This is a genomic window from Xanthobacter sp. YC-JY1, from assembly GCF_021730305.1.
Taxonomy (GTDB): domain Bacteria; phylum Pseudomonadota; class Alphaproteobacteria; order Rhizobiales; family Xanthobacteraceae; genus Xanthobacter; species Xanthobacter flavus.
In genome coordinates, this window is sequence record NZ_CP032674.1 from 3,717,761 (window position 1) to 3,833,103 (window position 115,343).

General features: G+C 64.6%; 103 protein-coding genes, 1 tRNA gene and 3 pseudogenes (2 of these 107 running past the window's edge). 32 read left to right on the forward strand and 75 right to left on the reverse strand.

Annotation, left to right across the window (positions count from 1 at the left end; translation table 11 throughout):
- Positions 1–752, reverse strand: partial view of an NAD/NADP octopine/nopaline dehydrogenase family protein gene (locus D7006_RS17435; RefSeq protein WP_237353936.1) — the 5' portion only. It extends 334 nt beyond the left edge of the window; only the first 752 of its 1,086 coding nucleotides appear in the window; the start codon lies at positions 750–752; the stop codon falls past the left edge of the window.
- Positions 753–1,437: 685 nt separating this feature from the next.
- Between D7006_RS17435 and D7006_RS17440 the strand changes: the two genes are divergently transcribed.
- Positions 1,438–2,103 (forward strand): AAA family ATPase, encoded by a 666-nt coding sequence (locus D7006_RS17440; protein WP_237353937.1) that lies wholly within the window; start codon positions 1,438–1,440, stop codon positions 2,101–2,103.
- A 209-nt stretch (positions 2,104–2,312) separates the two neighbouring features.
- On the opposite strand, the gene D7006_RS17445 is transcribed toward D7006_RS17440, so the two are convergent.
- A complete protein-coding gene (locus D7006_RS17445) occupies positions 2,313–3,488 on the reverse strand; it encodes a Fic family protein (RefSeq protein WP_371744959.1) in 1,176 nt (391 codons plus the stop codon).
- On the opposite strand from D7006_RS17445, the gene D7006_RS17450 reads away from it, so the two are divergent.
- A protein-coding gene (locus D7006_RS17450; RefSeq protein ID WP_237353938.1) for an IS3 family transposase occupies positions 3,396–4,585 on the forward strand; the annotation gives its coding sequence in 2 pieces (ribosomal slippage) (positions 3,396–3,645 and positions 3,645–4,585; 1,191 coding nt in all). The genes D7006_RS17445 and D7006_RS17450 overlap by 93 nt on opposite strands.
- Here D7006_RS17450 and D7006_RS17455 read toward each other — a convergent pair.
- Positions 4,486–5,133, reverse strand: a complete 648-nt coding sequence (locus tag D7006_RS17455) for a hypothetical protein (RefSeq protein ID WP_237353939.1) — start codon at positions 5,131–5,133, stop codon at positions 4,486–4,488. The two genes, D7006_RS17450 and D7006_RS17455, sit on opposite strands and share 100 nt — an antisense overlap.
- Before the next feature lie 905 nt (positions 5,134–6,038).
- Here D7006_RS17455 and D7006_RS17460 point away from each other — a divergent pair.
- Positions 6,039–7,397 (forward strand): site-specific integrase, encoded by a 1,359-nt coding sequence (locus D7006_RS17460; RefSeq protein WP_237353940.1) that lies wholly within the window; start codon positions 6,039–6,041, stop codon positions 7,395–7,397.
- 290 nt (positions 7,398–7,687) lie between these two features.
- On the opposite strand, the gene D7006_RS17465 is transcribed toward D7006_RS17460, so the two are convergent.
- Positions 7,688–8,830, reverse strand: coding sequence for a hypothetical protein (locus D7006_RS17465; protein WP_237353941.1), 1,143 nt, complete (start codon positions 8,828–8,830; stop codon positions 7,688–7,690).
- A gap of 598 nt (positions 8,831–9,428) precedes the next feature.
- Here D7006_RS17465 and D7006_RS17470 point away from each other — a divergent pair.
- Both D7006_RS17470 and D7006_RS17475 read left to right on the forward strand, forming a co-directional pair.
- A complete protein-coding gene (locus D7006_RS17470; RefSeq protein WP_237353942.1) occupies positions 9,429–10,637 on the forward strand; it encodes a hypothetical protein in 1,209 nt (402 codons plus the stop codon).
- On the forward strand, positions 10,634–11,872 hold the full coding sequence (locus D7006_RS17475; RefSeq protein ID WP_237353943.1) for a DNA cytosine methyltransferase: 1,239 nt from the start codon (positions 10,634–10,636) through the stop codon (positions 11,870–11,872). Before D7006_RS17470 ends, D7006_RS17475 begins: the two co-directional genes overlap by 4 nt.
- On the opposite strand, the gene D7006_RS17480 is transcribed toward D7006_RS17475, so the two are convergent.
- Together D7006_RS17480 and D7006_RS17485 are read right to left on the reverse strand one after the other, a co-directional pair.
- Positions 11,849–12,259, reverse strand: a complete 411-nt coding sequence (locus D7006_RS17480; RefSeq protein WP_237353944.1) for a very short patch repair endonuclease — start codon at positions 12,257–12,259, stop codon at positions 11,849–11,851. The two genes, D7006_RS17475 and D7006_RS17480, sit on opposite strands and share 24 nt — an antisense overlap.
- Before the next feature lie 174 nt (positions 12,260–12,433).
- Complete coding sequence (locus D7006_RS17485; protein ID WP_237353945.1) at positions 12,434–13,342, reverse strand: AraC family transcriptional regulator; 909 nt, start codon at positions 13,340–13,342, stop codon at positions 12,434–12,436.
- A 138-nt stretch (positions 13,343–13,480) separates the two neighbouring features.
- Here D7006_RS17485 and D7006_RS17490 point away from each other — a divergent pair, with 138 nt between their 5' ends.
- A complete protein-coding gene (locus D7006_RS17490; RefSeq protein ID WP_237353946.1) occupies positions 13,481–14,434 on the forward strand; it encodes an SDR family NAD(P)-dependent oxidoreductase in 954 nt (317 codons plus the stop codon).
- 66 nt (positions 14,435–14,500) lie between these two features.
- Here D7006_RS17490 and D7006_RS25435 read toward each other — a convergent pair.
- The 8 genes and pseudogenes from D7006_RS25435 to D7006_RS17530 all read right to left on the reverse strand — a co-directional run.
- Positions 14,501–14,845: pseudogene (locus D7006_RS25435) on the reverse strand (transposase); the annotation flags it as partial.
- 85 nt (positions 14,846–14,930) lie between these two features.
- On the reverse strand, positions 14,931–15,923 hold the full coding sequence (locus D7006_RS17500) for a Gfo/Idh/MocA family protein (RefSeq protein ID WP_237353947.1): 993 nt from the start codon (positions 15,921–15,923) through the stop codon (positions 14,931–14,933).
- Between the two features lie 14 nt (positions 15,924–15,937).
- On the reverse strand, positions 15,938–16,699 hold the full coding sequence (locus D7006_RS17505) for an SDR family NAD(P)-dependent oxidoreductase (RefSeq protein ID WP_237353948.1): 762 nt from the start codon (positions 16,697–16,699) through the stop codon (positions 15,938–15,940).
- 12 nt (positions 16,700–16,711) lie between these two features.
- Positions 16,712–17,539, reverse strand: coding sequence for a phosphoenolpyruvate hydrolase family protein (locus D7006_RS17510; RefSeq protein ID WP_237353949.1), 828 nt, complete (start codon positions 17,537–17,539; stop codon positions 16,712–16,714).
- A gap of 30 nt (positions 17,540–17,569) precedes the next feature.
- Positions 17,570–18,856: a TRAP transporter large permease gene (locus D7006_RS17515; protein WP_237353950.1), complete on the reverse strand. Its 1,287-nt coding sequence runs from the start codon at positions 18,854–18,856 to the stop codon at positions 17,570–17,572.
- Positions 18,857–18,882: 26 nt separating this feature from the next.
- Positions 18,883–19,386, reverse strand: coding sequence for a TRAP transporter small permease (locus D7006_RS17520; protein ID WP_237353951.1), 504 nt, complete (start codon positions 19,384–19,386; stop codon positions 18,883–18,885).
- Positions 19,387–19,390: 4 nt separating this feature from the next.
- Positions 19,391–20,419, reverse strand: coding sequence for a TRAP transporter substrate-binding protein (locus tag D7006_RS17525; protein WP_237353952.1), 1,029 nt, complete (start codon positions 20,417–20,419; stop codon positions 19,391–19,393).
- 151 nt (positions 20,420–20,570) lie between these two features.
- The gene (locus D7006_RS17530; RefSeq protein WP_237353953.1) at positions 20,571–21,572 is read right to left on the reverse strand and encodes a LacI family DNA-binding transcriptional regulator; all 1,002 of its coding nucleotides are present in this window, start codon (positions 21,570–21,572) and stop codon (positions 20,571–20,573) included.
- A 128-nt stretch (positions 21,573–21,700) separates the two neighbouring features.
- Between D7006_RS17530 and D7006_RS17535 the strand changes: the two genes are divergently transcribed.
- Together D7006_RS17535 and D7006_RS17540 are read left to right on the forward strand one after the other, a co-directional pair.
- Positions 21,701–22,900, forward strand: coding sequence for a Tm-1-like ATP-binding domain-containing protein (locus D7006_RS17535; RefSeq protein ID WP_237353954.1), 1,200 nt, complete (start codon positions 21,701–21,703; stop codon positions 22,898–22,900).
- 156 nt (positions 22,901–23,056) lie between these two features.
- Positions 23,057–24,031, forward strand: coding sequence for a LysR family transcriptional regulator (locus D7006_RS17540; protein ID WP_237353955.1), 975 nt, complete (start codon positions 23,057–23,059; stop codon positions 24,029–24,031).
- Here the strand turns inward: D7006_RS17540 and D7006_RS17545 are convergent.
- The 11 genes from D7006_RS17545 to trbB are packed head-to-tail and all read right to left on the reverse strand — an operon-like array spanning position 23,979 to position 33,489.
- Positions 23,979–24,203, reverse strand: a complete 225-nt coding sequence (locus tag D7006_RS17545) for a DUF2274 domain-containing protein (RefSeq protein WP_237353956.1) — start codon at positions 24,201–24,203, stop codon at positions 23,979–23,981. The two genes, D7006_RS17540 and D7006_RS17545, sit on opposite strands and share 53 nt — an antisense overlap.
- Positions 24,204–24,211: 8 nt before the next feature.
- On the reverse strand, positions 24,212–25,450 hold the full coding sequence (locus tag D7006_RS17550) for a TrbI/VirB10 family protein (protein ID WP_237353957.1): 1,239 nt from the start codon (positions 25,448–25,450) through the stop codon (positions 24,212–24,214).
- Positions 25,447–26,499 (reverse strand): P-type conjugative transfer protein TrbG, encoded by a 1,053-nt coding sequence (trbG, locus tag D7006_RS17555; protein ID WP_237353958.1) that lies wholly within the window; start codon positions 26,497–26,499, stop codon positions 25,447–25,449. Before trbG ends, D7006_RS17550 begins: the two co-directional genes overlap by 4 nt.
- Entirely contained in the window at positions 26,496–27,185 is a 690-nt protein-coding gene (trbF, locus tag D7006_RS17560) for a conjugal transfer protein TrbF (protein ID WP_237353959.1), read from the reverse strand. The genes trbG and trbF overlap by 4 nt, the downstream gene beginning before the upstream one ends.
- Positions 27,182–28,462, reverse strand: a complete 1,281-nt coding sequence (trbL, locus tag D7006_RS17565) for a P-type conjugative transfer protein TrbL (protein ID WP_237353960.1) — start codon at positions 28,460–28,462, stop codon at positions 27,182–27,184. Before trbL ends, trbF begins: the two co-directional genes overlap by 4 nt.
- Positions 28,459–28,719 (reverse strand): putative entry exclusion protein TrbK-alt, encoded by a 261-nt coding sequence (gene trbK-alt, locus D7006_RS17570; RefSeq protein WP_237353961.1) that lies wholly within the window; start codon positions 28,717–28,719, stop codon positions 28,459–28,461. The genes trbL and trbK-alt overlap by 4 nt, the downstream gene beginning before the upstream one ends.
- A gap of 9 nt (positions 28,720–28,728) precedes the next feature.
- Entirely contained in the window at positions 28,729–29,463 is a 735-nt protein-coding gene (gene trbJ, locus D7006_RS17575) for a P-type conjugative transfer protein TrbJ (protein ID WP_237353962.1), read from the reverse strand.
- Positions 29,460–31,889, reverse strand: a complete 2,430-nt coding sequence (trbE, locus tag D7006_RS17580) for a conjugal transfer protein TrbE (RefSeq protein ID WP_237353963.1) — start codon at positions 31,887–31,889, stop codon at positions 29,460–29,462. The genes trbJ and trbE overlap by 4 nt, the downstream gene beginning before the upstream one ends.
- Before the next feature lie 12 nt (positions 31,890–31,901).
- Complete coding sequence (locus D7006_RS17585) at positions 31,902–32,174, reverse strand: VirB3 family type IV secretion system protein (RefSeq protein ID WP_237353964.1); 273 nt, start codon at positions 32,172–32,174, stop codon at positions 31,902–31,904.
- Positions 32,174–32,497, reverse strand: a complete 324-nt coding sequence (locus tag D7006_RS17590) for a TrbC/VirB2 family protein (protein WP_237356859.1) — start codon at positions 32,495–32,497, stop codon at positions 32,174–32,176. The genes D7006_RS17585 and D7006_RS17590 overlap by 1 nt, the downstream gene beginning before the upstream one ends.
- A 5-nt stretch (positions 32,498–32,502) precedes the next feature.
- Positions 32,503–33,489, reverse strand: coding sequence for a P-type conjugative transfer ATPase TrbB (gene trbB, locus D7006_RS17595; RefSeq protein ID WP_237353965.1), 987 nt, complete (start codon positions 33,487–33,489; stop codon positions 32,503–32,505).
- A gap of 353 nt (positions 33,490–33,842) precedes the next feature.
- Here trbB and D7006_RS17600 point away from each other — a divergent pair, with 353 nt between their 5' ends.
- From D7006_RS17600 to D7006_RS17635, 8 genes are all read left to right on the forward strand, one after another.
- Positions 33,843–34,469, forward strand: coding sequence for a hypothetical protein (locus D7006_RS17600; protein ID WP_237353966.1), 627 nt, complete (start codon positions 33,843–33,845; stop codon positions 34,467–34,469).
- A 141-nt stretch (positions 34,470–34,610) separates the two neighbouring features.
- On the forward strand, positions 34,611–35,009 hold the full coding sequence (locus D7006_RS17605) for a hypothetical protein (protein ID WP_237353967.1): 399 nt from the start codon (positions 34,611–34,613) through the stop codon (positions 35,007–35,009).
- Positions 35,010–35,237: 228 nt separating this feature from the next.
- On the forward strand, positions 35,238–36,866 hold the full coding sequence (locus D7006_RS17610) for a Hachiman antiphage defense system protein HamA (RefSeq protein WP_237353968.1): 1,629 nt from the start codon (positions 35,238–35,240) through the stop codon (positions 36,864–36,866).
- A complete protein-coding gene (locus D7006_RS17615; RefSeq protein WP_237353969.1) occupies positions 36,856–39,021 on the forward strand; it encodes a DEAD/DEAH box helicase in 2,166 nt (721 codons plus the stop codon). Before D7006_RS17610 ends, D7006_RS17615 begins: the two co-directional genes overlap by 11 nt.
- A 123-nt stretch (positions 39,022–39,144) precedes the next feature.
- Positions 39,145–39,480: a hypothetical protein gene (locus D7006_RS25440; protein WP_371744960.1), complete on the forward strand. Its 336-nt coding sequence runs from the start codon at positions 39,145–39,147 to the stop codon at positions 39,478–39,480.
- Entirely contained in the window at positions 39,443–39,598 is a 156-nt protein-coding gene (locus D7006_RS17625; protein WP_371744961.1) for a VOC family protein, read from the forward strand. The genes D7006_RS25440 and D7006_RS17625 overlap by 38 nt, the downstream gene beginning before the upstream one ends.
- Before the next feature lie 120 nt (positions 39,599–39,718).
- Positions 39,719–41,449, forward strand: a complete 1,731-nt coding sequence (locus D7006_RS17630) for an ATP-dependent endonuclease (protein WP_237353970.1) — start codon at positions 39,719–39,721, stop codon at positions 41,447–41,449.
- Entirely contained in the window at positions 41,439–42,902 is a 1,464-nt protein-coding gene (locus tag D7006_RS17635) for a UvrD-helicase domain-containing protein (RefSeq protein ID WP_237353971.1), read from the forward strand. Before D7006_RS17630 ends, D7006_RS17635 begins: the two co-directional genes overlap by 11 nt.
- 240 nt (positions 42,903–43,142) lie before the next feature.
- Here the strand turns inward: D7006_RS17635 and D7006_RS17640 are convergent, their stop codons facing one another.
- The 5 genes and pseudogenes from D7006_RS17640 to D7006_RS17660 all read right to left on the reverse strand — a co-directional run bounded on the left by D7006_RS17640 (position 43,143) and on the right by D7006_RS17660 (position 49,481).
- The gene (locus tag D7006_RS17640) at positions 43,143–43,796 is read right to left on the reverse strand and encodes a hypothetical protein (protein WP_237353972.1); all 654 of its coding nucleotides are present in this window, start codon (positions 43,794–43,796) and stop codon (positions 43,143–43,145) included.
- A 266-nt stretch (positions 43,797–44,062) separates the two neighbouring features.
- Entirely contained in the window at positions 44,063–45,970 is a 1,908-nt protein-coding gene (locus D7006_RS17645; RefSeq protein WP_237353973.1) for an antitoxin Xre/MbcA/ParS toxin-binding domain-containing protein, read from the reverse strand.
- A 303-nt stretch (positions 45,971–46,273) separates the two neighbouring features.
- Positions 46,274–46,972: a hypothetical protein gene (locus D7006_RS17650; protein WP_237353974.1), complete on the reverse strand. Its 699-nt coding sequence runs from the start codon at positions 46,970–46,972 to the stop codon at positions 46,274–46,276.
- Between the two features lie 43 nt (positions 46,973–47,015).
- Positions 47,016–47,240: pseudogene (locus D7006_RS17655) on the reverse strand (transposase); the annotation flags it as partial.
- Positions 47,241–47,903: 663 nt separating this feature from the next.
- Positions 47,904–49,481 (reverse strand): LA2681 family HEPN domain-containing protein, encoded by a 1,578-nt coding sequence (locus D7006_RS17660; protein ID WP_237353975.1) that lies wholly within the window; start codon positions 49,479–49,481, stop codon positions 47,904–47,906.
- 54 nt (positions 49,482–49,535) lie between these two features.
- Here D7006_RS17660 and D7006_RS17665 point away from each other — a divergent pair, with 54 nt between their 5' ends.
- Positions 49,536–50,423, forward strand: coding sequence for a hypothetical protein (locus tag D7006_RS17665; protein ID WP_237353976.1), 888 nt, complete (start codon positions 49,536–49,538; stop codon positions 50,421–50,423).
- A 159-nt stretch (positions 50,424–50,582) separates the two neighbouring features.
- Here D7006_RS17665 and fghA read toward each other — a convergent pair whose 3' ends face one another.
- Genes fghA through D7006_RS17680 form a run of 3 tightly spaced genes read right to left on the reverse strand, consistent with a single transcriptional unit; the run spans position 50,583 to position 52,878 of the window.
- Positions 50,583–51,422 (reverse strand): S-formylglutathione hydrolase, encoded by an 840-nt coding sequence (gene fghA / locus D7006_RS17670; protein ID WP_237356944.1) that lies wholly within the window; start codon positions 51,420–51,422, stop codon positions 50,583–50,585.
- 14 nt (positions 51,423–51,436) lie between these two features.
- Positions 51,437–52,564, reverse strand: coding sequence for an S-(hydroxymethyl)glutathione dehydrogenase/class III alcohol dehydrogenase (locus D7006_RS17675; protein WP_237353977.1), 1,128 nt, complete (start codon positions 52,562–52,564; stop codon positions 51,437–51,439).
- A 32-nt stretch (positions 52,565–52,596) separates the two neighbouring features.
- On the reverse strand, positions 52,597–52,878 hold the full coding sequence (locus D7006_RS17680) for a metal-sensing transcriptional repressor (RefSeq protein ID WP_237353978.1): 282 nt from the start codon (positions 52,876–52,878) through the stop codon (positions 52,597–52,599).
- Between the two features lie 171 nt (positions 52,879–53,049).
- Between D7006_RS17680 and D7006_RS17685 the strand changes: the two genes are divergently transcribed.
- Positions 53,050–53,316, forward strand: a complete 267-nt coding sequence (locus D7006_RS17685) for a hypothetical protein (protein WP_237353979.1) — start codon at positions 53,050–53,052, stop codon at positions 53,314–53,316.
- A 181-nt stretch (positions 53,317–53,497) separates the two neighbouring features.
- Here the strand turns inward: D7006_RS17685 and D7006_RS17690 are convergent, their stop codons facing one another.
- The 13 genes from D7006_RS17690 to D7006_RS17750 all read right to left on the reverse strand — a co-directional run bounded on the left by D7006_RS17690 (position 53,498) and on the right by D7006_RS17750 (position 63,455).
- Complete coding sequence (locus D7006_RS17690) at positions 53,498–53,926, reverse strand: CopG family transcriptional regulator (RefSeq protein ID WP_237356945.1); 429 nt, start codon at positions 53,924–53,926, stop codon at positions 53,498–53,500.
- A gap of 5 nt (positions 53,927–53,931) precedes the next feature.
- Positions 53,932–55,911 carry a conjugal transfer protein TraG gene (locus D7006_RS17695; RefSeq protein ID WP_237353980.1) on the reverse strand — a complete coding sequence of 660 codons (1,980 nt, stop codon included), beginning with the start codon at positions 55,909–55,911 and terminating at the stop codon, positions 53,932–53,934.
- Between the two features lie 24 nt (positions 55,912–55,935).
- The gene (locus D7006_RS17700) at positions 55,936–57,675 is read right to left on the reverse strand and encodes a VirD2 family relaxase/mobilization nuclease (RefSeq protein WP_237353981.1); all 1,740 of its coding nucleotides are present in this window, start codon (positions 57,673–57,675) and stop codon (positions 55,936–55,938) included.
- Between the two features lie 243 nt (positions 57,676–57,918).
- Positions 57,919–58,602 carry a lytic transglycosylase domain-containing protein gene (locus D7006_RS17705; protein WP_237356946.1) on the reverse strand — a complete coding sequence of 228 codons (684 nt, stop codon included), beginning with the start codon at positions 58,600–58,602 and terminating at the stop codon, positions 57,919–57,921.
- A gap of 136 nt (positions 58,603–58,738) precedes the next feature.
- Positions 58,739–59,284, reverse strand: coding sequence for a conjugative transfer signal peptidase TraF (traF, locus tag D7006_RS17710; protein ID WP_237353982.1), 546 nt, complete (start codon positions 59,282–59,284; stop codon positions 58,739–58,741).
- Complete coding sequence (locus tag D7006_RS17715; RefSeq protein ID WP_237353983.1) at positions 59,281–59,811, reverse strand: DUF2840 domain-containing protein; 531 nt, start codon at positions 59,809–59,811, stop codon at positions 59,281–59,283. The genes traF and D7006_RS17715 overlap by 4 nt, the downstream gene beginning before the upstream one ends.
- Positions 59,808–60,062 (reverse strand): hypothetical protein, encoded by a 255-nt coding sequence (locus D7006_RS17720; RefSeq protein WP_237353984.1) that lies wholly within the window; start codon positions 60,060–60,062, stop codon positions 59,808–59,810. The genes D7006_RS17715 and D7006_RS17720 overlap by 4 nt, the downstream gene beginning before the upstream one ends.
- A complete protein-coding gene (gene parA, locus D7006_RS17725) occupies positions 60,059–60,712 on the reverse strand; it encodes a ParA family partition ATPase (RefSeq protein ID WP_237353985.1) in 654 nt (217 codons plus the stop codon). The genes D7006_RS17720 and parA overlap by 4 nt, the downstream gene beginning before the upstream one ends.
- Positions 60,709–61,863, reverse strand: a complete 1,155-nt coding sequence (locus tag D7006_RS17730; protein WP_237353986.1) for a replication initiator protein A — start codon at positions 61,861–61,863, stop codon at positions 60,709–60,711. Before D7006_RS17730 ends, parA begins: the two co-directional genes overlap by 4 nt.
- Positions 61,864–61,879: 16 nt before the next feature.
- The gene (locus D7006_RS17735; RefSeq protein WP_237353987.1) at positions 61,880–62,161 is read right to left on the reverse strand and encodes an AlpA family transcriptional regulator; all 282 of its coding nucleotides are present in this window, start codon (positions 62,159–62,161) and stop codon (positions 61,880–61,882) included.
- Between the two features lie 140 nt (positions 62,162–62,301).
- Positions 62,302–62,808 carry a DUF2285 domain-containing protein gene (locus tag D7006_RS17740; RefSeq protein WP_237356947.1) on the reverse strand — a complete coding sequence of 169 codons (507 nt, stop codon included), beginning with the start codon at positions 62,806–62,808 and terminating at the stop codon, positions 62,302–62,304.
- Entirely contained in the window at positions 62,726–63,085 is a 360-nt protein-coding gene (locus tag D7006_RS17745) for a transcriptional regulator domain-containing protein (RefSeq protein WP_371745124.1), read from the reverse strand. Before D7006_RS17745 ends, D7006_RS17740 begins: the two co-directional genes overlap by 83 nt.
- A gap of 112 nt (positions 63,086–63,197) precedes the next feature.
- On the reverse strand, positions 63,198–63,455 hold the full coding sequence (locus tag D7006_RS17750) for a DNA -binding domain-containing protein (RefSeq protein ID WP_237353989.1): 258 nt from the start codon (positions 63,453–63,455) through the stop codon (positions 63,198–63,200).
- A 205-nt stretch (positions 63,456–63,660) separates the two neighbouring features.
- On the opposite strand from D7006_RS17750, the gene D7006_RS17755 reads away from it, so the two are divergent.
- Positions 63,661–63,879: a helix-turn-helix domain-containing protein gene (locus D7006_RS17755; RefSeq protein WP_237353990.1), complete on the forward strand. Its 219-nt coding sequence runs from the start codon at positions 63,661–63,663 to the stop codon at positions 63,877–63,879.
- A gap of 56 nt (positions 63,880–63,935) precedes the next feature.
- Here the strand turns inward: D7006_RS17755 and D7006_RS17760 are convergent, their stop codons facing one another.
- The 8 genes from D7006_RS17760 to D7006_RS17795 form a co-directional block, all read right to left on the reverse strand.
- The gene (locus D7006_RS17760) at positions 63,936–64,262 is read right to left on the reverse strand and encodes a DUF736 domain-containing protein (protein WP_237353991.1); all 327 of its coding nucleotides are present in this window, start codon (positions 64,260–64,262) and stop codon (positions 63,936–63,938) included.
- 641 nt (positions 64,263–64,903) lie between these two features.
- Positions 64,904–65,344 (reverse strand): hypothetical protein, encoded by a 441-nt coding sequence (locus tag D7006_RS17765; protein ID WP_237353992.1) that lies wholly within the window; start codon positions 65,342–65,344, stop codon positions 64,904–64,906.
- Positions 65,345–65,481: 137 nt separating this feature from the next.
- A complete protein-coding gene (locus D7006_RS17770) occupies positions 65,482–65,649 on the reverse strand; it encodes a hypothetical protein (protein ID WP_229644176.1) in 168 nt (55 codons plus the stop codon).
- A gap of 386 nt (positions 65,650–66,035) precedes the next feature.
- A complete protein-coding gene (locus D7006_RS17775; protein WP_237353993.1) occupies positions 66,036–66,959 on the reverse strand; it encodes a DUF2493 domain-containing protein in 924 nt (307 codons plus the stop codon).
- A 304-nt stretch (positions 66,960–67,263) separates the two neighbouring features.
- Positions 67,264–68,301: a toprim domain-containing protein gene (locus tag D7006_RS17780; protein ID WP_237353994.1), complete on the reverse strand. Its 1,038-nt coding sequence runs from the start codon at positions 68,299–68,301 to the stop codon at positions 67,264–67,266.
- Between the two features lie 90 nt (positions 68,302–68,391).
- Positions 68,392–70,455, reverse strand: a complete 2,064-nt coding sequence (locus tag D7006_RS17785; protein WP_237353995.1) for a ParB/RepB/Spo0J family partition protein — start codon at positions 70,453–70,455, stop codon at positions 68,392–68,394.
- A 174-nt stretch (positions 70,456–70,629) separates the two neighbouring features.
- Positions 70,630–71,826, reverse strand: a complete 1,197-nt coding sequence (locus tag D7006_RS17790; RefSeq protein WP_237353996.1) for a DUF932 domain-containing protein — start codon at positions 71,824–71,826, stop codon at positions 70,630–70,632.
- Between the two features lie 430 nt (positions 71,827–72,256).
- The gene (locus D7006_RS17795) at positions 72,257–72,820 is read right to left on the reverse strand and encodes a TetR/AcrR family transcriptional regulator (protein WP_237353997.1); all 564 of its coding nucleotides are present in this window, start codon (positions 72,818–72,820) and stop codon (positions 72,257–72,259) included.
- 109 nt (positions 72,821–72,929) lie between these two features.
- On the opposite strand from D7006_RS17795, the gene D7006_RS17800 reads away from it, so the two are divergent.
- From D7006_RS17800 to D7006_RS17810, 3 genes are all read left to right on the forward strand, one after another.
- A complete protein-coding gene (locus D7006_RS17800) occupies positions 72,930–73,718 on the forward strand; it encodes an SDR family oxidoreductase (protein WP_237353998.1) in 789 nt (262 codons plus the stop codon).
- A 92-nt stretch (positions 73,719–73,810) separates the two neighbouring features.
- The gene (locus D7006_RS17805) at positions 73,811–74,812 is read left to right on the forward strand and encodes an NADP-dependent oxidoreductase (RefSeq protein WP_237353999.1); all 1,002 of its coding nucleotides are present in this window, start codon (positions 73,811–73,813) and stop codon (positions 74,810–74,812) included.
- Positions 74,813–74,925: 113 nt separating this feature from the next.
- Complete coding sequence (locus D7006_RS17810; RefSeq protein WP_237354000.1) at positions 74,926–75,741, forward strand: oxidoreductase; 816 nt, start codon at positions 74,926–74,928, stop codon at positions 75,739–75,741.
- A 519-nt stretch (positions 75,742–76,260) separates the two neighbouring features.
- On the opposite strand, the gene D7006_RS17815 is transcribed toward D7006_RS17810, so the two are convergent.
- A complete protein-coding gene (locus tag D7006_RS17815; RefSeq protein WP_237354001.1) occupies positions 76,261–76,512 on the reverse strand; it encodes an ester cyclase in 252 nt (83 codons plus the stop codon).
- A gap of 27 nt (positions 76,513–76,539) precedes the next feature.
- Entirely contained in the window at positions 76,540–77,499 is a 960-nt protein-coding gene (locus D7006_RS17820; RefSeq protein WP_237354002.1) for an amidohydrolase family protein, read from the reverse strand.
- A gap of 350 nt (positions 77,500–77,849) precedes the next feature.
- Here D7006_RS17820 and D7006_RS17825 point away from each other — a divergent pair, with 350 nt between their 5' ends.
- Positions 77,850–79,571, forward strand: coding sequence for a sulfatase-like hydrolase/transferase (locus D7006_RS17825; RefSeq protein WP_237354003.1), 1,722 nt, complete (start codon positions 77,850–77,852; stop codon positions 79,569–79,571).
- Between the two features lie 35 nt (positions 79,572–79,606).
- On the opposite strand, the pseudogene D7006_RS17830 reads toward D7006_RS17825, so the two are convergent.
- From D7006_RS17830 to D7006_RS17845, 4 genes and pseudogenes are all read right to left on the reverse strand, one after another.
- A pseudogene (locus tag D7006_RS17830) lies at positions 79,607–80,050 on the reverse strand (UbiX family flavin prenyltransferase); the annotation flags it as partial.
- Between the two features lie 250 nt (positions 80,051–80,300).
- On the reverse strand, positions 80,301–82,319 hold the full coding sequence (locus D7006_RS17835) for an ATP-binding protein (RefSeq protein ID WP_237354004.1): 2,019 nt from the start codon (positions 82,317–82,319) through the stop codon (positions 80,301–80,303).
- A 787-nt stretch (positions 82,320–83,106) separates the two neighbouring features.
- Positions 83,107–83,183 (reverse strand) — tRNA-Arg (locus D7006_RS17840).
- A 353-nt stretch (positions 83,184–83,536) separates the two neighbouring features.
- A complete protein-coding gene (locus tag D7006_RS17845; RefSeq protein WP_237354005.1) occupies positions 83,537–84,211 on the reverse strand; it encodes a GntR family transcriptional regulator in 675 nt (224 codons plus the stop codon).
- A 304-nt stretch (positions 84,212–84,515) separates the two neighbouring features.
- Between D7006_RS17845 and D7006_RS17850 the strand changes: the two genes are divergently transcribed.
- The 5 genes from D7006_RS17850 (at position 84,516) to D7006_RS17870 (ending at position 90,578) form a co-directional block, all read left to right on the forward strand.
- Positions 84,516–85,886 carry a malonyl-CoA decarboxylase gene (locus tag D7006_RS17850; RefSeq protein WP_237354006.1) on the forward strand — a complete coding sequence of 457 codons (1,371 nt, stop codon included), beginning with the start codon at positions 84,516–84,518 and terminating at the stop codon, positions 85,884–85,886.
- Positions 85,887–85,947: 61 nt separating this feature from the next.
- Entirely contained in the window at positions 85,948–87,477 is a 1,530-nt protein-coding gene (locus tag D7006_RS17855) for a malonyl-CoA synthase (RefSeq protein WP_237354007.1), read from the forward strand.
- Between the two features lie 168 nt (positions 87,478–87,645).
- Entirely contained in the window at positions 87,646–88,650 is a 1,005-nt protein-coding gene (dctP, locus tag D7006_RS17860) for a TRAP transporter substrate-binding protein DctP (protein WP_229645335.1), read from the forward strand.
- 99 nt (positions 88,651–88,749) lie between these two features.
- Complete coding sequence (locus D7006_RS17865; protein ID WP_237354008.1) at positions 88,750–89,256, forward strand: TRAP transporter small permease subunit; 507 nt, start codon at positions 88,750–88,752, stop codon at positions 89,254–89,256.
- Positions 89,256–90,578, forward strand: coding sequence for a TRAP transporter large permease (locus tag D7006_RS17870; RefSeq protein ID WP_229646803.1), 1,323 nt, complete (start codon positions 89,256–89,258; stop codon positions 90,576–90,578). Before D7006_RS17865 ends, D7006_RS17870 begins: the two co-directional genes overlap by 1 nt.
- A gap of 4 nt (positions 90,579–90,582) precedes the next feature.
- Here D7006_RS17870 and D7006_RS17875 read toward each other — a convergent pair whose 3' ends face one another.
- The 5 genes from D7006_RS17875 to D7006_RS17895 form a co-directional block, all read right to left on the reverse strand.
- Positions 90,583–91,467 carry a transglutaminase family protein gene (locus tag D7006_RS17875; RefSeq protein ID WP_229645333.1) on the reverse strand — a complete coding sequence of 295 codons (885 nt, stop codon included), beginning with the start codon at positions 91,465–91,467 and terminating at the stop codon, positions 90,583–90,585.
- Between the two features lie 156 nt (positions 91,468–91,623).
- Positions 91,624–94,131, reverse strand: a complete 2,508-nt coding sequence (locus D7006_RS17880; protein WP_371744962.1) for a circularly permuted type 2 ATP-grasp protein — start codon at positions 94,129–94,131, stop codon at positions 91,624–91,626.
- Positions 94,132–94,301: 170 nt separating this feature from the next.
- On the reverse strand, positions 94,302–97,727 hold the full coding sequence (locus tag D7006_RS17885; RefSeq protein WP_237354009.1) for a DUF2126 domain-containing protein: 3,426 nt from the start codon (positions 97,725–97,727) through the stop codon (positions 94,302–94,304).
- A gap of 218 nt (positions 97,728–97,945) precedes the next feature.
- A complete protein-coding gene (locus D7006_RS17890; RefSeq protein ID WP_237354010.1) occupies positions 97,946–101,155 on the reverse strand; it encodes an efflux RND transporter permease subunit in 3,210 nt (1,069 codons plus the stop codon).
- 27 nt (positions 101,156–101,182) lie between these two features.
- Positions 101,183–102,454 (reverse strand): efflux RND transporter periplasmic adaptor subunit, encoded by a 1,272-nt coding sequence (locus D7006_RS17895; RefSeq protein ID WP_237354011.1) that lies wholly within the window; start codon positions 102,452–102,454, stop codon positions 101,183–101,185.
- A gap of 430 nt (positions 102,455–102,884) precedes the next feature.
- On the opposite strand from D7006_RS17895, the gene secA reads away from it, so the two are divergent.
- The gene (gene secA, locus D7006_RS17900; RefSeq protein ID WP_237354012.1) at positions 102,885–105,665 is read left to right on the forward strand and encodes a preprotein translocase subunit SecA; all 2,781 of its coding nucleotides are present in this window, start codon (positions 102,885–102,887) and stop codon (positions 105,663–105,665) included.
- Positions 105,666–105,716: 51 nt separating this feature from the next.
- Here the strand turns inward: secA and D7006_RS17905 are convergent, their stop codons facing one another.
- From D7006_RS17905 to D7006_RS17920, 4 genes are all read right to left on the reverse strand, one after another.
- Entirely contained in the window at positions 105,717–106,346 is a 630-nt protein-coding gene (locus tag D7006_RS17905; RefSeq protein WP_237354013.1) for a Pr6Pr family membrane protein, read from the reverse strand.
- Between the two features lie 103 nt (positions 106,347–106,449).
- Complete coding sequence (locus D7006_RS17910) at positions 106,450–107,307, reverse strand: FkbM family methyltransferase (RefSeq protein WP_237354014.1); 858 nt, start codon at positions 107,305–107,307, stop codon at positions 106,450–106,452.
- Between the two features lie 16 nt (positions 107,308–107,323).
- The gene (locus tag D7006_RS17915; RefSeq protein ID WP_237354015.1) at positions 107,324–108,550 is read right to left on the reverse strand and encodes a murein L,D-transpeptidase family protein; all 1,227 of its coding nucleotides are present in this window, start codon (positions 108,548–108,550) and stop codon (positions 107,324–107,326) included.
- Positions 108,551–108,780: 230 nt separating this feature from the next.
- Positions 108,781–109,734: an acetyl-CoA carboxylase carboxyltransferase subunit alpha gene (locus tag D7006_RS17920; RefSeq protein ID WP_169123906.1), complete on the reverse strand. Its 954-nt coding sequence runs from the start codon at positions 109,732–109,734 to the stop codon at positions 108,781–108,783.
- Positions 109,735–109,947: 213 nt separating this feature from the next.
- Here D7006_RS17920 and D7006_RS17925 point away from each other — a divergent pair, with 213 nt between their 5' ends.
- From D7006_RS17925 to D7006_RS17935, 3 genes are all read left to right on the forward strand, one after another.
- Positions 109,948–110,154 (forward strand): hypothetical protein, encoded by a 207-nt coding sequence (locus D7006_RS17925; RefSeq protein ID WP_229645325.1) that lies wholly within the window; start codon positions 109,948–109,950, stop codon positions 110,152–110,154.
- A 97-nt stretch (positions 110,155–110,251) separates the two neighbouring features.
- Positions 110,252–110,542 (forward strand): YggT family protein, encoded by a 291-nt coding sequence (locus D7006_RS17930; protein ID WP_169123907.1) that lies wholly within the window; start codon positions 110,252–110,254, stop codon positions 110,540–110,542.
- 10 nt (positions 110,543–110,552) lie between these two features.
- Entirely contained in the window at positions 110,553–110,876 is a 324-nt protein-coding gene (locus tag D7006_RS17935; RefSeq protein ID WP_237354016.1) for a DUF167 family protein, read from the forward strand.
- A gap of 3 nt (positions 110,877–110,879) precedes the next feature.
- On the opposite strand, the gene D7006_RS17940 is transcribed toward D7006_RS17935, so the two are convergent.
- The 6 genes in view from D7006_RS17940 to D7006_RS17965 are tightly spaced (at most 59 nt apart) and all read right to left on the reverse strand, a layout consistent with a single transcriptional unit that may run on beyond the window.
- The gene (locus D7006_RS17940) at positions 110,880–111,230 is read right to left on the reverse strand and encodes a cupin domain-containing protein (protein ID WP_237354017.1); all 351 of its coding nucleotides are present in this window, start codon (positions 111,228–111,230) and stop codon (positions 110,880–110,882) included.
- 13 nt (positions 111,231–111,243) lie between these two features.
- Positions 111,244–112,005, reverse strand: coding sequence for a 2-dehydro-3-deoxy-D-gluconate 5-dehydrogenase KduD (kduD, locus tag D7006_RS17945; protein WP_237354018.1), 762 nt, complete (start codon positions 112,003–112,005; stop codon positions 111,244–111,246).
- Positions 112,002–112,841 (reverse strand): 5-dehydro-4-deoxy-D-glucuronate isomerase, encoded by an 840-nt coding sequence (kduI, locus tag D7006_RS17950; protein WP_237354019.1) that lies wholly within the window; start codon positions 112,839–112,841, stop codon positions 112,002–112,004. The genes kduD and kduI overlap by 4 nt, the downstream gene beginning before the upstream one ends.
- 44 nt (positions 112,842–112,885) lie before the next feature.
- On the reverse strand, positions 112,886–114,166 hold the full coding sequence (locus D7006_RS17955; protein WP_229645321.1) for a TRAP transporter large permease: 1,281 nt from the start codon (positions 114,164–114,166) through the stop codon (positions 112,886–112,888).
- A 15-nt stretch (positions 114,167–114,181) separates the two neighbouring features.
- Complete coding sequence (locus D7006_RS17960; RefSeq protein ID WP_229645320.1) at positions 114,182–114,757, reverse strand: TRAP transporter small permease; 576 nt, start codon at positions 114,755–114,757, stop codon at positions 114,182–114,184.
- A gap of 59 nt (positions 114,758–114,816) precedes the next feature.
- A protein-coding gene (locus D7006_RS17965; RefSeq protein WP_237354020.1) for a TRAP transporter substrate-binding protein crosses the window boundary here: on the reverse strand, positions 114,817–115,343 show its 3' portion. Its footprint extends 478 nt past the window's final position; only the last 527 of its 1,005 coding nucleotides appear in the window; the start codon falls outside the window, past its right edge; its stop codon occupies positions 114,817–114,819.

A 115,343-nucleotide genomic window follows, 5' to 3' on the forward strand; every position in this document is an offset into this window, starting at 1 on the left:
AGGTTGGGCAGGTCGTGACCGAAGGCACGGGCAACCGCGAGGCGTTCACCGTCGAGCGCGCGGACGACGCGGGCCACCCCCTCCGTCATGCCCTCCACATAGAAGGTGAAGTTGCCACCGGTCGCCTCAACCCAGGCGGCGGCCAGCACGGCACCGGGGGCGTGCAGCACCATGTTGACGTTGCAGAGCCCAGAGGCGAGGACATCGCGAACCGGCGTCGCGCCGGGAAACAGCCCGATGGCCAGATTCAGCACCTCCCGGGAGCCCCCGAGCGGCGCCGCGCGCACCGCGCCCGCGCGCCCGCTGACCGTGACCGAATCCGGGCCGTATTTGCGCGCCACGTAGGTCAGCGTGGAGAACTCGACCAGCGGCGGCGGCCGGCGGCCCGCCTGAACGAACACCTGCGCGAATTCCAGCGCGCCGCCCGTATGGCCGGGATTGAGGATAACCGGCATGTCCACGCGCATGTCCGCATCGATCATGGCGCGGGCGACACCCGCATGCAGGAAGGTGGGGAGCACCACAACCGCCGCGTCCGCCCCCGCGAGCGCCTCCGCCAGGTCCGTGGTCATGCGCTGCGGCACGGCGAGCCCTTCGCCGAGAACGCCGTCATAGACAATTCCGCCGCGCTCCAGATGGGGCGCGATGGTCGCCCGCGAGCGGGACCAAACGCGCACCCGGTGCCCGGCCGCGAGCAACTCGACCGCCGCCGCGCATGCTCCGGCCCCGCAGCCCACCACAGTCACGTCCATGCCCTGCTCCCTAAGCCTCCGTGCCCCGCCCCGCGACTGCGGGACCGCCCACGCGGACAGCGGCACCTGAGCCCCACCTCAAACTTGATCACATTCAATGATCACAAATGACCATGTCAAGGGAAACCAGCGGCTGCACCGGCCGGTTGGGCGGCCCTACTCAGCATTTCCGAGCCTCAGCTTCGGGACATTCACACGGCAGGGCGCCCTTTCCAGGCCGAAGGCTTTGCCTTGCCGGGTTCCGGGGCGCGTCCGGCGGGGCCGATCTGATGCAAGCCCTGCAGGAAATGATTCCTCAAGGCGCACCCGGACATCCCGCCCCGAGCGGACAAGCGATCCACCATCCACGCCTTCCGGTTCCCCGCGCAGGACTTCAAGCTCAAGGTCGGGGACACGCCGAAGCGCGCGGGAACGCGCGAGCCGGCCGGAGAGGTCGTCGCCATCGACGAGGACGCCCTCACTATCGAACTCAAGCTCGGGTCCACCCGCAGCCGTATCGAGGACGGAACCTGCCTCATCCCCTCGGGTCCGGTAGGCGACAAGGAGCTGCGAGCTGCGGTCTACCGCTTCGCCGAGGCGGTCAGGGGCGGCGACGCGGCGCGCTGCTCGGCGATCGTATCGATCCTGCGTCGCGACCTTCCCGACATCGCAGGCCACGAGCCCGGTGCTCCGGTGATGCCGGACGGTGCGGAGCCCCTCCCCGCGACCATCGGTACGCTGCTCGCTCTCAACGGCAGCCACCTCCTTCATCCAGGGCCCTCCCGGCGCCGGCAAGACCTACACCTCATCCCAGGCCATCGTCGCCCTGCTCGCCGAGGGCAAGCGTGTCGCTGTAGCCTCTAACGGCCACAAGGCCATCGACCAGCTCCTGCGCGAAGTGGAGGCGCTGGCACGAGACACGTCGCACCGCGAAGCCCCCGAACTGGCGCGCGATACCGACATGATCCTCATCGACGGACCGCCGCGCGTCGCCGGCTTGATGCGCTCGGCGCTCCTCGCCGCTGACCTCGTGCTGCTCCCGGTGCAGCCATCGCCGCTCGATGGTTGGGCCTCCGCCGAGATGCTCGCGCTCCTGAATGAGGCGCGCATCTACCGGCCGGAGCTTGCAGCGCGCTTCGTGCTGAACCGCTGCGGCGCCCGCACAGTGCTCGCTCGCGAGACAGCTGAGATGCTGGCGGATCATGACCCGCCAGTGATCGTGAGCACCATCGGTCAGCGCGTGTCCTTCGCCACGTCCGCCCAGTCCGGGCGGCTGGTCGGTGAACTCGATGAAGGTGGTCGGGCGGCGCGTGAGATCGCGGCCCTGGCTGCGGAGATCGTTGGTCTCGGTGTTCCGGGAACCGCTCGATGAGCACACCGCCGACCCGCAAGGACTTCGCCGCACGGCCTGCCAATCCTGAGCAGTGGATCAAGGCAGCGGAAGCAAAGACGTCGAATGACGTCGCCGGCGCCTTTACCGCGCGGCTCACCATCGACGTCACGCCCGACCTGCCCCGCAAGTGCTGGCGCGAGAGCGCCGCAGCCTGCAATATTATCACCGTTGCTGGACTTTCATTTCAGCTAAATGCCGCGCTGGATGGCCTGCGCGACCGCGCCAACCAAGCGCTCGTCCGGGAAAACCCCCAGATCGTGCAGCGCGCGCAGCCTTGTTTCAAAGTCGGCATTGCTTGGCGTCGCTTCGAACTCGCGAGCGAGCGTCTGAAGCTCACCACCGATCGCCTGAATGCGCTCCATCCGAGTCCGGTCCTCCTCCGGACTGGGCGATCCCGGCCCATCCCGCGTCGCCTTGTCGGCGCGTGCCAGGACCCAGCGTGCCACCGCCTCTAGAGCATCGGCGGCGCTGGCGATGAGGCTGTAGCTGGTGCTCCGCCCGCCGGCCGGATCCCGGGCCAGAATACCCTTGCCGCACAGGTCTTCGATGTCGCGGGCGGCGGTGTCCTGCGAGCACTTGGCGAGGGTGGCGTATTTGGACGAGGTCAGCTTGCCTTCGAAGCCGTCAAGCAGGCGGTTGACCACGAGGTGCTGCCTCGGGCTGAGGGCGCTCCTGGCATGAGCCTCCCAGAACCGCGCCTTGCGCAGAACCGTGGCCAGGGCCGCCCCTGCCCCATGGAAGGCGCGGTCGAGGCATTCCAGGAACCAGGACAGCCACGCCGTGATGTCGAGGGCGCCCTTCTGAGTTCGCTCCAACGTCTCGTAATAGGTCTTCCGCTCGATCCGGATCTGCGCGGACATGCTGTAGAACCGCTGCGGCGAACCCTCCGAGCGTGCCAGCGCCATGTCGGCGATGGCACGGGCGATGCGCCCGTTGCCGTCCTCGAACGGATGGATGGTGACGAACCACAGATGGGCCACGGCCGCGAACAGGACGGGATCGATGCTGCAGGGTGCGTTGAACCACGCGAGGAAGGCCTGCATCTCGGCCGGAAGGCGTTCCGCCCTCGGCGCTTCAAAATGGACATGCTCGCGCCCGATCGGCCCGGACACGACCTGCATGGGACCGGCCTCCCCGGTGCGCCACGCGCCCACGATGATCTTGGCCGTGCCGCTGCGACCGGTGGGAAACAGCGCGGCATGCCAGCTGACGTTGCCCCTCCTGGCTAATCCAGCTTTGAGTTCGTTCTGGCCCAATGAGAGGACCAGAACATGAGGCGCAGCCGGTTCACCGAGGAGCAGATCATCGGGATCCTGAAGGAGCACGAGGCCGGGGTGCCGGTCTCGGACCTGTGTCGGAAGCACGGGGTCAGCGACGCCAGCATCTACAAGTGGAAGGCCCGTTTCGGCGGGATGGACATATCAGAGGCCAAGCGGCTGCGGGCGCTGGAGGACGAGAACGCCAAGCTGAAGCGAATGCTCGCCGACGCCATGCTGGACAACGTCGCGCTGAAGGATCTCCTGGGAAAGAAGTGGTGACGCCCGCTGCCGAGCGCAAAGCTGTCGCCCATCTCGTGGAGCATCACGGGATGAGCGAACGGCGGGCGTGTAAAGCCACCGGCTTCTGCCGCATGACCATGAGATACAGAGCCAAGCGCGGGAATGACGCTTTGCTGCGTGAGCGGATGAAGGCCATCGCCCAGGAACGGCGGCGGTTCGGGTATCGCCGTCTCCACGTCCTGCTCAGGCGGGAGGGTTTCACGGTCAACCACAAGCGGCTGTTCCGGCTCTATCGTGAGGAACGGCTGATGGTGCGCCAGCGCGGTGGTCGCAAGCGGGCCATCGGAACGCGGGCGCCGATGATGATCCCGATGCGGCCGAACGAGCGTGGGTCGCTCGACTTCGTTGCCGACCAGATGACCGATGGCCGGCGCTTCCGGATGCTGGCCATCGTGGACGATTGCACTCGCGAGTGCCTGGCGCTGGTAGCGGACACGTCGCTGTCCGGCAGGAGGGTCGCTCGCGAACTCGATCGGCTGCTGGCAGAGCGCGGCCGGCCGAAGATGATCGTCAGCGACAATGGCAGCGAGTTCACCTCCAATGCCATTCTGGCCTGGACCGACGCGGCCCGGGTCGAGTGGCACTACATCGCGCCCGGCAAACCGATGCAGAATGGCTTCATCGAGAGCTTCAACGGCCGCCTGCGGGACGAGCTGTTGAACGAGACGCTGTTCTCCAGCCTGTCCCAGGCCAGGGCCGCCCTCGCCCGATGGCAGGTCGATTACAACACCGACCGGCCGCACTCGAAGCTCGGATGGCAGACGCCAAGCGCTTTCGCCTCAACGTTCCACCCGCGGCGGGATCAGACGCTCCGCAACATGAGTGGTTCCGCGTCTGCCCCCGCCGCCCAGCACGCCCGAAAGGGCAAATCCAACCGCCAGAACGAACTCAAAGCTGGATAGAAGTTGGGGGCAACGTCATTCAGGGTGAAGAAATACACAGGGCGCAGGGGCCGGCCCACTTTGTCACGAGCCGCGAAAAGGGTCCGCAGAAAGTCGCGATGGTGATCGACCTTCACGACATGCTTGCCCTCTTCGGCGACCTTCGGGGCGCCGCCATTCTCTCCGGGCAGATAGCCACGCCGGATCACGTCGCGGATCGCGTCACGAATTCCGCCGTGCAGCGCGCGCAGTGTTTCCACCGCATAGTCCGCTTCACCAATGGCGATTTTCTGGTCTTTCGACCTTTCGGCCAGCGCGACGAAGTCGCCGAGCTGGCTGAGTACGTGTTCGATATGGGCTGTGTCAGGCAGGCCGGACCGCAGCGACGCGAAAAGCGCGTGATGAGCGGCCGATGTATCCGCGTAGTTCGCCGCCACAAGTTCGGTGAGCGGATACATTAGCGGTAGCCCCGAGCGACAGCTGATGCCAGCGCCGAAGAGCCAAGCCTGACGCTCCGAGGTAAGGTGCGCAGTTACATCCTCGACCGCAGCATCGAAGTCCGTCGTCATCTTGTCCCCTTCCGCCCAGGCCGAACGTCGCACGCTCAACGAACGAGGCTACCGAAGCAAGAGACACCCTAAACTCAGGCGTGTGCTTTTCCCATCCCGCCTCAGAGGCGGCCAACAGTTTCGAGCTGATTAGCTACGACGGTCTTTCTTCGATCGAACAGCCGAGCCGCCGACAACCGGACGTTCCTGATGTCCGCCCTGGGTCATCTTTTGCCTCTGCGGTGAGGACAGCCCCGGGCTTCCCGTTCATTCGGGGCTTGGCAAATCCGGAAACACAGTTCCCGACGGAAGCGTGGTAGGGGCCCCCAGTTCTTGGTGCTCCCGTCTTCAGGACAGTGATATTGCGCCTGCTTCCCACAAGGAGAGAGAGGTGGTCGCGAGTTGAAGGGACAGGAGCTCGATGTGACGGGAGGCGGAAGCGGACCAGGTGCTTGAGATTGACGATCCGTGAGCGGCGGGGAGGCATCGGGCGTCTGCCGACTTCCGCGCTCTTCAGAGACCGCCGTGGAAGCAGGCTCGGCGAGCCGAGCGTCTCATAGACCGTCGAATTTTGGAGAAGGCGAGATTCAGATCCAGGCGGGAGCCGCGCCCCGGTCTTGCCAAGGCGGTCAATGAGCGTCCAGCATTACGATGGAAAAACGCGACTTCCGCGCAAATACCAAAGCAATTTCTGGTTGTAGTGGCGCACCCGACACGATTCGAACGTGTGGCCTCCGCCTTCGGAGGGAGTACTGGTAGTTCCGTCGAATTTACGATGGAGCGCGAAGAAATGCGACATCATACTGTTATTGAAAAAGAATTTGTAACGCGCTCTACCCGAGACTATCCTTCTCTCCGCCACCACTTTCTTCCTGCTGCTTACGTGGCGCTTACGCGAGACGAAGCGATCTGGGCGGAGAAACCCCATGTCTAAGCTCACCAAAAGGGCCGTCGATGCCGCGGAAGCCGGCGCCAAGGATTACGTGATCTGGGACGACGAGCTCCCTGGCTTTGGCCTGCGGGTTTTCACGTCCGGCAAGCGAAGCTACGTCCTTCAGTATCGGTCGGCGGGCCGATCGCGTCGGTTCACGATCGGACTGCACGGAGTCTGGACACCTGAACGCGCGCGCCAGGAAGCCAAGGCTCAGTTGGGACGGATCGCGCAAGGCGATGACCCGGCCGAAGAGCGGCTGCTCGATCGCAAGGCGCTCACGGTCAAGGAGCTCTGCAACCTCTACCTTGCCGACCTGCAAACGGGTCTCATCCTCGGAAAGGGCGGGCGCCCCAAGAAACACGGCACGATCGTCTCCGATCTTGGCCGCATCCACCGTCATATCGTTCCCCTCCTCGGCTCACGTCGCGTCAGGGACCTGACGAAAGCCGACATCACGAAGGCCATGAAGGACATCATGGCAGGGAAGACGCGTGTCACCGTCATGACGAAGAACCTGCGCGGCAAGTCCATCGTGAGAGGCGGCGCCGGCACAGCCACGCGGACAATCGGCCTGCTGGGCGGCATCCTCACCTATGCGGTCGAAGCCGGGATCATCGAAACGAACCCCGCACGTGGTGTGCGGCGGCCGAAGGACAACGTACGCGCCCGGCGGCTGAGCGAAGCCGAATATCGCGTTCTTGGCGACCTGCTCAAGGCGGCGGCCGGCAACGAGAGCTACCGGATGTCGGTCGAGATCATCCGCCAAATCGCGCTCACCGGATGCCGCCGCATGGAGATGGTCACGCTACGATGGACAGAAGCTGATACGGATTCGAGCTGTCTTCGCCTGATCGACAGCAAGGAGGGAAGCTCCATCCGGCCCATCGGGCTGCCCGTGGTGGAATATCTGGAGAGGCGCCGGAAAGAGGCGGTCGGCGATTACGTCTTCCCCGGCCGGGACGGCCAGAACGCATTCGGCAGCTTCCCCAATCACTGGAGGAAGATCTTCGCGGACTCGCCCCTGGCCGATGTCACGCCTCACATCCTGCGCCATAGCTTCGCCAGCATCGCGAACGATCTCGGCTTCACGGAGGTCACCATCGCCGCCCTCGTCGGCCATGCGAAGGGATCGGTCACGAGCAACTACATCCACACGCTCGACACCGCCCTGATCATGGCAGCCGATACGATCTCAGGCTACATTCAGGGGCTGCTCGACGGAGTTGAGTTCAAGCAGACTGCCTATGCACTCGATCGCGGCTCCCGAAGGGCGGCATTGACCCGGTTTCTCCGAAGGGTCGCCGGCGATGAGGATCCGGAACCGGACCAAAGCGAGCATCTCGCCGCATGAGTCGGTCCTCTTCCCCAGAGCATCCTGCGCCCCCTGCCGGTGAGGGCCCCTCCTACCATGGGGCTCCTCGCCCTGGTGGCCATCTCCAATTATGCCGACGGGCTGCCTCTTTTTTCGCAGGAAAGCTTCTGCACCCGGGATGGCATCGTCCCCCGACGCTCGAACATGGCGGACGGAATGGGACAGGTCGGCTTCCACCCGAGCCGCTCACCGACCGTGTCCTTCAGAAATCCGCGACGGAGAGGCGAGAGATCAGTTCCGCGAGATCGGCTGCCTAGCGGCGAGCCTCCTCACGACCATTGCGAAACTCTTGCAATCTCATTGAACATCCCCGCCGCGCCCAGGCGGAGCGGATCCAGCGCCTCGGCCCGTTCTTTCGCCCAGGCGATCCAATCGCTCAAATTGCGATCCCCGACGCTGACGTCGCCTTCATCGAAGGCGCGCTTCTCCACTTCAGCCAGAAACACAAGCAACCTATCGCGCTGCTCCAAATCCGCTGCAAGCTCGCCGAGCTTGTTCCAGCGCTTGTCATCGATTTCCCTGAGACGCCTGGCCTCGTAGCGCCGGGCCTCTTCTTCCCGATGCCGCTTCTCACGCTCCTCGCGCTCGCGCTTCTGCTGATCTAGGATCGGTCCCGCAGCCATGATGGTACCGACGATCTCCGGCAGCAGGTCGCCAATCTTTGTCTTCTGGCTTTCGATCCATTGAGGCTGCCGGCCATCCAGGTAGGTGGTGATCGACACGCGCAGGAAGCCTGACGAGCCGAGGCCCGATTGATGGTGGTCGGGATAGGCTGTCCACGTCCGCGTCTCATCGCGCGGCTTAAGCGACTTCACCAGCTTCTCCACGATCGAGCATTCAACGAGGTGGCTCGCAATTTTGAAGGTCACCTTTCCTGTCATCGGGGACTGCTCAATCCTGCCTCCGGCTTTCTCGACGCCCGTGAAAATCGCGCTCGTGACCCGGAAACGGTATAAGTCACGTATGGTTAGGTCGGGAAGCAATCGAGGTGTCCACCAACTTTCGTGCCTTCGCCGTCTGCTCTCTTGCTCGCGTTCCTTCTGCTGCTTCTTGTGCTCCGCAAGCCACGCCTTCACGCGTGGATGAAGGTCATCCAGGCCATCCGGCACTCCAATGGCTTCTACCTTCGCAGCGGCAGCCGTCGCCGACCTCTCAGCTTCCTGTAACGGCGCTGGCTTGGCGGGCGTGGGGTAGATATCCGTCATCTGCGGAATTCCGTCCCTGCGTGGCGGCAGCTTGAATGCAACCACCGGCTTGCCTGCCTCCCTTTTGGCCCAATAGCCGCGCGGTGGATAAGGCACGTCCATTCTGTCGCAGATCTTGGCAAGCCCATTTCCGCTGATCCCGAACTCCTCCGCTAAACGGCTCATCGGCTTTTGCCAGACCAGCGCGAAGAGTTCCTCGCGGCTCACATGCCGCGGCTCTTTGTGTACCGGTATATCCGCCATATCCATCCCGCTTCACACTTGGTTGAACGCAAAGGCGACAGGAAGCTCACGTGCCGGATCGCACGCTGCGTGATCGATGCTCAATTCCGGTTCGCGAGGCTCTGGCTGCCCATCTTGCAACACGGCTCGTGCGCGAGAAGCCCACCACTTACGATTTTGGAGGCGGTCGATCGAATTTTGAAGAATACGAATTCAAAATCAAACACTTGATCGATTTTTGCGGATTTCCGCTGCCGCGCGCGATTGGATCGCATCTCCCGCGGGTTTCCCGCGCCGCAACTTCTCCGCCGCGATGGCGGACCTGGACGCCCGCCCGGCAGCGGCTGTCGTACCCGCCTTCTCTCGGCATCACAATCGCCTGTCCCCGAAGAAGGCTGAAGCGCCCCGCCCGTTCCTCGTCGAGATCGGCGGGGGCTCCTGGAGGCGGAAAGCGGCGCGCGTCACTTGTTGCAGGCTCGATGGCCGTTCGATGCATGGGTTTTTGCTGGGACGGTCGGCGCGCCGTGCCTCGAACCTTGCCATCCTCTCCAGCGGAATCCACCCTTGAGACGAAGAGGGAACAATGATTCTAGGGCTACGGCACTACGCCACCAAGGCTTCCGCGCGAGAGCCGCTGCTGCGCTTCATGGTGGACGGCCTTCGAGCGGCCGGCTGCCGGGTGCTCTTCGCATCGCCCCCGGATCGCGCGCCCTTCGTGATCACCTTCGAGACTCGCGACGGCGAGCGGATGGGCATTGTCGCATACGCGTTCCTCGCGACCCGGACGCCCACGCGAAACAGGCCGGCTGACGAGCGCTCCTTTCAGATCAAGTACGGTAGCAAGGAGGACTACGCCGACGACAACGCGCATGTCCTGTGGCAGGATCCGCTTGGCTTGTTCACGACGCTGCTGATCGGCATCGACCCAAAGGAAGGCTTCTTCGTCGCCGCCGACCCTGAGGCGCACAATCCCACCAAGTTCTTCATCCGCGTTGAGTTCAAGGATGAGCATGCGGAGGAGGTTCTGCGACAGGGATGGCATGCCTGGGAGCGGACACGGCGGGCTGGTCCGATGGCGGAGCCGGTGGAGGTGCTCGTCGGGGGCACCCGGGACGCCTTCCTTGACCTCGTGCGGTTCGAGCGGGCCGCGTATGGGCTGGCGCCCGGCGATCGCCAGCTGCTCGCCGACAAGCGCGAGCTGATCCGCGGCGCGCGTCCCATCGAGGATGTCCCAGCTGAGGCGACAGGGGTTGAGGTGGTCCACCCGCTTCTGCGCGAGCTCAGCCTCGGAGCCGAGGATGTGCTCGAGCTGATCGCCGGCGCCCGTCGGCTGAAGATGGCGGTGCGGGGCTGGGTGGCCGAGGAGCATCTGCGGGCGACGCTTGCCAAGCTTGACGGGATCACCCATTGCGAGCGCCTTGACGTCGAAGGTGCGCCCGACCTCCTCATTCGCTACAAGGACGGCCCCCAGCTGACGGTGGAATGCAAGAACGTGCTCCGCGTGCTCAACAAGACGTTCAGCCTGCCGCGCATCGACTTCCAGCGGACGCGCGCGGCCAAGGGCGACCCCTGCTCGCGCTACTATGCCCCAAGCGACTTCGATGTCGTCGCAGGCTGCCTGCATGCGGTGACCGAGCGGTGGGAGTTTCGCTATGCCATCCCGGCGAGCCTTGACCCGCATCAGAAATGCCCGGGCAAGCTTGCGAGCAATGTGCTGGTCGACAAAAGATGGGTGAGCGAGCCCGCGCTCGCTTTCGAGGCCGCTGCGGCTCAGGTAGAATCGCGCGCATGAGCAAGCTTCGCGCGATCAGCCTTTTCACAGGAGCGGGCGGCCTCGACCTCGGCTTTGAGGCCGCGGGGTTCGAGACCGCTGTCGCGCTGGAGCTTGATGCGCGCTGCGTGACCACGCTGCGCGCGAACCGCCCTTGGCCCGTGATCGACCGCGACATCCTTGGCGTGGCGACGGCGGATCTGCTTTCTGTCGGCGGCCTTCGCGCCGGAGCTGCCGATGTTCTGATCGGCGGCCCCCCCTGCCAACCATTCTCCAAGTCGGGCTTCTGGGCGAGCGGCGAGGCGAAGCGCCTGGACGATCCGCGTGCCGGCACCCTTGGCGCCTACATGCGCGTGCTCGAGGAGGCGAGGCCGCGCGCCTTCCTGATCGAGAATGTCGAGGGGCTCGGCTTCCGCGGCAAGGATGAGGGGCTGAGGCTCATCACGTCTGAGCTGGCGCGGATAAATGCGGCGCATGGCACCCGCTATTCAGCCTCCATCGCAGTGCTGAACGCGGCGGATTATGGCGTGCCGCAGCTGCGCCGCCGACTGTTCGTGATTGGCGCGCGGGACGGAAGGCCCTTTGAATTTCCGGCTGCTAGCCACGTCGATCCAAATCTCGGCGATCCGGTGGACAACCGTCCACCCTATCGGACCGCCTGGGACGCGTTGCACGATGTTGTCGTCGATGAGCCATCCTTAGCACTGACAGGCAAATGGGCGCGCTTGCTGCCCTCCATCCCCGAGGGCCAGAATTATCTGTGGCACACAGATCGGGGAGGCGGCTTGCCGCTCTTCGGCTGGCGCCGCCGCTACTGGTCATTCCTGCTGAAGCTCGCCAAGGCGCAGCCCGCCTGGACCCTCCAGGCGCAGCCAGGGCCTGCAACCGGCCCATTCCATTGGAGCAGCCGGCGGCTGAGCATGCGCGAGATGGCGCGGCTTCAGACCCTCCCCGACGATTTCGTTGTGACTGGAACGGTGGCCGACGCGCAGCGGCAGCTTGGCAACGCCGTGCCCTCGCTCCTGGGGGAGGTTCTCGCGCGCGCCATCGCATCCCAGCTGCTTGGCGTGCGGGTTGATCCGGACCGGCTCGCGCTGGCTCTTCGTGCCGCCCCGCCCGCGCCTCCGCCGGAGCGGGTGGCCAAGGTGCCTTCCGCCTACCTCGGCTTGCGCGGCGAGCACGACGCTCACCCAGGCACCGGCAAGGGATATCGAGCGTCCGGGCGCCCGGCGTCATCCCGGCTCGCTGCCGAATAGGAAGCCGCGCAGGATCAACCGCAGCTTCTCAGGGTCCTTCGTCTCGCATTCCCAGACCACAAGGCAGCTCCAGCCGGCTCGCTCGAGCGCTGCGCGCGCCTCTCGATCCCGCGCCACGTTGCGAGCGAGCTTAGGGAGCCAATAGTCCAAGCGGCTTTTCGGCTGTCGGGCCAGCTTGCAGCCTTCGTGCTGGTGCCAGAAGCCGCCGTGGACAAGGATCGCCTTCCGATGGCGGGGCAGGATGATGTCCGGCGTGCCCGGCAGGTTCCGCCGATGCAGCCGAAACCTGAAGCCGAGAGCATGGACCATGCGGCGAACCACCAGCTCGGGACTTGTGTCCCGCTTGCGGATGAGCCGTCGCTCGGCGGGGGTGAGACGGTCTGCCACGGAAATCACCTCGTGTAGGTCCGGCCCCAAAGAGGGAAGCATGTCAGCTCCATCAGACCAAACTCCCCGTGGAGGCCGCTCACCGACCGCCAGCTTGTCCGTGAGGTGTCCAGCATCGTGTAGGATGAATCAGTGTGTTAGTTGGGACGGCAGCGGGGATTGAGACCGTGAGATCTACGAAAACCCCGCACGTCGATATTGCGTCGGCGTGCGCCCCATCACACGGCGAAATGCCGTGCTGAAGGCAGCTTCAGATTCATAGCCAACGGAAAAGCCGATGGTCGCAACGCTTTCACAGCTGCGCTGAAGACGATCGGCCGCCAGCCTCATCCGCCAAACAGCCAAGTAGTCGAGTGGCGTCTGTCCGACGACATTACGGAAACGCTCGGCAAAGGTCGTCCGCGACATGCCGGCAACGCCGGCGAGATCGGCAAGCGTCCAGCGGCGTTCCGGTTCGGCATGCAAAGCACTCAATGCGCGGGAAAGCCTGTGATCAGCCAGCGCGCCTAGCCAACCGGAATGATTGCCGGAAGCGAGCCAGAGCCGCAGCACCTGAAGCAGCATGATCTGCGCAAGATAGTCGGCCATGAGTGCGCCGCCTGGTGATCCCTGTTTAAGCTCCATCGCCAATTGCTCAAGCGACCAGCGAAGCACCGCTGCCTGGTTGGAGGCATCACGCACATGGACGATGGGGGGCAGCGCATTGAACAGCAGCCCTGCATGATCTCCCTCGAACGAGAAGCGTCCGCCGATCAGAAAGAAATCACCACCACCGTTGCAGGTTGCGATCCCATCCGCTGCCTTGTCGTAGATCGTTGCGGAGTCGATGGTTGCCGCTGCTCCATCAGAAGCGAACACGAACGGCCGGCCGCGGGTCAGCAGGAAGCAGTCTCCGGCCTCGATCCGTAGCGGTGCGTCGACTTCACCTTCTACAGACACCCAGCAGGTTCCCTGGACCACGGTGTTGAACTTGATCCCCTGATGGGCGGAGAATTGGATTCCCCATTCGCCGCCGGCATCGAGACCCGCACTGATCGCGGTTTTGGGTCTCAACAGGGAAAGAACGTCGGACAAGGGATCCAAAGCGGCAAATCCGTATCATCGCAAAAGAAAGTCGGATCCTATAGCGTGGATCGTTCGACTGCTATTGCTCATCTTCGCCTTAGTGAATTCAGCTGGCCCGCCCTTAAACGGCACTGTCCCGAACTGCGGAGAAGCATCATGGCAGATCATCAGAAACCGTTGGGGTCAGGGTTCGGAGCGCACACGACCGCGTCGGATGTGCTGTCTGGCATCGACTTGACCGGCAAGCGCGCGATCGTCACTGGCGGCCATTCGGGTCTTGGCCTAGAAACTACCAGAGCGCTGGCGGAGGCCGGCGCGGAAGTGATCATCGGCGTACGCGATCCCAAAGCAGCGAGGTCGGCGACGCGCGACCTTCCCAATGTGACAGTGGACGCTCTCGATCTTGGAGACCTCGCTAGCGTCGATTTGTTTGCGAAGCAGGTTCTAGCGTCCGGCCATCACATCGACATGCTAATCAACAATGCCGGCATTATGGCCTGCCCGGAAACACGTGTGGGCCCGGGATGGGAAGCGCAGTTTGCCACCAACCATCTCGGCCATTTCGCGCTGACGAACCTGATCTGGCCATTGCTAGAAGGTGGCGCGCGCGTGGTTTCCGTCTCCTCTGCCGGCCATCACAATTCGCCGATCCGCTGGGACGATGTACAGTTTGCGGACGGCTACAATAAATGGCTCGCCTATGGTCAGTCGAAGACGGCGAACGCTCTGTTCGCGGTCCACCTCGACCGAGTAGGGCGGAAGCATGGCATCCGCGCTTTCTCGCTCCACCCCGGCAAAATATTCACGCCGCTCCAACGCCACCTGACGCAGGCCGAGATGACCGCCGAAGGTTGGCTGGACGAAAATGGCAATCCCGCCGATCTAACTTTCAAGACTCCGGCACAAGGCGCGGCAACACAGCTGTGGGCCGCGACATCACCTCAACTAGACAGCCTTGGCGGCCTCTATTGTGAGGATTGTGACATTGCCGTCCGGGCCGAAGCCGCTGGCGAACCTTTCGTCGGTGTCAAAGCCTATGCGACCGATGCGACCGAGGCCGAGCGAACGTGGAGCATGTCCGTGGAGTTGACAAAGATCGGGTCACGCTGACGGTCGGAATAAGCGAAAATGCGGTGGCATCGGAAGTGTGGAAAGGAGCCGCCGTTGCCCCAAGTTTTATCCAGCGGTGAGTTCTTCCTGGCGGTTGGATTTGACCTTGTCGGTCGGGTGAACGGGGCGATCTGGCGCGGGTTTTTTGACTTGGCGCAGCGGCAGATCCCATCGCGGATGGAAGTGGCGGCGAATGCGGAGGGGGCTGCCAGCCGAGGGCGGAGTGCGGCCGGGACTCAGTATAGTCGGATCGCCCCCTGCCCTGGGCCTTTCTGGCCTGGCTCAGCGCCGAGAACAGCGTCTCGTTGAGCAGCTCGTCGCGCACCCGGTCGTTGAAACTCTCGAAGGCGCGTTCTGCAGGGGCTTGCCCGGCGCGATTTAATGCCATTCCACTTGTGCCGCGTCTGCCCATCGGCGTTAGCCCAAGCTCGCCGATGGGCAGACGCTAAGCGACGTCATCGCTCAATCCCTCAGAACTCGCAAAGAGAGGACCTTCTCAAACGAGATCGACTGGTGCGTTCTGTCTCGCCGAGGCAAGCGCTGCGCTGATGATCTCGACCACCGGTCGGATCTCGACGGCTGAGGCTTGAGGCACCCTGCCCTCCCTGATTGCCAACGCGAATTCCCGGAACTGGTTGTCAAAGGCTTCATCGCCTTCAATGTAGGGGGTCAACGTACTGTCGATGACTTCCTGTCCATCCAGTTTCAGAATGCGGTCGTGGGTCAGCTGCATACTGCCATTCGGTCCGATAATCCAGCGTTCATTGGTGTGAGGACGCATGTTGAAGGACAGGTGACCTGTCGCCGTACTGCCGTCGGCGAAACCGAGAACCACGGTCGCCTGATCCTCACCCTGCCAGTTCTGCGGCTTGAGCTGCCCGGTCCGTGCGTAAACTGTGATCGGCTTCTCCCCCAGCAGCCACAATATTGTATCAATGACGTGCGGTCCGTTGAGACCGAGCGCCAGCCCGCCTGTGGCATCGGCCGACTTCCACCAATCGGCTTGCGCCTGAGGCACATCGACACCAAGGACATGAATGATGTCGAGCGGCCGGCCGAGTTCCGCGACGCGCTTCTTGGCCTCCTGAGCACCAGGAAAAAAGCGGCGACACTGCGCGACCATCAGAACGCGACCAGTTGCGTCGGCAGCGGCGATCATACGGTCGGCTTCGTCAACCGTGTTCGACAGTGGCTTCTCGACCAGCACGTGCTTACCAGCTTCGAGCGCCTTGATGCTGACCGAGCAATGTAGGTGGTTGGGGACCGTCAGGACGATGGCATCGATCGATGCATCGCTGAGGATCTCGTCGAGATCGTGAGAGACGCGCTGGGCGCGAAAGCGCGTCGCCAATTCGCGCGTCTTCTCCGCCTCATGTGGCAGGCCGACGATGGCGACAAGTTCGGCGAGGTCGGGGTTGTTCTGGATTGCCGTGAGATGCGCCACAGCGATCCGGCCCGGACCGACCAGTGCGGTACGAAGTTTCGTCATGATGTCGATCCCGGCTAGTGGGTCACGAGGCCGCCATTCACATCGAGCGTTACGCCGGTGATGAAGCGGGCCTCGTCAGATGCGAGAAACACGATAGCGGGGGCAATATCCTCCGCGTCAGGGATGCGCCGAAGCGGCGTCTTGCTGATCAGGTCGCGTTCCTGCTCGGGCGACATGATCTCGGAGAGACGTTCGCCGCGGAAGGCGGTCGGCGCGATGGCGTTTGCGGTGACGCCTTTGGGGCCATACTCATGGGCGATGTGCCGCGTGAGGCCGAGCGTGCCGGCCTTGGCTGCCGAATAATGAGAGCCGAGGAAATAGCTGTAGGTGCGCGCCGCCAGCGACGACACATTGACGATGCGGCCATAGTTCTGCTTGACCATGGTCGGCAAAACCGCCTGACAGCACAGGAAAATGCTCTTCAGGTTGGTATCGACGATGCTGTTCCACTCCTGCTCGGAGGTGCCGATCAGCCCGTTATAGTGGTGATACCCGCCGGCGCAGTTTACGATGGCGTCGATACGCCCGTTCCTGTCCAAAGCCCTCTTGACCAAGGCATCGATCATCAGAGGCGATGTGACGTCGACCTTGACCGCGACGGACTGCTGATCCTCCGGCAAGGAGGCATTGATGTCCGCGGCGACTTTCTTCAGCCGGTCGATGTCTAGATCCGCGAGCACCAGCGAAGCGCCTTCCTGCGCCAGCATCCTTGAGGCTGCGGCCGCGAGCCCACGGGCGGCTCCGGTAACGATGACGGTCTTGTTCTCGAAACGCATGGTCGCTCTCTTTCAGACTGACTGTTGCAGACGCTTGAACCGGCGCGCCTGATCGGTGATGGCGATCTCGGTCGGCAGGCGCTCCATACTGGAGGCCCCGAAGAATCCGGCGATGCCGCTAGTGTTGTTGAGGATGAAATCCACGTCTTCCGGCTCGGCGATGGGGCCGCCGTGACAGAGTACAAGAACGTCGGAACGGACTTTCCTGGCCGCGTCGTGCATGGACTGGACGCGCCGTGCGGCTTCCTCCAGCGACATGGCTGTCTGCGCGCCGATCGCGCCCTTGGTGGTCAGCCCCATATGCGGAACGATGATGTCGGCGCCGGCCTTCGTCATCGCCACCGCTTCGTCCTCATTGAACACGTAGGGGCTGGTGAGCAGATCGAGCTCATGGGCGTGGCGGATCATGTCGACCTCGAGCCCATAGCCCATACCAGTCTCTTCGAAATTCGCGCGGATGATGCCGTCGAAGAGACCCACTGTCGGGAAGTTCTGAACGCCGGTGAAACCCATTTCCTTAAGCTGGCGAAGGAATTGCGGCATGAGGCGAAATGGGTCGGTTCCGCAGACGCCGGCGAGCACGGGCGTGTGCCGGACCACGGGCAGGACCTCGCCGGCCATCTCGACGACGATGGCGTTAGCGTCGCCATAGGGCATCAGGCCGGCCATGGAGCCCCGGCCCGCCATGCGGTAGCGGCCGGAATTGTAGATGATAATGAGATCGACGCCGCCCGCTTCCGCGCATTTAGCCGACAGCCCGGTGCCCGCGCCCGCTCCGACAATTGCCGCGCCTGATGCGACCGTCGCCGCCAGTTTTTCGAGTGCTTGCTTACGGTTCATGAGACGTCCTTTCAGGAAATGTGCGGGCGCTTACAGGCCGAGCGCATGGACCAGCCCAAGCGACAGCCAGGGCACATAAGTGATGAGCAGGAGATTGAAGATCAGGGCGGCCAGGAACGGCAGGCACGCCATCGCGACGTCCCACAGCGGGACTTTTGTGACGCTGGAGACCACGTAGAGCACGACGCCGACGGGCGGGTGGATGAAGGCCACGGCGAGATTGGCGATCATGATGACGCCGAAATGGATGGGATCGACGCCCACGCTCTTGATCGCCGGTAGAAGGATCGGCGTGAGGATCAGGACCGCCGCCAGCCCCTCCATGAAGATGCCGACGATCAGCAGAAGGATGTTCACCAGAAAAAGCAGCAGATATTTGTTGCCGCCCGACACGTCGACGAGGAACTCGGCGATCATCGCCGGCACCTGCTCGACCGTGAGGATGTATGAACTCAGCGACGCGCAGGCGATGAGGAACAGGGTCGAGGCCGAGATACGCGCCGACTTCAGCAGCAGCGCCGGCAATACCGAGACCTTGGTATCGCCATAGATAATGATGGCGACGACGGCGGAATAGATCACCGCGATCACGGAGGCTTCGGTGGGCGTGAAGTAACCCAGAGCAAATCCGCCAATGATGAAGGCCGGGGCAAAGACCGCGAAGAAGCTGGTCTTGCCCTCATGAACCAGTTTGCGGAACTCGAAGGGCTGGCGATCGCCCCAGCCGGCGCGCCTGACGATCAGATAATTAGTCGTCATCAGGAAGATTCCGCCGAGAATGCCAGGGACGGCGCCGGCGACCAGCGCCGCCGATACCGGTACGTTGGCGGTCACGGCATAGACCACCGCGATGATGCTCGGCGGGATCAAGACATCGAGAGAAGCGGCGGCGGCAATCAGACCGGCGGCGTAGGAGCGCGGATAGCCATGCTTTTCCAGTGAGTTGACCGATATCGGGGCAAGCGCCGCCGCGTCGGCAACCGACGAGCCAGATATGCCGCCGAAGATCATCGCGGCATTGATGACGACATTGCCGAGGCCGCCGCGAAACCCACCGACCAATGCCTGCGAGAAGCTGAAGATGCGCCGCGCAATGCCGCCGGAGTCCATCAGGAATCCCGTCAGCGCGAAGAACGGCACTGCGAGAAGCAGGAAGGAATCCATCGAATTGTACATCATGATGGGAATGATGCCGAAGGGGACGGCCCCCGAGATCCCGATCGCCAGTACCGCCGCAAGACCCATGCTCACCGCGATAGGCGTCCCCAGACAGGCCAGGGCGACAAAGCCGATCACCCAAATGAGTGCCATGCTCATAATGATAGTTCCGGATTTTCGTTGGACTACTCGGCGGCCGGCGGCAGTTGTGATGCCTCGTTCGACCGATCCACTACGTTTCCAGCTGCGTAGAGCGCGCCCAGCGCGCTCGCCACAGGCAGCGCGAGGCCGACCCAATAGATCGACATGGGGAAGGTGATGGCCGTCTGCTCCGACGCGACTAGGCCGGCGACCCACTCCGCGCTCAGCCAGAAAATGACCAGCATGAACACCAATGTGCCGACGCGGGCCACCAGCCGAAGCAGGGTTCTGACCGGAGCGGGCGTGGATTCGGCCAGCAGCACGAAGCCGATGTGCTCATTGTGCCTGACGCAGACCGCCGCGCCAAAGAACATCAGCCAGACCATGAGATAGCGGCTGATTTCCTCGGTCCAGGGCAGCGGATCGCCCATGAAGCGCGAGCCGATCTGCAGCACCACGAGGCTAAACAGCGCGATCATAATAATGATCAGGATCGCGCTTTCGAGCTGATCGAGCCCTCGGTCGATCGCTCGCCACGTTCCGCGCATCGCCTTAACTACCTACCGCCAACTGGGCGCGCTCGATCATGCCTACCGGCAGCTTCGCGCTCCACTGCTCCCACACCGGCGCGACCGCGCGCTTGAAAGCCTCACGGTTCTCGCTGGTGAGAACGTTCACCTCCATCCCCGCCTTGCGCATCGTGTCGATGACGTAAGCGCGCATCGACTTCTCCCGCTCGAACTTCGCTTCACCCGCCGTGCGGAAGGCATCGGTCAGAATGCGCCGAACGTCAGGCGGCAGGCTGTTCCACCGCGCCTTGTTGAAGGTCGGCATCAACGCATCGCCGGTATAGGCGGAGATGGTGAGGTATTCGGCGATGCTTTGCCACTTCTCGCCCACGATGAATTCCGTCGGCCGCTCGGCGCCATCGAGCGTCCCGAGTTGAATGGCGGTGAACACTTCACCGAACGACATCGGCGTCGGCGTCGCACCCAATGCCCGGAAGGCCGCGACCCACAACGAGGTCTCCGGCACCCGGAAGCGAAGACCCTTGATGTCTTCGGGAGTTACAATGGGCCGTTTGACATTGACCCAGTGCCGCAGGTCGCGCGCCCAAATATCGACGGCGTAAAGGCCAAGCGGTTCGACGACCTTTTTGACGTCATCGCCGACACTGCTCGACACTAGCTTCTTCATGTCCTCGACGCCGGACAGCAGGAACGGCAGCGAGATGATGTCGGCGCGCGGCGTCCAGTTGTTGAGAATGCCGGTCGCCGTGATGGCGATGTCGATGGCGCCGGCCTGGTTCTGCTGAAATTGCGTCTTGAGATTGCCGCCGGCGAGCTGCGCGCCGGGAAAAATGGCGATGGTGACTTCGCCGTTGGTCTGTTTCTCGACGGCTGCCGCCATTTCAGACAGCACGCCGTGGGTGATCATCGTCGCCGGCTCGTCGTGCGACAGGCGCAGCTTGATCGGGGTCTGCGCAGTCGACACGGACGGGGCCAGGCCGACCGCTGAAAGAGGCACCGTCGCCGCAGCTGCCTTCAGCAGCCAACGGCGCGAGAATGTCTCGCGACGCATCGTATCCTCCCAGGTCTATTTTATAGCGTTCACTTTCCGTGAACGTTCACGATTCACTGGTAGCGATCGATCGATCATTTCCGTGAACGTTCACGGAGAAATGTCACCGAATGTCAGGCCTGTCAAGCACGATGCTGCGGCAGCCGTAAGGTTACGAGGGAACAACCAGACGCGTAGGCAATCGGATCATCTCAGCTTCACCGGTACCGTTGATCATGCCGAGCAGCATGGCGACAGCCTTTCGCCCGATATTGTGGGTATCCTGCGCGATCACCGCGACGGGCGGATCGAGCAGCGCCGCCCAGGGAAAATCGTCGAAACCCACCAGTTCCACGTCGACACCATGTCTCAGCCCCAGATGCCGCAGCGCCATCAACACGCCCTGCGTGATGCGCTGACTTGAGGTGATAATGGCGGTCGGCCGATCGGAACGCTGCAGAATCTCGATGGCCGCCTCGCATGCACCCTTCGGGTAAATTGTACCCGCTGCGGTCCAATGACGCTGGATCGGAAGGCCAAGCCGCTCCATGGCGCTTCGAAAACCTTCAAGACGCTCCTGCGACGTCATCAGATTGGGGCTGCCGACGACGGCGCCGATCTTGGTGTGGCCTCGCGCGACGAGATACTCGACCGCCGCGCCGGCGCCTTTCCGATTCTCGCTCAGCACCGCGCCGTAGAGCGGCGACGACAGGCTGCGATTGATCGCGACGACCGGAAACGTTTCCGGCAGATCGGTCTTAAGAAAATCGTGGTCGCCCTCTGCCGGGGCGACGATCAGCCCGTCGACGCGGCTTTCGAACAGATTGAGGATTGCCGTCCGCTCGCGATGAATGTCTTCGCTGGTGTTGGCGAGCAGCACGGAATAGCCGCGCTCGGTGGCCTCAGCCTCGACGCCGGCCGCCACCTCGGCGAAGAACAGGTTCTCGATATCGGAAACCACCAGCCCCAGCGCCTTGGACTGCGCGCTCCGCAGGCTGTTGGCGAGGCGGTTCGGACGGTAGCCCAGCTCGGCGGCGATCTTCAGCACGCGCTGCGACGTTTCGGCGTTGATCTCCCCAAATCCGTTAATGGCGCGCGAGACGGTCTGGTAGGAAACGCCGGCCGCGGCCGCGACATCTTTGAGCGTGACCGGGCGTCGGAGAGATTTCTGCATCGGAAGTCCATGCGCTGCGTCGGCGCGATAATAGGCTTTACAGGACGGCATTTCACCTTTTATGACCTTTAATCGTGAACGTTCACGGAGCGCGACACGAACGCTCCAGCGTCTCGAGGGAGGAGATCATGGGCGTGGTCTACGTGGTTGGCACTTGCGACACCAAGCAGAATGAACTGGCTTTCGTGAAGTCCGTCATCGTCGAGGCGGGGGTGGAAGCGGTCCTCGTCGACGTCGGGACGCGCGGCGGCGGCCATGCCGATATCGCCGCTGAGGATGTGGCGGCGCATCATCCATCGGGTAAAAATGCCGTTCTCGGCTTCGATGATCGGGCGACCGCCGTCGAGGGCATGGGTCTGGCGCTGAGTGCTTTTCTCGCAGCCCAAGGCGATGTCGACGGCGTCATCGGGCTGGGCGGCTCCGGCAATACCGGCATCGTCACCCGGGCGATGCGGGCGCTGCCCGTGGGCGTGCCCAAGATCATGGTGTCGACCATAGCGTCGGGCAATGTCGCTCCCTATGTCGGCAGCACCGACATCACCATGATGTACTCGATCACCGACATTGCCGGGCTGAACCAGATCAACCGGACAGTGCTCGGCAATGCGGCTCATGCCATAGCCGGCATGGCGAAATGGCATCTTCCAACGGCCGATGGCCTTCACCCGCAGATCGGCATGACCCAGTTCGGCGTCACGACCCCGTGCGTCGATCAAGTGCGGAGCGAACTGCAGGACGAATTCGACTGCATGTCTTTCCATGCCACAGGGATCGGCGGTCAGACCATGGAAAAGCTGGTCGATTCTGGTTTCCTCGCGGGCGTGATCGACATAACCACGACCGAAGTGGCGGATTTTCTCGTTGGGGGAGTTCTGCCCTGCACTGAAGACCGCTTCGGCTCCATTATCCGCACCAAGATTCCCTATGTGATGTCACTCGGGGCCCTGGACATGGTTAATTTCTGGTCTCGCGGCTCGGTACCCAAGGAATTTCAGGACCGGACCTTCCATATGCACAATCCCGAAGTGACGCTGATGCGGACATCGGTCGACGAATGCAGACGTATTGGCGAATGGATCGCCGCCAAGCTTAATCGTTGCGAAGGCCCCGTGCGCGTCTTAATCCCGGAAGGGGGGATGTCCTCGCTCGACATGCCCGGCAAATCTTTCCACTATCCGGAAGCTAATGCCGCATTATTTGATACACTTGAGCGCGATACAATGACAACGAAAGATCGCCGGATTAGCCGGCTTCCTTACAACATCAATGATGCGGCGTTCTCGACTGCGCTGGTAAATGATTTTATAGAAATAGCCAAGCAACAATGACGCATTATCGACGTTGATCGCCGCCGCTGGAGCGCAATCATAGCAAAACTAAGTTGATTTTACATATTATATCAGCGCGCCTCAATACCTAAAATTGTACACCACATCTCGAATACGATAACAATCGATATCAGCTTACTCAATTTGAGGGATACCGTGAGGTCGTTAGCACTCGAGATTGATTTTCGCCATCTCCGATATTTCATCGTTGCGGCGGAGACCGGAAGCTTTCGCAGGGCGGCAGCCGCGCTTGGTGTTCAAGAATCGTCTGTTAGCCGCCGGATCCGAGACATCGAGGATCAAACTGGCGCTTCCCTCTTCGTGCGACACCACGGCGGAATCAACCTCACCATGGCTGGCCAGCGCTTCCTTCATCGGGCGCGTCACGCGTTGGAGCACATTCGGGAGGGCGCTGCGGAGGTTGCGGCCATTGGAAGAGCCGAGGGCGGATATCTCCGGGTCGGGCTGTTTTCATCCCTGTCGTCCGGCTTCCTGTCCGCGCTATTTAACCAGTATGATTTGCGGCATCAGTCAGTTCACATTGATTTTGTCGAAGGCGAGGCTCATGAACACATCAATTCGCTACGTCAATTTCGCATGGATATTGCTTTTGTCATCGAAATGGCTGATTTCGCCGACTGTTACGCGAGCCATCTCTGGTCGGAGCCGGTTTTCGTGGCCCTCCCCCAGAGCCACCGACTCGCCTATTCAGAAGCGCTGACTTGGAAGGAACTCGACGCTGAAAAAATCCTTCTGCGGGATACCCCTGCCGCAGGTCGCATCGAGGATTATGTCGTGCACAGAATGCGGGAAGCCGGTGGGGCACCACTAATCGAAGCCCAGCGCGTCGGACGCTACAAGCTTCTCAACCTTGTCTCAGCCGGCAGAGGATTGACCCTGATCATCGAGTCCGAAAGCCTCGTGAAGATTCCTGGGGTCATCTACCGGCCGCTGAATGGCGAGGCTGTCTCTTTCCACGCGGCATGGGCACCGAAGAACGACAATCCTGCACTCCAGACACTGCTTAGCCTTGCGCGAACGATGGCTCGGGACCGGATGGCCGCCCCTTCAACGCCTCTCAACCTGAAGCCAAGCGCCGCGCTCTCGCGAAGGCCCGATCCGTCGCGATGAATCGCTCAAGCATCGGCACGATGAGCCGGACCGGATCGGTGATCGGGTTTCCCTTTTCCTCGCCCAGCACCCCCGCATAGGCAACGAGATCCCGATGAAGCTTTGCCGGCAGCTCCACGGTCACCTTCACCGGCTTGTCGTCGAGGAACTCGCTGAGCTTCAGCTTTGGCATATCAGCCTCTAGGGTTCGAGAACGAGATCGCGCGTGACGATGACCCGCACCGGGTATCCCGGCCGGATGGTGAGCGTCGGCGCGATGTTGAGCTGGCGCTGGACGATCTGGCGGCCCGTCTGGCTGATGCTGTCGGAGGCGCCCTCGCGCAAGGCGCTGGCGAGGTCACTGTCACTGCCGGACGTGCCTGCGCTCGCCCCGACGCTCAGGATGGTGGAGAGCACGGCGGCCTTGAACAGCTCGCCCCAGTGATAGTCGACGCCATCCTCCAGCCCGGCGTAGCCTTCCGCATCGGCTCCAGGCTGGCGCTCCAGTACGATGGAGCGGCCATCGGGGAAGATCAGCCTGTTCCAGACCAGGAGCACCCGGCGCTGCCCGAAGCCGACGCCGTTGTCGTACTGGCCGATGATGCGGGTGCCCTGGGGGATCAGGAGGATCCGGCCGGTCGGGCTGTCATGGACATTCTCGGTCACCTGGGCGGTGACCTGACCCGGCAGGTCGGATCGGATGCCTGTGATCAGCGCCGCTGGGATCACGGCCCCCGCCTGCAGGATGTTAACCGAGGCCGGAGCTACCACGCGGTCGGGGGACACGGTGCGCCGGTCGATTGCCTGGTTGAGGAACGCCGTCTGCCGCTCCTGGGCGGTTGGTGTGACCGCGTGCGGCGCAAGACCAATGGAAGTCAGATCCGGGAGAGGTGCCGCCGTTGTAACCGACGCTGCGCTTGCCGGTTGCGCCATGACAGGGCTCGCCGGCCGCATGTTGGTCTGGGCGAACAGCCGTCCGGTCCGTGCCGCCTCGTTCTCCTGCTGCTGGCGCTGCTCCTCGGGGCTGAGGGCAGGATTGGGCATGCCTCCCATCGTTGGGATCGGCGGCTGGGCCGCCGTCTGGGCATTGAGGATCGGCCGACCGAGGTCGCCGGGCAGAGGCGGCCCCAGCTTGGGGATGCCGGTGTAATCCTTCGGCAGACTGGCGAGCCCGTCCGGCGTCGACTTGACGTCGGTCGCGTAGAGTTCCTGTCCCGGCCCACGGTCCTTGCGCGCCTGAAGAGCGTAGATCAGCGCTCCGCCGATCCCAAGGCCCGCGACCAGCCCCAGCCCGGCCAGCACCTTGCGGGACAGGCGGGTCACCCGGGGCGGCTCCGGCCGCAGCCGCATAACCGCCACAGCCTCCCCCGTCAGCGGCCGGGCGCCGTCATCGCCAGCTGATCCCAGCCCTTTCTCCTTCTCGGATTCATTGCCGCTCATAGAACCGGCCTCCCATCGGTACGGGAGATGCGGACGCGCTTCTGGTCCTTGTCGGCGCCGAAGCGCAACTCAGCCGCGGCAAACAGCCTGTCCACGATCATGTAGGTGCCGCGCACGCGATAGTTCACGAGCTCGGAGGTGTCGCCCTGGGGGCCGACGACGAACAGCGGCGGCATCTCACCCTGGGCGATGCCGCGGGGAAACTCGATGAATACCTGCTGACCGTCATCGAAGGCCCGCAGGGGTCGCCAGGGTGCCCGGTCACCGGTCACCTCGTAGCGGAAGTTCACGCGGGCGAGGTCGATGCCGGTGGCGACGGGCTGCACCGCCAGCGCCTCGGCGTTCTGGCGTCGGAGGGCGATCAGCTGGTCATGCGGATACTGCCAGGAGACCGAGGCCATGTAGGTCTTCTCGGTGGACCGCAGCTCCATGTGATAGGTGCGCAGATTGGTGTTGATGACGAGATTGGTGGCGAGGTCCGGTCGCGTGGGCTTCACCAGGATGTGGACCTGCTTCGCTCCGCCCACCCCACTCTCGGTATCACCGATGATCCAGCGCACCGTGTCGCCGGCGGCAACCGGCCCCGTGCCCACCAGTTGCTCGCCGGGCTGCAGGGCAATGTCGGTGACCTGCCCCGGCGCGGCATAGACCTGATAGAGCGCACCTTCCACGAAGGGATAGACCTGCATGGAGTTGATGAAGCCGTTGCGGACGGGCTGGACCCGGGCTGCGGCATTGGCCTGGTTGACCCGAGCAGCAGGGTCAGTCGCTTCGGGCTCCACCTTGCCCTCCCTGCCCACCGGCTTCAGCTGGCCGGGCAAAGGCAGAGGCTTCGGCAGCTCGACGATGCGCACCGGTCCCGGCGGCTCCGCCTTGAAGACGGCGGGCGGGGCATCGTCATACTCGATCTCGGGCGGCTTCTCGAAGGTGGCGCAGCCAGCGAGCGCGGAAGTGCAAATGAGGAGAAGCGGCAAGCCGGACTTACGGAAAGCCGGAAAGGAGAGGACACGGCGCGCCGGCCTCCCGGATGTGCGGATGGCCGTCGTCATTGTGCGAGCTCCTTCGACCAGTTGATGGCGTTGACGTAGATCCCGAGGGGATTGGCCCGGAGGCGCTCGGCGTCCCGCGGCGCCTGCACCACGACGGTGAGGATGGCGCTCCAGCGGGCGGTGTCGGCGAGACTGCCGTCCTGGTAGCGGCGCTCGGTCCAGGCGATGCGGAAGGAGTCCGGCGAGGCGCGGATGACGCTGGAGACCTCCACCGCCACCTGTTGCTTGCCGACCCGAGCGAAGGGATCATTGGCTCGGGCATAGTCATTGAGCGCGATGGCGCCGGCCTGCGTCGTATAGGCATAGGCCCTAAGCCAGTTCTGACGCACGATGACGGGATCGGCGGAGATGCTGCGCACCTCCTCGATGAAGCGGGCGAGGTGGAAGGCGATCTGGGGATCGGAGGGGAGATAGTCCGAGGTGGCGGGCGCCACCGCCTGCGCCTGCCCCAGCTTGTCCACCTGGACGACCCATGGGACCACCGAGCCGCTCAGCGCCTGCCACGCCAGAGCCCCGGAGAGGCCGGCCGCAAGCGCCAGGCAGCCAAAGGCCATAAGACGCCAGTTCTTCGCCTGGACGCGGGCTGAGCCCATGCGATCGTCCCAGACCTGGGCCGCGCGCTGATACGGCGTCTCGGGTTCGGGAGATCGGCCGTAATGGACCGAGGGTCGCTTGAAGGGCGTCATGGGCGATCGCTTTCGGAGAGGGAGATGGTGGAGCCGCCGCCATGGCTGTCGCCGGACCGCACCTCGTGTGTGGCGGTCTGGATGCCGTGGGCCATCTGCTGGGAGCGCCGCATGCGCTGGGCCCACTCGGGAACATCACCGGAAGAAGCCGGCGTGCTTGATAAGGTGGCTGCGGCTCCGGAGACCGGCGGCGCGGCGGCTGAACCGCGCAATGGAGACGCTGCGGCAGTGGCTCCGGCGCGCGCGACACCACCAAGCCCACCCGCGACGCCGGACAGCCCGGATTGGCCGGCGGCTCCCGCGCTGTAGGCGGATGCAGCGCCTCCGGCGAGGCTCGCGCCAGCTCGTGCGGCCGCTGCCGTTCCAGAGAGCGCAGCACCGGCCCCCCGCACCGCGAGGCCAGCAGCACCCGCTCCCGCGAACGCTACGCCTCCTGCGGCGAGGCCGGTACCCACGGCAGCACCCGCGCCCAGTTGTGGCGCACCGGTGATCAGGCCGGTGGCGATCCCCGGTCCGAAGATGCTGAGACCAAGCAGCGCCAGAGCCGCCAGCACGGCGGACAGGGCCTGGCTGATGGTCGGCTGGGCATCGCCATAGGAGGTGGTGAACTCAGAGAACAGCCCGGAGCCAATCCCGACGATGACGGCGAGGACCATCACCTTCACACCGGAGGCGACGATGTTACCGAGCACCTTCTCGGCGAGGAAGGCGGTCTTGCCGAAGAAGGCGAAGGGGATAAGGACGAAGCCGGCGAGCGTCGTCAGCTTGAACTCTATGAGGGAGACGAAGAGCTGCACCGCCAGGATGAAGAAGGCGATCAGGATCAGGAGCCAGGAGATCAACAGCACGGCGATCTGCACGGCATTGACGAAGAGCGCCACGGGTCCAGTGAGCTGGCTCGCCGCATCGAGCAGCGGCTGGCCCGCGGTGAGCCCCACTTCCGCGAGGCGCCCGGGACGGAGGAACTCCGCCGTGCTGATGGTTGACCCGCCGGCCTTGAGGCCGAGCCCGGCGAAGCTCTCGAACACGATCTTCGCAAGCGCGTTGAAGTTGCCGATGATCCAGGCGAAGAAGCCGATGGCGAGGGTCTTCCTCACCAGCCGGCGCATCACGTCCTCGTCCGCGCCCCAGGCCCAGAACAGGCCGGCAAGGGTGATGTCGAGTGCGATCAGGATGGAGGAGAGGCCCGTCACCTCGCCCTTGATCAGGCCGAAGCCGGAATCGATGTAGCTGGTGAAGGTGTTGAGGAAGGTGTCGATGACGCCCACGTCGTTCATGGCGTCGCTCCGTCCACGGGCTTGCCGAAGAAGCGGCGACGGTTCGCTTCCCAGAGGGCGGCGCAGCGCGGATCGACGGGATCGGCGGACTCCAGTCCAGCGCAGCTCTTGAGATCGGCCGAGGAGACGCTTCCTGCCGGCGCGCTTGGTGAGATGACCAGTTTCACCTGCTGGCCGGAGGCCATCGCCAGCGCGGCGATCACCGCGCCGACCAGGCCGGCGACAACAAGGGTTCTGAGTACGGTGCCCTGATCCATGGCAGCCCCTCAGTTCCCGCGGAACATGGTGACGGCGGAGGGCTGGTAGCTCGACGGGGTGGAGAAGCGCCGGTAGCGCTCCTGCCCCTCCGACACTGCGGTCGCCCGCTCGGCTTCGGACAGCGCCTGCGCCCGGCCATTGGCGGCCACCACCGCGGTGAGGTCGGAGAGCTGCTGCGCCTGGAGCGCCTGGAGCTGGTTGCCCGCCTGCATGGCCTGGAGCGCACCGGTCGCCGCCTGGCTCTGCCCGACGAGCGTCGAGGCCTGCGAGCGGCCGGTGTCGAGATTGCCGACGACGCCCGCCTGCACCCGCAGCGCATCCTGGAGGCCGGCGACTGTGGTCTCCCAGCGGCTCCTGGCCTGGGCGACCAGGGCGGCATCCGAACTGCTCAGCGAGACCGAGCCGTACTGGCCTTGGAACGCCCGATCGATGGCGGTGACGTCATAGGCGATCTTCTGGGCCTGCCCGAGCAGTTGCTGGGTCCGCTGGGTCGACTGCTGGAGCGCGCTGAGAGAGGAATATGGCAGGCTCGCGAGATTGCGGGCCTGGTTGATCAGCATCTGCGCTTCGTTCTGCAGCGAGGTGATCTGGTTGGTGACCTGCTGCAGGGCGCGTGCTGCCTGAAGGAGGTTCTGCGCATAGTTCGAGGGGTCGTAGACCACGTACTGCGCGGCGGCAGGCGCCAGCGGACAGACGAGGAACGGCGCGGCGAGGAGCGCCACACGCAAAGAGCGGCGGATCATGAGCGTGTCTCCAGATTGTCGAGTTTAGGGATGAGGTCGGCGGCCCAGCCGAGGCCGCGATGGCGTAGCCAGGCGGCGAGGAAGCCGTCGCGCCCGTGCTCGGCGAGGATCTGCGAGAGCGCGGCCTGGTCGGTCTTGGACGCGGCGGCGCACAAAGCGAGCGCCACCTGCGAGAGCCCGAGCTCGAACAGGCGGTTGCCGCGCCGGGACTGGCAGTAATAGTCCCGCTTCGGCGTCGCCCGAGCGAGGATTTCAATCTGCCGGTCGTTGAGGCCGAAGCGTCGGTAGATGGCCGTGATCTGGGGCTCGACAGCCCGCTCGTTCGGGAGCAGTAGCCGCGTCTGGCAGCTCTCGATGATGGCGGGGGCAATGGCCGAGCCATCGATGTCGGACAGAGACTGGGTGGCGAACACCACGCTGGCGTTCTTCTTGCGCAGGGTCTTCAGCCATTCCCTGAGCTGGCCGGCGAAGCCCGGATCATCGAGCGCCAGCCAGCCCTCGTCGATGATGAGGAGGGTGGGAGACCCGTCGAGGCGGTCCTCAATGCGGTGGAAGAGATAGGAGAGGACAGCCGGCGCGGCGCTGGTGCCGATCAGCCCCTCGGTCTCGAAGGCCTGGACGGACGCCTGCCCCAGATGCTCCGCCTCGGCATCGAGCAGGCGGCCATGGGCGCCGCCGATGCAATAGGGCCGCAGCGCCTGCTTCAGCGCATTGGACTGGAGCAGCACGGCAAGGCCGGTCAGTGTGCGCTCTTCAACGGGCGCTGAAGCGAGCGACGAAAGCGCCGACCAGATATGCTCCTTCACCTCCGGGGTGATGGAGGCGCCTTCGCGGGCGAGGATCGACACGATCCAGTCGGCCGCCCACGTGCGCTCGGAAAGCTCATCGACGCGGGCCAGCGGCTGGAGCGCGATGCTCTCCTCAGCGAGACTTCCGCCCAGATCGTGCCAGTCGCCACCCATGGCGAGGGCCGCCGCTCGGATGCTGCCGCCAAAATCGAAGGCGAAGACCTGCGAGCCGGCATAGCGCCGGAACTGCAGGGCCATGAGCGCCAGCAGGACCGACTTGCCGGCGCCGGTCGGCCCCACCACCAGGGTGTGGCCCACATCCCCCACATGGAGCGAGAAGCGGAACGGGGTGGAGCCTTCGGTCTTGCCGTAGAACAAAGGCGGCGCCGCAAAATGCGCGTCCTGCTCGTCGCCGGCCCACACCGCCGACAGGGGGATCATGTGCGCGAGGTTGAGGGTGGAGACGGGCGGCTGGCGGACATTGGCATAGACATGCCCCGGCAGGCCGCCGAGCCAGGCGTCCACGGCGTTGATGGTCTCGACCATGGCCGTGAAGTCCCGGCCCTGGATCACCTTCTCCACCAGCCGGAGCTTCTCGTCGGCGATACGGGGATCACCATCCCAGACGGTTACCGTGGCGGTGACATATGCGATGCCGGCATGGTCGGCGCCGAGCTCCTGGAGGGCGAGATCGGCGTCCTCCGCCTTGTTGGCGGCATCGGAATCCACCAGCACCGAAGCTTCGTTGGTCATCACCTCCTTCAGGATGGCGGCGATGGACTTGCGCTTGGCGAACCACTGGCGGCGGATTTTCGTGAGCAGCCGGGTGGCGTCGGTCTTGTCGAGGAGGATGGCCCGGGTCGACCAGCGATAGGGGAAGGCGAGCCGGTTGAGGTCGTCGAGGATCCCAGGTGTCGTCGCCGTCGGGAAGCCGACGATGGTGAGGACACGCAAGTGCTCCGCGCCCAACATAGGCTCCAGCCCGCCGGTGAGCGGCTGGTCGGCGAGGAGCGCGTCGACATACATAGGCGTCTCGGGGATACGGACCCGCTGGCGCCGTGTCGAGACACAGCCGTGCAGATAGGTCAGGGTCTCGGCGTCATCGAGCCAACGGCACTCCGGCATGAAGGCTTCGACCAGCCGGAGCACCCGGTCTGTCCGATCCACGAAGGCACTCAGCGCTTCGCGTGGATCGACACTCTCGCGCCCACGCCCCTCATAGAGCCAGCTCTCCGCCCGTGCGGCATCCTCCGCCGGGGGCAGCCAACAGAAGGTGAGGAAATAGCTGGATTCGAAATGGCTGCCGGCCTCGGCGAAGCCCGCCTTGCGCTCGGCCTCCACCAGCGCGGAGGCGGGATCGGGGAAGAGGCTCTCGGGATAGGCGCCCGCCTCGTGCCGCTGGGCTTCCACGAACAGTGCCCAGCCGGAGCCGAGACGACGGAAGGCACTGTTGAGGCGACCTGCCACCGCCCCCAGCTCAGCAGGCACCGCGGAATCGAGGTCCGGCCCGCGGAAGCGCGCCGTGCGCTGGAAGCTGCCGTCCTTGTTGATGACGATGCCCGGGCCAACGAGGGCCGCCCACGGCAAATAGTCCGCGAGCCGGCTCCCGTGTCGACGATACTCGGCGAGGTTCATCATGGTGCGCCCCACTCAGACCGACAGATGGGAGGGGATGCGCAGATGCCGGCGCACCACGTCGACGAAGAGCGGATCGCGCTTGGCGGCCCAGACGGCGGCGAGATGGCCGACGGCCCAAAGGGCGAGGCCGACGAGCCAGAGCCTCAGCCCCAGCCCGATGGCGCCGGCGAGGGTGCCGTTGAAGATCGCGATCGCCCGCGGCGCGCCGCCGAGCAGGATCGGCTCGCTGAGCGCCCGATGGACCGGGACGGAGAAGCCCGGCACCTCGCCGACATCGCCCGCCATCAGACGAGCGCTCCGCCGCTGAAGGAGAAGAAGGACAGGAAGAAGCTGGAAGCGGCGAAGGCGATGGAGAGGCCGAACACGATCTGGATCAGCCGCCGGAACCCGCCCGAGGTGTCGCCGAAAGCCAGCGCGAGGCCGGTCGAGATGATGATGATCACCGCGATGATCTTGGCGACCGGCCCCTGGATGGAGTCCAGGATCGACTGCAAGGGCGTCTCCCAGGGCATGGAAGAGCCGGAGGCGTGGGCAGCCGACACCGCGCAGGCGAAGGCGAGAGCTGCAGCGGCGGTTCGCAGCAAGCGGCGATGGCGGACAACGAGCATCGAGGTCACGGGGAGGCTCCTTCTTCTGCAGGAGGGATAGCGGGAGAGACCCGGTAGTCGCCGTCGGGGCCGAGCCCTTCGACGCGGGCGAGCTCCGTGAGCCGGCGCGCCGCGCCTCGGCCGGACAGCACGGCGATGAGGTCGATGGTCTCGGCGATCAAAGCGCGCGGCACGGTGACCACGGCTTCCTGGATGAGCTGCTCCAGCCGTCGCAGGGTGCCTATGGCACTACCGGCGTGGATGGTGCCGATGCCGCCGGGGTGACCCGTCCCCCACGCCTTCAGGAGGTCCAGGGCCTCCGCGCCGCGCACCTCGCCGATGGGGATGCGGTCGGGTCTCAGACGGAGCGACGAGCGCACGAGGTCGGAGAGCGAAGCGACGCCGTCCTTGGTGCGCATGGCCACCAGATTGGCCGCGGCGCACTGGAGCTCGCGCGTGTCCTCGATCAGGATGACCCGCTCGGAGGTCCTGGCCACCTCGGCGAGGAGGGCATTGGTGAGGGTGGTCTTGCCGGTGGAGGTGCCGCCGGCCACAAGGATGTTAGCACGGGAGACAACACCGTGACGGAGAGCCTCTGCCTGCGGCGCAGACATGATGCCGGCGGCCACATAATCGTCGAGCGTGAAGACCGCAACGGCGGGCTTGCGGATGGCGAAGGCCGGAGCTGCGACGACAGGCGGGAGCAGGCCTTCGAAGCGCTCACCGGTCCCAGGAAGCTCGGCGGAGAGCCGCGGGGCACCGGCATGGACCTCGGCGCCGATATGGTGCGCGACGAGGCGGATGATGCGCTCGCCGTCACCGGGGGCCAGTCGCTCACCGGTGGCGCCGAGCCCGTTGGACAGGCGGTCGACCCAGAGGCATCCGTCCGGGTTGAGCATGACCTCGACGACGGCTGGGTCATCGAGAAGGCGGGAGATCACCGGGCCGAGCGCAGTACGCAGCATGCGCACGCCGCGCATCAGGCCTTCTAAACTGTGATCTGAACCCGCCATATCATCCCCGCCCTGGCCGGGAGCGACGCAGGGGCTTCCCGGACGGGGATGATTAAAGAAGGGGGAATTGGGGGAGATTCAACAAGAGAACGCGGGCATCGCAGCGTGGCGCGCGATCGCCTGAAATCGGCGTGGCGCTCCTCCTCCGCACTTGCCGGCTGCTACCGGAGTTGACCCTAAGCAGACTCTTGAAATGTCTGCTTGTGAGCACACTACCGAGCGTCACCGCCGAATGGGTCAAAACATCCTTTTAGCGAAATCTCAGTCGGTTCGCTTTCTGGCCATCTCACAACGATTTTCTGCTACGGTTGGTAAGTCCATTATTCGGTAGATAAGGCGTGTAAGAGCAGGGTATGGAATTGCCAAACTGTCTTCCTAGGAGCTTCCAGGCAAACATCGACCGCCTATTCGAACGGGTGATCCGGCCGATGCTAACGGCCATGCCGATCCACGCTGAACTTCAATCGGGCGTGATCGATGATTTGGATGTGTTCCTCGACCGGTGCGCCGCCCAGGTCGACAATCACACGGCCAATGAAGCAGCGAAGGCCTTTACCCTCATCTTGGCCAGCCTCTTCGAACGGCATTTGCGAATCTGGGGCCGCGGGCTCGGTGTAGCGATGGATGGCAAAAGGCCCGGGTTTGAACAATTTCGCGAATACCTTCCTCTTTGCGCTGAGGCGGGCGGCGTCGAGCTGGAGGCCGGCGGGCTCGGTCGGAACTTGATCGAGATGTTTCTGGTGGCCAATGTTTACCGGCACGGTGACGGTCCCTCCGTGCGCGATTTGGTTCAGCACGCACCGGAACGTTGGACCTACGAGACTTCCCGCTACGTCGATATCCTGCCGTCGAATGAAGAGCAGAGCGAGCGGCTCCTGGTCCAACCGGACGACGTCACGCGTTACGCCGGCGCCTGCGCTCGGTTTTGGGGGCGGGCGGACAAGATGCCGAACGCTTTACTCGAGCCGCCTTACGGCTAACTGAGGCGAACGCGCCGGATCGTACCTGCCACCAACGCGATGCCGAGATCGTCCGCAACCCTTACGATTGGTTTCCTATTATGTTCTGGTCGAGTCTGCTAGACTGAGGGCGACTCTTAAGATACATCGGTCGAGATCTCGGTGGCGGGGCAGGCACAGGACAATCTCAAGGCTCAAACTGGTCAGCTCGTTGTTCGCGCGGCAACGACCGGTCGACTGCGTTCGTTCCTCATGGAGAGCAAGGAGCCGATCTTGCTGCTCGGCGGCGGGGCTTCCATCAAGTCAGGCACTCCTGGAGCGGCAAAGACTGCCGAGAGCATCGCGCGATGGGCTTGGTGCAAAGAGAATGGCCGCCAAACCGAGGATTACAGTATTCGCCGCTCGGATTACTGGCTATCGTTAACTGCTCAGCCATGGTTCTGGAATGGCGTTGATCCTGCTGACCTCTACCGCGAGGCCGTCGAACGACTTCTCGGGATTAAGAGGGGCCGACTGTGGTTCTTTGAGAAGCTGCCCCCCCCGTATGCCTATCTATGGTAGCGCTTCAATGCTTTTCCGCCATCGGGACAGCAGTGCGAACGTCGAAGGACCGTGCGCTTGGAGCGTTGTCGGGAATCGTTTCTAGCTTGGGTCAGGCAGCAGAACCGTGCCTTGGAACGATGCTTAGTAAGATGATTGCAATGCTATCTTGAACATTGTCATCATGCAAAGATATTCGCTCGACACGGGCCGCGCAGCGGCGACCTCATCCAGTAAAGGCTCGCGGGTATGACGACTCTCTCGAGCCTAGTCGATCCTGCCCTCGCCAACGACGCCGGCGGCGTCGCGGGGCGAATTGGCTACGACTTCCAGGCTCATGTGGCCGCTGGCTTCGTCTTGGACATGATTGCCGATCCAGAGCTTTTGCAGGTCGAGTGCGAAACAGCCGACGACGTTACCCTGCGCTGGGAACGGGGCGGTCGGCAGGAGATCGAATACGTCCAGGTCAAGACAACGGATGGCAATTCGAAGTGGGGCATCCAGGAACTGACGGCGCGCGACAAATCGAAGTTCGGGAGTTCCCTCATGGAGAAGTCCTTGGCTTGCGACGCCTTTCCCGGCAATCCCTTGTTTCGTTTTGTTAGCACTCGCGACGTTCGCGGCGAGCTTGTGCTCTTCAAGGCCCGCCGGCCAAGTCGCCCCAACCCTGATCCCCGCTTCGCCAAGCTCGTCGGGAGCTTCGGGGCCAAGCATAAGACCTACAAATCGCCCCAGGGACGAACGACTGCCGACTGGGCGGCAAGCATGCTCTGGGACGTCGAAGGAAATGAGAAGGCGCTCGAGGCAAAGAACGTCCTTAAGCTGCTCAGGCTCGCCGAGGACTCTGGCGAACGGCCATCGTCGCAGCTTGCCGAGGAAGCCTACGATGATCTTCTCAAGCGCGTCACCGCCGCAAGCAAAGCATCCCGCGTGACCGAGCCTCAGGCCAAGTCAATTCCGCGCCGCGATGCCTGGACGTGGTGGAGGTCGTGGCTTTCGAAGATGGGCACCGCGGGTCAGCGCTCGCTAAAGGTCTACAACGCCACGCCTGACGAGTTCTTCGTCAAGATCGTCGATGTCGATGAGGCCCACCTCAAACGCTCGTGCCAGGCGTTCGACGCGGAGTTCGATGGAGGGGCTTGGCGCCGGGACGAGCTCGCCGCCTACCTTGTGGACTGGCTTCCAGACATTACCTTGCCGCCGAAGGTACTGGCATCCTTCAGTCATAACGAAGCGCGCGCCCTTACAAAGCGCGCTCTCGATGCTTTCAAGGCGAGCGGAAGCTTTGCCATTGGCCGGCTCCTTGCTGAGCTAATGCTAAATGCCATCCTTCGGCACTACCGCAGGAGCGAGCCGATTTCATGTAAGCTATTCACCAAGAGCGCCGGCGTCGTGCACTCCAACAGCGCGCATATCGTGCACGCAGCCGATACTGACGAGATTTGGCTCGGTCAAGCCCGCCTCGCCGCCACGACGAGCCACGAAGGCATCGTGTCGGAAGTCATCAGCCAGATCGAGGAGACGTTCGAGCGCGATGTCCTGAAGCGCGAGCGAGAAGTCATCGTCCAGCTCAGAGACCCAAACCACCTTAAGGCGACAAACATTGAGCGTTCGTTCTCCAAAAACGCCAAGCTCGACGATTTTTTGCGGGTACTTCGAGTACCAATACTGATCGCCTACGACAGCGGGGTGATCAGCGCTGGCGGGCAGCCGGGTTACGTGACCGAGCTCATCGCTGAAGTTACCGTCTCCTACGAGCGGATCAAACGGCAACTGCCCAACAAGCTGCGCGACGTCCAGGTCCATGTATTCCTCGTCCCAGTGGAATGTGCGGTCTCGCTGGCGAACAGCTTCGAAAGCCACCTCAATGGAAAATAGCCAATCCATACAAGCGCTCCGCGCCGCACTCGCGGCCCCGGAAGCGGTCGCGTCGGATCCGTTCGGCCTGCTTCAGGCGATTTCGACCCTTGTGAATAATCATCCAAGCCATAGCATTGGGCGCGAGATGGTCATTCGGGCCCTGTCGGTCCAGGACCTGTTTCCAGAGGACCACAAGATCATCCTCCAGTCGATGGTCAAGTCGGTAGGCCTCATTCCTTACCTTGACCGGGAACTTCGCGGCTTCGACCTACAAGATCGCATGCTTATCGAGGCGCACCGCCCACCCATCGACGAGCCTGGCCTGCTCTTTCACACTCTGCAACTCCAGATATATCGCGACCTGTTGGCTGGACGTAACGTCGTCCTGAGCGCGTCGACAAGCGTCGGCAAGAGCTTGGTCGTCGACGCGGTGATTGCCTCTGGCAAGCACCACCACATGGTAATCGTCGTCCCGACGATCGCCCTGATCGACGAGACGCGACGTCGCTTGTCCAAGCGTTTCGGCGCGACCTACGATGTTGTTACCCACCCAACCCAGGCATCGGACGTAACGCGTCCGACGATCTTCGTCCTTACCCAGGAACGTGCGTTGGCGCGTCAGGATTTGGGCGAGGTAACGTTCTTCGTTATCGATGAGTTCTACAAGCTCGACCTTCGACGCGACAGTACGGATCGGACGATCGACCTGAACCTTTGTTTCAACAAGCTCGCAAGGTCCGGAGCACAGTTCTATCTCATTGGCCCAAACATCGATGCCGTTACGGGACTAGGCGAGTCATACGAGTACACGTTCATTCCATCGCGTTTCTCGACCGTGGCCTTGGATATCGTCGTTTACGGCCTCCCGCGCGATGACGAAGTGCGATGCGAGAAACTCATTGAGATCCTTCCGCGACTCGAGACGCCAACGCTTGTCTATTGCCAATCACCTGCGAAAGCCGCGCTCGTCGCCGAGGCCCTCATCGACAGCAAGCTGTTTCCCGAAAACTTCGCCACCGCGGACGTCGTCGACTGGTTAGTGCGCGAATATCCGGAGCAATGGATTTTCATCCGGGCTCTTCGCTGCGGCATCGGCGTCCATCACGGCAACATCCCGAGGGCCTTGCAGCAATATGTGGTGCGCGCTTTCGAGCAGGGGCACATCAAGACAATTGTTTGCACCTCGACGATTATCGAGGGTGTAAATACCGTCGCCGAGAACGTCATCGTCTACGACAAGCGCATCGGCGGGCCCAACCTAGATAGCTTCACGTTCAAGAATATCGCGGGCCGTGCCGGGCGAATGACCAAATACTTCATCGGAAAGGTCTTCGTGCTAGAAGCGCCGCCGGCGGACGACCCATCCTACAGTGTCGAAGTTGGGATACAGCATCAGGACGAGAAGACCCCGTTCCCGTTGATTTTGGACCTGCCAGAGGAAGATCTAATGATCGTCTCGAAACAGCGCATCGAAGACGTCCGCTTCGAAAGCCCTATCTCTCTGGCGACAATACGGCTCAACCGCCACATCCCGGTCGAAGACCAATACGCCGTCCACCGGGTCATTTCGCGAGACCTAGTATTGCTACAAGATTCGCTCGCCTGGAAAGGTTCTCCGGAGCCGCATCAGCTCTTGGCCGTCTGTAACATCATCTACGATCAGATTGACCGTGGCCGCTCGTTGGGGGGATACGGGGTCATGAGCGGCGTGGGCTTGAAGGCAGAACTTGATCGGCTTCGGATGGCGAAGTCGTTTCGGGAGGTGCTAGATCACTGGGTTGTCCGGAAGCGCTTCGAGGAGTCTATTAGCGACGCAGTCGAGCGCGGTCTACGCTTCATGCGGCGATACGTGAGTTTTACGTTTCCCCGTCAGCTGATGGCCGTCAGTCACATCCAAGCCGAAATCTATGATCGTGAAGGGGTCGCTAAGGTTGGCGACTATAGCTTCTTCGCCACAAGTGCGGAGAGCCTATTCATGGAGTCCGGGCTCTTTGCCTTGGACGAGTACGGCGTGCCACCGGAACTGGCTCGTCGGTTAGGCAAGGGCGCTGGCGAGATTCGCACGCTCAACGCAGGGCTTGGGTTGGTCGCGAAAGTGGACCTGCAGGCTAAGAATCTCCATCCGTTCGAGCGCGAAATTCTCGCGGACGTCTTGGCTTCGCTTGGCCGCTAAGGAGCTTGTGGCCGCACCGAGTGACGACCTGATTGATGTGCCCCTCTGAAATTCCTCTAGAAAAGAACTCAAGTCCGTCCTGACGTAAGCCTCCGGCGAGGACCAAGCTGGCGAGATGCTCGTATGGCTGGTCGCCGCGACATTATCGCCGAGTTGCGGGCGCGGGACTTCATCGCCGCCGGGACCTGCAGCCCGCAGCCAGCCGCATCCTATTCCTATGTCACGACGAGGGCGTTCCTCGCCCATTTCGGCTTTGACACCCTCCGCGACCTGCCGGACATGATGGCGTTGGAGGAAGTGGGGCTGCTGGCGGGGGCGTCTTGTCCTTCGAGCTTGCGATCGAAGCGGAGGCGGGTGACGCTACGTTTGACTTCGCCGATGATCCGGCTGAAACGAATGAGGTCTGAAACGGAAGCAGCCAATGGCCACCGCCAAAAATACCATCTGTCTCTGGTTTGATAATGATCTTGAGGTGGGAGCCCGACTTTATGCCGAGATGTTTCCGGACAGCTCCATCAGTGCCATTCAGCATGTGTCCTTTGCCCGCCCACCCGGCAAAGCCGGAGCGCGCCGATAGTGGATTCACCGTCGCCGGTACCCCTATCTCGGTAAGCCGCCATCGAGGCGGCTTACCGCAGCCAAGCATCTAAATCGGATCTAATAGTGACACCCTGGACACGGGCTTTGGGGCTGTTCCATGCGCATCGTCCTTCTAGAGATAAAGAATTTCCGTGGCATTAAATGCCTCATTTGGTCCCCATCGCCAGGCATGAATTGCCTAATCGGCCCTGGAGATTCCACTAAAACGACGATCCTCGATGCGATTGAGCTTTGCCTCAACCCGCGTTCCTACATTCTCGCAGACGATTGTGATTTCTTTGATCTCAAGGTCGAGGAGCCAATCCGGATCACTGTCACGCTGGCGGGTCTTCCATCCCACTTTAAGGCCGAGGACCGATACGGCCTGCATCTTCGCGGCTGGAACCAGTCGGAGGGCAAGGTCGTAGACGAGCCGGGAGCAGGGCTGGAAGAGGCTTTGTCTATCTCAGTCGTTATCGATCGGTCGCTCGAGGCGCGATGGTCCATCCACAATAATCGCATCGAGGCCTCGGAAGCTGATCCGCCGACTGTTCGGTTCAAGGACGCCAAGCAGATGGCTACTAATCGCCTTGGGCCGTTTGCCGAACGACATCTCGGCTGGGGCCGAGCCTCGGTGCTCACGCGGATTGGAGAAGCCGGCGAAGGTTACAGCCTTCAACTCGCGGAGGCCGGCCGCGCCGCCCGCAGCGCATTTAAAGCTGGCGACCAAGGCGTATTCAAGAAGGCCGTCGACCGGGCCGAAGAGCTGAGCAAAATCTTAGCCGTACCCATCCGCGGCAAGTTTACGGCTGAACTCGACGTCCAAGGCGTCAGCATCACCTCAGGCGGCATCTCCCTTCACGGCGGCGACCTCCCGCTGCGCAGACTTGGAACAGGCTCTGCCCGCCTTCTTGTCTCAGCACTCCAGCATGACGCCGGACCGCCACACGTCGCCATCATCGATGAGATTGAGCACGGCCTGGAGCCGCATCGTATCGCTCGCCTCATCAAATATCTGAAGGTTCCAAAGGCTGGCGCAGGCGCTGCCCTGCCACAGATTTTTGCTACCACCCACTCACCGGTTGTGGTCCGGGAGCTGATGGCCGCGGATATCTTCGCCGTCCGCTCCAAGGCCGGCATCACGACCGTCGCATCCGTCTCGGCAACTGCGAAGGATCCCGAGACCGCCCAGCGTCATTTGCGCGGAACGCCGGAGGCATTTCTGTCCCGCAAGGTGATTGTCGGCGAAGGCAGAACCGAGCAAGGGTTGGCGCGAGGCCTCGATGACTGGTGGCAGGCGTCGGGAAGGGATTCCTTCGCGCTTCAAGGCGTCGTCGCCATCGATGGCGGCGGTAAGGACAAGGCGCCGCTGATCGCCGAGCATCTTCGCGATCTCGGATATGAGGTCTGGCTGCTCCTCGATTCCGACGAGCCTCCGAACGAGGTAGCCCTGAAACGGGCGACCGCGAAAGGCGCGGTCGTCCATCAATGGCCAGGCGGTTACTCCACTGAGGAGCGGCTGTTTCTCGATCTCCCGTGGTCCGCGGTTCGATCCATGATCATGCTCGCCGTCGAGTTTCTCGGCCAAGATAGCGTCATGGCCGTAATGGATAATGCCCTTGCCAAGGCCAGCCTCCCCACGGCCACTGCTGCGAAATTAGGTGAGGATCGGGACACGGAAGGTGTCCGGCGCGTGCTTGGTAAGGTCGCGAAGGACAAAAGCTGGTTCAAGGACATCACGCGCGGCGAACGGCTGGCCGAGATCATCGGCCCTTGTCTCCACACCATCTCAGAGAAGGCTACTGCAACCGGTTTCGACGCCATGCGGAGATGGGTCGATGGCCAATGACGAGAAAATCGCACGACTTGCCGCGTCCGTTCGTCGGGGCAGTATCGTGGCTGCTGCGGGCTGCGGCAAGACAGAGCAGATCGCACGCGCCGTTGGCATCTCGACGCAAAGACGGCTGATCCTGACCCATACACATGCGGGTGTCGATGCGCTGACCCGCCGTCTGAAGAAGCTCCGCATTTCTGCCGACAAGTACCGTATCGACACGATCGCAGGGTGGTGCCTGCGGTTCGCAGCGGCTTTTCCGCGGCGCTCCGGCATCGTCGCGACCGTTCCGACTACGCCAGCCGACTGGGACGCCATCTATCTCGCCGGCGCAAGGCTCCTCGACAGCGGTGCTGTCGACGGCGTGCTGCTCGTCTCCTATGGCGGATGCTTTGTCGACGAGTACCAGGATTGCACCCTCCAACAGCACCAGGTGATCAGCCGCCTCGCCAATCTCCTTCCCACCTGCGTCTTCGGCGATCCGCTACAGGCGATATTCGATTTCAGAGACCAGCACCCCGTCGACTGGGACAGCGACGTCTTCCCGACGTTCGTCCGGTCGGCCGAGCTCTCAACGCCGTGGCGTTGGAAGAATGCTAGAAACGGGGAATTGGCGGACTGGCTCGGCGATGTTCGCGTCGCCCTTGAGCAAAACAAGCCGATCGACCTGACGTCCCGACCCCGATGCGTCGCATGGACTGAGCTTCCAGTCGATGCTTCCCGCCACCAGGCCACTATCGTCGGTCAATGTCTCGAGGCCATGAGCGAAAACGACCTGGGCAATCTGGTCGTCATCGGCGACAGCACCAGCGAGAATCGACGATCGGCCTTGGCACAGAAACTTGCCAAGCAAGGCTTCGCAAATATCGAGGCTATCGGCTGTAAGACCCTGCATTCCGCAGCGAGGGCAATCGACAAGGCGAAGGGTTTGGGCCGTCTCAAGGCGCTGTTGGATTTCGCGTCGAAGTGTATGACGGGCGCCGACAAGGCCGCACTCGAGAAGGCGATCGATGCGCGGCAACAAGGCCGCCGCTTGGGTCAAGCCAAATTCGGCAACCTTCTCCCCCTGGCGGATGCAGTTATCGAAGATGGCGGCGACCTAGCGATGCTTGCACTTCTCCAGGCCATGCGCGACCGGCCCGGCGTCTACCTCTATCGGCGTGAAATGTTTTTCGCCATGAGATCGGCGTTACAGATCAAGGCGGTCAACGGGCTTCCCACTCTCAGCACGTCTATCTGGGAGGTCCAGAATCGGATCCGTCACTCCGGCCGACACCTGGGCGAGCGGAGCATCGGCAGCACGCTTCTCGTCAAAGGCCTGGAGTTCGATCGCGCGATTGTTGTGGCGACCAACACCATGACCGGCAAAGACTGGTACGTTGCGCTCACAAGAGCGACAATGAGGCTCCGCATCATCTCGATGGACGAGCACCTCTCTCTGGCTAGAACATCGACCGCAATCTCATAACACAGACCTGTTGCGCCGACGGTATTGTGTGGCTAACGAGGTGAGGTGCTCCAAGCTAAGTGCGGGGTTGGCTGGCCTCGATTGGAGCCCAAATCTCTGTATCGACCACATTCGCGTTGATTTCTGCGTGGGGCCATATGAGCTGCCGCCGGTCCCGCGCCGGGTTGAACAGCGTGTGGGGACGCAAAGGGGTAAATGCCCATCGTTCTTGAAGCCCTTTGGACCGTGAATGTATCGGCTTCATTCTCGAGGCACATAATCGCCGTCCGGATAGGGGAGACGGCGGACGATTTCCCTTAGCAGAGCGAGATATCTTCGGACCGAGTTCTTGAACTCGGCCGCGTCCCCTATCGGCCGGTCCTTGAACGCATGGATGGCGTTCCGCCGCTGCTGGACCAGTTCCATAAGGGTGAGGTGGTCGGTCTCCAAAATCTGTCTAGCCGCACAGTACTTGCGTAATGGCTCGAGCGTCAGGCCATCTGGACTATGCGCCACCCCCTTTTTATGGTCGTATGCATTCGCTGATTTTAGATTGTTAATGTCAATTTTGTAGTTCTCGTAGTAGACTGAAAGCAGCAATTTCACTGAACCCTCAAGCAGACTCCCCAAGTTCGCCCATGCGAGGATCAGCTCCGCGGGAGTGAGCGTGGAGCTCTTCACCCAGATCCGCAGAGTTGAGGACAGAGATACTTGCCAATCCAGACGGGACTTCCCGAGAAGTCCGGCCGCGTCCGTTGGAGCCCAGCCGTCGCTTTTCGACCAGAAAGCGGCGAGCTGTGTGTTCAGCGTTTCTATCTTATCCACAACCTGCGCAATAGGGATCGATGAAACCGGCGTAGTCGACACGACGTTTCCGATTTGGATGATACTTGTTGAAGAGATGGTTCGTGCCACTTTCTTCTCCCCGATCCGCCGATTCCTGGTTCGCACCACGCCATATAACGATTTCGACAGCCGTTGAGCTTTGACCTAAAGGTGCCGGCGGCGGCCCATATAATGCGTGCGCCCTCTCCGATAAAGCCCGAGAGCCGCCCATGGCGTCAATCCTCTGAAAATGAAAGCGGAGTTATACACATCTATCACGACTTCGGTCGAACCCGAAATCGCTGTTGAAGTTTGAGACGGGGAAACATCCTGTTCCCCGCAATCGGGTGTGCATTTCAGCGGCGGGATTTTTTCGCAGGAAGATAGCCGGCGCACTTGTCGCGAGTGGCATCGTCGATGGTGAAATCGGCGGGCGACCGCCCGCCGAGCTCTGGGCGTGAACACCGCATCCATAGGTCAGCACACGCAGGGTCGATGTAGCGGTTGCGAGCGAGGGCCTCAAGCTCTCGGACGGCTTTTTGCTTGCGCTCGCGGGCTTGCTCTTCGATCCTGAGCTGGTCCGCTTTTCGTCCGAGAGCATGGATTACGTCGCGAAGCCCAGTTTCGCTCCGCGCGGACTCCAGGGGAGACTGGCCGTTCAGAGCGGCATCGCCGGTGCTCAGCCAGATTTCATGACCTTCACCTAGGTCCGCCGCCGCGAGCGTCCTGAGCCGGACCACCCGTGCTTCGGTATCGGCTTTCTCCTTCTCCCGTTTCTCCCGTTCTCTGTCTTCGGCCTCAAGGCGCTTCCTCTGCAGCGCGCGCGCAAGCTCCCCCTCACATGGGAGGCCAAGAAGCTCCAAGTCGGCACGAGGCGAAAAGCGGATCCGGGTGCGGATGTTGGACAGTTGATGGCAAAGCGCCGTCCATTCAGGATCGCTGCCGTGGATTGCGTCAACGACGGACTGTCCACGGCCCGATAGTTCGGCCAGGATCCATGCCTCGAACGAAAATTCGCGCGTTTCCTTGTCAGGCAGGCCAAGAAGCTGCTCTGACACGATGCCCCGAATTTCGGCCAGGCGTTTCCCAGGGCGCGCCCGCAACGCCTCCGCCTCGTGAATCCTCTGCCGCAACAGACTGGACGCCTGCCAAATCTCTGAGGGCGCGGAGTGGACAAACCCGAGCCTCTCCAGTCGGCGAAGATAGCTCTCAACGGATTTTGCGGGAGAGGCGAATGGCAAGCCCGCATCCTTTAGGGCTTTGGCAATGTCCTCGGAGACCGAGCGGAAGCGCGGGTCGATCCAGCTCCGCCTGACCAGGGCGGCGACGGCCGTTCGCGTTCTGAAGGGTTGGGATTTCGATTGCAGCAAGTCGAGGACAATTGCACCTTGCCACTCGGCGAGCGGGACCGTGAAACATCCGCTTCCGTCGACGGGGAGGTTGATCAGAGCATCCAAGCCGTCCTGTCGCAGGATAGCCTCGCATTCCCCACTACCCCCTTCGCGAGCCGGAAGGCGGTGCCGATAATTTCGACGGTGCTCGTCGATGGACTTTTGCCGATCTTCGGCACGTTGGCGCGCCCTCTCCGACAAGCGGTCCCGGGCAGCGGGCTCGTGCGGATTGTGAAGCCAGATCCTGGGAGCGTTGTAGAGGATGTCGTCGGCTAGCTCATCCAATGCTCGATCCCGGTAGGCGGACAGGTCGATCTCGATCGCCCCGACATTCATGGTCCGGATTCGCGCGATTTTCACGTCATCGCAGGGGTGGGTGACTTTGAATTCAACGATGAGACGCCGATCCCGCAGCACCAGAACGACGTCCGGCACAATCGATCCATCCTTGGTTTCAAGAATGGCCTCGTCAAATGCGAGTCTCGTTGCCCGCACCACAACTTCGGTATCGTCTTGATGCGCAATGAGTAGCTCGGGAAGCGCAATCTCCAGTCGCTCGTCGAGGACCTGCTTCGCGAACTTGTGGAGGGCTGTTTCGCCCGCGGACGTACATGAAGCGCCGTAGCGATCAAAGTGATGCGCGAAGTGGTGTGCTTGCAGATCCCCCTGCTTTGCAACCATTCGCCGGTCGCAGCCGGGGCATCGGCATTGGCAGGCGAGTCCCGACGGCACTTCGTCGATATGTCGAAGTGAACCGTCAGCGGCTTCCGCAACAAGAACACCGCCTTGCTCCGTACAATCGAAGAGCTGACCAAGCCGTATGCGTGCCATGCGTCCACCATTCGCTCGCGACAAGGCGCTGGAATGAGCCATGAACCGATTCGGTACGGGCTGCGAATTTCGGCTCCATCATGCCTAACGGCCGGCGTGGGTGGCGATCTCGAGCGTACTCAGCGGCTCGAAACCAACCTCAGCCATTCCCCAGGACTTCACCCCCGCGGCAACGCCGACTTTTTCAACAGAACCCGCCAAGAGCAGAAATTGGACCGTCATCGGATAGCTGACGTTCGACTTCGCGCCCCATAGTAGTCATTTTGGCAGTGGACTGGCGATCCCGAATCCTGCCATTTGTTCAGCATATTGATAAGCGCAGCAATTGAGTGGATCTGAGCTGCATCATTGGCCTCGGGAATTCGCCTTGGCGAGATTGACCAGCCCGCCGTCCAGTCGCCGGCAGAACGACTTGATACGCGAGAGGTGAAGCCTGCATTGCTCGAACGTCAGCGCAATCGGGTCGCCGGCTGTGAACGGCAGGCTCGCGCCGCGTTCTACGGCGGTGTCAAGCATGCCTTGTGTCGCTCTGACATAGCCATGCGCGAAAGCGTTGCGCAGAATCGATGTCTGAATCAGCCCGGCCTTGCCGTCGATGATCCGCCAGTCCCGCCCAAGCTCCGCCAACAACTTGCCGCCCCAAGCCTCGACGCCGCCGGTCAGATGGATATCAAAGATGATCTGAACCTCGCCGTCGGTCGGGGCTCGGTACAACAGTGCAAAGTCCTTGCTGTCGAGGATGTATCGGACGTACCGGCCGTGGGCGTCCATCAAGGAATAGGCCTTGATCAAGATAATTTCGAAAAACTGGCTGCGATCGCGAAGCGTCGCAAGATGTTCGTCGAGCGTGACCCGATACTTGGACTGCATAGTACGATCGCGCAATCGGACGCCATGCTCGGCGTCGAGCTCGGTCGCCTCCCAGCGCGCTAGCTCGCTATTAAAGGCGGTCTGACCGCTGAAGAGCAGGCGGCTCAGCCGCTGCCACTGCGGCCAGATCGGCGCGACTATCAGGTCGATGGGAGGTACATCATGATCGCTCATCAAGCGCTCATAGCCTAATTTGACCGATCCTGTCAGCGCATCGCGATAGTCGTAGGGGGAACGACAGCCGCCGCTCCGAGCGGATGCCGAAGCAATAGCCGATGAGCAGCATCCGGATCATCAGCTCCGGGTCGATCGAGGGGCGCCCGATCTCGCTGTAGAAAGGCTTGAGGCGTAGACGGATGCTGGAAAGGTCGACGAACCTGTCGATGGCCTGCACGAGGTGGCCGGCAGGGACATGACGCTCCAGGCTGAACTCGCAGAACAGTGCCTCCTGCGCCCCTGTCCGCTCGCCATCATCGGCTGTCCTCCCTCAACGAGAATAACTGAATCAGGCCCCCCCCCCCCGCAGCAACGCCGACTTTTTCAACGGAATCGGCGCTCAGCCGAAACGGTAGCGCTTAGCGTGGCGGCCAAACAGCTTGGTGAGCGTCTCGTCAAATGGTACATAGACACCGTCATGGTCGGCGAGATTATGGCTGTGGTCCTTTCGGGCCAAAGGGCAGCGGGCGGCGGCCAGGTTGGAGGCGAAGTCGTGATAGTGGCGTGGTGACCCTGTGGTCGGGCACAGTCACCCAGACCGAGCGGATCGCATTTACTTTGTGCGGTGATAGAAGATAATCGTCAGCACAGCCGCCAGCATGTGTCGGTGGGAGTGTTCCATGTCGTCGAAATGATGCTGGCCGAAGCGGATCGCCGCGTGGATACGGCCGGTGGCGGCAGCGTCTGTGCGAGCTCATCGATCAGATCGTTGAGGTCGGCAGCGTAGCTGTCGTCTTCCGTCTCGTAGCACTGGCTCGTAGCGTCCCACCAGAGCTCCCAGTTGGCGCGGACGTGGCTGAGGGGCCGCAGGATGTCGTAGTCCAGGCGGTCACTCCAGGCGAAGAAGGAGCGGATCGCGGCGGAATCGACGAGTGGTTTGGCTATAGGCTCAGTCTCGCCGCTTCCAGGCGTCGTCCCAGGTGTCGAGCGACATGGGGAAGCTCGCCCCTGGCGGCCGCTCGGCTTCCCGCCGTCGCTCCTCAGCATGGATCGCTAGCGTGAGGTAGATGATCGCGGCCCGAGCGAGCTTGAGTTGGCGGCCGGTGCGGGCGGCGAGGTCTTCGAAGGAGAGGTCGAAGATGCCGGGCGCTGTCTCGGGGGACGGTGCGATCGAGACAGCTCGTAGAAACATATCGTGGACGCTGACGAATTTGTGCTCCAGGTGGTTGCGTAGCTCGTAGATCGCTTGGGCGTCGGGCTCGGTGACGTCCTTGAAGTCGTTCTCGAACACGTCTTTCGACAGCCAGAAGAGCCCGCGGAGCGGCCAGTTGGCGAGCCCGTCGAGGTTGGGGTGGAGGGCCTTGCCCCTACCCTTCACAAACCAGAGGTTCCGGAAGCTGACCTGCCGCTCCGGATGGCCGAGACCCAGGTAGGTGTTGAGGCAGAAGGCAACCTTGTCGAAGATCGAATATGCGCCGCGGAACGCCATCTTCAGACGCTCGACCGCGAAGCCGACGGCCGGATAGTCTAGGGTGTCGTAGACCTGCACGCCACGGTCGGCGAAGTGGACGCCGCTGGCGGTTAGACCTTCCCAGCAAGCAAAACGGGCAGCCGCGTACTCCTGCTTGATCAGGTTGAAGTAGGCAATGACCGGCGGCGGACCGGGGCCGCCGTCCAAGCCGACGACCGTGATGGAAGGCAGCATCATCACGTCGCGCGCCGCGATCTCGAATGTGCCGGCGTCATTCAGCGGGTTGATGAAGAGCCGGCGGGCGAGACACCAGCGGCGATATTCGCGTTCGCGGCGTCCTCGGCCTAGGGAATGGCCGTGAAGGTCCACTTCGACGGGGTTGGCGGTCAGGTACGCGTCGAGTGCCTGGGCGTGTTTCGCGAAGTAGTCCAGGGCGGGTTCGAGCCCATAGCTCTCGATGATGGCATTGGGGTCGATCGCACGGCGGAAAGCCTGGTGCGCGGCGGCAGCAAGGACATAGTTGTGGCCGGGGTCATGCAGGCCGGCGGCATAGTGGGAAAGGCCGATGCCGCGATTGCCGTTGGCCATGGCCATGTTCGGGACCAGGGCGAGCGCTCGGTCCCAGACCTCGATGGCTTCGACGAACCGGCCGATGTGGTTGAGGATGTTGCCCAGATTGATAAGCGCCTGGGCGCGCTGGATCAAACCGAGACCTTCGAAGCCCTCGCTCGCCACCGCGCGCCGGAGCGCCAGCAGCTCCTGGTCGATCTCGTTCGAGTGCCAGGTCCAAGTCTGGTGGGTCAGCGACTGATGCCGTCGAATGCTCCAGAGGTTGGCGGTGAAATAGTGCCAGCGTGCACGATGGGTCGGGTCGAGGTCACGCACCTCTAAACTCGTTAGCACGGCCTCCGCTCGGTCCAAGCCTACGGCGCTCGCGGCTTCGGCACTGAGGTCCACCAACAGGGCGGCCAAGGTCATCGCATCGTTGTCGGACAGGCCCGTCGGGTCGATGGTCATTAGCCTGGTGAGATCGGGGCTGTTCTCGAAGTCCGCCATGTTCGTTTTTTCGGGCCTGTCGTGACGCGCATCGCGTCTGCGATACCATGAGTCATGGATAGCGAATCAGATCTTTCCGACGTCGAGGCGCCGACGCCTTCTTTTGCCGAAGTCTGGCGGGGCCGCCGGGTCCATTGGCAGGACCGCAGCACCTGGTTCGGCGCGTTGGAAACGTGGCTCGAGAGAGAGTGGCGGCCGGGTGGCAAGGCCCGTCTCCAGAAGCGAAAGCTCGATCTCTGCTGGGACGACAGCGAATGGCTTGACGCTCTCGAGTGCCATGTGCAGCCGAGTGTGGAGACTTTGATCGAGGGGTTGGCGGATGAATTGGCGAAAGCGAAGCTACGGACCTTCTATGGCTGCCGCGTGCCGGATGCTGGCGTCTTCCATCGAGAGGGATTGCGGCGCAACGACCCGGCGGAGCTCGAAGCGCTGGCGCGCCGGTTGGTGGCAGAGCATGACGACCTGGCATGGATGCGCCAGAATATCGAGGCGATAATCGCCGGCTTCGACGACCGGGAGCGCGACACCGGACGGCTCTATGTCTCCGCCGATGAGCGGCCGCAGCTCGACCACAGCGGCCACTATCTCCTCTTTGGTAGCGAGTGGCTTCAGTGCCTGCTCGGCCCGGGCGCTCGTCGCGCGTTGAAGCGGTATGGGACGCCGACCGTAGTGGAAGTCGACCTACCCTTTGACTGGGCATCGGAGGAGACGCGTCGAGAATTCGCTCGGCATCTGCTGCAGGAGTGGACCCGGGTTTTCGTGACGGGGGAGACATTCTCGCCGGCCCTCGATTTCTCGGTGACCCTGCTACGGGACATTCCTGCCGAGATGGTGGTCGGACACTCGCATCCCAGGATGCTGAAGAACCCCTTCATGCAGTACCGCACGGAACGAACCGCCAATCCGACATGTCCGCACTGTGTGGGTAGCGCCAATGCATAGGGGAAGACCCTCCCCTGGCCGACTGAGCCAGGACCGCCTGCGCAGTGACCGAACAAAAAGCCGGTCATTTCCGAACTCTGACAACTCGCGAACTTAACGGCGCGGATGTCCGCTCCCTGCGCTGAAGCCAATGACCGCTTCTGGCGCGCGTCTTCACCGTCACGCCTCTTCCAGCCGCGCCGCGTGCCAATCGATGTGGCTGGCCATGAAGGTCGAGATGAAGAAATAGGAATGGTCGTAGCCCTCGCGCATATTGAGCGTGACGGGGATGCCCGCAGTCTGGCAGGCATCGACCAGCAGCTCCGGCCGAAGGCCCGTCTTCAGGAACGGATCCGCCGAGCCCTGATCGACAAGGAACTCCGGAAAGTGCTTGCCGTCCTCGATCAGCGCCACGGCGTCGTAGGAGCGCCACGCCAACTTGTCATTGCCGAGATATTTCTCCAACGCCGGCCGTGACCAGTCCGCGGTCGATGGCTGGACGATCGGAGCGAAGGCGGAACAGCTCCTGAAGCGGTCGGGATGCTTCAGCGCGAAGGTAAGCGCGCCATGCCCACCCATCGAGTGGCCGAAAATGCCCTGCCGGCTCATATCCGCAGGAAACTCGGCGGCGATGAGCGCGGTGAGTTCCTCGACGATGTAGGAATACATCCGGTAGTGCGGCGCGTAGGGTTCCTGCGTCGCGTCCAGATAGAAGCCGGCACCGGAGCCGAACTGCCAATTATCCGGCTCGTCCGCGACATGGGCGCCGCGCGGGCTGGTGTCGGGCGCCACGATGATGACGCCGCGCTCGGCCGCCGCCGCGCGATACTCGCCCTTCTCCATGACATTGGCATGGGTGCAGGTGAGCCCCGACAGATACCAAAGCACCGGCACCGGCTCACTTGCGGCCCGAGGAGGCACGAAGACGGCGAAGGTCATGGTCGAGCCGGTCACCTTCGAAGAGTGCCGATAGACGCCCTGCACACCGCCATGGGACTTCGCCGTCGAGACTGTTTCCATCGCCATCTTCTCCATCAGTAGATCACGACCGAGCGGATCGACTTGCCTTCATGCATCAGGTCGAAGGCGGTATTGATCTCGTCGAGCGGCATGGTGTGGGTGATCAGGTCGTCGATGTTGATCTTGCCCTCCATGTACCAGTCGACGATCTTCGGCACGTCGGTGCGCCCACGCGCGCCGCCAAAGGCCGAGCCGCGCCAGTTGCGGCCGGTGACGAGCTGGAATGGGCGGGTGGAGATCTCCGCACCCGCCGGCGCCACACCGATGACGATCGAGGTTCCCCAGCCGCGATGGCAGGCTTCCAGAGCCTGACGCATGACATTCACATTGCCGGTGCAGTCAAAGGTGAAGTCCGCGCCGCCATCCGTCAGGTCCTGAATGGCGGAGACCACCTTATCCGAACCGATCTCCAGCGGGTTGATAAAGTCGGTCATGCCGAACTTCTTCGCCATCTCGACCTTCGCCGGGTTGATGTCGACGCCGATAATCTTGTCGGCGCCGACCATGCGGGCGCCCTGGATCACGTTGAGCCCGATGCCGCCGAGGCCGAACACCACGATGTTCGCGCCGGGCCACACCTTGGCGGTGTAGACCACCGCGCCGATGCCGGTGGTGACGCCGCAGCCGATGTAGCAGATCTTGTCGAAGGGGGCGTCCTCGCGCACCTTGGCCAGTGCGATCTCCGGCAGCACGGTGAAGTTCGAGAAGGTCGAGCAGCCCATATAGTGGAAGATTTCCGAGCTTTTTCCACGAATTGCATCACAGGAGAAGCGCGAGGTCCGGTCCGGCATCAGGCCCTGGCCTTGCGTGGCGCGGATCGAGGTGCAGAGGTTCGAGCGCTGCGACAGGCAGGTTTTGCAGCTCCGGCATTCCGGCGTATAGAGCGGGATGACGTGATCCCCGACCTTGAGCGAGGTCACGCCGGCGCCGACCTCGCGCACGATGCCCGCGCCCTCATGACCGAGAATGGCGGGGAACTTTCCCTCGCTGTCGAGGCCATCAAGCGTGTAGGCGTCGGTGTGGCACACGCCGGTCGCCATGATCTCGACCAGCACCTCGCCGGGCTTCGGCCCGCCGATCTCGATGGTCTCGATGGTCAGCGGTTTCTTGGCCTCCCAGGCGACGGCGGCGCGCGATTTCATGAGTTTTTCCCTTTGTCTGGATCGGTGTACGGCTATTTCAGATAGGTGCGCAGGATCTGCATGATGTCGTTGAGGTCATCCGGCATCGGGGCAACCCCTGTCTTTGCGGCTAAGGGACCGATAGTGTCGCGCAGATGACTGTCGAGCACTTCGGCCATCAGCCCACCCGCCGCTCCGCGAAGCGCGGCGATCTGCTGGAGCAGCAGGCGGCATTCCACCCCCGCCTCGATCGCGCGTTCCAGCGCCTCGGCCTGGCCCTTGATGCGGCGCAGGCGCGTCAGGGCGCGCTTCTTGTCATCCGGCGAATGCGGCATAGAGGCACCGATGCGTGCGAACTGGAGGCTCCACGAGTCACGGAATTATACTGATGGGAGTATATGCGCAATCCCTGCTCGCCGCCGCTCATGGGGACTGCTGCGCGTGGCCTCCCCCGCAGAAAGTGGGCTGAAAGGATGGGGGATCAGCCGTCTGGCTGTCATCCCGGCATGACTCGCACCGATCTCATTGCGAACAATGCGGCTCGCTGGAGCATCAGCGCGATCATGCGCTGCTTCTCGCCGGTGCTGTACCAGCCGGCATGGCGAGGGGTTTTCGAGACGCTGTATGCCGCCGCAGACCGGCAGCGCGGCGGTGGCTATCCGGAACCTGACAGGCTGGCCATAACGCGCGCCTATCCCACAGAAGAAAAACCTCCGCAGCAAACACGCGACACTTCAGTGGCGGCTCGGCTGCAGAAGCGCCACCGGATCTGAAAATACTAAATTTCTCATAAACCATCAGAATTAACTTCTACTATATACAATAATATTTTGGATCAAATACAAAATAAGCTGACATAAATTCATAAATCACTATTGTTTCCGCATGGAAACGTACGAACGTCTGCTTTTCGGCCCGCACCGAACGTCCGCTCATGGCGCGAGAGCCCCTTTCTCAGGCTTTGGCAGCACCGCCGTCCTCGGCGATCTCCTGCGCCAGCCTCGGCCCCTTCGCGAGCCGCCGCCCCAGCGCCGCGACGAACGCCTCATACCGCTCACCAGCCTTGGCTCGCGCCGCCTGCCCGGCCGGCTCCGGCAAGGGCGGCGTGGTCACGAGCCAGAACCGCACGAACACGGCCAGCGTCTCGACCGAGATGCCGACGTCGCGCTCCATCCGCGTCATCCGTCTGTCCAGCTGATCCAGGCGCTTGGCGATCGCGGCCTCGCGCCGCTCGGCTGCGTCGGGAGACAGGAACGATGCGATGGCAGCTTCCGCGATCAGCGACTGGGGCTGGTCCCGGCGCGCGGCATAATCTGCGAGCAACGCCATGGTGTCCGGATCGAGATAGACCGAGATCTGCGCCTTCTTCTTACGTGGGACCATCGCTGTCATAACTCCAAGCCGTCGTTGGGATCGAGCGAGACCTGACGCGCGACGCCCTGCATGAGACGGGTCATGCGACTGGTCCGGGCCACGTCGTCGTCCGTCTCATCGACCGGATCGATCTCGAACTCGTTGCGGGGTTGCGCAGGCGCCTCCAGGGTCTCCACCCGCGCCAGCTCCGGTTGGCGCCGCTGCTCCGTTCCCGTGGTGTCCTCATCATCGGTCTCCTCGACCATCAGGCTCAGCTGCGACGGTGTCGGCAGTGGGAGCACGGTCCAGTCGTCGGGCTGGCGATCGCGAGGGGCCAAGAGCTCCGGGGGGTGCAGCACCCGTTCCCTGAACCGCTCATCCTCGTAATATCGGGCCTTCTTCGCCCGGATCGGCGGAGTCCCGGCGACCATGACGATCTCGTCGGCAGGTGGAAGCTGCATCACCTCGCCCGGCGTGAGGAGCGGGCGTGCCGTCTCCGACCGAGAGACCATGAGGTGGCCGAGCCAGGGCGATAGCCGGTGCCCGGCATAGTTCTTCATCGCCTTCATCTCGGTGGCGGTGCCGAGCGCATCCGAGACGCGCTTGGCGGTGCGCTCGTCATTGGTGGCGAAGCTCACCCGCACATGGCAGTTGTCGAGGATGGAGTTGTTCGGGCCATAGGCCTTCTCGATCTGGTTCAGAGACTGGGCGATGAGGAAGGCTTTGAGGCCATAGCCAGCCATGAAGGCGAGCGCAGACTCAAAGAAGTCTAGACGGCCGAGCGCCGGGAATTCGTCGAGCATGAGCAGCAGACGATGGCGCCCGACCTTCGCCTTCAGGTCCTCGGTCAGGCGCCGGCCGATCTGGTTGAGGAGGAGGCGGATCAGCGGCTTGGTGCGGTTGATGTCGGAGGGCGGCACCACGAGGTAGAGCGTCGAGGGGGCCTTGCCGCCGACGATATCGGCGATGCGCCAGTCGCAGCGCCGCGTGACCTCGGCGATCACCGGATCACGGTACAGGCCAAGGAATGACATGGCGGTGGAGAGCACGCCGGAGCGTTCATTGTCGGATTTGTTCAGCAGCTCGCGGGCGGCACTGGCGATGACGGGATGCGGGCCAGCCTCGCCCAGATGAGCGATCTTCATCATCGCGTCGAGCGTGGTCTCGATCGGCCGCTTCGGATCGGAGAGGAAGGCGGCGACACCGGCGAGCGTCTTGTCCTTCTCGGCATAGAGCACATGGAGGATGGCGCCCACGAGGAGGGCGTGGCTGGTCTTCTCCCAGTGGTTGCGCTTTTCCAGCGAGCCCTCGGGGTCCACCAGGATGTCGGCAATGTTCTGGACGTCGCGCACCTCCCACTCCCCGCGTCGGACCTCCAGCAGGGGATTGTAGGCGGCGGAGCGCACATTGGTGGGGTCGAACAGCAGCACGCGCCCGTGCCGGGCCCGGAAGCCGGCAGTGAGCTGCCAGTTCTCGCCCTTGATGTCATGGACGATGGCCGAGCCAGGCCAGGTGAGCAGCGAGGGCACGACGAGGCCGACGCCTTTACCGGAGCGGGTGGGCGCGAAGCACAGGACGTGCTCGGGTCCATCATGGCGCAGATAGTCCCCTCCGTGGCGCCCCAGCACCACGCCGTCGGGACCGAGCAGCCCAGCCGCGCGGATCTCCTCGGGCTCGGCCCAGCGGGCGGAGCCATAGGTCTCGACGCGCCTTGCTTCCCGCGCCCGCCAGACCGAGAGCCCGATGGCGGCGGCGATGGATAGGAACCCGCCCGAGGCGGCGATGATCGCCCCCTCGGTGAAGATGGCCGGCGCATAGGCGTCGTAGAAATACCACCACCAGAAGAAGGCCGGCGGGGGATAGACGGGCCAGCGCCCCAGCAGGAACCAGGGCGGGCCGAGCTGGTCCTGGAAACCAAGCCGCCACGCCATGAACTGCGTGGCGCCCCAGCTGGTGGCGAGCACGATGGCGAGGACGAGGAGGATCTGGCCCCAGAGAATCTTGGTCGCGGACATGCGGCGCTCCATTGATGTGTGAGGTCAGAGACCGAGGTCGCGCTTGCGGCCAAAGGACCAGTCGATGCCGCCATCGGCGCGGGCGACACCCGAGAGGTGCCGGCCGAGTTGCTTCTCCAGGGACGGTGACCAAGGCACGAGCTGGAAGCCCAATCCATCGTCGATCATGGCAAAGCGGCCAGAGGCGAGCGCGAAGCGCTGGCGGTAGGTGCCGGAGACATAGTCTCCCGTTCCTGACCGATTGAACGGCTGCCCAGTCTCGGCGGCGAGCTTCTCGCCCAATGCCTCCACCTCTCGCCGGCGCAATGTCTCGATCAGGTCACGGGCGAAGGTGACGCGCTGGCCCTGCCGCTCAGCCAGCCCCTCCCGGACCAGATGGTCGGCCCGGCGATCCATAGCCTCACGCACCTCGGCGCCGAAGCCGCCTTCGGAGAGCGATGTCGGCGCGCGGCTGAGCGCCTGCCGGTCGAGCCAGGTGGCGCCCGAAGCTGTGACCTGTTGTTCGATGGCGAGATCGGAGCGGACGGCCAGGGCGACCCGCTGCTGGCCGCGCCCGTCCTCGAACCGCCGGAGCTCCACGATGGCGCCGGACGCGCCGTCACTGGCCGCATCGAGGTCGGGCAGCCGGATGTGATGGGTGCGGCCGTCGACGCCGTCCACCACGGCATAGGCCGTGCCCTTCAGTTCGTCATCGAGACCGCGGTCAATGAGGCGGCCGATGATGGGCGCGGCCAGGCTCTCTCCCGCGAGCACGTAGCTCGCCGTGCCGCGCTCAATACCCTGTGCCGTGAGGGCCCGGTGCATCCGCTTGATGATGTCGCCGCGGTCGCCGAGGACCCGCAGGGTCGCCTCAGCCTTCTCGTCGATGACCCACTGGCCGGGGCCGATCTCGTCCGCGAGGCCGAGGGTCTCGAGCTTGCGCAGCCGGCCCACCTTCAACGGAAGGAAGGCATCCGGCCCGCCATCGGCGTTATGCGCCACGTCAATGACACCGGCCTCGCGCTGATCGCGAACCAACTGGCGATCGAGCTGGGTCCAGCCCTCCGCCTCCACCTGCCGCTCGACGGCATGGCGGATGTCGAGGTCGGCGCGCGGGCCTAGCTCCTGGGTCACCAGATCCTGCGCGCGAGCGCGCATACCCTCCTTGATGTAGTCGCGAGAGATGACGAGGTCCTCGCCATCGTCGGTCCGGCCCCGCACCAGGATATGGAGGTGCGGATTGTCAGTATTCCAATGGTCGACGCCGACCCAATCCAGCCTCGTGCCGAGGTCCTTCTCCATCTGGCTCGTGAGGTCGCGAGCGAAGGACCTGAGGTCGGCCATGTCCGCCGCGTCCTCGGGCGACACGATGAAGCGGAAATGGTGCCGGTCGTCGGCGCAGCGCTCCGCGAAGGCGCGGCCGTCCCCCTCCTCAGCGCCCGGCCCGAACAGGCGAGCCTTCTCTCCGTCCCGGGTTACACCCTCTCGCCGAAGATAGCTGAGGTGCACGGACAGCGGTGCAGCACGTGCCGTGTGCCGGACCACACGGGTCTTGATCACGACGACACGCGAGCGCCTGGTGAGGAACCGATTGGCCGCGATGCTCGCCGTCCGGCCGCGGCCGAAGTGCGAGCGCGTGCTGGACGAGATGCGGCCGGATCGGGAGACGTGCCCGCCGGCCTTCTGGGCCGCCGCGAGGGCCTGGGCGATGAAGGGGCGGACCCGCTGCGCGCGGGTGAAGCGGATGCGGCCCGGTCGGACGCGGAAGTCACGCTCATCGGCCATGACGCGCGCCCGCAATGTGGGAGAAAGTCAACGAGACCAGAGACTTGAGCGCTCGATGCACATTTCCGATCAGCGGTGCAATGTGCGTTCGGCTCAAAATTACCAAGCAAAAACAACCGCCCGACCGAAGCGCACCCTGCGCCCTTTTATCTCGCCATCGAACGGTTGGGGTGCCCGTCTTCCCGCCCTGCCTTCGCCCTGACGCGACGCAGCCCGAGAACGCACGAATGGAGGCTGAGGCGATCATGGCGCACCTCCCCTACCCGGTCGGGCGACGAACAAGCCGGCCGATGGCGGGACGATGGCTGAGACATCGCTCACACCTAGTGCGGGCGGCACGCTGTCCGTCTGCGGTCGATCCGTCGCCAGCGTGCGGGCTGGTGGCAGAATGAAGATCGGAGCGCGAGCCCACGGTGGCTGCCCCGGCTGCGGCGCGGCGGACACTCCGGATGCATCCGCACCGGTGTCGTCGCGCGCGACGACGTGCGCGAGCGCTTCGACATAGGTGCGCGTTTCCTGAGGCAGGGGCCGTCCCTTCCGGGACGCTTCGTAGCGGCTTGGCCCCGCGTTGTAGGCGGCGAGGAAGCCGGGATTACCGTAGCGATCGAACAGCTCTCGCAGATAGGCGGCCCCGGCCATGATGTTGTCATGGGGATCGTAGGGATCGTCGCCGAGGCCATAGTGGACGCGCAGCTCGGCCCAGGTCTGCGGCATGATCTGCATCAGCCCCATGGCGCCTTTGGGCGAGGTCGAGCGCGCGTCCCCGCCGCTCTCCGCTCGCAGTACAGAGCGGATCCAGGGGGCGGGTATGTCGAAGCGCTCAGCAGCCTCCGCGATGAGATCGGCGTAGCGATCGATGGGAGACGAGGATTTCTGTGTTGACGGTGCGTCCGTTGCGAGTGCAGCCATCGGCGAGCTCAAGGGCATCCCGGAAAGGAGAAGGATGACGGCGACACGGCGGCTTCCGCGCAACTTGAGAAACCGGCAGGCGACAGGCGAAATCAGTCTGGTCCGCGGCATGGCGGCCTCGCGAAGCTGATGATGGTTGGGATGGTGGTGACGCTCAGCGCGTCGGCGCGCGCCAGACGAAGTGGCTGTCGCCGGCCTCATCGGTGAAGATCGGCATGGCGCGGCCGATCACGGTGCTTGCCGGCAGCGGCCCGAAGTACCGTCCGTCGAGGCTGTCCGGCACATCGAAGTTCATGAGGAAGAGCTCGCCTTGGGCGATGCGGCGACACCCACGCCAGACCGGCAGCGGTCGCCCCATGCGGTCGCGCTCCAGCGCTTCGCCGTAGGCCACGCCATCGACGGTGATGATGCGGTCCATTCGGCAGACCTCCTGTCCGGGAAGCGCTGCCACCCGTTTCATCAGCGGCACGCCGGCGCCCACATAGCCGCGCTCCACCAGGAAGCGGGCGAGCGCTGCCGGCGGCTTGATGGCGAGGAGGTCGGTGACCTCCAGCCGGCGCGCCGACTCGATGGCATAGAGCCCGATGGGCGCGCTGGCGGAAACGTTCCACACCAGCTTGAGCGGCGTCGGAACGAACGACGCGGCCGCCACCCCCATCACCGAGAAGTACGTGACCATCACGGTGCCGAAGCGGGTCATGCCTCGCACTCCCTCCGCTTGAGCCACCCTTGATGGCGATCCAGCGTGTAAGGGCGCGGTGCGTGACTGGCTGCCAGACGGTGGTGGACATGACGCCAATGGTCCGGCGCCACATCCGCGCCGTGGATGCCGAGGGCATCGACGGCATCCACGTGCTGGAGCACTTTCTCCACCTTCGGCCAGCCATCGACGCGCAGCAGGATCTCGCCACCCGGTCGCACGAAAGGCAGCGTCTGGTAGGACTCGCCCGGTGCGACGGCGCGCACGACGTCGAGGCGCGACACCACGGTGCCGAAGTCGTTCGCCGCCCATCGAACGAAGGCGAAGATGCTGTCTGGTGCAAACGAGACGATACGGCGGCTGCGGTCGAGGGTTTGCGCATGGACCGGCCGGCCGAAGCGGATCCAGTTCTCGATCCGCTTCTCGATCCAGGTCAGTTCCACATGGGTCAGCTGGTCGGCGGTCGGTGTGGCGGGTGATGCGGCGATGGGTTTGGGAACGGAGGACGGCACCGGCGGGCTCATCATGAGGCGTCTCCTGATGTCGGTGGAAATTCTCGGGCGAGGAGATCGCGGAGCATGTCCGCGACGGTCTGGCCGCGACTGAAGGCGGCGATCTTGATGCGCCCGCGCAGGTCGGGCGTGACGTCGATGGTGAGCCGCGCGGTGAAGGCCTCGGATGGGGCATCACCTGCCGGCTTGGCCTCCGCAGCCTTGATCCACTGCTCAGGATTGGCGGGCCGCGCGGCGAAGCCCTTGCGGGTCGGCGGCGCGCTCATAGGGCGGTTTCCGGAACACCGAGACCGACGATCTCAGCAGCCAGGGCAGCAATCTCCCGCGCCGCCGGCCCCTCCGCATCGAGCTCGCTGACGAGGCGGCCGGACTGTGCCGACATGGCGAAGGCGACGCGCTGGCCAATGGTGGTCGCGAGCACGGGCGGATCGTGATCCGCCAGCGTCTCCGCGGTCTCACGGGCGAGCACGGTACGAGTGCCGCAGCGGTTCAGCACGAAGCGGGCGGCCAGTTCCGGCCGGTAGATGCGCGCCTCATTCAGGAGCGCGAGCATCTCCGCGGAGGCCCAACCATCGAGGGGCGAGGGCTGCACCGGGATCAGCACGAGGTCGGCGGCGAGGAGCACGGAGCGCATCAAGCCGGCGACACGGGGCGGCCCGTCGATGACGATTATATCGGCATCCCGCGCCAGTTCGGGGGCTTCGCGATGCAGCGTGTCGCGGGCAAGTCCCACGACGCCGAAGAGACGCGGCAGGCCCTCGCGGCTGCGTTGCTGTGACCAGTCGAGGGCGGAGGCCTGGGGGTCCGCATCGATCAGGGTGACGCGCTCGCCGCGGCTCGCCCACGCGCCGGCAAGGTGCAGGGCAAGCGTCGTCTTGCCGACTCCGCCCTTTTGGTTCAGCAGCGCCACGATCATCGCCGGCCTCCCGACGGGCTCGCGGGAGGCAAATCGGCTGCGGGAAGAGCTTCTGGCGCCTGAAATCCGTCTTTACGGAAAGACGGAAGGGCTTCATCCTTAGAGGTGAGCAGATGGGCAGGCTTTTGGGCCGGCTGAGCGCAGTTATCCACATTGGCCGCGCGCCTTTTAAAGTTAGAGTCTATGTTAGACTCTAAGTTAGGGGCGCGATTTTGCGTTTTCGGGCTTGGGGTTAACCTCTGTTTGAGTTCCCGAAAGCACGAGGGGCCAGTTCCCGATGGCACGTGGCACCGGGTTCCCGATGGCACGAAGGGATTCACAGGTTGTCCACAGGCCGGCTCGAAGGCGAGCAGCGCGCGCGCACCCGCGTCACACTCCAGGAAGAGGGTGTAGCCGGGCAGCGGCTGGCGGCGGATGATGTCCCGCAGCTCGAAGGCGAAGCGCTTGAAGGGCGAGAGGCTGCCCGATTTCAGGTGCAGGTGGCGGAAGTCGAAGCGCCAGCCGTCGGGCTGGTGACCGCCATGCTTGCGCACAAGCCGATAGAGCCAGCGGTCGAGCCCGCCCGTCAGCTCGAAATAAGCCCGGTCGATGGTGAGGACGAGGGCGTCCTCCACGATGGCGCAATAGAACCAGTCGGGGACGATAAGCTCGATTCCCGCGGGCCGTCCGTCCCGGTCGGTGCGCTCCTTCCATTCGTTGATCCAGGAGAAGCGATGGCGCCGTCCCTCGGCCGGTTGGCGGATCGAGGTGGACACGGTGGTGGACTGCAGCCGGTCGAGCGCCGCCTTCAGGCGCTGGTAGTCCCGGAGCGAGGTGCCGCGGCCCACGAACCTGAGGATCTCATAGGGGGTCGCGGCCATGAACCGCGAGGTGCGCAGCCCGGCATCGCGGGCCTCCACGATCTGGCTCGCCGCCCAAATCAGGATGTCCGCATCCCAGATGGTCGCCATGCCATGGTCAGGCACGGCCTCGACCCGGATGGAGACATCGCCCGCCGCAAAATCGATTGGGGTGATGCGATGGGTCTTGGAGAGGGAGAAGAAGGGATAGGCCATGAGATCCTGCGCATCTCGTGGCGCGAACGCACCGGGAAGCGCGCGGAACAGATCGAGCTGTCCGCGCTCCGGCTGGGAGTGATGCCGCGCCGCCATTGGAGAAGGGTTCCGATCAGCGTGCGAAGCGACGGGGCTCGACAACGCCGGGCAGGCCCTGTCGCTTGGCCGGCAGGACGCAGCCGCGCGGATCGGAGGTGGAGGTGACGGCGCCACGGGCGACCCAGGCCTGCAGGTCCTCGATGGCATAGACGACGCGTCCGCCGAGCTTGCGATAGGCGGGACCGGTTCCGTAGGTGCGGTGCTTCTCTAGCGTCCGGGGCGAGAGGCTGAGGAAGACGGCGGCTTCCTTGGTGCGCAAGTAGCGTGGCGGCAGCGGGACAGCGTCGGGTCGCATGGATCGGGCCTCCGTGGGCGATCTCGGGCCGCTGGTCATCAGCGGCGGATGGCGATCACGGTGGCGAAGGGCAGCCGTCGAGGGGGATGGGGAAGTTGAGGGGGGCGAAAATCCCCACCCTCAGGATGCCGGCGATGCAGCTATGGTCTTCTGCGATGACGCAGGAGCTTGAGATATCCGCCGCCGATCATGGCGAGGCCGCCTTTGACGAGGCCGATGACCTGGTCGCGCAGCGCCGAGGTTTTCCAGGGCTCGGACGCGACGCGCTTGTGGCCGTAAAGGACCATGGCGATGTCGCGGTAGCTGGCGCCGTTCGCCCGACCATCGGCCGCCAGCATCATGGTGCGCAGCCGGCCACGCTGCTGCGCGGTGATGCGGGTGTCGGGGATCACCGGCCGACCCTCGACGGCGCGCCAGAAGCGGGTCAAGGCCTCCAGCCGCCCAATGGTGTCCACGTCCAGCGGGATCAATGCCGCCAGCGGCGCCTCGGAGCGTGTGCCGGTCAGCAGCAGCACCTGCGCGGCATGAGGTGCCGGACCATGGACCCAGTATCGGCCCTCGGTGCTATCGCGCGGCGCAACCATGCCGCCGAACGACACGCTGGGCGCGCCCGGAAGAAACGCGGGCTGTTGGGCGAGAAGCACGATGGCCGGATCGACAACCGGCGACCACGGGACGTTCTGTTCCACGGCGGAGAGAGATGGCCGCGCGGCGAAATCGCAGCCCCCAGCGTTGCTCCACCTCCCGGGGGAGCGGGTCGGCGTCCGAGCCGGCCGTCACGAGGGCCAGGTAGTGGTCCTGGTAGGTCTCGTCCCGGCGCAGGCACTCCCAGGCGAGGCCTTCGACGGAGAGGTCATCGAAATAATCGTAGCTGGCATCCTCTCGCCAGCGCGATGTATCGGGCTTCATCACTCGCCTCCGCATCAAGGGTGCGTGTCGAGCGAGGACAATCTGGGATTGAGAATACTGGGGGAAGTCTGCCGGGGAGCATCGCGTGATGCGGCTGCGGCATCACCCCTGCAAACAGGCCGCAACGTCAGACAGTGCGGCTGAGGAGGTCCTTGTAGCCGCTGGAAGCCACCCATCTGGCCCGGGCCAGATGGCTGTCATGGACATGACGGGCGCGTTCGGGCTCCCGGGCCGCGTCGATGCCGAACAGCACCGAGACGATCTCCTCCCAGCCGGCGCCATCCGCCGTGGCGTCCAAAAGGCGCGCATAAAGCTTGATGTGCGCCCGGTCGTAGTCGGTGAGATCGGGAGCGATTGGGACGGTGTCTGCAAACGCGTCGGTCATGTCACCCCACGTTTCCATGCCTGGCGCAACCTTCGTCTCTTCTAGACGACGGCGGATGGTGAAGCGAGCCCGTGAGCTGGGGCATTCCCGGGACCGCTCGATGATCGATTGGCATCGGGAGTGCCGCCGTCTAACCCGCTAAGGCCGCTTGATTACATATTATAGTTGATAATCTCCAAGTGTGTAAATTGCGATCCGTCTGCGCATGGACATGCGTAAGCTGGTCGGTCGGAACTTCGCGCGCCTGCGTCAGGAGAAAGGCCTGACGCAGGAGGATGTCGAGGCGCGCTCCGGTTTCAGCCAGCAGTACATCAGCGGCCTCGAGCGTGGCCGGCGCAACCCCACTGTCATCACCCTCTACGAGCTGGCTCAGGCGCTGGGGGTCAGCCACGTCGAGCTGGTGCAGCCCGACGGCAACGACTGACCGGAGAGCCTGGGGTGGGAAAGCCCCGGCCGGAGCCGGCCGGGGCCTTGGGCGGCTCACTCGCCGCGTCGCCCGCTGGGGCGGGACCAGATCAGCGAGAAGGTGTCGGCGTCCTCGTCGTCGAAGAGGTTGGCATAGATGGGGGCGTTAAAGCTCGGGTCGTCGAGCTTGAGGCCCAGATAGTCGCGGCCTTCGCTGGAGCGCTTGGACCAAGCGGCGCCGATCTCGATCCGGCCCACCAGGACCCGGTGGCTGGGGGCGTTCTCGCCGTTGGCGCGCAGATCGGGGACGATGCGCACGCCCTTGGCCTGGACGCTGAGGGTGACGATCTCGCCGGTGAACTCGTTCGCGCCGGTCTTCTTGAAGGTGCCGATGGTGGCCATTGTAAGTCTCCGTCTTCCGTTTCCGAGCCCGCACCACGCGGCCTCGATGGCGATCGGAAGGCCGGAGGCGACCGACGCCGCATCGCCTCGGGGTCCCCCTCCGGGGTGAGGATTGCGACCGCAGCGCAGCGGAGGACGGCGCGAGAGGGACTTTCTTGACTCGCGAGGAATGACGGCGCCTCGGGGTCCCCACGCGACCTGTCGCGTGGGGTGGGGTCCGGCAGGGGAAGAAAGTCATGATGCGCCGTTGCGGTTCAGGCGGTCGAGGCGCAGCCGCCCTTCGGCCAGATCCGCCCATTGGAGAGGCCGTTTGGAGCGGTCGACCGACGGATACCGGACGGGGATGATGGCGACCCGCCGCAACCTCGTAGAAGACCGGCCCGATCCTCTTCGGCTTTACGTCTCCCGTTCCGGGCCGGCTCCGTGTGCTTCCGCCGCGCCGGGTCCAACCGGCCAAGATCGCTCCCACCATGCGCTGGTCCGCAACTGACCGCGAGGCGTCGTCTCGTCTCAAGAAATCGCGATCGACCGCCGCTTGGGCCTTTGCCGCAAGCGGGCCGGCGCCACCGATCTCCATCCTCGGACAGCGCGAGCGGAAAAGCTCTTTCGGCTCCGGCCCTGCCGAATGACATGGAGCGTGCTCAGACCTGCGCAAGGTCCCGGCTGGACGGGCCGGCGGCCGCCATGCCCGCGACCCGCGACAGCGTCGTGATGCCGATGGCAAGAGCACCGATGATCGAGAAAACGATCTGCCACGTCTCGGACGGCATGGCGAGCTTCGCGATACCATACGTGGCGTGATAGCCGACGAAGGCGGCCGGGGCGACGAAGGCGAGCGCAATGGGGAGGCGCACCCACATCGGACGCACGATCACGAGGAGAACCTGGCCGATGCCGAGCATGATCCCGCCGGTGATCAGGCCAACGATGATCGCACCAAGCCAGCCCCCGCCGGTATGGTATGCCCAAGTGCCGGTGCTGACGGCGGCGAAGAATGGCAGCGCGAAGACGGCGAGCGTAAACAGCAGCCAGCACAATAACGCGATGGCGGCGAGAACAAGCAGGATGCCGAGAAAAATCATGGTGGTGTCTCCGTGAGGAAAGCTCTGACGGTCGCGCCTTCCACCACCACCACGGCGCGATCACCAGCATAGCAAGAGAAGATGCGTGCAGGAATCCCAGTAAGGGGGACACCCGGCACGTCATGCGCACACCTCCGCTATCTGGCGAAGGGATCGATTTCACGGACGATCTGCGACGCGTCACCGTCGAACTCGTCGGCTGGCACCACCGACAGGCTGCCGTCACCGGCGCGGAAGATCACGATGACGACCATCAGGGTCTTGGCGAGGCTGAGGGCGAAGGCCTGTGCATCGGTGGAGGACATGGGGGCCGGCTCCTGCTCGAAGCGGAGGACCATCCCCCGCTGACCGGCGCCCGACGGGTCCGGCCGAGGGCCGCAATCACCGCGCAGGCGAAGCGGAGCGGCGGCACGCTATGCGTAGCCGACCCCTTGTGGGTTGATGGCGTCAGGCCCTCGGCCGGTACCTAAGGATCAGCGCAAAAAAGCGGGGGTGGATCGTCGCTCGTAGATCGGCAGGTGCGGCCGTCTCCCTGCATAAGCAGGCTCTGGAGGCTTTGTTCAGGTCCACGTCTGATGAGTACAGGTCCTGCTCGTCAGTCCGGTGAAAATCAATAACGGAGCCAGCACTTTCATGAGAAACGTTCAGGGCTCGTGAAATTCGATTCCGATGGTCGAGGAAGGGGCAGCGCTTACGCGCCGCCCGACCCGAACCGATAGACCGGGATGCCGAGCTTGCGAGCCTTGTCGGCGAGATTGTCCTGGATGCCGGTGCCGGGGAAGACGATGACCCCGATGGGCATGACCGCGAGCATCTGGTCGTTGCGCTTGAAGGGCGCGGCCTTGGCGTGCTTCGTCCAGTCCGGCTTGAACGCGACCTGGGGCACCTTGCGCGCATCGGCCCAGCAGGCGGCGATCCGCTCGGCGCCCTTGGGCGAACCGCCGTGCAGCAGCACCATGTCGGGGTGCTTGGCGTGCACCTGGTCGAGCTTCGCCCAGATGAGCTTGTGATCGGCCGTGTCACCACCGGAGAAGGCGATCTTGGGTCCTGAGGGCATCAGCACCTCGGTCTTCGAGCGCCTGCGGGCGGCGAGGAAGTCGCGGCTGTCGATGAGGGCGGCGGTGAGGTGCCGATGGTTCACCATGGATCCGGTGCGGGGGCGCCAGGCTGAGCCGGTGTGGCGCTCGAAGGCGTCGGCGGCTTCGTCGCGCATCAGCTCGAAGGCATCGCGGCGCTCGATGAGACTCTGCCCCTCGGCGATGAGGCGTTCTAGTTCCACCGAGCGCACCTCGCTGCCATCCTGCTCCTGCTGGCTGCGGCGTTGGCCCTGCTCGTTATCGTCAAGGGTGCCCGAGATGCGGCCGGCGGCACGGTGGAAGAGATGGACGGTGGACCACAGGAGGTCGGGAAGGTCGGGCTCCAGGCGGGTGTCCTGCAGGGTCGCGATGAGAGCATCGAATATGTCGGCGATGGCGCCGGTGATGTGGTTGGCCTCGGGAAGGGGCCGGGGATCGGACTCGTCGTTGAGCGGGCGGTAGCCGTAGAGCTGAAGCTCCTGCAGCAGGTGATCGGTGGGAGAAGAGGTGTGCCGGGGTTCGTCGTGCTCGGCGCCCATGGGATGCTCCGTCGGTTGGACCGCAGCCCTGCGGCCTTCATGGCGACGAAGCCGGCGGGCGGGTCGGACCTGCACCCCGCGGGAAGCGCGGGGCCGGAGCGTGAGCGGAGGATGGCGGAGGCCGACGATTTTGCTTCGCGATGGAACGGCGCGCAGCGGCGCCGGAAAATCGTTGGCCGCAGCCATTGTTGGGTCGGCACGTTTGCTGGCCGATCGCCCTCTGGAAGGCCTGGCTGCGGGTCCTCTGTCGACGGTGAGCCTCAGAGCATGCCGTTAGCGCATCCCCGCTCCCTGCTCCTTCAAGTCACGGGCTCAGCATCATGAAGCGGCTGACATCCTCGGGGACAAGCTGGCATCGCAGTTCGGCCCGCAACGCATCGAAACCAAAGGCGCGCATATCCTCGTTGAAGTCTCCGAGAGTTGGGGAGAGGACGATGACCTCGATCCCGGCGGATGCCGCCCGCGAAACGAGACTGTCCCGTGCTCGATCTCCGGCCGGATCATTGTCGCGGACGATGTAGAGCCGTCGCAGCCCTGGTGGAAATGCGATGGCGGCGAGGTGTGCTGCCGAGAGCGCGGCCGCCATCGGGATGTTCGGAACTACGCAGCGCAGGGAGAGGATCGTCTCGATGCCCTCGCCGGCGGCCATGGCCTCGCTTGGGGTGCCGAAGCGGACAGCATGGCCGAGCAAGTGTCCCATGGCACGCCGGGGCGTGGCGATGGCTGCCTTGTCGGCGCCGTCCGGGGTGAGCCAGGTGCGATGCACGCCCGTGATGCGACCGCGGAAATCCGTGACGGCAGCGACCATGGCCGGCAACGGCTGGATGGGACCGTGCGCATCCGGGCGATAGAAGCAGCGCGGGTGAAAGCGCAGGCTTCCGGTTTCGTGCAAAGCCGTGATGCCGCGGTTCCGCAGATACGTCTCCACGATTGTGCCCGGAATCGGCTTGGCGGCTGCAAAGAGCCGTTGTGCCGAGATGACCGGATTGGCGGACGTGGGCGCTGCTCTCCGGTCCACCCCTTCTGGCTCTCGCCGCGATTGCGGCAGACGGAGGAAGGTCTCAGCTTCGGCGACGACATCGGCGAAGATGGACAAGCCCCGGCTCTCGCGGATCACGTCGAGAAGGTCGCCGTGCTCTCCCGTGGCCGCATCGGTCCATTTTCCGGCCAGGCCATGCGCGCTATCCGACAGCCGCACGAACATGGAGCGGCCGGGCGTGTTGCGAACATCGCCCACCTGCCAATAGTGCCCCTGCCGCCGGCCTGCGGAGAGATAATGGCGGCAGACCGCCTCTGCCTGCCGCCCCAGCCGCCGGGCGAGGTCATGCGCAGCATCCGCCATGAGGACGCTCCAAGAAAAAGGCCCGCCGACCGGACCTCGCGACAGGGAGATCGCGGAGCCTCGGGCGACGGGCCAGGTTGCCCAGGAGGACTATTCGGCGGCGATCGGGGGACAGGCCGCCTCGGGCTCCTCAGTCTCGGCGAGCTCGTCCTCTTCGCCCATGGCCGTTGCGCCGTCCTTCTCCGCCGTCTTCTCGCCGGTGGTGTCGGACGGCTGGGTCCGCAGCGGCTCCGGGAGCCACCCGCCTTCGGCAAGGAGGGTCTCAGCCTCCCGCGCCATGTCGCCCTTCTTGAGGTGGGCGATCCGCTCCGCCGCACGTTCCCCCTTCGCCTCGGTCACCGCCTGCAGAATGCGGGCCTTGGTCACCCGGCCGAGGAAGGTGTCGACGGTGGGCTTCCACCCGGCCGCCGCCATGTCGAGTGACACCGCCTGCGCCAGCCTATCGGCATGGGCGAAGGCGCGTGGACGGCGGTTCCAAGCCTCATGCACAGCATTGACCGAGAGGCTCACCACATGGGCGAACAGGGCGGCCTGGCTGTCGCGGTCCCATCCACTCAGGGTGTCCCAGAGCGCAACCGGCTCCTTGGGCAGCCCCTTAGCCCAGCTTTCGTGCCGGACACGGATCGCCTCGGCCGAAACGCTGTCGTTGAGGCCCGGCGCCTGGGCGTTGAAGGACACGCTCTTGAGATCGAGCTCGAGGCAGCTATCCGAGCCATAGGCGTAGAAGGCCTTCAGCGTGAGGGCGTGGACCGCCGCGAGGAAGGCCACATCGGGCTGTTCGCCCAGCGCATGGCGCAGGCCGAGGGTGCGATGGGTGGTCAGCTCCGTGAGCAGCCGGTCGGAGATCGGGGCGAGGTCGCCTTCCTCCTCGGGCTCAGCAGGGGCATCGGGTGTGGCCGCCTCCTGGAGAGAAGTCGATGCCACATGGTTTGCATCATCGGTCTCGGTGGAAGTGGCATGCTCCTCTTCGACCGGCACCTCGTCCTCCGGGCGGACATAGCCCCGCTCCACCCGGAGCTTGCCGTCCTGCGCGATGCTGACGAAGGCGCCGGCGCGGCCGACCTCCGCCGGATCGAACGCGAGAGGACGCGTATCAAAGGCTTCCAGCACCGCCTCGAGCTCACCGAGCCGCGCATCGACCTCCTCGGGAAGCTCGTCGGCATCGGCATGTTCTTCGGAGAGGCGATCATATGCGGCCTGGGCCGTCGCCCGAGCTGCCTCCTCTTCCTCGGTCAGGGGCGTCGGCTCACCCCGCAGCTGGCGCAGGCCGTAGGTGTGGCCATAGGCGAAGTCCGGCGCCACTTCGATCCACTTCCAGCCTTCGCTCCGAATCCCGTTGGCCTCGGCGGCGAGCTTCTCCGCCACCATGCGATCGACGAGGGTGACATCCTGCAGCCAGCCGCCGTCGTCCCCCTGGAACAGGTCGCGCAGCACCGTGCCGCCAGCCGTCTCATAGGCCTCGATGCCGATGAACCGGGCCCGCTTGTCGGATGCCCGCACCGCCCCCTCGGTCAGCATGCGCCGGATGACATAGGGCTGCTTGTCGTAAGCCTGGGCGAGACGCTCCAGCACCTGCTCCTGCCGCTCATGGTCGCCGGAGACGGTGAAGGCCATGAGCTGGTCAAGGGTGAGGCCATCCTCGGCATAGACGTCGAGGAGCTTCGCAGAGAGCGATGCGAGCTTCAGCCGCTGCTTCACCACCATCACCGAGACGAAGAAGGCAGCCGCGATCTCCTCCTCGGACTGGCCCTTCTCCCGCAAGGCCAGGAACGCCCTGAACTGGTCGAGCGGGTGCAGCGGTGCGCGCTGGACATTCTCGGCAAGCGAATCCTCCTCGGCGATGCCGCCCTCGCGCACGATGCAGGGCACCGGCGCGGTCCTGGCGAGGCGCTTGCGCTTCACCAGAAGTTCCAGCGCCCGGTAGCGCCGTCCGCCGGCCGGGATCTCGTACATGCCGGTCTCGACGCCATCCGCATCGATCACGGCTCGGACATTGAGGCCCTGGAGCAGGCCCCGCCGGGCGATATCCTCGGCGAGTTCCTCGATGGACACGCCCGCCTTCACCCGGCGGACGTTGGACTGGCTGAGCACCAGCTTGTTGAAGGGAATGTCGCGGGACGACGAAAGGGTGATCTTCTGAACGGCCGTGGCCATGGGATGCTTCTCCGCGACGGGCGGCCGGAGAACCTCTCTCTCAACCTCCAACCCGTCACGAAGCACGGCGCCGTCCTCTTCCTCTGAGGACGGCGCCGCAGAACCGACGATCCGGAAAGCCGGCACCACATGAAGCCGGAGACACGGCAATCCGCATCTCCGGCTTTGCGGATCTCAGGCAGCGCGATCAAGGAGCTTCTTTGCCCGGGCCTCCAGATCGAGGCGCGCATCCTGGTGCGGCTTGTCCCGCGCCACCGCTGTGATGCCCTGCACGAAGTCGAAGATGCTCTCGGGCTTGCGGCCTTCCTCGGCGAGCACGGTGTCGATCACCTTCTGCGTCTCGGCCTTGGAGAAGCCCTTGCGGCGCAAAAACTCGGTGCGGTCTTCGTCGGTGCGCGCCACGATGCGCTCGCGGGCCGCCCTGATTCCGTTGACGAAGGGCATGGGGGAGGAATTGGCGAACCGCTCCAGGGCCGGCGCGGCCTGATGGGCAAAACGGGAGGCGGCATACTTGGAGTGGCGGATGGTGATCTCCTCAAAATCCTCCACGCCCCATAGGTTGCGGTTCTGGCAGACCGCCCGCAGATAGAAGCTGGCGATGCCCAGCGTCTTCGCCCCCACCTCCGAGTTCCAGCAATAGAAGCCCCGGAAGAACAAGTCGGGCGAGCCATCCGGCAGCCGGCCGGCCTCGATGGGGTTGAGGTCGTCCACCAGGAACAGGAAGACGTCCCGGTCCGAGGCATAGAGCGTGGTGGTGTCCTTGGTGATGTCGATGCGGGGATTGTAGATGCCGGTCGACCAATCGAGCACGCCGGGCACCTTCCAGCGGGTATCGCCCGTGCCGTTGCCGGCAATGCGGCGCACGGCGTCCACCAGCTCATGGTCATAGATGCGGCCGTAGTCGGGGCCGGTGACGGCCCGGAGCTCGACGCGTCCGTCTTCGATCTCGAGCGTCTTGACCTGCTCGGCACGATGGGATGTGAGTCCGTATTGCAGATTGATGCCGGCCAATGGTGCCGGGAGCTGGCGCAGATAGGCGGCAGGCGCGCCGATGAGGCTCGCAAGCTGGCCGAAGCTCCAATGGGTCGGGACAACTGGAGCATCTGCCCCGGGGAACGCGAGCGTCAGCCGGTCCGGCGCCTCGCGGCTGGCGTCGACGCGGATGGCGGCGCTCTCCACGGTGCGCGTCCGGCTCCGGTCGGACCGCCCGCGCACCGCACCGTAGAGCTCCGACAGCGACAAATAGCGCTCGTCCGCCGGCCGGGAGAACCACTCGGAGGACACACGGCCGATCCGCTCGCCGCGGCTCGCATCCACCTTGTAACCGCGCGCCGCATCGCGGTGTCCTTCGAGAACCTGAACCTCGATCATGGGACCAAACTCCACGACGGGTGCCGGGAGCCTCTCTCCCGATCCTCAACCCGTCACGGAAATCCGGACCAACCTCTCACTCTCGGCGGTCCAGGTGGAGCGCCGACCGAATCTACAAGAGCGGTTCACGCGGATGGATGAAATTTGGTTGCATTGACGCGAGTGACGGTCACGCCGCCATTCCCTCTGGAGTGCGCCATAGGCTGAAGTTCGCTGCGGCTGCAACGGACGGCCGGTTCGGGGCCGGTGGCAGACTGGCCGCTATTGGGGACTTCAAACGAGCAGCGGACATATCGCCCCGATGAATTGCCAAAGGGTGGAGCTGACCAAAAGGTACCTTCGAAACCTCCGCTTCGAAGTCCATGTCAAATTGTTGGGTGGTCTACTGCTAGCCGAGGATGCGATCCAACACCGTTCGCAAGCCTCGGAATTACAAGACTGACCCGTCCGTGATCCCCGCTTCGATCCAGGCGCGCGTCTGCTCCAGGATCTCGTCCGAAAGAGCGGGGTCATCAATGGCGCGGGCGAGGATGACGGCGCCCACCATAGCCGCCCAGCTTCCAATCGCGGTGCGGCGCCGGTCTGCCGGATGCGCCTGCGGGAGCGCTGTCTCGATACGGGCGATCTGCGAGCGAAGCCCTTCCGTCATCGCCGCGCGTGCCGCTGGGGTCTGGTGGCGTATGGCGGCGGCAAGGCCCGCCGTGGGGCAACCCGCGGCCGGATTGTCACGATGGCGTGGCGACAGATAGGTGCTCAGATAATGGCTGAAATCGCCATTTCCGCCAGAGTCCGCCGCGAGGGCATGGGCCAATGTCTGCGCGACCAGATCATCCTTTGAACTGAAATGCCCATAAAAGCCGCCATGGGTGAGCCCGGCGGCCTTCATCACCTCGGCCACGCTGACCGCGTCGAACCCCCGGTCGCGAAACAGCGAGCTGGCGGCTTCGAGGATGCGGCGGCGGTTCTCCGCCATCTGCTCGCGGCTGACCTTCATTTCAGATTCCTCCGCCCCCGTCATTGACAGTTACATGATGGTCATCATATTTATGATCAAACATGATGACCATCATGTATATGACTACGAATTGAAGAGAGAGCAACCCATGGCGGCGCACCCCTCCGTTCTCGTCACCGGCGCCTCGACCGGCATCGGCGCGGCTTATGCCGCGCGGTTCGCCCGCCGTGGGCATGATCTGGTGCTGGTTGCCCGCAACACGGCGCGCATGAAGGCGCTGGCGGCTCGCCTGCGTGAAGCGACCGGCGTGGCGATCGAGATCGTCACGGCCGATCTGACCCAGCCCGCCGACCTCGCGGCCGTCGAAGCCCGCCTGCGCGAAGACGTGCGTATCGGCATCCTCATCAACAATGCCGGAACGGCCATTGGCGGCAGCTTCATCGAGCAGGGCACCGAGGACGTCGCGCGTCTGCTCGCCCTCAACACCACCGCCGTCCTGCGGCTGGCCAGTGCCATCGCGCCGCGTCTGGCACAGGCCGGCGAGGGTGCGATCGTCAATATCGGCTCGGTGGTCGGGATCGCGCCGGAATTCGGCATGACCGTCTATGGGGCGACGAAGGCCTTCGTGCTGTTCCTGTCGCAGGGGCTCAGCCTCGAGCTCGGCCCGAAGGGCGTCTATGTTCAGGCCGTGCTCCCCGCCGCCACGCGTACCGAGATCTGGGGTCACGTCGGCGCGGACGTCGACGCCATGGCCGGGGTGATGGACGTCAATGAGCTGGTCGACGCGGCCATGATCGGGTTCGACCGCCGCGAGGCCGTCACGATCCCGCCGCTGCCCGATGTGGAGCAGTGGAACGCCTTCCAGGTCGCGCGTCAGGCCATGCTGCCGAACACCCGCCAGGAACACGCCGCCGCGCGCTACCGGACGGCCGACTGAGCCTTTGCCCGCCACGGTCGGGCGCGCCGGCACCAGTCCCGTCCTTCCGACCGGCGGCGGGCAATCCGCAGGAAACCAGAGAGCACACCATCATGAAGGCCTTCATCCTCGACAAGTACAAGAAGAGCGGCATCCTGCGCTTTGGCGAAAGGCCGGAGCCCTCATTGGGTGATGAGGATGTCCTGGTCGAGATCCACGCCGCCGGGCTCAACCCTCTGGATTCCAAGATCCGGGATGGCGCCTTCAAGCCCCTTCTTCCGTATCGCCCGCCTTTCGTGCTGGGACACGACATGGCGGGACGGGTCGCGCGGGTTGGCGCGGAGGTCCGCCGCTTCAAGGCGGGGGACGAGGTCTATGCCCGTCCGCGCGATGGCCGGGTCGGAACCTTCGCGGAGCGGATTTCCATCCATGAGGATGATCTCGCGCTGAAGCCGAAGAACCTGACCATGGAGGAGGCGGCGTCCATCCCCCTGGTCGGGCTGACGGCCTGGCAGGCCCTGGTCGACCGCGCCGATTTGCGCAAGGGACAGAAGATCCTCATCCACGCGGGCTCGGGCGGCGTTGGGACATTCGCCATTCAACTGGCCAAGCATCTCGGCGCGACGGTCGCGACGACAACCAGCACCGCAAATGTCGATCTGGTCCGAAGCCTCGGCGCCGATGTCGTGATCGACTACAAGACGCAAAACTTCGAGAAAGTCCTGACGGGCTACGATGTCGTCCTGAACAGCCTGGACGGCGACACGCTCATGAAGTCCCTGAGCGTGCTGAAGCCCGGCGGGAAGCTGATTTCGATCTCCGGCCCACCGGACGCCGATTTCGCGCGGCAGCAGGGGCTGAACTGGATGCTGAGTCAGTTCATGCGCCTTCTGAGCTTCGGCATCCGCAGCAGGGCCAAAGCCCGTGGTGTCCGCTACTCCTTCCTGTTCATGCGGGCGGATGGCGGGCAACTGGGCCAGATCACGGCGCTGATCGAGGCCGGGATCATCCGCCCGATCATGGACCGGATCTTCCCGTTCGAAGCGACCAACGAAGCCTTGGCCTATCTCGACACCGGACGGTCCAAAGGCAAGGTTGTCCTTAGGCTGAAGTGACGGCGGCATCGCCTCACCCTGACGCATGGCCGGCCCTACGACGCCGGCCGGCGGCGACTAGTTGGGCCGCGATGGCGGACCCGTTCCCTCGTCCGCAAACCGGATCAGCAGCTATGTCCTCACTCTCTCCGAAAACCGCTCTTGTGACGGGGGCGTCGTCCGGCATCGGCCGGGCGAGCGCCGAAGCCCTGGCGCGGGCCGGCTTCACCGTCTTCGGCACCAGCCGCAAACCGGGCGGAACCGCCCCGAGCGAGGTCACGATGCTGGCCTGCGATGTGACGGATGACGAATCCGTGGCCGCCCTGGTGTCGGAGGTGCTTGCGCGCACCGGGCGCATTGATGTTCTCGTCAATAATGCCGGCGTCGGAATGTTCGGAGGCGCCGAGGAATCCTCGGCCGCGCAGGTTCAGCGCCTTTACGACGTCAATCTGTTCGGCGTTGTCCGGGTCATCAACGCGGTGCTGCCGTCAATGCGGGCGCGCGGGCAGGGCCGCATCATCAATCTCAGCAGCGCACTCGGGTTTATCCCCGCGCCGTATTCGGCCCATTATGCCGGAAGCAAGTTCGCTGTTGAGGGCTATTCCGAGTCGCTCGATCACGAGGTCCGCGCCTTCAATGTCCGCGTCTCCCTGATCGAGCCCGGAACGGTGACCGGCAATTTCGACCAGAGCGCGCTGGAGCCCGACGCCAAGAAGGCGGAGTATGATGGCGGCCGCGCCTGGGTGCATGACTTCCTCAGGAAGTCGTTGCCGAAGGCGGTCACGCCCGAAGAAGTGGCAGAGGCGGTGCGTCGGGCGGCCACGGCTTCGCGCCACAGCCTGCGTTACCCGGTCGGCAAGGTCGCGAAGCAGGTCAGCCTGCTGCGTCGCCTCATGCCCGCGCGGCTGTTCGACAAGGCGCTGCGCCAGCAATTCGGCCTGCCAAGTTGAGGACGCTGCAGCCTCGCTCTTGCTTCGTGCTGATCATACTGCGGACGACCAAGACCGGGCGCGAAGTCAGAATGCACGGGCGTATGTGGCAAGGCCGGCTGAAACGGCTGTGACGTTCCATCTTGGCAGGGGGCTCTGTTATTTGGCCCACTGTCCGTTTGTGGACGACCCGCCGACTTTAGCTTCTGGCGAAAGGGTGGCTGCGAACCATTTCTCGCGGATGTCCGCCTTTGGACTGCGACCGTTCCCAGCTCAATGTCCACAATGGGGACTTTGCTAACAGGCCGCTCCGGGGCCGTATCCAGACGGTCAGCTCTTTGGCGCCGAAGATCGAACAGCTTCCGGCGAAAATGGGCTGATCTCGACTGCGGCTTACCACCCATCGCGGCCGCTCACGCCCCACCAGGGTCATGGCAGCTTCTCGTCCTGAGCAGCCGGTCGACTTAGCTCGGGATGGCTTGGCGTGGCATGATGTGTCGCGAGGGGCCCAATGCCGCAGAGAAACTCACTCAGCCGCTTTCAGGCCCCAAGCTGAGCTTCAATCGCTGCTTTGTCCACGACCGACCACACTTGGACGATGCGGCTCCGATCGAAACGATAGAAGACATTCTCGGAAAAGATTACGCGGCGACCGTTGATCGGAAGGTCCAAGAACGGCCTCGTCGGCCTGCAGTCAAACTTCAAATGGCTGCCGATCTGCGGCGGCTGAACGACCACCAAGTCCGTTTCAAAACGCGGATCGGATATGTCTTGGACGTTTCGTTCGAGCATGCCCCGGTACCTGGTTTGAAGCGCTCCTCATGCCTTGATGCGCATGATGTCGATCGCATTGCCGCGAGCGACCTTCGCGCGGGTCGTCTCGTCAAGCGGCGCGGCATCGAGGAAGCGGCCCGCCGTCGCGGAATTCTCGTACGGATAGTCGATGGAGAACAGCACCTTGTCGGCCCCGAGCGCGGAGAGCGCCGCGACCAGCGGGACGTCGTCGAACTGGCCGGACGTGGTCACGAACATGTTCCGCTTCAGATAGAACGACGGCACCTCCTTGAGGGGGCGCTTGCCGACGATGAGTGCGGCGCGGCTGTCAAAGCGCCACAGATGGTAGGGCAAGGTCTCGCCCATGTGGCCGATGATGATCTTCAGCCCGGGAAAACGGTCGAACACGCCGGAGAAGAGCAGGCGCAGGAAATGCGAGGAGGTCTCGAAGTTCCACTCCCAGGTCGGCTTCACGAGCTCCGGGGCGCCTTCGAGCACGTAGGGCAGCACGAAGGAATCCGTCGGGTGCAGATAGAGCGGCGTGTCGAGAGCCTGCATGCGCTCCCAGAACGGATCGTATTTGGGATCGTCGAGATAGACGCCGTTCGTGTGGCCGTTGACCATTGAGCCGACAAAGCCGAGATCGCGCACACAGCGCTCCAGCTCGGCGGTTGCCGCCGGCACATCCTGCATGGGCAAATGGGCAAAGCCCCGATACCGGGCCGGCTGCTTGACGACCTCGGCCGCCAGCCGGTCATTGGCGTCGCGGGCGAGCTTCACGGCCACGGCGGGGTCGGGCTCGGCCTGCACGCCCGGCCCGGATATGGACAACACGGCGATATCCACGCCGGCCTCATCCATGGCGGCAAGCCGGCGTTCGCCGAAATCGAGCATGAGCTGGGTCAGGTGCTCCGCGCCTTCCGCCGATACGCGCGGCATCGCAGCCCGCATGTGCGGCTCCAACCCGGGCGTGATGAAGTGCTCCTCAAGGGCGATCTTTTTCACGGGGGCTCCGGGGCTGGCGGCTGCGGGCGCAAGCGAGAACGCCGCAATCTACAGCGGCGAACTCTGGATGAGAAGGGAGCGTCCCGTGCAGAAAAGCCCGCAACGATTCCGCCGAGCTTAAGCTTTTCCTTTACTTGCGGACAGCGGGTGAATGCCCGCGCCCTTCAATTTCCCACAAAAATTTCGCTCGAGCTGACGACGTTCACACAATCGTTTCTCCCATGGAACGATATATTGAGGCCTGATCATTCCTCGACGCATGGTGGGAGGACCGGAAAATGGGCGAGAAGAAGCCTGAAGGGACCATTGTGCCATCCCGAAGAGAGATTTTCACCTCCGGCGCCGCCTTGGTGGCTGCCAGCCTTCTGCCGAAGGAGACACAGGCCGGGGGCCTGCCGTCCCGGGCGCCGTCTCCGATCAAGGCGCCCGATGCACCGCCCGGCGGCTACAACATCCTGTTCATCCTGGTGGACCAGGAGCACTTCTTCGACGCATGGCCGTTTCCGGTGCCGGGCCGCGAATGGATCAAGGCCAACGGCATCACCTTCACCAACCACCAGGCTGCGTCCTGCGTGTGTTCGCCGGCGCGCTCGACGCTCTATACCGGGCTCCACATTCCCCATACCGGCGTCTTCGACAACGCCAATGCCCTGTGGCAGCCGGACATGTCGACGGATGTGAAGACGGTGGGCCACCGCCTCGCCCAGCTCGGCTATCACGCCGCCTATCAGGGCAAGTGGCACCTTTCGATCAATCTCGACCAGGTGAACGAGGCCATCGACGCACCGTTCGCGAAATATCGCGAGATCATCGAAAGCTACGGCTTCGACGACTTCTTCGGCGTCGGCGACATCAACGACCGCACGCTGGGCGGCTATAATTACGACGACACCACCACGGCCTTCGCCACCCGCTGGCTGCGCACCCGCGGCCAGGAGCTGAAGGCGGCAGGGAAGCCCTGGTATCTGGCGGTGAACTTCGTCAATCCCCATGACGTGATGTTCATCAATTCCGACCTGCCGGGCCAGACGGTCCAAGGCAAGCAGACTTCCATGCCTATCGCTCGCGCGCCGGAAAACGACCTTTACAAGGCCACATGGGACGTGCCCTTGCCGTCCACGCGCACCCAGGCCTTCGACGCTCCCGGCCGCCCCAAGGCGCAGCAGATCTATCAGGAGGTCATCGATTTCCTGGTCGGCCAGTGGCCAGACGAGGACCGCCGCTGGCGGGTGCTGCAGAACTACTATTTCAACTGTATTCGCGACTGTGACCTACAGGTCTTCCGCATGCTGGAGGCGATCAAGGCCAACGGCATGTCGGATGACACCATCATCGTCTTCACCGCCGATCACGGCGAGCTGGGCGGCCATCATCAGATGCGCGGCAAGGGCAATTGCACCTACCGCCAGCAAAATCACCTGCCCCTGATGATCGTTCACCCCGCCTATCCCGGCGGGCTCACCTGCAATGCGGTGACCTCGCAGATCGACCTCGCCCCCACCATCCTCGCGCTCACCGGCGCGGCGCCCGACAAGCTAAAGCAAGCGGGCGAAGGATTGCCGGGCCATGATTTCTCGTCCCTGCTCACCACGTCGGGCGCCGCCAAGCCGGATACGCTGCGGCCGGGATCGCTGTTCTGCTACAACATGTTGAGCTATCAGGACGCTCGCTGGGCGGCCCATTTCGACGTGAAATCGGACACGTCGGTCCCGCTCGCCCAACGCATCGCCGCGATGGAAAAGCAACCACCGGACTTCCAGCTGCGCTGCTCCATTCGCAGCGTGTTCGATGGCCGCTACCGCTTCTCCCGCTACTTCTCCCCGCAGGGCTTCAACACGCCCACGACCTGGGAGGAACTGACAGGGAAGAACGATCTGGAAGTCTACGACCTGCAGAGCGATCCCGACGAGGTGAACAACCTCGCCATGAAGGGGCGGGCATCGAGCGACCTCATCATGGAGCTGAATGCCAAGCTGAACGGTCTCATCGCCGCCGAGGTCGGCGTGGACGATGGCAGCTTCCTGCCGTTTAAGGACGGCAAATGGGCGTTCCCCCCCGCGAGCGAACGGTAAGCGACGTTTTGCTCATCGGGGCCCTGAGCGCCTCTTCATTCGCCAACCGAGACCTTGTCCGAGATCGCCGTTCCGCCCTCCTCCCCCCAGCGGGGAAAGGAGGTGAGGTCCAGGTCGAAGAGGTCAAGCACACGGCCAATCGTATGAGTGACCATGTCGTCGAGGGATTGAGGCCGAGAATAGAACGCGGGGACGGGCGGCGCGATGATGCCGCCCATCTCCGTGATCGTTAACATGCTCCTCAGATGTCCCGCGTGAAGCGGTGTTTCCCTGACCATCAGCACAAGCCGGCGGCGCTCCTTCAAGCAGACGTCCGCCGCTCGGCTGATAAGTCCCGCGGTTACGCCATGGGCGATTTCGCTCATGCTCCGAATCGAGCAGGGCGCGACGATCATGCCCATGGTTCTGAAGGAGCCACTGGAGATCGGCGCGCCGATGTCACCCGGCGCATATACGACGTCGGCAAGGCTCCGCAGGTCGTCTGCGGTCAGAGCCCGTTATATCGGCGCCCCTTTGTGCTTGCCCTCGACGACCGTGTATTCTGCATAGTTATCATTCCAATAGCGGCGTACAAGCTTGAGGCAAAATTCCTGAAACGACCTTTCTACTTTTAGACGTATGTGTTGCATATCCGATGCAGTGACCATGTGTGAACAGAAATATCCTTAATAGCGAGTATTTGATCGGCTCGTAAGCGTCCTGAGACCTGAGCATTTGTTGAAATCATGGTTAAGCTGGTGCGTTCATATCCTCAGCATCCGCCTGCGCATCCACGTCGGCCGGGGGCGGACTCCTTGGGTCGATCTTCAAAATCGATGCCTTTAGTTGCGCTATTCGAGCTTCGATTTCGTCCGTCGTGACTTCGACCTGGAGCTTTTCAGCGATGAAGTGAAGCCGAGCCTCGCATTCACGGACGATCTGTCCCCAGGTTTTCACCCAAACCATATGCGACGGGTGCTCCATTAGTAAGCCAACGGGCCGATCCTTCTGCGTCACGCGGCTTTTGACGGTTTCGTCGTAATCTCCAGTGATTAGATAGAAATGCCACATATTTGAAGTATCTTTATATTCCGGTAATTCCTGGATAGCATTGACATAATCCTCAAGTTGATCCAGCTCTTTTCGTGTAATCGTTAAGGATGGGCGCTTGAGTTCTATTAATAGAAACTCGCGATGCAGAGCGTGGGGATGTGGAACGATACGGCCGAGAAATGAATCTACACGTCCCGTCGAGCCGTCCAATTTTGAAACCCGCCCTTTCCGTCGCTTCGCGCCGAGCTCCTCGGAGACGCGATCCATGACGCGGGTAAGTCCGGCTTCGGCGAGGGTGATGTGGAAATTTTCACCGAAAATCCAGGTATTTGCCTGGATCAGAACGTCCAACTCACCCCGTTCCTTGACCGTCCGACGATGGATAGGATTGAAAACGACGCCCTTTAGAACCTCAAGCGCGACGATCCGATCGGCGATGAGTGTCGATGCAGAGATTATATTGCCGAGGTTTGTCTTTTGAAGAAGGCTCGAAAACTCATCTTGCCGGCTGCGTGGTAGATTGAATACATGGTGTAGGATGATATGGATGGCTTCGGGATTATGTCGCAAGGCTTCTCGCAGCAACCCCAATGTCATCTTCTTCAGTGGATTTTCAGCTTTTTTGAAATCGCGGGAATACGACGCCACAGCATGAATCGCGATATCTAGAACTTGTCGCTCTCGCTTTTCGACCTCATCCTTCGGATCTCCCTCGTATGGGTAAACGCCATCATCCTTCAGTTGCTGGATAAGTTCCCCAGATTTCTCGGCCAGCCGGGCTCTGAAGTGGTCCGTAAGTTCGGTGCGAATGTGCTCGACGACGGCAGCGAAATCGGGATCGCTCAGGCCATCTATCTCCAGGAGGTTGGCGTCCGCAATTTCTTGGAAGAACGGGGTGTAAGCGTAAGCAGAAAACTCGAACCCAGGTGCTGTCACATTGGCCGGCAACGATCCTAGGACAACGCCGCTTTCTCCCCCGAAGTGGATTTTGCGCCCTCCAGTGCTTTGCTTCCATTCGATAATTTTGATCGTGAGATCTTTGACTATTCGTGTCGGACAGATCACGGAATGCGCGGGGAGTTCGCGCGCGTTCACAATAGACGACGCAGGTTCGATCCTTCGTCCGTCGAAAATGATCGCGACGTCGGGATATTGCAATACATAGGGCGCAAAAATCGCGGTGAACTCGAGCCGCGCCTCATCCGTACTCAACCAGTCGTATTTCTCCTTTAGGGGCCGAAGGACGACCACGGTTCCCGTGTTCCTATCGTGCTCACCCAACTCAGCCTCTTGCACGTCGGCCTTACCCAGGGCGTTCGCGGAGATGTCGATTGTGAGCTTTCGAAGCTCGCCGTCGGCCTCATAAATACTTGCCCATCGCGCTTTGTCGGCGAGCGAATAGAATCTCAAGCGACCCTGGCCTTCCTTGCCGTGGATCGCCCTGTTGAGGTCCGTTCGAGATCGGCTGCGTTTCCAGGATGCGCCCCAGTTCTCGAAATCGGTATTGGCGCGTTCGCCAGTGATACCCTTACCGTTGTCTCGCACTGCGATGCCGTCGAGGCCATCAAGAGCGTTGCGGTCAAGCTCCACGGCTATCTCGGTTGCGTCCGCATCAAGGGCGTTCCAGACGAACTCGGCCAATGCCTTAATTGGGTCTCGGGTCGTTGCAGCCTTTTGAAGAGCGTCTTGCTGTGCCTTTAGCTGCAGAACCGTCATACGATTGCCCCATGGTCTTAGCGCATAAGTTTGGCATGACGCTCGGGCTTGGCGCTAGGGTGACCTCTGCAACAAGGTGTGGGTTCAGCTGAAGCCCTATCGCGCTCACTAAACACAAGGTCGAAGGTTCAAGGCCCTCCGCCTTCGTCCGTTTTCAGGCGTTCCACCAATTTCAGCTATTGGCGCAAGGGTGCCTACGCGCCGCATTTCACTAATGTCCGCTTTTGGGCCGCGGCCGTTTCCAGATGAATGACCGAGATGGGGCGCACAGCGGACGTTCGCCACCGCCTCACTGAGGTGCCGCTATGGGTCATCTTTTGCCTCTGCAGTGAGGTCAGCCCCGGGCTTCCCGTTCATTCGGGGCTTAGCAAATCCGGAAACACAGTTCCCGACGGAAGCGTGGTAGGGGCCCCCAGTTCTTGGTGCTCCCGTCTTCAGGACAGTCATATAGCGCCTGCTTCCCACAAGGAGGGAGAGGTGGTCGCGAGTTGAAGGGACAGAAGCTCGATGTGACGGGAGGCGGGAGCGGACCAGGTGCTTGAGATTGACGATCTGTGAGCGGCGGGGAGGCATCGGGCGTCTGCCGACTTCCGTGCTCTTCAGGGGCCGCCGTGGAAGCAGGCTCGGCGAGCCGAGCGTCTCATAGACCGTCGAATTTTGGAGAAAACGAGATTCAGATCCAGGCGGGAGCCGCGCCCCGATCTTGCCAAGGCGGTCAATGAGCGTCCAGCGACAGGATGGAAAAACGCGACTTCCGCGCAAATACCAAAGCAACTTCTGATTGCAATGGCGCACCCGACACGATTCGAACGTGTGGCCTCCGCCTTCGGAGGGCGGCGCTCTATCCAGCTGAGCTACGGGTGCCTGCTGCTTACGCAGTGCTTACTCGGATTTCCTGCGAAAGTTAAGCTCCACGAGCCAACCCTCACAAGCCATTGAATTCAAAAACTCTTTTCCTCGCACTTTTCGCATCGGCCGGCTTGACACGTGCCTTCGGAGGGCAACGCTCTATCCAGCTGAGCTACGGGTGCGTGGCGCAGGAGCGGGTTTCTTTTATCGGAAGGCTTGCGGCGCGGCAACAGGGGATGGGGCGGTGTCCACGGCGCAGTGCGGATGACCAGCGGAGCCTTGCCGGAGCGCGATTGGCCCTGTTGCGGCGCCGGAGTGAGGCGGGGGCAGGAGCGCCTCACGCCGGACAGAGGACATCCCCAGAGCCATCAGCCGGCGTCCTCCAGCGCCTCCGATTCGGCATGGAGTGCTGCAAGCAGCGTCATGAAGCGCTCGCCCTGCACCAGCACGTGGGCCCGCAGGCGCTCGGCGGCGAGCGGGCCGTCGCCAGCGAACAGGGCGTCGACGATGCCCTGGTGCTCGGCGAAGGACGCCTCCACGCGGCGCGGCACTTTCAGCTGCAGGCGGCGATAGGGCTGGAGCCCCCGCTGCAATCTCAGTGCTTCCCCTGCCAGAACCCGGTTGCCGGTGGCGGCATAGATGGCGGCGTGGAAACGGGCATTGGCGGGATAATAGGCCTCCTCGTCGCCCGCGGCGGCGGCGATGCGGCAGGTCTCGTGCGCGTCCGAGATCGCCTCGCGGTCGGAGGGGCCCATGCGCTGCACGGCAAGCCGGCCGCAGGAGGCCTCGATCTCGGCCATCAGCTCGAAGGATTCGATGAGTTCGCGCGGGCCGAGCAGCACCACGAAGGCGCCGCGGCGGGGGCGGATTTCCACCAGACCGGACGACGAGAGCTGGATCAGCGCCTCGCGGATGGGCGTGCGTGAAACGCCGAACCGCTCGGCGAGGCCCACCTCGTCGAGCCGCTGCCCGGGCTTCAGCCGGCCGGCGACGATGTCGTCCTCCAGCGCCTCCCTGAGCCTCGGCGTCTGCTCTCCCCGCACGACGGCGCTCCTTGCGAACTCCCCGTCATCAGAAAGCCGAGTCCGGCCATTCAATGCAAGAGAGAAAATCTTGCATACATGAATATTGACAAAAAATGCAGTTGGATTTCTATTGCCGACAGACGCCGCGGGGATCCTGGAAGATGCCACATCTTGATACCGGAGCGCCACTTTTGCCCCAGACCCAAAGCGGGATCACCCGAAAGAGAACGCTCCGGCGGGCGGCCTTGGGCTTGCCTTCGCGGACCGAGCGCCGTCCCATGACGGTGGGGATGTCCGGTAGCGGGGCTGGTGGAGTGCGGCGATGAATTCGAACGCGTCCTTCTTCGGCGATCTTCTCACCACCATCGCGGATCGCGGCCGCGCCCTGCTCGACCGCAACACCCGCACGTCCGGCGCCACCAAGGCGGCGACGCTGGTGGAACGCTGCGAACAGCTTCTCTCCGGTCGCGGCGAAGCCTCGGGCGTGGCCCTCGCCACCGACATCCTCGACCGCTACGCCCGCATGAAGACCGGCGAGCGCATCGCCTTCTTCGAGGCGCTGGCCGAGACCTTCGGGCCGGACCGCGCCCGTCTCGATGCGGCGATCGCCAGCTATGGCCGCACCGGATCGGATGCGGCGACGGCCGAACTGCACCTTGCCAGCGAGCCGCGCCGGCAGGAGCTGTTCCGCCGCTTCAACATGGCCGCAGGCGCCACCCTCTCCCTGGTCCGGATGCGCGAGCACCTGATGGACGCCATGGTCCACCGGCGCGACCTTGCCGCCGTGGATCGCGATTTCGGCCACCTGTTCTCGTCCTGGTTCAACCGGGGGTTCCTCGTGCTGCGACGCATCGACTGGTCGACGCCCGCCAATGTGCTGGAGAAGATCATCCGCTATGAGGCGGTGCATGCCATCCGCGACTGGAACGACCTGCGCGCCCGCGTCGACAGCCCGGACCGGCGTTGCTACGCCTTCTTCCATCCGGCGCTGGTGGACGAGCCGCTGATCTTCGTGGAGGTCGCGCTCACCAAGGACATTCCCGGCGCCATCGCCCCGGTGCTGGACCAGTCGCGCGAGTTGCTGGAGCCGGAGAAGGCCACCACGGCCGTCTTCTATTCCATCTCCAACTGCCAGCGCGGGCTTGGCGGCGTCTCCTTCGGCAATTTCCTCATCAAGCAGGTGGTGGAGGAGATTTCCCGCGAGATCCCCTCGCTCACCACCTTCGTTACCCTCTCCCCCGTCCCCGGCTTCCGCGCCTGGCTCGACGGCGAGCGCAAGGCCGAGACGCCGGCCGCCCTCACCGCCGCCGACAAGGAGACGCTCAAGGCGCTGGATACGCCGGACTGGGCCGAAAAGGCGGAAGTGCGCGAGGCGCTGACGCCGGTGCTGAACGCCGCCGCGGCCTATTATTTCCTCGTCGCCCGCACTTCCAAGGGCAAGCCGGTGGACCCGGTGGCCCGCTTCCACCTCGGCAACGGCGCGCGGCTGGAGAAGATCAATCCCATGGGCGACCTCTCGCCCAAGGGCATCGCCCAGGCGGCGGGGCTCATGGTGAATTACCGCTATGTCCTCAACGACATCGAGAAGAACCACGAGGCCTTCGCCGGCAAGGGCGAGGTTGTCGCGAGCGCGGCGGTGAAGAAGCTGCTGCGGGCGGATGCGGGCGCCCGCGCCCTCGTTCCGGCTTCCTGAACTTGCCCGTGTCCTGAGCTGACCGCCGCGCCACCGGCACAGCCGCCAACGAGACGAAGATATGACCGAGAACCACCTTTTCAGCGCCATCCGCGCCGCCATCCCGGCGATGGACAAGCCCCTCGCCCGCCTCATGGACGGGACGGTGGAGACCTATGGCGACGCGCTCGCCCTGTCCGCCCGCCTCGCCAACCTCCTCGTCGCGCGCGGCGTGAAGCCCGGCGACCGGGTGGCGGTGCAGGTGGAGAAATCCTGGCCCGCCCTCGCGCTTTATCTGGCGACGATCCGCGCGGGCGCGGTCTATCTGCCGCTCAACACGGCCTATACGCTGAACGAGGTCGAGTATTTCCTTTCCGACGCCGAGCCCGCCGTGTTCGTGTGCCGGCCGGAGATCGAGCAGGACGCGCGGGCGCTGGCCACCCGGCTCGGCGTCGGCGCGGTGGAGACCCTCGGCACCGACGGGAAGGGCTCCCTCACCGATGCCGCCGCCGCCTTCCCCGATACGTTCGAGGACGCGGCGCGCGGCCCGGAGGATCTCGGGGGCATTCTCTACACCTCGGGCACCACGGGCCGCGCCAAGGGCGCCATGCTCACGCACGCCAACCTGCTCTCCAATGCGCAGACGCTGAAGGACTACTGGCGTTTCACCGCGGACGACGTGCTGCTGCACGCGCTGCCCATTTTCCACACCCACGGCCTGTTCGTGGCTTCCAACATCATCCTGCTGGCCGGCGCGAGCATGGAGTTCCGCTCCAAGTTCGATCCGAAGGAGGCCATTGCCCTCATGTCGGCGGGCAAGGTGACGACGCTCATGGGCGTGCCCACCTTCTACACGCGCCTGCTCGACCAGCCCGGCCTCACCCGCGAGGCGACGAAGGGCATGCGGCTGTTCATCTCCGGCTCCGCGCCGCTGCTCGCCGAGACCCATCGCGCCTTCGAGGAGCGGACCGGCCACGCCATCCTCGAGCGCTACGGCATGACCGAGACGGGCATGAACACATCCAACCCCTATGACGGCGCGCGCATCGCCGGCACGGTGGGCTATCCCCTCCCCGGCATCAGCGCGCGCGTCACCGATCCGGAGACCGGCGCGGTGCTTCCCACCGGCGAGATCGGCATGATCGAGGTTGAGGGGCCGAACGTGTTCAAGGGCTACTGGCGAATGCCGGAAAAGACCGCCTCCGAGTTCCGCGACGGCTTCTTCATCACCGGCGACCTCGGCAAGATCGACGAGAAGGGCTACGTGCACATCGTCGGCCGCGGCAAGGATCTGGTCATCACCGGCGGCTTCAACGTCTATCCCAAGGAAGTGGAAGGCGAGATCGACGCCATCCCGGGCGTCGTGGAAAGCGCGGTCATCGGCGTGCCCCACCCGGATTTCGGCGAGGGCGTCACAGCCGTCATCGTCGCCCAGAAGGAGGCGACGCTGACGGAAGAGGCCGTCCACCGCGCCCTCGAAAATCGTCTTGCGAAGTTCAAGCAGCCCAAGCGCGTATTCTTCGTCTCCGAACTGCCGCGCAACACCATGGGCAAGGTGCAGAAGAATATCCTTCGGGATACCTACAAGGACATTTATCGTAACGTTGCGTAAGACACCCGCCACATAGGCGGGACACAGGGCCGACGGCGGAGCAACCGCCGCGGCCGACAGGACGGGGAGCCGGAGGCGGGAAACCTCAGGACACCCCGAACGACCAAAAAAATGAAATGGGAAACGCCACAGGCCGCATCCAAGGCGGACGCACGGGAGGACAACACCATGATCGGATCACGGACCATTGCGCGCGCTTGCGCGCTCGCCTGCGCCATCGCGTTTTCGGCGCCGGCCTTGGCCCAGGACATCACCCTGCGCGCCTCGCACCAGTTTCCGGGCGGCAAGGGAGACCCGCGCGACGAGATGGTGCAGATGATCGCCCGCGACGTCGCGGCGGCCAATGTCGGCATCAAGATCCAGGTCTTCCCCGGCGCTTCGCTGTACAAGGCGAACGAGCAATGGGGCGCGCTGACGAAGGGCCAGCTCGACATTTCGTCCTTCCCGCTCGACTACGCCTCCGGCCGCGTGCCCCAGTTCTCGGTGACGCTGATGCCAGGCCTGGTGCGCAACTTCGACCGGGCTGATCGGCTCAACAGCTCACCCTTCATGCAGGACATCAAGAAGATCGTCGAGGCGCAGGGCGCCATCGTGATCGCCGACGCCTGGCTTTCCGGCGCCTTCGCCTCCAAGAAGGGCTGCATCACCGGGCCCGACAGCATCAAGGGGCAGGTGACGCGCGCCGCCGGTCCTGCCTTCGAGCAGATGTTGGCGGCCGCCGGTGCCTCCATCGCCTCGATGCCGTCCTCCGAAATCTATTCGGGCATGCAGACGGGCGTGCTGGATGCCACCAACACCTCCTCTGAGAGCTTCGTCTCCTACCGCCTGTTCGAGCAAGTGAAGTGCCTCACCGCGCCGGGCGCCAATGCACTGTGGTTCATGTACGAGCCGGTGCTCATGTCCAAGCAGGTGTTCGACCGGCTTAAGCCCGACCAGCAGAAGGCCATCCTTGCGGCCGGAAAGAAGGCGCAGGACTGGTTCGCGCAGGAGGTGCGCAAGGGCGACCAGAAGCTCGTCGACACCTTCAAGAAAGCCGGCGTCGAGGTGATCGAGATGTCGGCGTCCGACTATGACGCCTGGCTCAAGGTGGCGCAGGCCAGCGCCTACAAGAACTTCTCGGAAAAGGTGAAGGGTGGCGACGAGTTGATCAAGAAGGCCCTCGCCGTCCAGTGACCGGGCGGGCGCCTGCCGCGCCCTGATGGCCTTCGCCGCCCGCCGCACTGACGGCGGGTGGCGCTCCACACGCGCCCACGCTTTGCCGCCGAGGCTTCCATGACCCGCTCATTCCTCCACGCCGTGGATTTCCTGTCGCGCGCCGTCGCGATCCTCGCCGGGCTCCTGCTCGTCGCCTCCATGGTGGTCATCTGCCAGATGATCTTCATGCGCTACGTGTTCCGCGCGCCCACCATCTGGCAGACCGATTTCGTGGTGTTCACCGCGACGGCCGCGGTCTTCCTCGGCGCACCCTATGTGCTGCTGACGCGCGGCCATGTGGGGGTGGATGTCATAGAGATCATGGCGGCAAAGCCCGTGCAGCGGGTGCTGGGCATCATCGGGGCGGTGCTCGGCCTCCTGTTCGCCATCGCTATGACGGTGGCGAGCAGCATCTTCTTTCACGAGGCCTATGTGAATGAGTGGCGCACCTCCACGGTCGCCGCCATCACATTGTGGATTCCTCTTCTACCGCTGCCCGTTAGCTTCGCCCTCCTCACCCTCCAGTACGTGGCCGAACTGGTGCGCCGCATCTCCGGCACGGACGGCTTCGGAGCGCACCCGTGATGACCCTCTCCCCCACCACGTCGGGCCTCGTCGTCATCGGCATCCTGTTCGCGCTTCTCGCCACGGGTATGCCCATCGCCTTCGCCCTCGGGCTCACCGCTATTTTCGGCCTGCTGATGGCCAGCGGATGGGGCGTGTTCGAGGTGCTGGCCGAGACCATGTTCGCCGGCATCGCCAACCTCGCCTATGTCTCCATTCCCATGTTCGTGCTGATGGGCGCAGCGGTCGCCGCTACCCCCGCGGGCCGCGATCTCTACGAGGCGCTGGACCGCTGGCTGAACCGGGTGCCGGGCGGGCTGGTGCTTTCCAACATCGGCGCCTGCGCGATCTTCGCCGGCATGACGGGATCGAGCCCCGCCACCTGCGCCGCCATCGGCAAGATGGGCATTCCGGAGATGCTGAAGCGCGGCTATCCCGCGTCGGTCGCCACCGGATCCATCTGCGCGGGCGGCACCCTCGGCATCCTCATCCCGCCCTCGGTGACGATGATCGTCTACGGCATCGCCACCGAGACCTCCATCGGCCGGCTGTTCCTGGCGGGCGTGATGCCGGGCCTGATGCTCACCGCCATGTTTATGGCGTGGTCGCTCTACGATTGCAGCCGCAAGGGATTCCGCTTCGACGATCGCGGAACCCGCTTCTCCTTCAGCCAGAAACTGGAAGCGCTGCCGAAGGTCCTGCCCTTCCTCATCATCATCCTCGGAACGCTCTATGTGCTGTACGGCGGCGTCGCCACGCCTTCGGAGGCGGCGGGCGCGGGCGCCTTCCTGACGCTCGGCGTCGTCATCGTCATGTACCGGCTGTTCCGGCCGAAGCCGGTGTTCGAGATCTTCTCGTCCACCCTCAGGGAGAGTGTCATGATCATGATGATCATGGCCTCGGCGGAATTGTTCGCCTTCGCCCTGTCCTCGCTCTTCATCACCCAGACCGTGGCGGCCTCGATCGCGGGCCTGGACGTGAACCGCTGGGTGCTGATGGCGATCATCAACCTGTTCCTGCTGGTGGCCGGCATGTTCCTGCCGCCGGTGGCGATCATCGTGATGTCGGCACCGCTGCTCTACCCCATCATCGTGTCGTCAGGATTCGACCCCTACTGGTTCGCCGTGATCCTGACCATCAACATGGAGATCGGGCTCATCACCCCGCCGGTGGGGCTGAACCTGTTCGTAGTGAACGCCATCGCCCCGCAGGTGCCGACAGCCCAGGTGCTGAAGGGCGCCCTGCCCTACGTGCTGCTGATGATCGGCGGCATTGTCGTGCTCAGCATATTTCCCGGCATCGTCACCTGGCTGCCGGACACGGTGATGGGCCCCGTGAAGTGAAGCCTCAGCGCACCACCGGCACCACGTCCACGCCCACGGCGAGGATGTGGTCGCCGGACGAGACGATCACCCCGTCTACCGGCGAGACATCCGCATAATCGCGGCCGACGGCGAGGATGATGTGGTCGTCCCCGGCGGGGATGGCGTTGGTAGGGTCGAGCCCGATCCAGCCGAAGGCCGGCCCGCACCACACCTCGGCCCAGGCATGGGTGGCATCCGCCCCCTCCAGCCGCGGCTGACCCTCGGGCGGGATGGTGCGCAGATAGCCGGAGACGTAGCGCGCCGGCAGGCCGAGCCCGCGCAGGCCGGCGATCATCACCTGGGCGAAGTCCTGGCACACGCCCGCCTTCGCCGCGAACGCCTCGTGGGGCGAAGTGGTGACGATGGTGGCGCCGGGCTCGTAGGTGAACTCGTCATGCACCCGGTGCATCAGCTCCAGCGCGGCCTCCAGCACGGGGCGGTCGCCGCGGAAGCTGGTCGCCGTCCAATCGGTGATCTCGTTGTCGATGGGCACCGCCCGGCTCGGGAACAGACCGTGGGCGGCCGCGTCCGGCCCCAGGTCCGTCTCCTCCAGCGCGGCGGCGCGTACCTCGTCCACCAGCGGGGTGGTCGCCGGGTCCGGCAGGGGCGTCGCGGTCACGTCCACCCGGCTGCGGGTGGTGATGGAGAGATGGCCGTGGGGCTGGTCGATGGTGAGCCAGGTCAGGCCGTTGCCGAAGAAGTCGGTGCCCTGCTCCAGCTCCGCCGGCTCAGGGTCCACATCGAGGATGTGGGCGATGACGTGCTGATGGCCGAAGCGGTCCACCGGCGTCATGCGCAGCACCTGCCGCACCACGCGCACCGGCACCTGATAGCTGTAGGTCGTGGTCTGGCGAATATCGTAGAGCATTTGACGTTGCTTTCGCTCAGGCGCCGCGCGGGCTGTCTCGTTGCTTTCGCTCAGGCGCCGCGCGGGCTGTCTCGTTGCTTTCGCTCAGGCGCCGCGCGGGCTGTCTCGTTGCTTTCGCTCAGGCGCCGCGCGGGCTTGGGGCTCGCGGGGCTCGCATCACATGCCGAAGGTGAGCGTCATCTCCGGGGAATGTCCCTGGAGGAAATAGTGCGACGACACTTCGTCGGAGAGCTGCATCAGCATCTTCTCCATGGCGTCGAACCATTGCGGCTCGAAGCTCTCGGCCGTGCTCGCGGCAAGCTCGGCCTGCATGCGGGCGACGATGCGCTCCCACAAGGGCGGCGGCGCATCCTGGTCGCGACCGGGCAGCACCTTGAGGTGGTTCGCCATGCGATGCACCTGGAAGGCCACCGAGCGCGGATTGTCCGGGTCCAGCAGCACGAGGTCCAGCACCGGGCCGCGGGCTTCCATCATCACATAGCGCGTGCGGTAGGTGATGAGGCTGTCCGCCACCTGCAGCAGCGCATCGAGCGACCCCTGCGGGGCGCCGATCTCGCCGAAGGTGCGGGCAAAGCGCAGGGTACCGATGGCGCGCTCCGTGCGCCGGCCGATCTCCAGGAAGCGCCAGCCGGTGAGCCGGTTCATGTTCTCCGAGGCGAGGCCCGAGAAGGCGGCGATAATGCGCAATGCCGCGTCGGCCCGCTCCGCCACATCGGCTTCGGAGGGGGCGGCGGGGACCGGCTGGGAGACGCAGGTCTCGAGATCCACCAGCGCGCGCCACGCATCCGGCGAGAAGCGGTCGCGGATGACGGAAGCCGCCGAACGCGCCGCCTGCACCAGCTGCGGCAGGGCGCCGGGCACGTCGCGGCGGGTGAGCACGGCCACGGCATAGCGGGTGGGCGTGGCGCGGGCGAGATCGCGCGGCATGGCGCCCCACGCTCCGAGCAGGCCCAGCAGGCGCGACACGAGCGGGCTGGTGCCGGTGTCGCCGCTCTCGGCGAGGCGGCCCACCAGCACGCGGGAGAGGCGCAGCGTCGCCTCGGCCCGCTCCACATAGCGGCCGAGCCAGAAGAGGTTGTCGGCGGCACGGCTCGGCAGGGTGCCGGAGGAGCGGCGGACCTTCACATTGTCCGGGCTCGGCAGCAGCGTGGTGTCGGCCACCTCGCCGTCCGCCAGCACCCACACGTCCGCCGAGCGGTCGCCCTTCTGCATGGAGACGGCGCGGGCGTCAGCGGCGGAAGAGATGCGGCAGAAGCCGCCCGGCATCACCGACCAGCCCTTTTCGGTGGCGGTGAGGAACACCCGCAGCATGAACGGGCGGGGCGTGAGCTTCTCGCCGGTCCATACCGGCGTGGTGGAGAGGCGGGCGATGTCCTGGCCCACCACGTCCGCCCCGCGGCGGGCGAGCAGGGTGGAAAGGCGCCGCCGGTCGGCCTGGGTGAGGTCGGCGCCCAGCACCGAGCCGCCATCCGGCAGTCCCGGCAGCGCCCGGCCGAAGGCAGAGGAGATGACGAGCTCGTCCAGATGCTCCATCACCTGCGCCCGCTCGGCCGGCTGGCCGCACCACCAGGTGGCGACGTGGGGCAGGCTGAGCGGCCGCCCGGTGAGCCGGGTGGCGATGCGCGGAAGGAAGGCGAGCAGCGCCGGCGCCTCCACGATGCCGGAGCCGAGCGCATTGGCGAGCGCCACGCCCCCCATGCGCACCGACTGGACAAGCCCGGGCACGCCGAGGCGCGAACGGGCGTTCAGCTCCAGCGGGTCGGCGAAATCGGAGTCGAGGCGGCGCAGCAGCACGTCGATGCGCCTAAGGCCCGCCACCGTGCGCACATGCAGGGTATCGCCCCGCACGGTGAGGTCCTCGCCTTCCACCAGCAGGAAGCCGAGATAGCGGGCGAGCAGCGCGTGCTCGAAATAGGTCTCGTTCAGCGGCCCGGGGGTGAGGAGGCCGATGCGGCCCTCCCCCGTCCGGTCGAGCTTCATCAGCGAGGTGCGCAGCGCCTGGAAGAAGGCGGCGACGCGCTTCATGTTCAGGTTGCGCGAGACATCCGGCAGCGCGCGCGTCGAGGCGAGGCGGTTCTCCAGCGCGTAGCCGGCGCCGGATGGCGCCTGGGTGCGGTCGGCGAGCACCCACCAGCGCCCGTCCGGGCCACGCCCCACGTCGGCGGCGTAGACGCGCAGGAAGCGCCCACCCTCGGGGCGCACGCCCACCAGCGGCCGCAGGAATTCCGGGCTGCCGGCCACAGCCGCCGCTGGCAGATCGCCATCGGCGACCAGATGGGCGTCGCCATAGAGATCCTGAAGCACCTCTTCCAGCAGCTCGGCGCGCTCGATGAGGCCGGCAGAGAGGGCCTCCCAGTCCGAATTGCCGATGATGAGCGGCATGTGGCTGAGCGACCACGGCCGCTCGCCTCCACCCGCATCGTCATAGACACGATAGAAGACGCCGCTATCCCGGAGATAGCGGTCCGCGGCGGAGAAGCGCCGGCGCAACTCCTCGGGGCCAAGCTCTGCCAGTGCGGCGAGGAAGGGCTGCCAGTGACGGCGCGGCTGGCCGTCCGCATCCATCATCTCGTCGCGGGTGGCCGGCAGTGTGCGGTAGCCGCCGATCAGACTTTCGGCTGCGGCCCGTTCGAATACCTCGCTCCGCTGCTCCGCACCCGACACGATCACCCCTTCCGCGGGCACCCCTGCCCGCGCATCATCTTCCTGTGCCCGGTGGGTCCGGGTTCTCCATTATGACCGTGCTGGCGCCAGATGCACCCCTCTTCGGAGCGCTTCCAGCCTGCGCCCGCCGCAGGGCGCGCCTGCGGCGGACCTTCGGCACGGTCGCGCGATCAGGCGCTGGCAGGGCGCCGCAGATCGAGGGTGGTCGGGAACTCGTCCGGCGCCGTCTCCAGCACCACGTCGAGGGTGCCGGGGGTGTGGCCGAAGGTCTGGAAGCGGGCGAGGCGACGGGCCTCGGCCTCGTAGGAGTTCACCGGGAAGGTGTCGTAGTTCCGCCCGCCCGGATGGGAGACGTAATACATGCAGCCGCCGCGGGAGCGCTCGCTCCAGGTGTCCACGAGGTCGAAGGTGAGCGGCGAGTGCACCGGGATGGTGGGATGCAGGCCCGACCAAGGCTGCCACGCCTTGTAGCGCACGCCCGCCACATAGGTGCCGTTGCGGCCGGTGGGGGCCAGCGGCACCTTGCGGCCGTTGCAGGTGAGGATGTGGCGCGAGGGGTTGAAGCCCTCCACCTTCACCTGCAGGCGCTCCACGGAGGAGTCCACGTAACGGGCGGTGCCGCCCACCACGCCTTCCTCGCCGAGCACGTGCCAGCATTCCAGCGCCTGCCGCACCTCGATGTCCACGCCCGCCTGCTGCACCTTGCCGAAAGCGGGGAAGCGGAACTCGAACTGGGCGCGGAACCACTCGGGATCGATCTGGTAGCCGGCGTCGGAGAGGTCTTCCACCACGTCGAGGAAGTCCTGCCAGACATAATGCGGCAGCATGAAGCGATCGTTGAGGATGGTGCCCCAGCGGGTGCAGTGGCCGTGCACCGGCTTGTTCCACAGCCGCGCGATGAGGGCCCGCAGCAGCAGCTGCTGGGCAAGGCTCATGCGCCAGTCCGGCGGCATCTCGAAGCAGCGGAACTCCACGAGGCCCAGCCGGCCGGTGGGGCCATCCGGCGAATAGAGCTTGTCGATGGAGATTTCGGTGCGGTGGGTGTTGCCGGTGACGTCCACCAGCAGGTTGCGCAGCAGCCGGTCCACCAGCCACGGGGCCGGGGGCTCGCCCTGCCCGGGTGCCGGGAACTTGGAGAAGGCGATCTCCAACTCATACAGGCTGTCGTGCCGCGCCTCGTCCACCCGCGGATGCTGGGAGGTGGGGCCGATGAACAGGCCGGAGAAGAAATAGGACAGGCAGGGATGCCGCTGCCAGTAGAGCAGCAAGCTCTTCAGCACGTCCGGCCGACGCAGGAAGGGGCTGTCGGCGGGGGTGGAGCCGCCCACCACCACGTGGTTGCCGCCGCCGGTGCCGGTGTGGCGCCCGTCCACCATGAACTTCTCGGTGCCGAGGCGGGCGAGCCGCGCCTCCTCATAGAGGATGCGGGTGATCTCCACGCAACCGGCCCAGCTGGCGGACGGATGGACATTCACCTCCAGCACGCCCGGATCGGGCGCGATGCGGATGAGGTTGAGGCGGTAGTCGAAGGGCGGCGGATAGCCCTCCATGTGGATGGGCGTGTTGAGCTCGATGGCCACCTGCTCGAGGGCGGCGACGAGGTCGAGATAGTCCTCCAGGATCTCCACCGGCGGCAGGAACACGCACAGGCGGCCGTTGCGCGGCTCGACGCAGAGCGCGGTGCGGGTGTCGGCGGTGAAGATCTGAGTGTCGTACTTGGCGAGATATTCGCGCGCCAGCTCCTGCGCCCGCTCGCCGACGCCGTAGGCCTCGGTGCGCGGGGCGATGGAATGGCGCGGCATGCTACCCGGGCCGCCGGGCGTGCCGGCGTCCGTGCCATCAGTGCCCGCGCCGACACCGCCCTGCCCCGCGCTGTAGCGGGCGGAGAAGTCGGCGGCATCCGGCAGCGGCGCACGCGGCTCGAAGGGATCGGCCTCGACGATGTAGGGATAGCGCGTGGGCGCCAGATAATGCAGCGATTCCAGCGGCAGGCGGTAGCCCATGGGGCTCTCGCCGGGGATCAGGAACAAGAACTGGCGACGGTAGGTCCATTCCTCCGAACGCCACGCCGGGCCGGCCGGCGTCCAGACGCGGCGCAGCGGCAGCACCGAGCCGGTGGCGGTGCCGAGGCCCTGATTGAAGGTGCGCGCGAGCATGCGCCGCTGCACCTCGTCCGCCATGCGCGGATCGCCGGGGGCGATGTTCTCGGGAAGGTTCTGCTCCTTCCACATGTAATAGATGTTGTCCTCGAACGCCTGCTGGACGAACTCGCTGCCCACGGCGAGCTTCTCGGCCACCGCCTTGCAGAAGCGCTCGGCGTCGGCCGGCGTGACGCCGTAATTGACCTTCTCGTCGGCGATCAGGTCCTCGCGCTGCCAGATGGGCTGGCCGTCCTTGCGCCAGAACAGGTCGAAGGACCACCGCGGCAGCGTCTCGCCGGGATACCACTTGCCCTGGCCGTAATGCAGCACGCCCTCGGTCTCGAAGCGGCGGCGCAGGCGGCGGATGAGCTCGTCCGCGCGCTCGCGCTTGTGTGGGCCGAGCGCCTCGGTGTTCCACTCGGGCGACTGGTAGTCGTCGATGGACACGAAAGTCGGCTCGCCACCCATGGTGAGGCGCACGTCGCCAGCCTTGAGATCCTCGTCCACCTTGTGGCCGAGCTGGTCGAGGGCCGCCCAGGTCTCATCCGAGAAGGGCAGCGTGACGCGCGGCGCCTCGGCGACGCGGACCACCTGCATGTCGAAGCCGAATTCGACCTCGGCTTTCTCGTTCACATAACCGCTGATGGGCGCGGCGGAGCTGTAGTGCGGCGTGGCGGCGAGCGGGATGTGGCCTTCGCCGCACAGCAGGCCCGAGGTGGGGTCGAGGCCGATCCAGCCGGCGCCGGGCACGAACACCTCGCACCAGGCGTGCAGGTCGGTGAAGTCCACGTCGGTGCCGGAGGGACCATCGAGGGCCGCCACGTCCGGCTTGAGCTGGATGAGGTAGCCGGAGACGAAGCGGGCGGCGAGGCCGAGATGGCGCAGCAGCTGCACCAGCAGCCAGCCGGTGTCACGGCACGAGCCGAGCTTGCGCGTCAGGGTCTCGTCAGGCGTCTGCACGCCCGGCTCCATGCGGATCACATAGCCGACTTCGCTCTGCAGGCGCTGGTTGAGATAGACCAGGAAGTCGACGATGCGGGTCTTCTCGCGCGGGACGGAGGCGAGATAGTCGGCGAACAGGGTGCCTTCATCCTCCAGCTCGAGATAGGGCGCGAGCTCGGCCTTCAGCGCCGGCGCATACTCGAACGGGAAGCTCTCCGCATATTCCTCGACGAAGAAGTCGAACGGGTTGATGACGTCGAGCTTGGCGAGGAGGTCCACCTCGACCTTGAACTCCGTGACCCGCTCGGGAAACACGATGCGGGCCAGCCAGTTGCCGAACGGATCCTGCTGCCAGTTGATGAAGTGGTCAGCCGGCGAGATCTTCAGCGAATAGGCGGGGATGTCGGTGCGGCTGTGCGGCGCCGGCCGCAGCCGGATGACCTGCGGCCCCATGGAGACCGGGTGGTCGTAGGTGTAGCTCGTGACGTGATGCAGGCTCGCGAGGATCGACATTTAGGGCACCAGGTCCTGCGGGCGACAGCCCAGGGATAGGATCGACTGTGGGTTCAGCGGTGGGATCGGCAGCGGGTCCGAGAGACGGTCGGGGAACGGCTCCTGTTTCCGGTCAAGGTTAGACAAGCCGGACAAGGGGCGGAAGCGCGACTTTGCGGCGGCAACCGCCCCGATCGAGGGCAGTTGCCGAAGGAAGAGGCAATGCGCACGCGCCCGGATCAGGCAGATGCGGGTGCCGGGGGCACTCCCGCGTCCGGAGCCGGAGGCGGCTCGGGCGGCGCATGGCCAGCGCTGGACTTCTTCTTGCCCTTGCGGCCTTCCTCGAAGCGCTGGAGCACCGTGTAGAAGGACGGCACGAACAGCACGGCAAGGCAGGTGGAGGCGAGCATGCCCGACACCACCGCGATGCCGATGGACTTGCGCGAGTTGGCGCCGGCACCCGTGGCGAACACCAGCGGCAGCACGCCGAGGATGAAGGCGAACGAGGTCATGAGGATGGGGCGGAACCGGAGGCGCGAGGCCTCCACCGCCGCATCCATGATCTCCATGCCCTCCGCCCGTTTCTCGCGGGCATACTCGACGATGAGGATCGCGTTCTTGGAGGCGAGCGCGATCAGCAGCACGAGGCCGATCTGGGTGTAGAGGTTGTTGGGAACCCCGAGCCCGAGCAGCGCGCTGACGGTGCCCAGCAGCGCCAGCGGCACCGCGAGGATCACCGACAGGGGTTGGATCCAGCTTTCATACTGGCCGGCCAGCACGAAGTAGACCAGCAGAATGGCGAGCCCGAACACATAGTAGATCTGATTGCCGACCGCCTTCTCCTGATAGGACATGGCGGTCCACTCGAAGCCCGTGCCCGGCGGCAGGGTGGAGGCGGCGATCTGCTCCATCAACGACAGCGCCTGTCCGGACGAGAAGCCCGCGGCGTTGGTGCCGACGATGGTGGACGAAGGATACAGATTGTAGAGCGAGATCAGCGGCGGACCCAGCACCATCTTGACGTCCACCACGGTCCCGAGGGGGATCATGGCGTTCTGGGTGGGCGAGCGCACCTTCAGCTGCATCAGGTCGGCCGGCGTCACGCGGAAGCCCGCATCGGCCTGGATATAGACCTGGAAGACGTTGCCGAACTTGTTGATCTGGTTGACATAGGTCGAGCCCAGATAGGCCGAGATGGTGTCGAACACCTGGCCGACCGTGATTCCCAGCGTCTCCGCCTTGATCCGGTTGACCTCCACCTGAACCTGCGGCGCGCCGGCGCGGAAGGACGAGGAGACGTGGCTGAGGGCCGACTGCGCCCGCGCCTTGTCCACCATGGACGAGGTGATCTGCTCCAGCAGCTGGTAGTCGAAATTGCCGTTGCGGATCTGCGGCTGCATGGTGAAGCCGGCCGCGTTGCCGATGCCCTGGATGGCCGGCGGCACGAGGATGACTACCTCTGCCTCATCAACGCCAGCCACCGCCTTGTTCAGGTTTTCATACATCGAGAGCAGATCCTGCCCCTTGGTAGCGTAGCGCACATCCCAGGGGGTCAGGGTGATGTAGGTGACACCCGCATTGGCGAGGGTGGAGGAGTTGTCGAGCACCGAGATGCCGGAGATCGCCAGCACGGTCTGGACGCCCGGCACTTTGCGGATGCGTTCGGAGACATCCGCCATCACCTTCTTGGTGCGGTTGAGGTTCGAGGCGTCCGGCAGCTGAACGTGGGCAAGGAAGTAGCCCTGGTCCTCGATGGGCAGGAAGGCCGTGGGAATGCGGGTGAGCCCATAGCCGGCGAGACTCATGAGCGCGACGGCGATGAGCACCATCAGCTTGGAATGGTGCACCATACGGCTGATAAGGCCGGCATACCAATGCTCAGCTTTGCCATAGATGGCGTTGAAGCCGCGGTAGATGAAGTTGCGCTTTTCCGGCGGCACCGGCTGACGCAACCAGAGCGCGCACTGCGTCGGCTTAAGGGTCGCCGCGTTGATGGCCGAGATGAAGGCGGTCGCCGCGATGACAAGGGCGAACTGCTTGAACATCTGCCCTGACAGGCCGGGAATGAACGAGGCCGGCAGGAAGACGGACATCAGCACGAGGGTGATGCCCACCACCGGGCCGAACAGTTCGTCCATGGCCTTCTCGGCCGCGGGCTGTCCCGCCATGCCCTCTTCGATGTGCCGCGCCACGCCTTCCACGATGACGATGGCATCGTCCACCACGATTCCGATGGCGAGGATGATCGCGAACAGGGTCGAGAGGTTGATGGTGAAACCCATGGCGTCCATGGCGGCGAAGGCACCGATGATGGTCACCGGAACGGTCGTGGCAGGCACCAGTGTCGCGCGCCAATCCTGCAGGAATAGCAGGATGACGACGAGCACGAGGATGGCCGCCTCGAACAGGGTCTTCCACACCTCGTCAATGGAAGCGGTCACGAACAGGGTGGTGTCGAAGGGAATGGCGTAGTCGAGACCTTCGGGAAAGCTCTTCTTCAGGTCTTCCATCTTCGCGGCCACGCGCTTGGCCACGTCGAGCGCGTTGGCGGCGGGGAGCTGGAAAATGCCGATGCCGGCCGCAGGTTTGTTGTCCTGCATGAAGTCCTTGGAATAGCTCTGCGCCCCCAGCTCCACGCGGCCGATGTCGCGGATTCGCACGATCCGGCCGCCATCGGAATTGTCCACCTTGACGATGATGTTCTCGTAATCCTTCACGTCATCGAGGCGGCCGGAGACGTTCACCGTGTACTGGAACGACGCGTTGGACGGTGCCGGAGGAATGCCGAGCTGGCCGGGCGTGACGATCTGGCTCTGCTTCTGGATGGCGTTCGACACATCGGTGGGGGTCAGGCCGAACGCCTGCATGCGGTCGGGATCCATCCACACACGCAGGGCGTAGGTGCCAGCGCCAAACACCGCGACATTGGCGACGCCGTCAACCCGCTCCAGCTCGTTCTGGATGTTGATGATGGCGTAGTTGTTCAGGAACAAGCCGTCATACTTGCCGTCCGGCGACACCAGGGTCACGAACTCGAGGATCGAGGTGCCCTTCTGCAGGATGGTCACGCCCTGCGCCTGTACCGCATTCGGCAAGGAGGCGAGGGCGATGTTGACGCGGTTCTGCACCAGCACCTGCGCCATGTTGGGATCGGTGCCGATCGCGAACGACACGACCAGCGTGTAGGTGCCGTCCGACGCGGACCAGGACTGCATGTAGATCATGCCCTCGACGCCGTTGACCTGCTGCTCGATTGGCAGGGCCACGGTGTCGATCATCGTCTTGGCGGAGGCGCCCGGGTAGGAGGTCGAGACCGTCACCGTGGGCGGCACGATGTTTGGATACTGCGACACCGGCAGGCGGATCAGCGAGACGAGGCCGATCAGCACGAAGACCATGGCGAGAACGTTCGAGAGGACCGGCCGCTCGATGAAAAAGCGCGAAATCATGGGCGCTGCCTCATGTTCGAGGGCGGGTCAGTTCTTCGGCGTCGCAGGGGTCGCACCCGGCGTCGCCGGAGCAGAGGGAGCCGGCGGCACCGAGGGGATCGCGCGGGCCGGCGCATCCGCCGGTGCGACACCCGCCGGCTTCGGCAGAGGCTTGGTCCCGTCGTCCACCGGCGGGGCGATGGCGACGATCTTGCCCACCTCCACGTCGATCTTGGAGCCGGGCACCGCGCGCTGCATGCCGTTGATGATGACGCGATCCGTCGTCTTCAGACCGCTGAGCACGGCGCGCAGGCCATCCGCCTGGAGCTGGCCGAGGGTGATCTGCGTCTGGCCGACCACATTGTCGGAGCTGACGGTCAGCACGTAGGGGCCGAGCTGGTTGTAGCTGACGGCGGAATCCGGAACGAGGATGGTCGGCGCCGGCTGACCCAGCGGCACGCGCACGCGGGCGAACAGGCCGGGCAGCAGCACGAAGTCGTCATTCTGGAAGATGCCGCGGACGGTGAGCGTGCCGAGGTTGGGGTCCACCTGCGGCGCGATGTAGTCGATGCGGCCGACGTGGGGATAGCCGGTCTCGGTCTGCAGGCCGATCTCGATGGGAATATCCGGCAGGTCACGGGTCAGGCTGGTCAGGGAGCGCCCCCGCTTGGCCAGTTGATCCTTGATTCGCAGCACTTCCTGCTCGCTGAGCGTGAACCACACCCAGATGGGGTTGAGCTGGACGATGGTGGCGAGCTTGGTGGGGCCGCTATAGCCGACGAGGGCGCCGACGTCCTGGAGGTGGGCCGTCACCGCGCCGTCGAAAGGCGCGTTGACCTGGGTATAGCCGAGATTGATCTGGGCGAGCTGCAGCGAGGCCTCGGCATTGGCCACCTGGGCGACGGCGGAATCGCGCTTGGCGCGCGCCTGGTCGAGGGCGGCCTGCGAGGCGAAGTCCTGCTTGGCGAGCTGGTTCTGGCGGTTGAACTCGGCCTCGGCCTGCACCTGCGACGCCTGGTTGGCGGCGAGCGTGGCCTTCGCCTGGTCGACCTGCGCGATGTAGGTGTCCTGCTCGATGACGAACAGGGTGGTGCCCTTCTTGGCGAAGGCGCCGTCCTTGTAATTGATGTTGGTGAGGAAGCCCTGCACGCGGGCGTTCAGGTCCACCGAATTGATGGCGGCGGTGTTGCCGGTCAGCTCAAGGAACCGCGTGATCGGCTGTTCCAGCACGGTCGCAACCGTCACCTTGGGCGGCGGCGGGGGTACGTAGGTGTTCTTTTCCTCGCACGCGGACAGGAGGAAGGCAGCTCCGAGAGCCACGCTCGCGCAGCCCAGCCGACCCGATACCCGGATACCCCCCACCATACCAACACCCCCACTATCAGACGCGGCGGATACTAAGCAGCGGGTTATTGCGTGTCCATGAAAGGAATTGGCCGCGCGGGCTTTCCATGCAGATTGATGCCGCACCTGTGCAGCGCGGCAACGCTTGGGGAAACCACCGCCGCGCACGGCGCCGCACGCCCCTCGCATTGACATTGCACCGACCCGTTCATAAGTGTCCGCATGGTGCGCTGCCCGCGGAAGCGGGGCGGTTGCGGCTGCGCGTTCGTTCGCTGCGCCCGCCTGCCCCGCCTTCGGACTTGCTGACGCCCCATTGCGGGTGTCCAACGGCGCGCATCGTTGCCCGGAGGTCCGGCGGTCCGTCTCCGCCCTCCTTCAGACCTGACGGAACGGAATAGAGAAACCCATGTTTGGTGGACTTGCCCGCAAGCTCTTCGGCTCCGCGAACGATCGCCGGGTGAAGGGTTATCGTCCCCGCGTACAGGCCATCAATGCGCTGGAGAAGGAGCTGGAAGCCCTCTCCGACGACCAGCTGCGCGCCCGCACCGAGGATTTCCGACGCCAGCTCGCCGAGGGCAAGGTGACCCTGGACGACCTGCTCGTCCCCGCCTTCGCCACCGTGCGCGAGGGCGCCAAGCGCGCGCTCGGCATGCGCCACTTCGACGTGCAGCTGATCGGCGGCATGGTGCTGCACGAAAGCTCCATCGCCGAGATGAAGACCGGCGAAGGCAAGACGCTGGTGGCTACCCTCCCCGTCTACCTCAATGCGCTGGCCGGCAAGGGCGTGCACGTGGTGACGGTGAACGACTATCTCGCCAAGCGCGACGCCGAGTGGATGGGCAAGCTCTATCGCTTCCTCGGCCTGTCCACCGGCATCATCGTGCACGGCCTCGACGACGACGAGCGCCGCGCCGCCTATGCCAGCGACGTCACCTACGCCACCAACAACGAGCTCGGGTTCGACTATCTGCGCGACAACATGAAGTACGAGCGCGCCCACATGGTGCAGCGTCCGCACTTCTACGCCATCGTCGACGAGGTGGACTCCATCCTCATCGACGAGGCGCGCACGCCGCTCATCATCTCCGGCCCGCTCGACGACCGCTCGGACTTCTACAACACCATCGACCAGTACATCCCCCGCCTCTCCAAGGAGGATTACGAGGTGGATGAGAAGCAGCGCACCGTCAGCATGACGGAAGCGGGCATGGAGAAGATGGAGCAGATGCTCACCGAGGCCGGGCTGCTGAAGTCCGAGAGCCTCTACGACATCGAGAACGTCTCGGTGGTCCACCACGTGAACCAGGCGCTGCGCGCGCACTCCCTGTTCCAGCGGGACAAGGACTACATCGTGCGCAACGACGAGGTCGTCATCATCGACGAGTTCACCGGCCGCATGATGCCGGGCCGGCGCTATTCGGAAGGCCTGCACCAGGCGCTCGAGGCCAAGGAGCGCGTCCAGGTCCAGCCGGAGAACCAGACGCTCGCCTCCATCACCTTCCAGAACTATTTCCGCCTCTACGAGAAGCTCGCCGGCATGACCGGCACCGCGGCCACCGAGGCGGCCGAGTTCCAGGACATCTACAAGCTCGAAGTGGTGGAAGTGCCCACCAACGTACCGGTCTCGCGCATCGACGACGATGACGAGGTGTACCGGTCGGCCGGCGAGAAGTATGCGGCCATCATCGAGCTCATCAAGGAATGCAGCGCGCGCGGCCAGCCCGTGCTCGTGGGCACCACCTCCATCGAGAAATCCGAGCTGCTGGCCGAGTTGCTGAAGCAGGGCGGCTTCCACCAGATCGACTTCTCCGATCCCGCCGCCTTCGCCCATGACCGCTCGGGCAAGGCCTTCGCGGTGCTCAACGCTCGCTATCACGAGCAGGAGGCGTACATCGTCTCCCAGGCCGGCGTGCCGGGCGCGATCACCATCGCCACGAACATGGCCGGCCGAGGCACCGACATCAAGCTGGGCGGCGCCGCCGACATGCGCATCGCTGCCGAACTGAAGGACATGCCCGAGGGCGAGCAGCGCACTGCCGCCGAGACGCGCATCCGCGCCGAGGTGGAGGAGCTGAAGCAGAAGGCGCTCGCCGCCGGCGGCCTCTTCGTGCTCGGCACCGAGCGCCACGAGAGCCGGCGCATCGACAACCAGCTGCGCGGCCGCTCCGGTCGCCAGGGCGACCCCGGCCATTCCAAGTTCTTCCTGTCGCTGGACGACGACCTGATGCGCATCTTCGGGTCGGACCGGCTCGACGGCATGCTGCAGCGCCTCGGCCTCAAGGAAGGCGAGGCCATCATCCATCCCTGGATCAACAAGGCCCTGGAGAAGGCGCAGCAGAAGGTCGAAGCGCGCAACTACGACATGCGCAAGAACGTCCTCAAGTATGACGACGTGCTCAACGACCAGCGCAAGGTGGTGTTCGAGCAGCGCCTCGAACTGATGAACGACGACGACGTGGCCGAGACCGTGGAGGACATGCGCCACGCCCTCATCACCGAGACCGTCGCCAAGTTCATCCCCGAGAACGCCTATCCCGAGCAGTGGGACGTGGACGGCCTCGACACCGCCATCAAGGAAGTGCTCGGCATCGAGCTGCCGGTGAAGGACTGGGCCAAGGAAGAAGGCATTGCCGGCCCCGAGGTCACCGAGCGCGTCATCCGCCGCGCCGACGAGTGGATGGCCGCCAAGACCGCCCAGTATGGGCCGGACATCATGCGCTATGTGGAGAAGTCCATCCTTCTCCAGACGCTGGATCACCTCTGGCGCGAGCACATCGCCATGCTCGACCACCTGCGCCAGGTGGTGGGCCTGCGCGGCTATGCCCAGCGCGATCCCCTGAACGAGTACAAGTCCGAGGCGTTCAACCTCTTCTCCGCGCTGCTGAACCGCCTGCGCGAGGTCGTCACCGCCCAGCTGATGCGGGTGGAGATCGTCGCCCAGCCGCCCATGGAGGAGGAACTGCCCCCCATGGAAGCGCACCACGCCGATCCCTTCACCGGCGAGGACGAGATGTCGTTCGCGGGCGCGGCCCTCGGCTCCCGTCCGGAGCCGCTGCTGTCGGGCGACGTGGCGGTGATCGAGCGCAACCCGAACGACCCCTCCACGTGGGGCAAGGTGGGCCGCAACGAGGCCTGCCCGTGCGGTTCGGGCAAGAAGTACAAGCACTGCCACGGCCGCTTCGCCTGAGGCGGCGCTTCCCGGCGCGGTCATCCCGCGCCGGGCCGTGGGTCTTCGGGATCAACCGCGCCGGTGGCCGATCGCCCGGTCGACACCGACGAAGATCAGCGCGGTGGTGAAGAACACGACCGCCAGCACCACGGCATTCTGGGCCATCTTCTCCGCGCCGAGCTTGGCCGGATCGAGGAACCAGTAGGCGTACCAGCCGTCCGCCTCGCCCCGCGCCAGCGCATAGACGAGATAGGCCAGCGGCGGCGCCATGGCCCACACGGTATCGGCCAGCCGCAGCCGCCCATGCGGCCCCACCAGCCAGACGATGAGGAACAGCACCGGCACCGCCTGATGCAGCAGGCGGTCGGCGACCAGTTGCGCGCCTTGCGGGCTCCACACGTTGCGCAGCAGCAGGGCATAGATGACGCCCACCAGCACGATGGAGACCACCGCCGTCAGCCGCGCCCGCGCTCCGGTGAGAGCGTGCAGCCCGCCCAGCGCGATCTCGGTGGCGACGATGGCGACGCCCAGATTGGTGAGAACGGTGAAGAAGCCGAGGAAGCGCCACAGCGCCGGGCCGAAGCCCTGGCCGACGGCCGCCATCTTCTGGACCACGATGACCAGCTGGAGGATCAGCGCCGCCCAGCCGACGACAGCGGTGAGGGCGGCCATCCGCCGGCACCAGACACCATGCCCCATTCCCCGCCTCCCCAGCCGCTCCCCCAGGGGCGCGCGAAAAGCGTAGGCTGAACGCTCCACGCTCGGCAAGGCCGCTTCGGGATGAGTCACGCGTCCGCGGAGATCAGCCGCCGGTCTGGACGATCCGCAGATATTGCCCGGCGGCATCGGCCGGCACGGCGCCGCGCTGGGCGAGATGGTGCAGGCCGTTCAGGGCGAGATCGAACGAGCGGTAGCAATAATGCGCGATCAGCACGAGGTGCTTCAGCTGTTCGGTGGTCATGGCTTCGGGCTGGAGGAAGTTGCGCACGTAGACCGCATCGCCCTCCACCAGCTGGTTCAGGGTGGCGTAGACGTCGGGCCCGCGCATGGGCAGGATCATTCGACGGCTGGTGGACGCCATCATGTGCGGAATGAAGCCCCGCGCCCGCAGCGCAAGGTCCATCTCCCCATAGGTCGCCTGCCCCTTGTAGAGCGGCACGAACGAGACTTCGAGCTGAATGCACACCGCCTCGGACAGGGTGTCTCCGGCGCCGTCCAGCACTGCGCGCTCGCCGCCCTGGAGGTCCATCTTCAGCATCTCGATGCCGTCGATCTCCGGCACGGCCGAGAGGGCCACCGTGTCGATCTGCCGACGCTCCAGCACCCGCCCCCACTCGGCGAGGCCGGGGAAATGGGAGAGGACGTGCGGATCGGGCTCCAGCAGGCTCGTCATTCCGGAAGCCGAGCAGACGTGGAGCGTCCGGCGCTGTCCGTCAGCGATCGCGTGGGGCAGATAGGTCTCGAGATCGCTCTTTGCCGCGCCCAACCGGGCCAGCGCCTCCGGCTGGGCCTCGAAGCCGACGACCCGGCACAGGCGCCGGGCGAGGAGCGGCTTGTAAGGCGGATCCCCGTCGATGGGGTTGGCGCCGATATCGACCACCCGGGTGAGGTGATCCGTGCGGAGCAGGAGCGCGAGTGGGGACGGCGCGACGTCTGACACTCGGCTCACTCCAATGTCACCGCGAGAAAGTAGTGGTATTCACGGCCGGTGACGATCCGTTGAGCGTGCCGGTGGCGCTGGCCGCGGCGGGCTTTGCCGCAGCAGTGACAACGGGCTGGGGCTTGGCCGGGGCGCCGGGGGCCGTCGCGGCAGGTGCCGCCACTGCGCCGGTGCTGCCGGTGGTGGCCGGGGCGCCGTCGCCGTCGTCGGCGCGCATCAGGGCATCCGCCTGGAGCTTGGCCGGCGTCTCCTTCGGCGGGTTCACATATTCAGGCAGGCGGCCGGGGGCCTCGGTGTAGGAGAGCTGGCCGGTCTCGCGCTCCTTGAGCTTGGCGAGGAACACGGGATGCATGCCGCCGTCGGCGCCGGTCTTCACCGGGGCCACGGGAGAGGTGGTGGCGAGCGCCGCCATCTGCGCGTCGTCGGAACGCTGCTTGGCGGACACCGCCGAGGCGATCTGCTCCGGCACCTGATAGGGTGGGCAGGCCTGGCTGGCCTCGAAGGAGCGACCCGGCGCCGGCGTGGCATCGAACACGTAGGTGCGGTTGCAGACCGACACCTTCGGCTCCTGCCTCGTCACCTCGAAGTGGTCGGAGCCCTGCTTCAGGTTCCGCCAGAACGCCATGTTGGGGTTGTTGCGGTAGCGGGCGAGGTTCTTCGCCGTCATCCGGAAGGGATAGGCCTGCACCTGGAAGGCGCGCTGGCCACCGGCGAAGCTCTCGCGGGCGAGGGAGAAGATCTCCGAAATCTGGTCGTCGGTCATGGCGTAGCAGCCCGAGGACGAGCAGTCGCCGTGCACCATCAGGAAGTCGCCGGTGCGGCCATAGGCCTTGTCATAGGCGTTGGGGAAGCCGAGGTTGAACGCCAGATAGTAGCTGGAGTTCGGGTTCATCTGGCCGGGCGTGATGGTGTAGAAGCCCTCCGGCGCCTGCCGGTCGCCGGTGCCCACCTTCGGGCCCAGCTCGCCGGACCAGCGGCAGATGGGATAGGTCTTCAGAAGCGCGTACCGGCCTTCCGACGTGACCTTCCAGACCTCCAGCTCCGATTCCTGCTTGTAGATGCGCACCAGGATGGGGGTCGAAGGCGCCATGTCCTTCTTGGCCAGCAGCGACACCATCTCCGGCGTCAGCGGCTTGTTGGCCTTGCGCGCGACCTCGGAATCGGTGGCGTTGCAGCCCGCGAGGGCGAGGGCCGCGCAGGCGGCGAGGCCGGCCATGCGCAAGCGCGAGGAGAGGGTCGTCATCGGACGGCTCGTGGCTAAGCGGCTCAACGCGAAACTCCCGGGTCCGGACCGGCCAATCAGGCCGAGAAGGCTAACCGGTCCCCCTTGACGCGACGTTACGAACGTCGCCCCGGCTCGATGGAGAAAATAAGGCAAATGCGGCCAAGATGGGGAGGCACCGGCGCCGATCCCCCATGCCGCAGCGCCATGGTTAAGGATTCCTTACCGCTGTGGCCGCGAAACCGCGCCCCTCACAGGGAGCGGCCGATGGCGAGAAACTTGTCGCGGCGGGCCTTGCGGACCTGGGGGCCGTCGAGCCCGGCGAGGGAGGACAGCGCATCGGCGATGGCGTCGCCCGCCGCCGCGATGGCCGCATCCGGGTCGCGGTGGGCGCCACCGGCGGGCTCCTTCACGATGCCGTCGATGACGCCGAACCTCAGCAGGTCCTGCGCGGTGATCTTCATGTTGGTGGCCGCGTCCTGCGCCTTGGCGGTGTCGCGCCACAGGATGGAGGCCGCGCCTTCCGGCGAGATCACGCTGTAGATGGCGTGCTCCATCATCAGCACCTTGTTGGCGGTGGCGATGGCAATGGCACCGCCGGAGCCGCCCTCGCCGATGATGAGGGCCACGTTGGGCGCGGAGAGCGCGAGGCAGGCGTCGGTGGAGCGGGCGATGGCCTCGGCCTGTCCGCGCTCCTCGGCGCCGATGCCGGGATAGGCGCCGGCGGTATCCACCAGCGAGATCATGGGCACGCCGAAGCGGTCGGCCAGCTCCATGATGCGGGCGGCCTTGCGATACCCCTCGGGGCGGGCCATGCCGAAATTGTGCCGGATGCGGGTCTCGGTGGAAGAGCCCTTCTCGTGGCCGAGCACGCACACCGCCTCGCCACGGAAGCGGGCGAAGCCGCCGATGATGGCCTCGTCCTCGCCGAACTTGCGGTCGCCGGCGAGCGGGGTGAAGTCCTCGAACAGGCCGCGGGCGAAGTCGGCGAAATGCGGCCGCTGCGGATGGCGGGCCACCAGCGTCTTCTGCCAGGGCGTCAGATTCGCATAGAGCGCGACAAGGGCGTCGCGTGCCTTGCCTTCGAGCTTCACCACCTCGTCGGTGATGGCCACGCCGTCGCCGGAAGAGGAGAGCGCACGCAGCTCTTCCACCTTGGCCTCGAGTTCGGCAACCGGCTTCTCGAAGTCCAGATAGCTGCGCATGAGGGTCCGTGAGGTTTGAGGAGGTCGGCGCCCCCTAAAGCGGCGGGAAGCTGCCTTTGCCGCGCGGGCAAGTCAAGGTCGCCAGATCAAGTCGGCGCGCGGCGCGAACAAAAGGCCCGTCGCGCGGCCCTGCCGTAAAGGCAAGGCGACGCTGCAACGGAACCGAAGCGAGAAGCGTTGTCCCCAAATCATGGTGACATCATGGAGGCTGTCATGAAACCGCAAGACGCGACGCCGCAGAAGGCCAAGGAGGGCCCCCCGCCCGCCGATACGGCCGAGGAGCGCCGGGTGGAGGCGCAGCGCCAGAAGCCGGCCGCCGGCCCGCATGCCAAGCCGCAATTGACCGATCCCGAGAAGACGCCGGGGGCCGGCGCCCTGCCCGATCCCGACAAGCCGCAGGACCCGGACGCGACCGGCTGACGCAGCCGGCCGGCGACGGGGGCCGGCGGCCGGCCTTGTTCCGGAGGGGCTGCTGGGGCTATTGCTGGCACGCCACTTCCCGGGGACCCTTCCGACGATGCGCGCGCTGCTCGACGTTATCCTTGTCGTTCTCCAGCTCTATGTCTGGATCCTCATTGCCGCGGCCGTGCTGTCCTGGCTGGTCGCATTCAACGTCGTCAATCCGTACAACTCGTTCGTGCGGAACGTGGGCGAGTTCCTGTTCCGGGTGACGGAGCCGCTGCTGGCGCCCATCCGCAACCTGCTGCCCAATCTGGGCGGCATCGACCTGTCGCCGATGGTGCTGATCCTCCTCATTTTCTTCCTGCAGCAAGTCATCGCCTACTACATCTACCCCTACGTGTTCTGAGCCGGGCGCCGTGGCGGCCGACGCATCCTTCGTGCGCGTCCTGCCGGACGGCGTTGAGGTGACGGTGCGTGCGACGCCGCGCGGCGGCCGCGATGCCGTGGACGGTGTCGCGGCCCTGTCGGACGGGCGGGAGGTGCTGAAGGTGCGCGTGCGGGTGGCGCCGGAGGATGGCGCCGCCACCGCCGCCGTGGCCAAGGTGGTGGCCGGCGCGGCGGGCGTCGCCGCCTCTCAGGTCCGGCTCACCTCGGGCGCGACGGCACGGGTGAAAACCTTCCGCATTGCCGGCGATGGCCCGGACCTCGCGGCGAAGCTCGCCGCCGCCGCGGGGAAATGAGCCTCAGGCGGGCTTCACGAAATCCTCGCGCATGGGCGTGAACACGTCCACCAGCACGCCGGGCTCGATGCACACCGCTCCGTGGTGCACGCCGGAGGGCACATAGAAGCTGTCCCCCGCCTTCAGCCGCTCGGTGCGCCCGCCGATGGTCAGCTCGAACACGCCGCTCTCCACGCTGGTGATCTGCGTGTGGGGATGGCTGTGCGGCACGCCCATCTGCCCTGGCGCGCGGGCGATGACGCGGACCAGCATGATCTCGTCGTTAAAGGTGAGGATCTGCCGGCTCACCACCTCGTCCAGCACCTCCACCGGTGTGGTCTCGGCGAAGGCGAAGACGCTGCCTTTTTCACTCATGTCTTGGGTCCTTTCAGCGCGCCAGCCAGCCGCCGTCCACCGGCAGCACGATGCCATGCACATAATCCGCCGCGCGAGACGACAGGAACACCGCCGCGCCGCCAATGTCGGTCGGGTCGCCCCAGCGGCCGGCCGGGATGCGGCCGAGGATGGCGGCGTTGCGGTCCGCATCCGCGCGCAGCGCCTCGGTGTTGTTGGTGACGAAATAGCCGGGGGCGATGGCGTTCACGTTGATGCCCTTCGCCGCCCATTCGCAGGCGAGCAGCCGGGTGAGGCCGGCCAGCCCGCTCTTGCTGGCCGTGTATGAGGGAATGCGGATGCCGCCCTGGAAGGAGAGCAGCGAAGCGATGTTGACGACCTTGCCGCCCTTCCCGTCCGCCAGCATGCGCCGCGCGAAGGCCTGGGTGAGGAAGAAGGTGGACTTGAGGTTCACGTCCATCACCTCGTCCCAGTCGGTCTCGGTGAAGTCGAGGGCGTCGGCGCGGCGGATGATGCCGGCATTGTTGACGAGGATATCGATCCGCCCGCCGATCTCCGCCTCGGAGACGATGCGGTCGATGGGCTGGAGCGTGCCGAGGTCGGCGGCGACGGCGGTGAAGCTGCCGCCGGTAGCCGTCACCAATGCGGCCGTCTCGTCCATCGCGGAGCGGCCGACCCCCACGACGCCCGCGCCGGCGGCGGCGAGCGCGACGCAGATGGCCTGGCCGAGGCCGGTATTGGCGCCGGTGACGACGGCCCTGCGGCCGGACAGATCAAACGGAGTCACGACACTCACTTCAGTTGGTCCATGGCAACCATGTCCATGTCCGTATAGTCGATATTGTCGCCGCCCATGCCCCAGATGAAGGTGTAGGCGCGCGTGCCGCAGCCGGAATGGATGGACCAGGGCGGCGAGATCACCGCCTGCCCGTCCGCCACCACGATATGGCGCGTCTCGGTCGGCTGGCCCATCAGGTGGATGACGCGGGCGTCCGCCATGAGGTCGAAATAGAGATAGACCTCCGAGCGCCGGTCATGGACGTGGCAGGGCATGGTGTTCCAGACGTTCCCCTCGTCCAGCTGGGTCATGCCCATCACCAGCTGGCAGGAGGTCACCACGTCCGGGTGGATCATCTGGTAGATGGTGCGCCGGTTGGCAGTGGCGGCCTCGCCCAGCAGCATCTTCTTGGCTTGCGCGATCCGCACCACCTTGGTCTCGTGGCGCGCGTGGGCCGGGGTGGAGAGCAGATAGAAGCGGGCCGGCACATCGGCGCTGTCCGAGATGAACAGAACTTCCTTCGTGCCCATGGGCACATAGATCGCGTCCCGGTGCCCCAGCGCATGGACAACGCCGTCCACGCTCACCTTGCCGGCGCCGCCGATGTTGAAGACGCCCAGTTCCCGCCGGTCGAGGAAGTTCGGCGAGCCGATGGTCGCCTTGTCGCTCTCCAGCGCCAGCGGCACCGTGACGGGCGTGGCCCCGCCGATGACGAAGCGCTCCACATGGCTGTAGGTGAGCAGCACCATGCCCGGCTCGAACAGGCGTTCCACCAGATAGTTGCGCCGGAGCGCCTCGGTGTCGAAGCCGCGCGCGGCCTCCTGGTGGTGCACGTGGCGCACGTCGATCATCATGGGGCAGTCTCGGGGCAGGAGAACAGGGACGAGCAGAACGGGGACTAGCGGAACGCGGCCGGCAGCCAGAGCGACACCGCCGGCACATAGGTGACGATCATCAGCACCGCGATGGAGGCGCCGAAGAAGGGCCAGATGGTCTTCATGGCCTCGCCGATGGTGATCTTGCCCACGGCGCAGCCCACGAACAGCACCGAGCCCACGGGCGGCGTGTTCAGCCCGATGCCGGCGTTGAGGATCAGGATCACCCCGAAATGCACGGGATCGATGCCGAAGGCCTTCACCAGCGGCAGGAAGATGGGGGTGCAGATGATGATCATCGGCGCCATGTCCATGAAGGTGCCGAGGATCAGCAGGATGATGTTGATGAGCAGCAGGATGACGTAGGGGTTCGAGGAGATGGCCTGCATCATCTCGATGGTGGCCTTGGGCACCTGCAGGAAGGCCATGAGCCAGCCGAAGGACGCCGCCGTGCCGATGACGAGCAGCACCATGGCCGTGGTGCGCACCGCGCCCAGCGTCGCCTCCACGAAGCCGGCCCAGTGCATCTCGCGATAGACGAGGGTCGTCACCAGCAGCGCATAGATGACGGCGATGCACGAGCTTTCCGTCGCGGTGAAGATGCCCGAGCGCACGCCGCCGAAGATGATGCCGATGAGCATGATGCCGGGGATGGCCGCCACCACCGAGCGCAGCACCGCATGCCAGCCTGGGAAGGTGCCGGCGGGATAGCCGCGATTGCGCGCCACCACATAGGCCGTGATCATCATCGCCGCGGCGAGCAGCAGGCCGGGCATGATGCCGGCGGTGAACAGGTCGGCGATGGAGATCGTGCCCCCCGCCGACAGGGAATAGATGATCATGTTGTGCGACGGCGGGATCATCAGCGCGATGATGGCCGAGTTCACCGTCACGTTGACCGCATAGTCCTTGGCGTAGCCGTGGCGGGCCATCTGGGGGATCATGATGCCGCCGATGGCCGAGGCATCCGCCACCGCCGAGCCGGATATGCCGCCGAACAGGGTGGAGGCCACCACATTCACTTGGCCCAAGCCGCCGCGCAGATGCCCGACGAGGCTGGCCGCCATGCCGATGAGCCGGTCGGCGATGCCGCCGCGCATCATCAGGTCACCGGCGAAGATGAAGAAGGGGATGGCCAGCATGGAAAAGGCGTTCATGCCGGAATTCAGCTGCTGGAACACCACCACCGGCGGCAGATCGAGATAGAGCACGGTCGCGAGCGAGGCGAGGCCGAGGCAGAAGGCCACCGGCGTGCCGACGAGCAGGAGCAGCGAAAAGACGCCGAAGAGGATGGTGATGGCCATGGGTCTGTTCCGGCGTCATTCCACGGTGTGGACATGGGCGAGCGGCACCTCGGGTACTCGCCCCTCGGTGAGGTCGGTGAGGAGCCGCTCGAACGAAAACAGGCAGATGAGCGCGCCGCCGCCGACCAGCGGCAGGTAGTCGACGCCTTGGGGCAGGTCCACGCCCGCCATCTTGGCGCTCCAGGTGCCCATGGCGAGGTCCCACCCATACCAGGCCATGGCGCCGCCGAAGCCCATCACCAGCACATGGGTTGCGATCTCCATGGCGCGGCGCACCGGCGGCGCGGCGAAATGCAGGCCGATCTCGAAGCCGAGATGCATGTTCTCGCGCACGCCCACCGCCGCGCCCAGCAGGATGAACCAGCTCATGAGCAGCAGCGACAGCGGCTCGGTCCAGCTCGGCGAGGCATTCAGCACGTAGCGGCCGATCACCTGCCAGAACACCGCCGCCGTCATGGCGACGAGGCCTGCCCCGGAGATCCACAGCGCCGTTCCCGAGAGCAGGCGGACCACCCGCCTCAAGGCGAGCAGCGGCAACGGCCCCTCGGCCTTTCCGGCCCGGCTGGAACGATGGCTGGACTGACTGCTCATGCCGCTGCGCCTCCCCGGACAACGACCGGGCCGCTGAAGGCCCGGCCGGTGCCGCGCCTTCAGTTCACCGCCCGGATGCGGGCGACGAGGTCCTTCATCTTGTCGGTGGTGACAAACTTGTCGTAGACCGGCTTCATCGCATCGATGAAGGGCTTCTTGTCCACCTCGTTGATGAGGGCGCCGCCCTTGACCACGCGATCCTTGGCCTCCGCATCGCGCTTGGCCCACAGCTCGCGCATCTTCTTGGTGGCCTCAAGCCCGGCCTCCTTGAACATCTTCTGGTCGTCGGGGCTCAATTTGTCGAAGGCGCGCTTCGACATCACGAACACCTCCGGCGCCAGCGAATGCTCGGTGAGCGAATAATACTTCGCCACCTCGTAGTGCTTCACGGAATCGTAGGAGGGATAGTTGTTCTCGGCACCGTCCACGAGGCCGGTCTGCAGTGCGGAGTAGAGTTCGCCGAAGGGCATGGGCGTCGCATTGGCGCCGAGCGCGTTGATCATGCCGATGAAGAGGTCCGACTGCTGCACGCGGATCTTCATGCCCTTCATGTCGTCGAGCGTCTTGATGGGCTTCTTGGAATTGT

Bases quoted from the DNA above. Each gene is read 5' to 3' on its own strand.
- D7006_RS17650 (WP_237353974.1), bottom strand. From the start codon at position 46,972: ATGAGCGATCATGATGTACCTCCCATCGACCTGATAGTCGCGCCGATC.
- D7006_RS17850 (WP_237354006.1), top strand. From the start codon at position 84,516: ATGAATTCGAACGCGTCCTTCTTCGGCGATCTTCTCACCACCATCGCG.
- D7006_RS17730 (WP_237353986.1), bottom strand. From the start codon at position 61,863: ATGGCGGCGCGGCATCACTCCCAGCCGGAGCGCGGACAGCTCGATCTG.
- D7006_RS17875 (WP_229645333.1), bottom strand. From the start codon at position 91,467: ATGCTCTACGATATTCGCCAGACCACGACCTACAGCTATCAGGTGCCG.
- D7006_RS17675 (WP_237353977.1), bottom strand. From the start codon at position 52,564: ATGAAATCGCGCGCCGCCGTCGCCTGGGAGGCCAAGAAACCGCTGACC.
- D7006_RS17785 (WP_237353995.1), bottom strand. From the start codon at position 70,455: ATGGCCACGGCCGTTCAGAAGATCACCCTTTCGTCGTCCCGCGACATT.
- D7006_RS17915 (WP_237354015.1), bottom strand. From the start codon at position 108,550: ATGACGACCCTCTCCTCGCGCTTGCGCATGGCCGGCCTCGCCGCCTGC.
- D7006_RS17525 (WP_237353952.1), bottom strand. From the start codon at position 20,419: ATGCGTCGCGAGACATTCTCGCGCCGTTGGCTGCTGAAGGCAGCTGCG.
- D7006_RS17870 (WP_229646803.1), top strand. From the start codon at position 89,256: ATGACCCTCTCCCCCACCACGTCGGGCCTCGTCGTCATCGGCATCCTG.
- D7006_RS17735 (WP_237353987.1), bottom strand. From the start codon at position 62,161: ATGCGACCCGACGCTGTCCCGCTGCCGCCACGCTACTTGCGCACCAAG.
- trbE (WP_237353963.1), bottom strand. From the start codon at position 31,889: ATGATGAACCTCGCCGAGTATCGTCGACACGGGAGCCGGCTCGCGGAC.
- D7006_RS17805 (WP_237353999.1), top strand. From the start codon at position 73,811: ATGAAGGCCTTCATCCTCGACAAGTACAAGAAGAGCGGCATCCTGCGC.
- fghA (WP_237356944.1), bottom strand. From the start codon at position 51,422: ATGGAAACAGTCTCGACGGCGAAGTCCCATGGCGGTGTGCAGGGCGTC.
- trbL (WP_237353960.1), bottom strand. From the start codon at position 28,462: ATGAACGACGTGGGCGTCATCGACACCTTCCTCAACACCTTCACCAGC.
- D7006_RS17520 (WP_237353951.1), bottom strand. From the start codon at position 19,386: ATGCGCGGAACGTGGCGAGCGATCGACCGAGGGCTCGATCAGCTCGAA.
- D7006_RS17455 (WP_237353939.1), bottom strand. From the start codon at position 5,133: ATGACGACGGACTTCGATGCTGCGGTCGAGGATGTAACTGCGCACCTT.
- D7006_RS17515 (WP_237353950.1), bottom strand. From the start codon at position 18,856: ATGAGCATGGCACTCATTTGGGTGATCGGCTTTGTCGCCCTGGCCTGT.
- trbK-alt (WP_237353961.1), bottom strand. From the start codon at position 28,719: ATGGATCAGGGCACCGTACTCAGAACCCTTGTTGTCGCCGGCCTGGTC.
- D7006_RS17755 (WP_237353990.1), top strand. From the start codon at position 63,661: ATGGACATGCGTAAGCTGGTCGGTCGGAACTTCGCGCGCCTGCGTCAG.
- D7006_RS17660 (WP_237353975.1), bottom strand. From the start codon at position 49,481: ATGGCGGACTTCGAGAACAGCCCCGATCTCACCAGGCTAATGACCATC.
- D7006_RS17550 (WP_237353957.1), bottom strand. From the start codon at position 25,450: ATGAGCGGCAATGAATCCGAGAAGGAGAAAGGGCTGGGATCAGCTGGC.
- D7006_RS17760 (WP_237353991.1), bottom strand. From the start codon at position 64,262: ATGGCCACCATCGGCACCTTCAAGAAGACCGGCGCGAACGAGTTCACC.
- D7006_RS17955 (WP_229645321.1), bottom strand. From the start codon at position 114,166: ATGGCCATCACCATCCTCTTCGGCGTCTTTTCGCTGCTCCTGCTCGTC.
- D7006_RS17940 (WP_237354017.1), bottom strand. From the start codon at position 111,230: ATGAGTGAAAAAGGCAGCGTCTTCGCCTTCGCCGAGACCACACCGGTG.
- D7006_RS17535 (WP_237353954.1), top strand. From the start codon at position 21,701: ATGGGCGTGGTCTACGTGGTTGGCACTTGCGACACCAAGCAGAATGAA.
- D7006_RS17795 (WP_237353997.1), bottom strand. From the start codon at position 72,820: ATGAAGGTCAGCCGCGAGCAGATGGCGGAGAACCGCCGCCGCATCCTC.
- parA (WP_237353985.1), bottom strand. From the start codon at position 60,712: ATGATCGTGGCGCTGCTGAACCAAAAGGGCGGAGTCGGCAAGACGACG.
- trbB (WP_237353965.1), bottom strand. From the start codon at position 33,489: ATGGCGGGTTCAGATCACAGTTTAGAAGGCCTGATGCGCGGCGTGCGC.
- D7006_RS17855 (WP_237354007.1), top strand. From the start codon at position 85,948: ATGACCGAGAACCACCTTTTCAGCGCCATCCGCGCCGCCATCCCGGCG.
- D7006_RS17750 (WP_237353989.1), bottom strand. From the start codon at position 63,455: ATGACCGACGCGTTTGCAGACACCGTCCCAATCGCTCCCGATCTCACC.
- trbG (WP_237353958.1), bottom strand. From the start codon at position 26,499: ATGACGACGGCCATCCGCACATCCGGGAGGCCGGCGCGCCGTGTCCTC.
- D7006_RS17615 (WP_237353969.1), top strand. From the start codon at position 36,856: ATGGAAAATAGCCAATCCATACAAGCGCTCCGCGCCGCACTCGCGGCC.
- D7006_RS17460 (WP_237353940.1), top strand. From the start codon at position 6,039: ATGTCTAAGCTCACCAAAAGGGCCGTCGATGCCGCGGAAGCCGGCGCC.
- D7006_RS17765 (WP_237353992.1), bottom strand. From the start codon at position 65,344: ATGATTTTTCTCGGCATCCTGCTTGTTCTCGCCGCCATCGCGTTATTG.
- D7006_RS17775 (WP_237353993.1), bottom strand. From the start codon at position 66,959: ATGGGCGCCGAGCACGACGAACCCCGGCACACCTCTTCTCCCACCGAT.
- D7006_RS17630 (WP_237353970.1), top strand. From the start codon at position 39,719: ATGCGCATCGTCCTTCTAGAGATAAAGAATTTCCGTGGCATTAAATGC.
- D7006_RS17625 (WP_371744961.1), top strand. From the start codon at position 39,443: ATGGCCACCGCCAAAAATACCATCTGTCTCTGGTTTGATAATGATCTT.
- D7006_RS17505 (WP_237353948.1), bottom strand. From the start codon at position 16,699: ATGCGTTTCGAGAACAAGACCGTCATCGTTACCGGAGCCGCCCGTGGG.
- traF (WP_237353982.1), bottom strand. From the start codon at position 59,284: ATGACCCGCTTCGGCACCGTGATGGTCACGTACTTCTCGGTGATGGGG.
- D7006_RS17600 (WP_237353966.1), top strand. From the start codon at position 33,843: ATGGAATTGCCAAACTGTCTTCCTAGGAGCTTCCAGGCAAACATCGAC.
- D7006_RS17790 (WP_237353996.1), bottom strand. From the start codon at position 71,826: ATGATCGAGGTTCAGGTTCTCGAAGGACACCGCGATGCGGCGCGCGGT.
- D7006_RS17665 (WP_237353976.1), top strand. From the start codon at position 49,536: ATGGATAGCGAATCAGATCTTTCCGACGTCGAGGCGCCGACGCCTTCT.
- D7006_RS17960 (WP_229645320.1), bottom strand. From the start codon at position 114,757: ATGAGCAGTCAGTCCAGCCATCGTTCCAGCCGGGCCGGAAAGGCCGAG.
- D7006_RS17500 (WP_237353947.1), bottom strand. From the start codon at position 15,923: ATGACGAAACTTCGTACCGCACTGGTCGGTCCGGGCCGGATCGCTGTG.
- D7006_RS17890 (WP_237354010.1), bottom strand. From the start codon at position 101,155: ATGATTTCGCGCTTTTTCATCGAGCGGCCGGTCCTCTCGAACGTTCTC.
- D7006_RS25440 (WP_371744960.1), top strand. From the start codon at position 39,145: ATGGCTGGTCGCCGCGACATTATCGCCGAGTTGCGGGCGCGGGACTTC.
- D7006_RS17610 (WP_237353968.1), top strand. From the start codon at position 35,238: ATGACGACTCTCTCGAGCCTAGTCGATCCTGCCCTCGCCAACGACGCC.
- D7006_RS17690 (WP_237356945.1), bottom strand. From the start codon at position 53,926: ATGGTCCCACGTAAGAAGAAGGCGCAGATCTCGGTCTATCTCGATCCG.
- D7006_RS17720 (WP_237353984.1), bottom strand. From the start codon at position 60,062: ATGAGCGCGCCGCCGACCCGCAAGGGCTTCGCCGCGCGGCCCGCCAAT.
- secA (WP_237354012.1), top strand. From the start codon at position 102,885: ATGTTTGGTGGACTTGCCCGCAAGCTCTTCGGCTCCGCGAACGATCGC.
- D7006_RS17715 (WP_237353983.1), bottom strand. From the start codon at position 59,811: ATGATGAGCCCGCCGGTGCCGTCCTCCGTTCCCAAACCCATCGCCGCA.
- D7006_RS17745 (WP_371745124.1), bottom strand. From the start codon at position 63,085: ATGCGGAGGCGAGTGATGAAGCCCGATACATCGCGCTGGCGAGAGGAT.
- dctP (WP_229645335.1), top strand. From the start codon at position 87,646: ATGATCGGATCACGGACCATTGCGCGCGCTTGCGCGCTCGCCTGCGCC.
- D7006_RS17530 (WP_237353953.1), bottom strand. From the start codon at position 21,572: ATGCAGAAATCTCTCCGACGCCCGGTCACGCTCAAAGATGTCGCGGCC.
- D7006_RS17700 (WP_237353981.1), bottom strand. From the start codon at position 57,675: ATGGCCGATGAGCGTGACTTCCGCGTCCGACCGGGCCGCATCCGCTTC.
- D7006_RS17475 (WP_237353943.1), top strand. From the start codon at position 10,634: ATGAGCAAGCTTCGCGCGATCAGCCTTTTCACAGGAGCGGGCGGCCTC.
- D7006_RS17905 (WP_237354013.1), bottom strand. From the start codon at position 106,346: ATGGGGCATGGTGTCTGGTGCCGGCGGATGGCCGCCCTCACCGCTGTC.
- D7006_RS17680 (WP_237353978.1), bottom strand. From the start codon at position 52,878: ATGCCGCATTCGCCGGATGACAAGAAGCGCGCCCTGACGCGCCTGCGC.
- D7006_RS17590 (WP_237356859.1), bottom strand. From the start codon at position 32,497: ATGCTCGTTGTCCGCCATCGCCGCTTGCTGCGAACCGCCGCTGCAGCT.
- D7006_RS17920 (WP_169123906.1), bottom strand. From the start codon at position 109,734: ATGCGCAGCTATCTGGACTTCGAGAAGCCGGTTGCCGAACTCGAGGCC.
- D7006_RS17645 (WP_237353973.1), bottom strand. From the start codon at position 45,970: ATGGCTCATTCCAGCGCCTTGTCGCGAGCGAATGGTGGACGCATGGCA.
- D7006_RS17470 (WP_237353942.1), top strand. From the start codon at position 9,429: ATGATTCTAGGGCTACGGCACTACGCCACCAAGGCTTCCGCGCGAGAG.
- trbJ (WP_237353962.1), bottom strand. From the start codon at position 29,463: ATGATCCGCCGCTCTTTGCGTGTGGCGCTCCTCGCCGCGCCGTTCCTC.
- D7006_RS17810 (WP_237354000.1), top strand. From the start codon at position 74,926: ATGTCCTCACTCTCTCCGAAAACCGCTCTTGTGACGGGGGCGTCGTCC.
- D7006_RS17885 (WP_237354009.1), bottom strand. From the start codon at position 97,727: ATGTCGATCCTCGCGAGCCTGCATCACGTCACGAGCTACACCTACGAC.
- D7006_RS17585 (WP_237353964.1), bottom strand. From the start codon at position 32,174: ATGGCGGGCGATGTCGGCGAGGTGCCGGGCTTCTCCGTCCCGGTCCAT.
- D7006_RS17635 (WP_237353971.1), top strand. From the start codon at position 41,439: ATGGCCAATGACGAGAAAATCGCACGACTTGCCGCGTCCGTTCGTCGG.
- D7006_RS17685 (WP_237353979.1), top strand. From the start codon at position 53,050: ATGACTCGCACCGATCTCATTGCGAACAATGCGGCTCGCTGGAGCATC.
- D7006_RS17695 (WP_237353980.1), bottom strand. From the start codon at position 55,911: ATGTCCGCGACCAAGATTCTCTGGGGCCAGATCCTCCTCGTCCTCGCC.
- D7006_RS17490 (WP_237353946.1), top strand. From the start codon at position 13,481: ATGGCAGATCATCAGAAACCGTTGGGGTCAGGGTTCGGAGCGCACACG.
- D7006_RS17930 (WP_169123907.1), top strand. From the start codon at position 110,252: ATGCGCGCGCTGCTCGACGTTATCCTTGTCGTTCTCCAGCTCTATGTC.
- D7006_RS17770 (WP_229644176.1), bottom strand. From the start codon at position 65,649: ATGTCCTCCACCGATGCACAGGCCTTCGCCCTCAGCCTCGCCAAGACC.
- D7006_RS17925 (WP_229645325.1), top strand. From the start codon at position 109,948: ATGAAACCGCAAGACGCGACGCCGCAGAAGGCCAAGGAGGGCCCCCCG.
- D7006_RS17705 (WP_237356946.1), bottom strand. From the start codon at position 58,602: ATGCCCTTGAGCTCGCCGATGGCTGCACTCGCAACGGACGCACCGTCA.
- D7006_RS17510 (WP_237353949.1), bottom strand. From the start codon at position 17,539: ATGAACCGTAAGCAAGCACTCGAAAAACTGGCGGCGACGGTCGCATCA.
- D7006_RS17815 (WP_237354001.1), bottom strand. From the start codon at position 76,512: ATGCTCGAACGAAACGTCCAAGACATATCCGATCCGCGTTTTGAAACG.
- kduI (WP_237354019.1), bottom strand. From the start codon at position 112,841: ATGATGATCGACGTGCGCCACGTGCACCACCAGGAGGCCGCGCGCGGC.
- D7006_RS17780 (WP_237353994.1), bottom strand. From the start codon at position 68,301: ATGGCGGATGCTGCGCATGACCTCGCCCGGCGGCTGGGGCGGCAGGCA.
- D7006_RS17865 (WP_237354008.1), top strand. From the start codon at position 88,750: ATGACCCGCTCATTCCTCCACGCCGTGGATTTCCTGTCGCGCGCCGTC.
- D7006_RS17800 (WP_237353998.1), top strand. From the start codon at position 72,930: ATGGCGGCGCACCCCTCCGTTCTCGTCACCGGCGCCTCGACCGGCATC.
- D7006_RS17835 (WP_237354004.1), bottom strand. From the start codon at position 82,319: ATGACGGTTCTGCAGCTAAAGGCACAGCAAGACGCTCTTCAAAAGGCT.
- trbF (WP_237353959.1), bottom strand. From the start codon at position 27,185: ATGACGCCCTTCAAGCGACCCTCGGTCCATTACGGCCGATCTCCCGAA.
- D7006_RS17545 (WP_237353956.1), bottom strand. From the start codon at position 24,203: ATGCCAAAGCTGAAGCTCAGCGAGTTCCTCGACGACAAGCCGGTGAAG.